Raw genomic sequence first — 93,193 nt, 5'->3', positions numbered from 1 at the left:
TAAAAAGTTTTTCGTGTCTTTCGTGTTTTTCGTGGACGATATGGTGTGTTGGTTGCTCAACAATAGCCTTCATGCCATTCGTCTTGGCAAGGTTAAAGCCAAGCTCCGGGCTGGCGCTAACGTTCGTTATAATGTTGGGTTTTTACCGGCGGGGATTTGCCCCCCTGGCGTTGTCGTGTTGACTGCCAGGAAGCACCCCGATTTTGCGTGCATTTGCCGTCAGCGCAACCCATTCATGCGGTATTTCCCGGAACCTCGATGCAACAGTTTTCCTTGTCGCCGCAGGCGATGCTACGCAGTTTCACCACGCACCGGCGCTTGATCCTGGCGCTGACCAGGCGCGAGGTGGTGGGCCGTTATCGCGGCTCGATGCTGGGCATTTTGTGGTCCTTTTTCAACCCGATCGTGATGCTGTCGATTTACACATTTGTGTTTAGCGTGGTGTTCAAGGCGCGCTGGAGCGGCGGCAGCGAGAGCAGAACTGAATTTGCAGTCGTATTGTTTGCCGGCATGATCGTGTTTAACCTGTTTGCAGAGTGCATCAACCGGGCGCCGTCCCTGATCGTCGGCAATGTCAATTATGTGAAGAAAGTGGTGTTTCCGCTCGAGATTCTGCCATGGGTGGCGCTGGGCTCGACGCTGTTTCATGGCGCTGTCAGCCTGCTGGTCTGGCTGGCGTTCTACGTTGCGACTCATGGCTTCCTGCAGTGGACGATAGTATGGCTGCCGCTGATGTTGCTGCCGCTGGTATTGCTGACGATGGGCTTGTCCTGGTTTCTGGCGGCGTTCGGCGTATATGTGCGCGATGTGGCGCAGACGGTGGGGATGCTGACGACGATTCTGATGTTTCTATCGCCGGTGTTCTTTCCGGTATCGGCGCTGCCGCTGGCATACCGCCCTTTGATTTACGCCAATCCGCTGACTTTTATCATTGAACAGGTGAGGAATGTGCTGATTTGGGGCAAAGCACCGGATTGGCCGCTGTTCGGTCTGTTCATGCTGCTGAGCGGGCTGGTTTGCTGGGCCGGGTTTGCCTGGTTCCAGAAAACGCGGAAAGGGTTTTCAGATGTTCTCTGAAACCGTGATCGAAGTGGGCGCGCTGTCCAAAAGCTACCAGATTTATCACAAGCCGCATCATCGCCTGTTGCAGGGATTGTTTGGTTCGCGCAAAAAGCTGTACAGCGAGTTTGCGGCGTTGCAGGATATTTCGTTTTCGGTGCGGCGCGGCGAAATGGTGGGGATTATCGGCCGCAACGGTTCCGGCAAGTCGACACTGCTGCAGATTCTGTGCGGAACGCTGGCGCCGAGCAGCGGATCGGTCAGGGTCAGCGGCCGGGTGGCGGCGCTGCTGGAGCTGGGCGCGGGCTTTAACCCGGAATTCACCGGGCGCGAAAACATCTTCATGAACGCAGCGATCCTGGGGCTGACGACCGCGCAGACCGAGGCCTGCTTCGAGCAGATTGTGGCGTTCGCCGATATTGGCGATCATCTGGAGCAGCCGGTCAAGACCTATAGCAGCGGCATGTATATGCGGCTGGCCTTTTCGATTGCAGTAGCGGTCGAGCCGGACATCCTGATTGTGGACGAGGCGCTCTCCGTGGGCGATATTGCATTCCAAAACAAGTGCATGGCACGCATTCGCAGCATGTCGGACAATGGCACCACTATCCTGTTCGTGTCGCACGATCTGAGCACCACGCAGTTGCTCTGCAACCGCGTGATCTGGCTCGATCAGGGCCGCCTGATGCAGGCTGGCGATCCGGTGCAGGTAGGCCGCGATTATTACGTCGCTTCGCTGGGGAATGCGGCGGATGCGTTGCCGAAAGATGCAATCATCACCCAGCAGGATACCGGGCTGGCGCACTTTACCGAGTTGCGGGTGTCCAACAGAGACGGCCAGACAACGCCGCAGTTCGCGGTTGGAGAGCAGGTGACGATTTGTTTCACTCTGGCTGCGCTGGCGGCTTTGGAGCCGAGTATTTTCGGCCTGAGCATTTACCGCGCCGATGGCGACTGGCTGATTGGCCAGACCAGCCGCGAGGCGTCGGTGGTGTGGCCGGCATGCCGGAAGGGCGAAACCGTCATGGGGCAAATCACGCTGGATGCGCTGTGCCTGGCACCCGGCGATTATCGCATTGCACTGGCCGCATATTCGCAGGACCTGGCGATCTGCTATGGCATGACGGGGATATTGCCGGGTTTTACGGTGGATGCGAACTATCCGACCTGGGGCAAATTCATTCATCCGATCAGCTGGCAGCCGCTACCGGCAGCAACCTGATGACACTACATGACACTGAGAACTGAATTGTTAAAACATCCTGATTCTGAAGCGGCATCGTTCGCGCAAGACCTTTCCGGCGCTGCCTGCCCGGTATGCGCTGCATCTGACACGCAATATTTATGCGCAGTGGACGGCCACCGGATTTTACGTTGCCCGCAATGCGCGACCGATTTCGTGTTTCCGGTGCCGGATAAGGCAGCGCTGCGGGCCTACTATGACCGTGCGGCCTGGTTTGAGGGCGGCGAGCGCGGCGGTTACCAGAATTACGATGCGCAGACAGCGCCGGTGCTACCGTTTTTTGATGCTGTTCTGGACTCTTTTGGCGCGGATGCCGCCGGTTTGTCGATTCTTGACGTTGGTTGCGGCTACGGCACCCATCTGGCCAAGGCGCACCAGCGCGGCTGGAAATGCTTTGGAGTGGAAATTTCGGCGCACGCCAGACAAGTGGCTATGGAGCGCCACGGCAATGCGATTTTCGTGGTCGATGATATCGATCAGCTGATTCCGCATGCGTTCGATTTGATCATCTTGTTCGATGTGATCGAACATCTGGCCGACCCCTACCATCTTTTCTATACGCTGTTTGCCAAAGGGGCGATCACGCCCAGGACCAAGGTGATTATTTCGACGCCGAATGCGCGCTCGCTGACGGCGGTCGCCCGGCCGGCTGACTGGGCGTATCGTCATCCGCCGTCTCATCTGGTGTATTTTTCGGCCCAGGCGTTGACGGTCCTGCTGCAGCGGCTGCATTTTGCTTCGATCGAGGTGCAAGGCTTGCATGACGAGACCGGGCCGAACCGGCAACGCTATCCGGACGAGTCCTTTGCGCTCAACGATGGACTGGCGCAGTACGCCGGTATCGTCTGCACCGCGTCCGGCAGCGATTTTGCGGGTTTCATGCAGGAGCGCTATGTGCCGGGCACCTGGTCGAAAATCGCTGAATACGAACATTTGCCACGCTATCTGTTTGCGAAGGCCTTTGCGGCCAATGCACGGGTGCTCGATTTTGGCTGCGGCACCGGCTATGGCTCGGCGCTGCTGGCCACAGTCGCGCAGTCCGTGACGGGGCTCGATATCGATGCCGCAGCGTTACGCTGGGCCAGGCAAACACATCGCAATCCGATCTTGAATTTCGACCGGAGGGATGATCTGGGGGCAGGATTGCAGGATCAATCGTTTGATCTGATTACGTGTTTCGAGATGATCGAGCACGTGACGCATCCGACGCAAATCGAAACCATACGCAATGTTGCGCGCTTATTGACACCGACCGGCCAGTTTGTGATTTCCACCCCGAATCCGGAAGTAACGGCGATGTACGGCGACAATCCGTACCATCTGCGGGAAATGAGCGAAACGGAATTCCTGGAACTGTTGAGTCCGCACTTTGCCCATGTGCGCATACTGCGGCAGTGGGTGGCGCCGAGTGTGCTGATTGCGGAACAGTCAAACCCTCAGCGCGACACGACCGGATTCGATGAATTTGCTTCCAAAACGGCGGCAGACAAGCCGTTGGCCTATATTGCCATTTGCTCCCATGCACCGCTTGCACAGAGTGCCGGCTTGTGCGAATTTGACCGCTCGGTGGATTTTATTCAGGTCACGCTGGAGGCAGAAAAAAATCTGAATCAGCAGCGCTTTGCAACCTACCAGGCGTGGGAACATAGCCAGGATTTATTGCGGCGCGGCCAGAAAACAAGGGAAATACTTGCCAATGTCGAGGCGGAACTCGCGCGTTCGGAGACTGCGCGGCACCATATCAAAATGGAACTCGTGCGTTCAGAAGCTGCGCTGCTGGCAATGCGGAACAGTAAATTGTTCCGGCTGCGGGACGCCGTTCTGTTGCAACCCTGGAGCCCGCGCAAACTGGCCCGCATTGCGTATCTGATCGGGGCGATGGCGACGCCGGCGCGACTGCGCGCAAAACTGGCGCCGCTGACGAACCGGCTCAAAATGGGCGTCGCGGCAAGCAATCCGGTGCCGCCTTCCGACTCGAACCAGAGCGCTGCCTATGCGGTGCAACAGCCTGTTCCCGCCATCGAGGACCGTCCGCATGTGCTGCATGTCATCGCGAACTTCATGACCGGCGGCTCATCGCGCCTGGTAATTGACTTGCATGAGCATCTTGGCACGCATTATGCACACAGCGTCGTGACCAGTTTCATTCCCTCGCCGCCTGCTTATACCGGAGTGGACATTACGGAGTTTCGCCATCCCAAAAATGCGCAACTATTCGTTGACCATTTTTCGCAGCGCAAGCCGGACCTGATTCATGTTCATTACTGGGGCGATTGCGATGAACCCTGGTACGCGAAGGCGATAGCGGCAGCAAACCGGCTGGGCATCCCGGTAATCGAGAACATCAATACGCCGATAGCGCCCTTCATGTCCGAGGCGGTTCGACGCTATGTTTATGTCAGCGACTATGTGCGAAATGTATTCGGTCACAATCATCCGTCCCATGTCACGGTCTATCCAGGCTCGGATTTCTCGCACTTTGACCGCCCATCCGACGAACCGCAGGCTGATGACTGCGTCGGGATGGTGTATCGACTGGAACCGGACAAACTCAACGAGAACGCCATTGTTCCATTTATCAAAGCAGTCCAAAAACGCCCTGCTACTCGTGTTTTGATCATCGGCGGCGGCAGCTTGCTGGAACCCTTCCAACAAGTGGTTGCCGATGCAGGACTGACTGACAATTTTGAATTCACGGGATACGTCAGTTACGATGAGCTGCCAAACCTGTATCGCCGCATGTCGGTCTTTGTGGCGCCGGTCTGGAAAGAAAGTTTCGGCCAGGTCAGCCTGTTTGCGATGAATATGCGGGTGCCGGTGGTGGGCTACGATATTGGCGCAATAGGGGAAATAGTGGCAGACCGGACCCTGCTGGCAGAACCAGAAAATGCCGAAATGTTGTCCGATATTATCGTGCGGCTGCTTGAATTCCCCACTGACCGCGCGCAGATCGGTGCCTTCCAGCGCACTCGCGCGCAAGGGAATTTTTCTGTGGAAGCCATGATTTCAGCATACGGCACGATTTATCAGGACGTTATCGCCGGGCCTGCTGCCAAATGAAAATAGTTTTTTTTGTGCATTGTTTTTTCCCGGAGCACTTCTACGGCACAGAGACTTATACGCTTGAGCTGGCGCGTCATTACCAGTCCTGGGGGCACGACGTCACCGTGGTGTCGGCGATCTTTCAGGGCGAGGCTGCGGCGACAAGCTTGCTGACCCGATATGAATACCAGGGTATTCCGGTGGTTTGCATCGACAAAAACCAGATTCCGCACAGCCGCGTCAAGGAAACCTACTACCAGCCGCAGATGCGCCCTGCACTGGAACAGGTGTTGCAGGATTTGCGGCCGGATCTGGTACATGTAACCCATCTGATCAACCATACCGCAGCATTGCTGGAAGTGACGCAGGCCATGGGTGTGCCCACCTTTGCCACTTTTACGGATTTTTTCGGCTTCTGCCTTAACAATAAGCTGGAGGCCGCGAATGGCGATCTTTGCAAAGGCCCTTCGCCGTCCAGAACCAATTGCATTGCCTGCCATATCAAGGATGCGTCGCGCAGCCCGCATGCGAATCGCTGGATGCGCCATGGTGCGACACCGCAATCGGCACAGTGGCTGGCAGGCGGCGCCAACCTGCTGCGCCGCCTGCCGGGCCTGCGTGGCGGTCCGATTGACGGCCTGATCGAGGATATCGCACGCCGGCCCGATACATTGGGCAGCTTGTACAATGCCGGCTACAAAGCGGCCGTCGCGCCGACCGCATTCCTGAAGCAGGCATATATCGCCAATGGCATCCGGGTGCCGATGCAGGGAATCTGGTTTGGAGTAGATATCGACCGTCGCCCGAAACCAGTCCGGGCCCCCGGCCAACCGCAGGTAATCGGCTTTATCGGGCAGATTGCTCCGCACAAAGGCACCGATCTGTTGATTGAAGCCTTTGCGCGCCTGGAGCGAGGAGCGGCAGAGCTCAGGATATACGGCCCTGCAGACCAGGACCCGGCCTACATGGCAATGCTCAAAACGCTGGCACATGATCTCGACGTGCGCTTCATGGGCACCTTTGCCAAAGAACAGATGGCCGACATCCTGCGCGACATGGATCTGCTGGTGATCCCGTCGCGCTGGTACGAGAACAGCCCGCTGGTGTTATTGAACTCGCTGGCCACGCACACGCCGGTCCTGGTCTCCGATGTAGCCGGAATGACGGAATTTCTTGAGCCGGGCCTGAATGGCGAGGCCTTTGCACGCGGCGATATCGATGACTTGACGCTGAAGTTGCGCACGCTGGTCGAAACCCCCGGCCACCTTCAGGAATTATCAAAAACAACCCGATACGAGCGGTCTTCCGAGATCATGGCGAGGGAAACATTTGCGGTTTACGGACTTTAAAGCGGGCTTTGAAGCGTCCGGTATCGGGTTAAAAGCCGACCTGCCTGCGATAGAGTGTTTGCTTGGAAAGCTGTACGCTGCATATGCCCAACTCGGGGATATGATGCAACGCACTCGACGATCACCGACCATCTTTCACTATTAGAGGCACTTCCTGGCATGAACAGGCCCCAAAAACTCGACGCGCTAACCTCGCTACGCTTCTTTGCGGCGGCGATGATTGTAATCGGCCATGCTGACCATATCTTTGGCTCTTTGGGCATTGCCAGCGCCGCGCCGCTGAATCAAGGCGTCGCATTTTTCTTTGTCTTGAGCGGCTTTATTCTTGCCTATAACTACCCGTCATTTGCAAACAAACAGGAAATTCAGCGGTTCTTCATTGCCCGCTTTGCCCGTATCTGGCCGTTGCATGTCACCACCTGTTTTCTTTGGATATTTCTGATCTTTCACTTTGACCGGAAAAGCTACTTTCCCGGTGCCGGCGGGCTATTGCGGCTAGTCAGCAATTTACTCCTAGTTCAGGCGTGGATACCTCTGCACGATTGGGCGCTGTCATTTAACGGGGTTGCGTGGAGCATTTCGGCGGAATTCTTTTTTTACCTGGCGTTTCCCCTGCTGATCACGCTGTGGGGACGCTATTGGCACTGGACTATTGCCGCGCTGGCGACCGTCATTATCGCCATTCTGGTCGTTGCGCAGCAACTACGCTTGCCGGGCGAGGATGCCTACCTTGGCGTGGGGCTGCTGGGTATGGTGTATTTCAACCCGCTGGTGCGCATCTTTGAGTTTGCCATCGGCATTGCGGTGGCCCGTTTCGTTCGTCAGCGTCACGGCATTGCATCGACCTGGACTCCGGCGCAGTGGCTTGTGATTGAAATTGGTGCAATTTTAGCAATCGTGGTAGCCCTGGTCGCGGCAGCCAATTTCTCAGGGATCCAGCAAAGCCTCGGCAATGCTGCTGCCTACTACTTTGCACATGAAGGTTTGTGGTTGTTCTGGGCCTTGCTGATTGCCGTGTTCGCGTTGAGTCGCGGCCCGATCTGCAAACTATTGTCCCTCAGGATTTTTGTTTTTCTCGGTGAAATCAGTTTCGCGCTCTATCTGATACACGCTTTGGTAATTAATTATCTTGACCCCTATGCTGACAAGCTAAGCGCTTTCGGAATGCTCGGTTACGCGCTGTTCTGGCTGCTTTGCCTGACTCTTGCCGCGCTGCTATTTCTGGGGGTGGAGCAGCCGTTCAGGAAGAAAATTTTATTCTGGTGGGAATCCAGGCAATCTGCTGAACGAAACATTTCTGCTCCATCCTATGGACGTTCAAGCACTGCCTCTTTTGTATTGCTGACATTGATCTCGATCAGCTTGTCCATTTTCCGCCCTTCACTCATTTCTGCAATGGATGCATCTGCAGTAAATGCATTTCTGTCTTCATCCGGGGTGATTAAGGTTGGTGATGAGGCAACCTTCAATAACGGGATTGCTGTTCTTGCCGTTCGCGTTGCGGAGCAATCAGTCGACACATTGAATGTGGCAGTCTTGTTGCGCAATCAGAAGGATGCCAAGATCGATAGTGTCTTGGCATTGCATTTGAATGACGCGCAAGGACGCATTATTGATAAGCCTGGCGATGTTCTGCTTGACAAATCTTCATCCCGACTGCCTGCCGGCACAAGTTGGCTCCAGTCATTTTCGATAAACAGGAATGCTTATGAAAAAACTTCTTCATTCGGGATTGCCATGTATAGGAATCCAGCAACTCTGTTCGATATATCAGGCGGAAATCGCGACTGGGGCGGACGGCGTCTGATTATCCTCAAATAACAATTACCCGACGGATAACCCGATCTGGAATTCGATGCCGGCCAAATTCAGGATCGGCGTTACGTGTCATCTCCTCTTCCGCATGAGGTGACTATAATGAAAGCCTTTTTCTGGCACCTCATATTGTGGAACTATTTAAATAATGAAAATTATTATCTTCGGTGGCGGCGGCTTTATCGGTTCGACGATTGCGGACCGTCTATTGAAGGATGGTCACGAGCTCAAGATTTTTGAACGCCCCCGGATTGCACCTTATCGGACGTTCACAAGCTCGGAACGGGTCGAATGGATCACAGGCGACCTGCTCAGCACACACGATGTGAGCGATGCCATCGACGGTGTCGATGTGGTTTTACACCTGGTTTCCACCACTCTGCCCAAAAGCTCCAACGATGATCCGATCTACGATGTGCAAAGCAATTTGGTAGCAACGCTTCAAATGCTCAACGCCATGGTAGCCCGCAACATCCGAAAAATCGTTTTCATCTCTTCGGGCGGCACCGTATACGGCAACCCAATCTATCTGCCGATCGATGAGAAACACCCGACTGATCCGCTCGTTTCATACGGCATCACCAAGCTTGCCATCGAAAAATATCTGAAGATGTACGAGAGTTTGCATGGCATCAAGTCAGTCACATTACGGGTTGCCAATCCGTATGGCGAGCGTCAGCGCATAGAGACTGCCCAGGGCGCGGTCGGCGTATTTCTCCATCATGCGATTGCGGGCATTCCGATTGACATCTGGGGTGATGGCAGCGTTACCAGGGATTACATTTACATTGGCGACGTGGCGGAAGCATTTGCGCGGGCGGTGGCGTATGACGGATCGAAAAGCGTATTCAACATTAGCTCGGGTGTCGGCACCAGCCTGTCGGCGCTGATCGGACTGATTGAAAACGCACTTGGAAAACCGATCCAGCGCCGCTATCTTGCGAGCCGTCCATTCGATGTTCCGGTCAGCGTACTCAGCAATGATCTGGCACGCGCAGAGTTGAATTGGGCGCCGCTGACATCGATGCAGGAGGGCATCTCCCGTACTGCGGAATGGATGCGCATGGAGCTGGCCAAGGTGGCATCGTGACCCGTTCTCGTATCGGTGGCGCATGAGAATTCTGCTCACAGTACATCAGTTTTTCCCGCAATTCACATTTGGCACCGAAGTACTCACTTATTCAGTAGCGCGTGAGTTGATTGCGCGTGGACATGAAGTCCGTGTGCTGACCGGATATCCGACCGATCGGAATTTAGCTGACGAAGAGCGGTTTGATGAATATCTGTTTGAAGGAATTCAGGTCTACCGCTTTTATCATGTATACAGTACGGCCGCTGGACAGCCTTCAAAGCGCCGGCTTGGTTACGATAATCCCCTTGCCGCAGCGTATTTCAAACAGGTCCTGGACAGGTTCGAGCCGGATGTGGTGCACTTTTTTCACCTGAGCCTGCTCGGCACCGGCTTGATCGACCATGCGGTAGACGCATGCATTCCGGCTTTCATGACCGCAACCGATTTCTGGCCTATCTGTCCGACCGCTCAACTGGTATTGCACAATGGCCGCCCGTGTCACGGCCCAAGCCCATTTGCGGGAAACTGCGTCAAGCATCTGGCGCAACTCACGCAGGAAGGCCTTGTGGGAAAAATAGCCACATTGCTACCCTCCAGTGCGGTTGACCTGCTGGTGCGCGCGACGCAATCAGGGCTTTTGCCGCCATATCCTCATCACGCGGAAATCGAAGCGGTCGGCGCCCGGCGGGGCATCAATGTTGCCCGGTTAAACCGGCTGAACAGGATTCTTGCGCCGAATCGCCTGATGCAACAGATGCTGACTGACAACGGCGTGACGCCGCATCTGATCATGCAATCCGCATATGGAATCAATCTCAACGAAAGCGAAATGGATGCGCCGCGAGCACCGCCCGGACAACCGTTCAGGCTTGGCTTTATCGGCTCCCTGGCCCACCACAAGGGTTGCCATATCCTGATCCAGGCTTTTAAGAATCTGCCTATTCATCAAGCGGTGCTGAAGATATACGGAAACCTGGAAGATTTCTCCGAATATTCGGATGAACTGAAGCGGCTCGCTGCCGATCAACCCGGCATAGAGTTTTGCGGAACCTTCTCCAACGCCAAAATCGCGGAAGTGATGGCAGACCTTGATGCGCTGGTTGTGCCATCGCTCTGGTATGAAAACAATCCATTGGTGATTTATTCCGCGCAGGCGTCCCGCTGCCCGGTGGTCGCTTCGGATTATCCCGGCATTTCGGAGGCAATCCGGCACGAAGACAATGGCCTGTTGTTCGAGGCAGGAAATATTTCGGCGCTTGCCACCCAGCTTTTACGCCTCGTCAATGAGCCCGGCCTGGCTGCTCGTCTTAGCGCGAATTACCGGCAGCCAAAATCCATTACCCGCTACGTGGATGAATTACTGACTCTGTGGAAGACCGCCTGAATGAAGATATTTTTCAAGCAAACAATCTCGAAACAGAAAGACCTAGAGAATGGGCGGCTATGAAGATCATCGCCGTTATCGTGACCTATCAGCCCGACATTCAGAAGCTGGCTGAACTTCTGGACTCTCTTTTGCCGCAGGTAAGCATCTGCGTGCTGGTCGACAATGGCTCGAGCGCCGCCACCCGCGATCATCTTCAGCGTACTTGCAGCGGCCAGATTGAATTTATTTTCCTGGCATCGAATACCGGCATTGCCGCCGCTCAAAACATAGGCATCGCCCGGGCCAGGGAAATGGCAGGCGATTATGTCTTGCTCTCCGATCAGGATAGTGTTCCAGGCCGTTCGATGGTTGCGACCCTGGCGGCAGCGATAGAAAACCAGCAAAATGAGGGCATCAAAGTTGCCTGTGCCGGCCCGCGCTATATCGATATGCGTCAAGAGAATCCGCCGCCGTTTATTCGCGTGCGCGGCTTGAGACTGGAGCGTTGCAGTTGCCAAACAGAGGAAACGGTGGTTCCCGTAGACTACTTAATTGCTTCCGGGTGCCTGATTCCGATGCCGGTACTTGATCGAATAGGCGGCATGCGCGAAGATTTGTTCATTGATTATGTTGATATCGAATGGGGCTTGCGTGCACGAAAATCCGGTTATCAAAGTATTGGCGTGTGCGCAGCGGGGATGGCGCACAGCTTAGGGGATAGCCCCATTGCACTCTTCGGCCGAAAATTCCCGATGCACAGCCCGTTACGGCACTATTATCATTTCCGGAATGCGATTCTCTTATATAAGGAATCATGGGTGCCGCTGAACTGGAAGTGTGTCGACGGCTGGCGCTTATGCCTGAAATATGTGTTTTATTCGTTATTTGCGCAACCCCGGCCGGCGCATTGGAAAATGATGACGCTCGGCATATGGCATGGACTCGGAGGCAAAGCTGGAAAATATGACAAGGAATAAACTTTGATTTCCGTAGTTATCGTGAATTACAACTTGGGGGCGTTTATTGCGGAATGCATCCACTCGGTGCCGCCCCAGGTGCAAGAAGTGATCATTATTGATAATGCATCGACCGACAATAGTATGGCCCTGGTTCGAACGGCCTTCAGCGAAGTGAGCAACTAACCATCAGTCGAAACAGGGCTAATTTCGTTTTTACATAACATGCAAAATCAGTGCAGAAATTACTCAAGAAAAATATTTTTTGCTCCTGAATCCTGACTGCAGCCTGGCGCTTGACGCCAGAATCCCTTGCTGCAATCGATTTCAGCATGAATCCGGTTCTGAAAATCGCAAAAAATTGATTCGCACTAAAATCCCGGTTTCAGCTAGAATTGTCATTTTGTAAAATTTGCCTCGCATCAAGAATATTTTCGTACTCGATATTTACACCAACCAAAGACATCACCGGTTACAACCAGGCCCAGCCGTGAGCAATCTGCGCAAGATTGCAGCGAGATGCTCGCGCACGCGCATCGGATGGACCCGCTTTGTACCTATACGCACCAGGAGTCGAGGATGAAAGCGTTCCTGCAACACATGACATCCCTCACCGGGCAGCGCGACCATGCGCTGCTGGACGCGGCGCTGATCGCGGCGCTGGAGGAGGTGACAGCGGCCCGCGGCGTGCGCAAGCTGGAAGTGTTGCGGGTGCGCGACGAGGTGCGTCTCAAGCCCAGCTCCTGCCAACTGCATGTCTGCGTGGAATGCGCCGCCTCCGAATGCAGCCAGGAATCGGAGCCGCTGGATGCGGAGCTGGCGGCTGCGGTGCGCCACCAGCATCAAAGCAGCGCGCAAAAAACCACGCCTGACGGCGACCGGATATTGTGGCTGCTGGTCTGGCTGGACGGCTGTTTCAGCGCCTGCCTGGAACTGCGCAATCCGGTCGTCGGCGACAGCAAGGTGCTCGAAATGGCGCATGCCTTCATCGCCATTTATACCAACCATCGCAACCTGCTCGATTACAGCCAGCGCGATTCGCTGACCAATCTGCTCAATCGCAAGACCTTCGACCAGAATTTTTCAAAAGCATTGCGTTCTCTGGCGCGGCAGGACGCGACATCCGCTTTGCCGCTGGAAGAGCGCCGGCATCCCGATGCGGGCAGGAATCAATGGCTGGCGGTGATCGACATCGACCATTTCAAGAACGTCAACGACATGTTCGGCCATCTGTATGGCGACGAAGTGCTGCTGTTGATGGCGAACCTGATCCGCAGCTCGTTCCGGCCGCAGGACGGCTTGTTCCGCTTCGGTGGCGAGGAATTCGTGGTGTTGCTGCAGGCCGCCGAACTGAACGATGCGCAGCGCATTTTCGAACGCTTTCGCAGCAATGTCGAACAGCATCATTTTCCCCAGGTCGGCCAGGTCACGGTCAGCATCGGCTTTACCCACATCGGCCTGAACGCAACGCCGGTGGTCATCCTCGGCCATGCCGACCTGGCGCTGTACCATGCAAAAACCCATGGGCGCAACCAGGTTTGCTATTACGAAGCCCTGGTGGCAGCAGGTGAACTGAAGTCCGAGGTGTCGAACGACATGATGGAATTCTTTTAAGCTAGGCCGGTGCGCATGGCGCACCCTGCACATTTATTGATTTTTCGTAAGTCCTGCCATATATCCTAAACTATTGGGTATGGCAAAAAACAGTGCTATTACAGCACGTAATATATGCGGCATTAAAAAATACACTATCCTGTATATTTTAACGGCAATCCTTATTCCGTTTTCAAATCAACCGTGCACGGCCCGCTTCAAGGTTGCCATCATCACTCCCACCACGACCAGCAGGCTGCCCGAGACCCGATTGCTGTTGCGCACGAAGGACGCATTGGCGCTGAAGCGCTGCGCCTTGCTGCCGAGCCACGCATACAGGCCGTACGAAAATCCGTCCAGCGCCAGGCAGGTGACGCCGAAGATCAGCAACTGCGGGCCGAGCGGCTTGGCCGGATGGATGAATTGCGGCAGCAGGGCGACGAAATACAGCAGCGCCTTCGGATTCGACAGTTCCACCACCAGCGCCTGCCAGAAGGCGCGCAGCCCGTGCACTGCATCGGCGCGCTCGGCAGTCACGGTCAGGGCGCTGGATTGATTGCGAATGGCGGCAATGCCCAGATAAAACAGGTAAGCCACGCCGATCCACTTGATGACCGAAAACAGCGTGCTGCTGGCCAGGATCAGCGCCGCGATGCCGGTTGCCGACAGCGCGAAATAGGCGGCGTTGCCCAGTGCGATGCCGGCGATGGCCCAGTAGGAACGACGAAACCCGTTCGAAATCCCCTGCGCCACGATCAGCAGCGCGGCCGGCCCCGGCGTCAGGCACACCACCAGCGTGGTGACGGCAAAAATTGCGTAGGTATCCCAACTCATGCGAGTTTCCCCAAAGTAAGATTGCGGCGGCCGTTTCGGCAACGCCCGACAGAAATACATTGTAAGCCCGTCAAAAGCGGATTTGAATAGACAATTCAAGGTAGATTGTCTAGATTACATTTGTTTTCATTGAAATATCACGGATTTATGATGGGAATCGAATTCGACGCGATGGATGGCAAAATCCTCGATCTATTGCAGGCTGACGCCCGCACCACGCTGACCGAAATCGGCCGCCGGGTCCACCTGAGCCAGCCGGCGGTGGCCGAACGGGTCAAGCGCATGGAAGCGGCAAACGTCATCAGCGGCTACCATGCGAAGGTCAATCCGGCCGCGCTCGGCTACGGCATCATCGCCTTCGTCCGGGTCGCCAACCGCAACCACGACCACCCGGTGGCGGATGTCGCCGCCCGGGTGCCGGAGATCGTCGAATGCCACTCGATTACCGGCGACGACTGCAACATCGTCAAGGTAGTCGCCAAATCGGTGGCCGAACTGGAAGCGGTGATCCAGAAGCTGGCCTGCTGCGGCGTGACTTCGACCTCGCTGATCCTGTCGTCCAGCATCGAGCGCAAGGCGCTCAAACCGGCCGCCTAAGAGGCACTGCTCCCATGGAATTGCGCCAGCTGCGTTACTTCGTCGCCATCGTCGATCACGGCTCGCTGTCGCGCGCGGCGCGCGTGCTGCACATCGCCCAGCCGGCGCTGACCCAGCAATTGCGCCAGCTGGAGGACGAACTGGGGGCGCAACTGCTGCACCGCTCCTCGCAAGGGGTGCTGTCGACCGACGCCGGCAAGACCTTCTACGAACACGCGCAAGCAATCCTGAAGCAGGTCGAGGATGCCAGATCGGCGGTGAACCAGTCGCTGCACACGCCGGCTGGCACGGTTGCGCTCGGTCTGCCGCAAAGCGTGTCCGGCGCGCTGGCGCTGCCGATACTAACCGCCGTGCGCGCGGCCTATCCCGAAATCGAGCTGCAGCTGACCGAGGAATTGTCCGGCAACCTGATCGAGCAGCTGAAGTCGGGCCGCATCAATCTGGCGGTGCTGTTCGACGACGGCCAGCTGGGCGCCTTCGCCAGCACGCCGCTGGTGGAGGAAGACATGATGTACATCACCCGCAGCGATTCCGCCTTCGCCGTTGCCGGAGGCTCCGTCACGCTGGCGCAGGTCGCCCGAACGCCGCTGATCCTGCCCGGGCATCAGCATGGCGTACGCCCGCGCATCGAGCAGATCGCCCGCAGCGCCGGCCTGTCGATCGAGCAGGTGATCGAGATAAATTCGGTGGCGATCCTGAAGTCGGCGATCCTGGCCGATCTGGGCGCGACCATCCTGCCGACCGCACCGGTCCTGTCCGAAATCGAGCGCGGCACGATGCGCGCCTATCCGATATCCAGCCCCGCCGTCTCGCGCACGCTGACCCTGTGCGGGTCGAAAAAAATTCCGCTCACCAACGCCGCAGCAGCGATTCGGCAACTGGTGCTCGACGTCACCGACCGGCTATGCCGCAGCGGGCAATGGCTGGGCGCGCACATCCTGAAACGGTAGCGACAATGCAGGGCCGCCATCATTTTCATAGCGACATTCATATTTTTCCCAGACCAGGCCGCTGCGGGTTACCGGCGCCCGGGGATGCACAAGCGATGGCCTGAAAAGACTGGCATCGGAATGACATTTAAACTGTTTTTTTCGCGCTATACTCAATTTTTCGTGACGTTTACGTAAACGTCATGGAAGAATGCGCACCATCCCGCCACTCCGGAGACCTTCATGACCGACCTGTCCATCGCCGACAAGCTGACCGACTACAAACCCGCCAATAAAGTGCGCTTCGTCACCGCGGCTTCGCTGTTCGACGGCCACGACGCGTCGATCAACATCATGCGCCGCATCCTGATGGCCAACGGCGCGGAAGTGATCCACCTCGGGCACAACCGCTCGGTCGACGAAATCGTCACCGCCGCGCTGCAGGAAGACGCGCAGGGCATCGCCATTTCCAGCTACCAGGGCGGCCACGTCGAATACTTCAAATACATGATCGACCTGCTGCGCGAACGCGGCGGCGCGCACATCAAGGTGTTCGGCGGCGGCGGCGGCGTGATCGTGCCGGAAGAAATTAATGATCTGCACGCGTACGGCGTGACCCGCATCTTCAGCCCGGAAGACGGCCAGCACATGGGGCTGGTCGGCATGATCCTGGCGATGATCCAGGCTTGCGACGTCGACCTGTCGGGCTTTGCACCGACCGAACTGGCTGCGCTGCAAGGCGGCGACATTGCCGCCAGGCACCGACCGCTGGCGCAACTGATCACCGCGCTGGAAAATGGCAAGGCCGGCGCCAAGCTGAAGACGCAGCTGCACCAGGCTGCGGCCGCGCTCAAAACCCCGACGCTGGGCATCACCGGCACCGGCGGCGCCGGCAAGTCGTCGCTGACCGACGAGCTGATCCGGCGCATCCGGCTCGACCAGGGCGACGCACTGAATATCGCGCTGATCTCGATCGACCCGTCGCGCCGCAAGTCCGGCGGCGCGCTGCTGGGCGACCGCATCCGCATGAACGCGATCAATCCGTGGGGCCCGCCGGAGCGGGCGCAGTTGCGTGTTTATATGCGCTCGCTGGCCACGCGCGAAGCCGGCTCCGAAATCTCGCAGGCATTGCCGGACGTGATCGCCGCCTGCAAGGTGGCCGGCTTCGACCTGGTGATCGTCGAAACCTCCGGCATCGGCCAGGGCGACGCCGCCATCGTGCCGCTGGTCGATGTCAGCATGTACGTGATGACGCCGGAGTTCGGCGCCGCCTCGCAGCTCGAAAAAATCGACATGCTCGATTTCGCCGATTTCATCGCGATCAACAAGTTCGACCGCAAGGGTTCGCAAGACGCGCTGCGCGATGTCGCCAAGCAATACCAGCGCAACCGCGAACTGTTCGCGCAAAAACCGGACGAGATGCCGGTGTACGGCACCCAGGCGTCGCGCTTCAACGACGACGGCGTGACCGCGCTGTACCAGGGCTTGCTGCCGAAACTGATCGCCGCCGGCCTGAAAGCCAGCGCCAGCCAGCTGGCCCCAGTCGCCGCAAAGTTCTCCAGCGGCAAGAACGTGATCGTGCCGCCGGCGCGCAGCCGCTATCTGGCGGAAATCGCCGACACCCTGCGCGGCTATCACAAATTCACCCGCAAGCAGGTGACGCTGGCGCGCGAGCGGCAGCAGCTGCAGGAAAGCAAACGCATGCTGGCTGCGGCCGGCAAGGGCGCCGACTTCGACGAGCTGATCGCCGAACGTGAGAACAAGCTCGACGGCGGCAGCAAGAAGCTGCTGACGATGTGGCCCGACATGCAGAAATCGTATGCGGGCGATGAATATGTGGTGAAGATCCGCGACAAGGAAATCCGCACCCAGCTGGTTTCCCGCACGCTGTCCGGCACCAAGATCCGCAAGGTCGCGCTGCCGCGGTTCGAGGACCACGGCGAAATCCTGCGCTGGCTGATGCTGGAAAACGTGCCCGGCTCGTTTCCGTTTACCGCCGGCGTGTTCGCCTTCAAGCGCGAAAACGAAGACCCGACCCGCATGTTCGCCGGCGAAGGCGACCCGTTTCGCACCAACCGCCGCTTCAAGCTGGTGTCCGAAGGCATGGACGCGAAACGCCTGTCGACCGCCTTCGACTCGGTCACGCTGTACGGCGCCGACCCGGCCATCCGGCCCGACATCTACGGCAAGGTCGGCAACTCCGGCGTCTCGATCGCGACGCTCGACGACATGAAGGTGCTGTACGACGGTTTCGACCTGTGCAGCCCGACCACCTCGGTCTCGATGACCATCAACGGCCCGGCTCCGACGATACTGGCGATGTTCATGAACGCGGCGATCGACCAGCAGCTGGAAAAATTCCGCGCCGACAACAAGCGCGACGCGACCGCCGACGAAGCCGCCAAGATCAGGGCATGGGTGCTGATGAACGTGCGCGGCACCGTGCAGGCCGACATCCTGAAGGAAGACCAGGGCCAGAACACCTGCATCTTCTCGACCGAATTCAGCCTGAAGGTGATGGGCGACATCCAGGAATACTTCGTCCACCACCAGGTGCGCAATTTCTACTCGGTGTCGATCTCCGGCTACCACATCGCCGAAGCCGGCGCGAATCCGATCTCGCAGCTGGCATTCACGCTGTCGAACGGCTTCACCTTCGTCGAAGCCTATCTGGCGCGCGGCATGCACATCGACGATTTCGCGCCGAACCTGTCGTTCTTCTTTTCCAACGGGATGGACCCGGAATACACGGTGCTGGGCCGGGTCGCGCGCCGCCTGTGGGCTGTCGCGATGCGCGACAAGTACGGCGCCAACGACCGCAGCCAGAAGCTGAAATACCATATCCAGACTTCAGGCCGCTCGCTGCACGCGCAGGAAATCGACTTCAACGACATCCGCACCACGCTGCAGGCGCTGATCGCGATCTACGACAACTGCAACAGCCTGCACACCAACGCCTACGATGAGGCGATCACCACCCCGACCGACGATTCGGTGCGCCGGGCGCTGGCGATCCAGCTGATCATCAACCGCGAATGGGGCCTGGCCAAGAACGAAAACCCGATCCAGGGCAGCTTCATCATCGAGGAACTGACCGACCTGGTGGAAGAAGCGGTGCTGCAGGAGTTCGAACGGATCGCCGAACGCGGCGGCGTGCTCGGCGCGATGGAAACCGGCTACCAGCGCGGCAAGATCCAGGAAGAATCGATGCACTACGAGCACATGAAGCACGACGGCACGCTGCCGATCGTCGGCGTCAACACCTTCCGCAACCCGCACCAGCACCAGGCGCCGCAGAAGATAGAGCTGGCGCGCTCGACCGACGCCGAAAAGCAGTCGCAGCTGAACCGCCTGGCCGATTTCCAGGCCCGCCACGCGGCGGAAGCCCCGCAAGCCTTGGCTGTGCTGCAGCAGGCGGCGATCAACAATGAAAACGTGTTCGAGAAATTGATGGAAGCGGTGCGGGTCTGCTCGCTGGGGCAGATCACCACCGCGCTGTTCGAGGTGGGGGGGCAGTACCGGCGGAATATGTAGGCAGCCAAATCGCCACACGAAAGCCCGGACTGGTTCCGGGTTTTTTGTTGGATGTGCCGCACACTATCGCTAAAAGGATTTCAAAGGATTCGAAACGCATTGCCCATTGAAATTTGGTCGGATATATTTGCAAAATAGAAATTAAATCTCGTTAACTCTCTTCAGGTAGCCATGGAAAAAGAAATTGTCGCGTTCTTTGAAAAATATGTTGAAGAACTTGAAGGTGACGGTGGGATGGGTGGCGAAATCAACCTCCCTTATTTCGAGCTATTGCCGAGAGATTTCGTTGAATTCGCAGAGCGCGATTTGAGGACCATTAGCTCGTCGCATAGCCTTGTCAATGCAACGTCCAATCTCAAACGTGCAGTTGACTGTCAGCTTGACTTCCTCTTGTGCGCTTTGAATTTAGATAATCTTTATCGAGAGAAGCGACTTGGTGTTGATAGGAAGCTCGGTCTTCTAAAGAAAGCTGGCATATTTCGATCGAGATCCATTGAAAAGCTTAATACATTCAGAAATCGACTAGAACATCATTATGAGGTCCCAAAGATTGAAGACGTCGAGGTGTACTTTGATCTTGTCGCTGCTTTTGTAAACGTCATAGAAGCCACTATTCCTGCACTTGGGTTCGGAGCTCAACTCAGCATGAAGATTAGTAATGGTGGCAGCGTTTCAACCGAATTCACTCAAGAAGGACCAAAGCTCACGTTACATCTAGAGGAAGATGCATCAGGTTACAAGAAGACATTCGAAGTTGATCTATCAGCATCACTCAATGTAATCGAAAACCTTGAAGCTTTTGCATTCCTACTCCGAACGCATTTACTTCTAAAAAAACTCGATGAAAGTGCAATAGGAGCTCGACATTTCATTAACTCGTTGAAAGGCGAAGTGCAGATATGATGGATTCTAACTTCTCATTCCACCGGCCCTACACGAAAAGCCACCCAGCGCCGTAAGGCGAAAAAGCATGTAGAGCGGAAAAGCTCAGCCAAATTGAGTTTTCCCCTCCTGCCTAACTTTGAATTCTCACTGCAAAACCCGCGAAAAGGCAAGTCCCCGCCGGTTCGCTCCGAATAAAAATAGCACGATCGGTCAAAAATATTTTCCGGCGACGTCCGCAACGCCCTTTGTGCGGCTAAAATGCCGGTGTGCTTGCTTCCGGCTCAGTCCGAGAACAAGTCGCCCGACCGGCCTGACGCAACAGGACACATCGCCCAGGCAACCCCCTAGCGCAAGGAATACACATGAACAACAGCCCGTGGCTGCAGTACTATCCGGCCGGCGTTCCCGCCACCATCGACATCAACCAGTACAGCTCCATCGTGGCGCTGCTGGAAGAAAGCTTCCGTCTGTATAAGGAGCGCCCTGCTTACGTCTGCATGGACAAGGCGATCACGTACGGCGACATCGACATCCTCTCGACCGCGCTGGGCGCCTGGCTGCAGTCACGCGGCCTGCAGCGCAACGACCGGGTCGCGGTGATGCTGCCCAACGTGCTGCAATACCCGGTCGCGGTGGCGGCGATCCTGCGCGCCGGCTTCATCGTCGTCAACGTCAATCCGCTGTACACCCCGCGCGAGCTGGAGCACCAGTTGCGCGACGCCGATGTGCAGGCGATCATCATCCTGGAGAATTTTGCCAGCACATTAGAGGAAACGCTCCAGCATGTGCCGGTCAGGCATATCCTGCTGGCCAGCATGGGCGACATGCTCGGCACCATCAAGGGCCGCATCGTCAATTACGTGGTGCGCAAGCGCAAGAAAATGGTGCCGGCCTATGCGCTGCCGGGCGCGGTGCGCTTCAACGATGCGATCAGGCTGGGCCGCACCTTGGCGCTGCAGCGGCCTGATATCAAGGTCAGCGACGTCGCCGTGCTGCAATACACCGGCGGCACCACCGGCGTATCGAAAGGCGCGACGCTGCTGCACGGCTGCATCCTGGCCAACCTGCTGTCGACCCAGGCCTGGATGCAGCACGGCCTGGACCGCAAGCCGATCGACGGCCAGCTGACGCTGATTTGCGCGCTGCCGCTGTACCACGTGTTCGCCTTCGTCACCTGCGGCCTGCTCGGCATGCGCACCGGCGGCCTGGTGGTGCTGATCCCGAACCCACGCGACATTCCTGCCACGGTCAAGACTTTGTCAAAATATCCGCTGCAGTTTTTCCCGGCGGTCAACACCCTGTTCAATGCGCTGGCCGACAACGCCGAGTTCGCCAGGCTCGATTTCTCGCAACTGTCGATGTCGGTCGGCGGCGGCACTTCGGTGCACGAATCGGTGGCGCAAAAATGGCTGAAAATCACCGGCTGCCCGATCGCCGAAGGCTACGGCCTGTCGGAAACCGCGTCCGCGGTGATCTGCAACCCGGCCACGCTGGCCAAGCACAGCGGCACCATCGGCATGCCGATGCCGGGCGTCGAAGTGCGGCTGCTGGACGACGACGGCGCTGACGCGGCGGCCGGCGAGCCCGGCGAAATCGCGTTGCGCGGGCCGCAAGTGATGCAGGGTTACTGGCAGCGGCCGCAAGAGACGGCGGACGCGATGACGCCGGACGGCTACTTCAAGACCGGCGATGTCGGCGTCATGGACCAGCGCGGCTTTTTCAGGATCGTCGACCGCAAGAAGGACATGATCCTGGTGTCGGGCTTCAACGTGTATCCGAACGAAATCGAGGAAGTGGTCGGCGCCCATCCGGACGTGCTCGAATGCGCGGTGATCGGCCTGCCGGACCAGCACTCGGGCGAGGCGGTCAAGCTGTTCGTGGTGAAGCGCAATCCGGCCCTGAGCGCCGAGGCGCTGAAGGAATACTGCAGCCATCAGCTGACCGGCTACAAGCGCCCGAAGCAGATCGAATTCATCGCGGAACTGCCGAAAACCAATGTCGGCAAGATTCTGCGGCGCCAGTTGCGCGACCAGAAAAGCGCCTGAAGCCGGCGCCCGGCACGAATTTGCACCGAAAATATACTGGATGCCGTATTTTAAAGTGCCGCAATTAAATTGCGTCGCAATGGCAGGATTTTTACATATACTCCATGTAAAACATTGCATCCAGCGGGTGCGTCACGGTTTCGGCGCCAGCGCCCGGATACAGCCGAGGTTGCGCCAGTAGCCGTAGGCATCCATGCCGTAGCCGATCACGAACTTGTTCGGCAGCACCAGGCCGACATAGTCGGCCGCGACCGGCTTGGCGCGGCCGAGGTCCTTGTCCGCGAATACCGCCAGCACCACTTCCTGCGCGCCCATGTCCAGCAGCCGCTGCTTGACGTGGGCCAGGGTTTCGCCTTCGTCGAGGATGTCGTCCAGCACGATCACGGTGCGGCCGCGCACATCGGCGCGCGGCTCGACTTTCCATTCGATGTGGCCGCCCTGGTCCTGGTTGCCGTAGCGGGTGACGTGGATGTAGTCGAATTCGAGTGGGAAGGTCAGGCGCGTCAGCAGCTGGCCGGTGAATACCACCGCGCCGCCCATGATGCCCAGCACCAGCGGGAACGGCGCGCTGTCGTCGCGGTCGAAGCGCGCATTGAGGTCGAGGGCGATCCGGTCGACTGCCGCCTGGACTGCGGCTTCGTCGAAAATCAGCTCGGAACTGGCGAGCAACTCGCGCGCCTGTTGGGTGTGGGAATGCGGCATACGGTAATCTCGCTGGCGGTAACAATGACGGGACTGGCATTGTGCCACCAAATCCGCCAGCCGCCGCGCCGCTTCAACCCATTCATTCGTACTTGCGCGCATCCTCGATCACGATGCCGTCGTTGGGCAGCATGCCGATCGCCGCCGGCTGCACCTGGCCGCGCAATTTGGTGACATCGCGGATGGTGTCGACGATCGCTTGCAGCGTCGCCCCGGATAGCTCGGCGGCAGTTTCGCAGTGCAGCGTCATGATGTCGTTGGCCATCACGCCGGAGATCACCAGCCGCGCCTTGGCGATTTCCGGATGGCGCTTGACTATCTGTGCCACTTGCGACGGGTGCACGAACATCGCGCGCACCTTGGTGGTCTGGTCGGCGCGCCCCATCCAGCCCTTGATGCGGGTATTGGTGCGGCCGCACGGCGAAGTGCCCGGCAGCAGCGCCGACAGGTCGCCGGTGCCGAAGCGGATCAGCGGGTAATCGGGGTTGAACGAAGTGACGACGACTTCGCCCACTTCCCCTTCAGGCACCGGATCGCCGGTGCCGGGGCGCACGATTTCCAGCAGGATGTCTTCATCGAGCACCATGCCGGGGTTGACCCGGCCGTCGGTTTCGGTCTCGTAGGCGATATTGCCGATGTCGGCCGAGGCGTACAGCTGCAGCACATGCGGCACGCCATGCTGTTGCAGCCAGGCGCGCAGCGATGGCGGCAGCGCTTCGGCGCTGACCAGCGCGCGTTGCATGCTGCTGATGTCGGCGCCCATTTCCAGCGCCTTCTCGATGATGATCTTGAGAAAGCTCGGGGTGCCGACATAGGCGGCGGGCTGCAGCGCCGCCATTGCCTCGACCTGCATTTCGGTCTGCCCGCTGCCGGCCGGGATCACCGGGCAGCCAAGCTGGGCGGCCGCGCCTTCGACCATGAAGGCGGCCGGCGTGAAATGGTAGGAAAAGCAGTTTTGCACCGCCTGGCCCGAACGCAGACCGAGCGCATGCAGCGGCCGCGCAAAGCGCCACCAATCCCGACCCTGGCCTTCCGGGTCGAATATCGGCCCCGGCGACATGAACAGGTGGCGCATCCGGGCCGGCGTTATGGTGGTCATCGCGCCGAATGGCAGCGCCTGCTGCTGCAAGTCCTTCAGGTCCGATTTGCGCGTCACCGGCAGTTGCGCCAGCGCGGCGCGAGAACTGATATCGGCGGCCACCGTGTCGCCCAGGATGCGCCGCCAGCCGGGTGCCTGTTGCGCCAGCGCTATCAATTGCGGCAGGCGCAGCATCAGCTCGCGTTCGCGCGCATCGGGTGCGCGGGTTTCAAGGGCGTCGAGATATGGGGACATGGAAAACCTGTTCAAGTGCGAAAGCGCTAATGGGGTGAGGTGCAAAGACGACATCGATTGCATCATGCCGGCAGACCGGCATGATGACGGTCAGGCCAGCCAGCGCTTGCGCCGGCGGTAAAACTTCATGTCGCGAAAACTGGTGCGGCCGGCGCCGGAGACGCCGAGATAGAACTCCTTGACGTCTTCATTGGCGGCCAGATCGGCGGCCTGGCCTTCCATCACGACCCGGCCGTTTTCCAGGATGTAGCCGAAGTCGGCGTAGCGCAGCGCCACCATGGTGTTCTGTTCGGCCAGCAGGAACGACACCTTCTCCTTGCTGTTGAGGTCCTTGACGATCTCGAAAATCTCCTCGACGATCTGCGGCGCCAGCCCCATCGACGGCTCGTCGAGCAGGATCATCGACGGCTTTGCCATCATCGCGCGGCCGATCGCGCACATTTGCTGCTCGCCGCCCGAGGTGTAGCCGGCCTGCGATTTGCGGCGGGTCTTCAGGCGCGGGAAATAATCGTAAATCTTGTCCAGCTCGAGCTTCACTTCGGCATGGCTGATGTCGCGCGTATACGCGCCGGTCAGCAGATTGTCTTCGATCGACAGATGGGCGAAGCAATGGCGGCCTTCCATCACCTGGATCACGCCGCGCTTGACCAGGTCGTTCGGCGTCAGCTGATCGACCCGCTCGCCGCGGTATTCGATGCTGCCCTTGGTGACGTCGCCGCGCTCGGCCGAGAGCAGGTTGGAAATGGCTTTCAGAGTGGTGCTCTTGCCGGCGCCGTTGGCGCCCAGCAGGGCCACGATCTTGCCTTCCGGCACTTCCAGCGACACACCCTTGAGGACCAGGATCACGTGGTTGTAGATGACTTCGATATTGTTGATGCTTAGTCCTGCGCTCATGTCGACTCCGCTTGTTGCTGTGCTTTTTGCTGCGCTGGTTAGAAGTAGGGTGCGCCATGCGCACCATTACCGTCTGTGGCTGCATTGGTGCGCATGGCGCACCCTACTTCTGATTGCCTATGCGCGGCCAGCCGGACCGGCTGGCCGCTTAGAGCCCGGGATTACTTCATGCAGCCCGGAGTGATGCCTTTTTCTTTCGCATACTTGGCGGCGCTCGCCTGGAACAGCGGGTGGATCAGGCTCTTGTTGCCTTCGATCCAATCTGAAACCAAGACCCATTTGCTGCCGTCCCACTGCTGGATCTTGATCTTGCCGGAGCCTTCGTGGTTTTGGCAGGAAGTTTTGATTTCAGGCAACAAGCCAGTGGCGCCGAGCTGCTGCAGGCGCGCATTGTTGAGGTTGAGGTTTTCCAGCGACCAGCGCATTTGCTCGCCGGTGATGGTCTTGCCCTTGCCGAACTTGGCCTGCGCGTTGCGGATCGCTTCCACGGTGACGATTGCAATCGATACGCCGCGGTTGTACAGCACCGAACCGACCTTGCTCTTGTCCTGCATGTTGCCCTTGTTGGCGCCGTACACCACCGACTTGATGCCGGCAATGGCGGGCGGCGTGTCACCGGCCACGTTCCAGGTTGCGCTCATGTAGCCCTTGGCAGCTTCGCCGGCGGGCACCGTGTCCTCTTCCGAACCGGCCCACCAGGAACCGATCATCCGGTCGCGCGGGTAGCCGACTTTCTGCGCCGCTTTCATTGCAGTCTGGTTCATCACGCCCCAGCCCCAGAAAATCACGTAATCCGGGTTTTCCTGGCGAATCCGCAGCCACTGCGCGCCCTGCTCGTTGCCGGGATGGGCAACCGGAATCTGCACTACCTTGAACTTGCCCAGCGCGGCTTCGGCTTCCAGCGCCACGATCGGCTCCTTGCCGTAGGCCGAATCGTGATACATGTAGGCGATTTTCTTGCCGGCCAGCAAGCCATTGTTTTTCGAGGCCAGATACTTGACGATGGCTGAAATCTGCATCTGGTACGTGGTCACCAGCGGAAATGCATACGGGAACACCGAGCCGTCCACCGCATCGGTACGGCCATAGCCGGGGAACAGCAGCGGCACTTTATCCTGGACCGATTTTTCAATCAGCGCATAGGTAATTCCGGTCGCCATTACGTTGAATACGGTGCCGTGCGCGACCGGGTCCTTGGCCTTCAGGCGCTCGTAGCATTCGACGCCCTTGGCATTGTTGTACTCGGTTTCGCACTCTTCCCATGTCAACTTGACGCCATTGACGCCGCCTTCCTTGATGTTGACGTAATTCATGTAATCGATCATGCCGCCGTAATAGGCCTGGCCGTTGGCGCCGTACGGGCCGACCCGATAGCTCGGCATGGCGATGAACTGTTCATTCGCCTGTGCCAGCGCCTGGCCGAGCGGCAACATCAAAGCAGCTGCCGCAGCAGCGGCCAGCAGGGCTTGCTTAATCGGCTGCATGGATTTCATGGATTTCATACGTGTCTCCTTCATGTTTTTAAACGGGTAAAACGTGATACAGGGGTGAAACGGGATCAATGCGGGAACGGCCACAGGCGCAATTTTTCCTTGGCAATCTGCCACAGCCGCGCCAGGCCGTTCGGCTCGACAATCAGGAAGAAAATGATCAGACCGCCGAACACCATCATCTGGATGTGCGACACGCTGGCGTTGGTAAACGGCAGATGCAGCAGCGTCGCCAGCGGCGGCAGCAGGTTGTCGAGAAAGATCGGCAGCAGCAAAATAAAGGCGGCGCCCAGAAACGAGCCGAGGATGCTGCCGACGCCGCCGACAATGATCATGAACAAAATCTTGAACGATAAATCAAGAGAAAAGCCGTCCGGCTCGACCGAGCCCAGATAGCAGAATGCGTACAGTGCACCGGCCATGCCGCAATAGAACGAGCTGACCGCAAATGCCAGCAGCTTGGTGCGCATCAGCGGAATGCCGATCACTTCAGCGGCCACATCCATGTCGCGCACCGCCATCCAGGCGCGCCCGGTGGAAGACCTGACCAGATTTTTGGCCAGCAATGCCATCACCGAGACGATCACCAGCACGAACAGATATTTCTGCAGCGGCGTGTCGATCGCATAGCCGAACATTTCCAGCTTCTGCGCATCGATGACGCCGGACGAGCTGTTGTTCGAAAACCAGGAAAACTTGGTCAGCACCCATACCACGAAAAATTGTGCGGCTAGCGTTGCCACCGCCAGATAGAAGCCCTTGATGCGCAGCGACGGCAGGCCGAACAGCACGCCCACCGCAGCCGCGGAAAGCCCGCCCAGCACGAACGACAGCAGGATCGGCATGCCTTCGATGCGCAACTGGAAGTTGTAGGCGGCATACGCGCCCACCGCCATGAAGGCGGCCGAGCCGAGCGACAGCTGGCCGCAATAGCCGGTCAGGATATTCAATCCCAGGGCCGCCAGCGCGAACACCAGGAACGGGATCAGCAAGGCCGAAAACCAGTATTCGCTGGCCACCAGCGGCACCAGCAGAAATGCCACCGCCAGCAACAGGCCGACGCCGATCCGGTCCTGGCGAATCGGAAAGATCTGGCTGTCGGCGACATACGAAGTCTTGAACTGGCCGGTTTCACGGTAAAACATGGGCTTTTCTCCTGATCAATGCGCTGCACCTAGCGTGCAGCGCATATGTACTGCATGGTTTTTATGCGTTTTCAAGCGTACTGCTGGCCGTTCTCAGACCCGGTCGATGTGCTTTTCTCCAAACAGCCCTTCCGGCCGGAACAGCAGAAAAATCAGTGCGAACACATACGGGAACCAGCCTTCGATACCGCCGAAGTTGCCGCCGAACATATCCTGCATCACCGGCGGGATATAGATTTCCGCCAGCTTCTCGGAGGCGCCGATGATCAGGCCGCCGACAATCGCCCCTGGCACCGAGGTAAAGCCGCCCAGGATCAGCACCGGCAGCGCTTTCAGCGCGGTCATGGTAAGCGCGAACTGGACCCCGTTGCGCGAGCCCCAAAGCAGGCCGGCCACCAGCGCCACGAAGCCCGCCACGCCCCATACGATGGCCCAGATGTGCTGCAGCGGAATGCCCAGCGACAGCGCAGCCTGATGGTCGTCGGCGACCGCCCGCAATGCGCGGCCAATTTTTGTTTTCTGGAAAAACAGCGCTAGCACGGTGACCAGCAGCAGCACGGTGCCGGAGGCAAACAGGTCGAATTTGGAAATGATCAGGCCGGTGCTGTCCATGATGGCGACGATCGGCTCATCGACGATGCCCAGATTGATCGCGCGCACATCGCTGCCGAACAGCAGCGGACCCAGCCCTTCGAGGAAGAAAGTCAGGCCGATGGTGGCCATGAACAGGGTGATCGGCGGCTGGTTGACCAGCTTGCGCAGCACGAAGCGCTCGGTCGCCAGCCCCATCACCAGCATCACGCAGAAGGAGCCGACGATGGCGGCCCAGATCGGCAGGCCCAGGTCGATCAGGCCCACCACCGCCAGCGCCGCGAGATACACCATCGCGCCCTGGGCGAAATTGAATACGCCGGAAGCCTTGTAAATCAGCACAAAGCCCAGCGCGACCAGCGAATACATCAGGCCCGAGAGCAGTCCGTTGATGGTGACTTCAAAAAAGAATTGCATCGTTTTATCCCTTTAACTTAAAACGCGCATAGCGACTCACTTCGCTCCCATCTCCCGCAGGCGGGAGATGGGTCGGGGTGGTGAGGGCGGCCATGGCGCTTTCATTCAGTGGTGTGGCGTGTTCGCGATGGCCTTTAATGCGAGGTGCCGAGGTAAGCCTTGATCACTTCAGGATTGCTCATGACCTGATCCGGCGTGCCGTCGCCGATTTTCTTGCCGTAGTCGAGCACCACCACGCGGTCCGAAATATCCATCACCACCCCCATGTCGTGCTCGATCAGCACGATGGTGGTGCCGAACTGGTCGTTGACATCCAGGATGAAGCGGCACATGTCCTGCTTTTCTTCCACGTTCATGCCGGCCATCGGCTCGTCCAGCAGCAGCATGCTGGGCTCGGCGGCCAGCGCGCGCGCCAGCTCGACCCGTTTTTGCAGGCCGTAGGGCAGGCGCCCGACCGGGGTCTTGCGGATGTGCTGGATTTCCAGGAAGTCGATCACTTCCTCGACCTTCTGGCGATGCGCGTTTTCTTCATTGCGGGCCGGGCCTATCCACAGCGCATTGGCCAGCAAGCCGGAGCGCATCTTGGTATTGCGCCCGGTCATGATGTTGTCCAGCACCGACATGCCCTTGAACAGCGCGATGTTCTGGAAGGTGCGAGCGATGCCTTGGCGCGCGGCCTTGGTCGGATCCATCTCGCGGCGGCGCTCGCCGTGAAACACGATATCGCCCTGCTGCGGGTGATACACGCCGTTGATCACGTTCAGCATCGAACTCTTGCCGGCGCCGTTGGGGCCGATGATGGCGCGAATTTCGTGCTGCTTGACATCGAAGGAAATATTCGTCAGCGCCTTGACGCCGCCGAACGAAAGTGAAATGCCCTGCAGGTCGAGAATCACTTCGCCGATCCTGCGCCCGCTGGCGATGCTGTTTTGTGTCGTCATAACGCTTGTGGTCCCGGTTCTGGCTTACGCCGCTTGATGCAGCGGCGGAAAGGTCTTGGCGTCACGGATCTGCAAATCCGCACTGACTTTGCCCTGGCGGCCGTCTTCGAATTTCACCAAGGTTTCGATGAACTGGCTGGACTTGCCGCTGTACAGGGCATCGATCAGCACCGCGTATTTTTCGGCGATGAACTTGCGTCGCACCTTGCGGGTACGGGTCAGTTCGTCGTCGTCCGGATCGAGCTCCTTGTGCAGCACCAGGAAACGGTGGATCTGGGTGCCCGACATCATCGCTTCGGTGGCCAGGTCGGCATTCACCTTTTCGATGCATTCGTTGATCAGGTCGTAGGTTTCCTTCTTGCCGGCCAGGTCGGCATAACCGGAATAGGCAATGCCGCGCCGCTCCAGCCAGTTGCCGACCGCGGTGCTGTCGACGTTGATGAACGCGCACACGGTATCGCGCTCGCTGCCGAAGGCGACCGCCTCCTTGATGAAGGGGAAGAACTTGAGCTTGTTTTCGATGTAGTTGGGGGCAAAGATGTCGCCCTTGTGCATCCTGCCGACATCGGCCGCGCGGTCGATGATCTTCAGATGGCCTTCGGCGTCGAAGATGCCGGCGTCGCCGGTATGAAAGTAACCTTCCGCATCGATCACCTCGGCCGTGGCATCCGGGCGCTTGTAGTATTCCTTGAGCATCGCGGCCGATTTGACCAGCACTTCGCCGTTCCCGGCGATCTTGACCTCGACCCCCGGCGCCGGCATGCCGACGCTGTCGAACTTGATGTTGCCGTCCGGCTGCAGGCAGACGTAGGCGCAGGTTTCGGTGGCGCCGTACAACTGCTTCAGGTTGACCCCGATCGAGCGATAAAAGCGGAACAGGTCGGGACCGATGGCGGCGCCGGCGGTGTACGCGACCCGCACCCGGCTCAGCCCCAGCACGTTTTTCAGCGGGCCGTAAATGCACAGATTGCCGAGCGCGTACTGCAGCCGTTCCAGCATGCCGACCGGCTTGCGGTCGAGGATATCGACTCCGACCCGGCGCGCCACCTCCATGAAATGATGGAACATCCGGCGCTTGATGGCGCCGGCGTCTTCCATCCGGATCATCACCGAAGTCAGCATGTTTTCAAACACCCGCGGCGGCGCGAAATAATAGGTCGGGCCGATTTCGCGCAGGTCGGTCAGAACGGTTTCGCCGGATTCCGGGCAATTCACGGTGAAGCCGGTGACCAGCGCCTGCGCATACGAAAACAGGTTGTCGCCGACCCAGGCCATCGGCAGGTAGGACAGGATGTCTTCGTTCTCGGTCAGGCGGTCGAACGAAGCGCCGCCGGCCGCCGCCGCGATCAGCGCCGCATGGGTCTGGCACACGCCCTTCGGCTTGCCGGTGGTGCCGGAGGTGTACAGCATGACCGCCACATCGTCGGGCCGGCCGGCGTTGACGGCATCCGGAAAAAATGACGGATGGGCGCGATCGAACTCGCGCCCGAGATCCTGCAGCTTGCGGTAGGAGATCAGCTCCGGCTGCGCGTAATGGCGCATGCCGCGCTCGTCCTCGAAAGCGATGTGGGCCACGCCAGGATATTGCGCCTTGAGCTCCAGCAGCTTGTCGACCTGCTCCTGGTCTTCCACCACCACGAACGAGATTTCCGCATTGTCGAGCACATACGCCATGTCGGCGGCGGGTGCATCCTGGTACAGCGGCACCGCAATGCCGCCCAGGCACTGCGCCGCAATCATCGCCCAGTACAGGCGCGGCCGGTTGTCGCCGACGATCGCCAGGTGCATGCCGCGCTGGAAACCCTGCGCCGCCAGGCCGCAGGCCAGCGCACGCACCTCTTCATTGACCTGCAACCAGCTCCAGCTTTGCCAGATGCCCAGATCCTTTTCGCGGTAAGCGGGTTTGCCCGGCCGGGTTTGCGCATGCTGCAGCAATAGTCGGGGAAACGTCATGCCCCCCGGACCGTGTGTTGTCTCCACCATCGTCCAACCTCTTTTATGTATGTGCGCACTGCCAGTCTCGATCAGCACGCTTACGTCGGTCTTACAGCATCCGCTACAAGGAACGTACCGTTTATTTATGGGATGATAGTAAGCGGCATGATGTAATGCCGCTGTCATTTCAAGGACAATTTAGCGACTTTCGATATTGCGACGCACCATGACAACCTCACGCCCGAACTTTTTGAATGCGCTACACCAGACGATCTGGGCGCAGTGCCTGACTCCGCTGCAGATGCAGCATGTGGAAACCGAAATCATCGAGCAGCAGGTGCCGGCCGGCGGCTTCGTCTGCCGCAAGGGCGAAAAAACCGATGCCTGGGTCGGCGTCATCGACGGCCTGGTAAAGATTAACACCCTGTCGGCGAGCGGCAAGTCGGTGACGTTTACCGGTGTCCCGACCGGCGGCTGGTTCGGCGAAGGCTCGCTGCTCAAGGACGAGCCGCGCAAATACGACGTGATGGCCCTGCGCGACAGCACGATCGCGCGCATGCCCGGCAGCACGTTTCGCTGGCTGCTCGATCACAGCCTGCCGTTTACCCAGTTCCTGCTGATGCAGCTCAACGAGCGGCTCGGGCAATTCATCGCCACCGTCGAATACGACCGCCTGCTCGATGTCGATGCGCGGGTCGCGCGCTGCCTGGCCGGCATGTTCAATCCGCACCTGTACCCGGGCAGCGCCAGCCAGCTGCAGATTTCGCAGGAAGAAATCGGCTACCTGTCCGGCACTTCGCGCCAGCGCGCCAACCAGGCCTTGCAAGTGCTGGAAAAAGCCGGCTTGCTGCGCGTCGATTACGGCGCCATCCAGATCGTCGACCTCGATGGCTTGCGCACCTTCCACGCCTCCTGATTATTATTGGCGGGAGTATGGCATTATTTACTGCGATTTCAGCCGGATTACAAGCGATACTTAAAGATACCAATATCAGTATATAAATGATGCGAAAATGAATGGCAATCTGAAGCCCACTTTGAATATCGTCGGCTGCGGCCGCGTCGGGCGCGTTCTGGGGCGCCTGCTTGGGCGCAACAACCTGTTCCGGGTGCAGGATGTGCTGACCCGTTCCCAAGCCGGCGCCGCCGACGCCGCGGCCTTCGTCGGCGCCGGCGCTGCATGCAGCGAAATGGCGGCACTGCGGATTGCCGACGTCACGCTGCTGGGCGTGCCGGACGACCGGATCGCTGCCGCCTGCGCGGCGCTGGCAGCCCGCGGCTTACTGAGCCAGAACAGTATTGTGTTCCATTGCAGCGGCGCGCTGTCCTCACAAGCATTGTCAGCGGCAATCGCTTGCGGGGCGGCGGTGGCCAGCGTGCATCCGGTGCGCAGCTTTGCCGATCCCGAAATGGTCGCGCAGCAGTTTGCCGGCACTTTTTGCGGGATCGAGGGCGATGCGCGCGCGCTGCAGATGCTGCAGCCGGCCTTGCTGGCGATCGGTGCGCAGCCGGTGGCGCTCGATGCCGATGCCAAGACGCTGTATCACGCGGCGTCGGTGTTTGCCTGCAATTACCTGACGACGGTCGTCGATACCGCGCTGCGGGCATACAGCGCCGCCGGCATCGAACCCGAGCTGGCGCGCCGGATGGCGCAACCCTTGATTGCCGAGACCCTGGCGAACATTTTCCGGCTCGGCCCGGAACAGGCGCTAACCGGGCCGATTGCGCGCGGCGACCTGGCCACCGTGGCCAGACAGCAAGCGGCAGTCGCGGCCTGGGATGGCGCGGCCGGCACGCTGTACGAAGCACTGGCCGACGCCACCAGACAGCTGGCGCAGCGGCGCCTGCTCTGACAGGATTTCAGTTAATCCTGGCGGCCATGTCCATGGCCGTTGCCGCGGCCGCCATCGCGCCTGTCATCATTCCGGCCATGATCGCCATCGTAGCCGCGCTGATCGTTATGACCGTTATGGCGCCATTCTTCGCGCCCGCGCCTTTCATGCCGGTGCTCGGCGCGCCAGGGGCGGCCGTAATGCTCTTCCACATAGACGTGCTGGATATACGGACGGCTGGCATTGAGCGAGATCGACACTCCGCCGCTGCTGACATACGCCTGGTATTGGCTCGGCAGCGTCACGCCGGCCTGCCAGTTGCCGCCGCTGAACCAGAACCATGAGCGCGTCTCCGGTGCGTAATATACCTGGCGCGCCGGGTAATACACATAGCGATGCGCGTGCTGGGAACGGTAGCCGTGGGCCGGAGCCCAAGGCGGCGGTTCGGCTCCGGCAGGCAGGCCGAAACCGAGGCCGGCCAGGAACGCGCAGACCAATAAAACATGCTGTTTTTTCATAATGAACCCTCTTCTTTCCGGTGCTGCGGCAGGATGCCTGCACTTTCCGCCTATGGTAGGTCCGGCGAACGGGTTTCAGGTGTTACATGCGCGCTGCATTTGTAAGCGGAAGCTACCAAGGATCAGGCGCTGCGCGTTTTCGGCACCACCGGATCGACGTGGGTCATCACATTGAGCACGTCATGGTGCGCCATCACCCGCCGGCGCGCATCGACTGCAATATCGTGGCCTTGCACCACGGTCATGCCGGCATCCAGCTCCAGATGCACATCGACGATGGCCAGATCGCCGACCCGGCGCGTACGCAGATCGTGCAAGCCGAGCACGCCGGGAGTCTGGCGCAACGTCTGCTCGATGGCGGCGATCTCTTCTGCCGACACCGCGCGATCCATCAGATCGTGCAAGGCATTCCAGGCAAAGATGGCGCCCATCCGGGTCACCATCAGACCGACCACCAGCGCGGCGATCGGATCGAGCAGCGCAAAACCCAGCAGGTTGCCGCCGATCCCGATCGCCACCACCAGCGAAGACGCCGCATCCGAACGGGCATGCCATGCATTGGCTACCAGCAGCGAGGAGCGCAGCCGTTTGGCAATCGCCAGCATGTAACGAAACAGTAATTCCTTGGCCAACAAGGCGCCCAACGCCACGTACAGGGCAACCATATGAACCTGGGCAATCGTGTGTGGAGATTCGATCTTGATGAAGGCCGACCACAACATGCCCAGGCCGACCGCCAGCAACAGCCCGCCCAGCACCAGCGAGGCCGCATTTTCATAGCGGTGATGGCCATAATGATGGTCGGCGTCGGCCGCCTTGCTGCTGTGGTGGCTAGCTAGCAGGACCACGAAATCGGACAGCAAATCCGACAGCGAATGGATGCCGTCGGCAATCAGTGCCTGCGAACCGGCCAACAGGCCGGTCGCGACCTGCAGCGCGGTCAGGATCAGGTTAACAAAGACGCTGACCAAAACGCTGCGCCGCGCCGCCTGCTGCGCGTGCGGGGCATCGTGCTCGTGGTCTTCAGGGAGTTCTGTCATGGATGGCGGCATCACGTTCCGATGCGCTGGGTGTGGTCGGCGGATCGCAACGACTGCCGTTGCACGTTATTGGATGACGGCGCAGGACGGTGCTGGCCGCGACCGAAACTCCGGTTAATTGACAATTGCCTCCTTTGGCGCAAGCCCGGCTGCCTGGGCCGCAGGCAAGGTCGCTTCCGGCTTGACTTCCGGCTTGATGACCTCAATCTTGTTTTCGCGCATATAGCCGTCCATCTCCTTCCAGCCGCTGAAAACCGCAGCCCGTTTGGCCTCGGGATTGCGCGCATAACAATCTTCAATCGCCCGCCCGGCGTGACGGCAGGCGCCTCCGGTAGCGCTGGATTCCGCATCGCGGCCGGCCGACTCCTTGACCGGATCGGCAATCCCCAGCCGCTCACAGGAAGACAACGTCAGACTCGTTGCCAGCGCAACGCCAAGAACGTACCAGAATCGAATGTGCATGTTGACGTCAGAAAAGAATTGGATCAGCCGATTTTATCCTGTAGCGCCGGAAAAGCGAAATATTGCATCCGGATCGCGCCGGCCGGTCCCGATTGGCGCGCTAGCGACTCGCGCCGGAACGCCGCTCGACTTCGGCCACCACCGCCGCCAGCATCTTCTGCACATCGGCCTGCACTATCGCGCGCCCCAGCAGCAAGGGCACGAAAAAATCCGGCTCCAGGCTACCGCGGTAGGCAATCCGGGTGCCGCCGTCCAATGGCGACGCTGCCAGTTCCCAGCGCGAGGCATAGTGCCTCATGTCGCCCGCCAGCAGCGCCACGTCGAGCCTTGAAAAGGGCTGCTCGGTCACGCGTACCACCAGATGAATCGCTTGCCGCACGAACACGAAGCCGATACTGCCCTGTTGTTCGATGACGACTTCATTGCCACGGCGCGACAGCAATTTCGACGATAGCAGGCCGGGCACAAACTCCGACAAGCGGCCGTAATCGGTCAACACCGCCCAAGTCTGTTGCGGCGTGGCGCGGATCAAGCCCTGCGCCTGAATCTCGAACAAGATGCGGCCTCTTTTGCGGTTGCGTCTGACGCTGACCTCGACACTGCCGTTCGACACGCCTTCCTTGGTCAATACCAGTGCGCTACAAGTGATCGCCAAAAGAAGGAAAAAGTATGTCATGCGTACAGCCCGGCCAAAGAATGTCGCTAAACAAGCAGGCAGCCGGGCGCCGGATCTTAAACCGTTGACCAGTGATCGGGGCCGCCCTCGCCGTGATGCTCATTAAACTCCAGCAAGATGTCTTCGCGCACATTTTCCGGCAGGTTCGGGTATCGCGCTCCCGCTTCTATCGCGCGATATTCGCTGATTGCCGCTGCCAGCGCCATCGGCACCGGGTATTTATCCAGAAAGGCGGCGATCCATTCTTCGCTCAGGCTGGCCTTTAACTGACTGCGCTGTTCGTCGCTCAGAGGGGCGAAGCTGCCTTCGCCAGCATCGATTCTCTGCATCAGCGCATCCAGTTCCTGTGCGGTGGGTGGTGGCTCCGGGACCTGATCCATGACGATGCTCCGTTGGCTTGCACAGAATTATTTGGGAGCCAACTGGGCCCGAATTTCACCCCCCGGATGGGCTGCACTGTGAACGTTGACGTACAGGTTGCCGGACATATAACTGGCGTATTGGGCATCGGTCAGCAACGCGCCTGCCGGGACTGCCCATGCGTTGTCGGCATTTTTTGCCAGCGGAATGATAACCGGGCCGTTGACGCCGGCAGCGCCCTCATGGATATGGGCAGCCGTCGCGTCGATGCCCTGGGTCATGATGCTGCCGCGTACCGCTTTATCCGCCGACACCGTAATCGTGCTCCTGCCAATGGCGGCGCTGTTGACCGGAGGTACTTCATGGCTGCCATCCAGTCTGACGCTGGACCTGCCCATCATCATGCCGCCTGGCATGCCATGCACATTGTCGCCGTACGTGCCTTGCATGTGGTCGCCGTACATGCCTTGCATGCGTTCATCGTGCATGCCCGTGCTGGAAGTGGAAGCACAGCCGGCCGCCGCCATAACGGTTAGCGCGCTTAACAAGGCAGGCGCCAGTTTGCTTGAAAGGGTATTCATGCGCATCCTCCATCGGTTAAAAAATGGCCCCGGCTTCAGAGCCGCCCCAGCAGCAGCAGGATGAGCAGAACCACGACCACAATGCCAATAATTCCGCTCGGGAAATAGCCCCAGCCTTGGCTGTGCGGCCAGCTCGGCAGCGCGCCGATCAGGATCAGGATCAAGACGATCAGCAGGATGGTTCCGATACTCATGATGGCCTCCTCTATTTATTGGATAGCCGACAGCAGCCCATCGGCATGTTTTTCAAAGCAGGTACATAATGCACTCATGAAACCGCACGACCGTGATCGATATTCGATGTGCTTGATCCAATTCCGCATGCAAAATCAGATGCCAGGATCATCCGAATAAGGCTGGGTGCCGTAATAGGTATGAATCTTGTCGATCCATGCCGGGCTAGCCATATCCGGCCAGTGATCCGGATCGAATCCCGGCGCGTTTTTGAAGCGCTCCTTATCGATTTTCAGGATGAAATGCTGGTTGAAAGTATTGAGCTTCAATGCATTCCACGGCACCGCGAACAGTTTTTCGCCCATTCCCAAAAAGCTGCCGAACGCCAGCACCGCATAACTTACCCTGCCGGTGCGCATGTCCAGCATGATTTCCTTGATGTCGCCCAGCTCTTCGTCCTTGTCGTTATAGACATCGGTCCCGATGAGCGTGTGTGCGCCCATCAGCTCAGGTCCGGGGCCCTTGCCGGTATCGCTCTTGTACATCCCGTACGTATCGCGATCGTCGTCTTCATAGCTCATGGCCATCTCCTCTGGCAATGCAATCCAGTCGATATTGGAACCCTGCTCAGAACAGTCTGTGCGCGTTCCGGCAAATGTTTTTGATGCGCGTCAATTCAAACCAATTTGGCAAACAGCGCGTGCCGCGCACTGCCGCAGCAATCGATAATCGGGCCTGAATGCCCTATGATGAAAGATAGATGGATTGCGCCATTCTGGGGCGGAAATGACGGACACGACAACAGGAAAGACCGCTTTCGTATTCGCCGGCGGCGGCAGCTTCGGCGCGATTCAGGTCGGCATGCTGCGGGCGCTGGTGGAACACGGCATCATCCCCGATCTGGTGGTGGGGGCTTCGGTCGGGGCGCTCAATTGCGCGTATTTCGCCGGCAATCCGACCCTCGACGGCGTCGCCCGACTCGAACAGATCTGGTGCCAGCTCAAGCGGCGCGATGTGTTTCCGGTCAGCCTGGGCCGGATCGCCGGCCTGTTTTCCCATGCGTCCTCGCTGGTCGAAGCATCCGGCCTGCGCCGGCTGATCGAGTTCCACCTGCCGTACCGGCGGCTGGAAGAAGCCGCAATCCCGGTGCATGTCATGGCCACCGAACAATTGCACGGCAGCTCGGTCCGGCTTTCCAGCGGGCCGGCGGTCGACGCGATACTGGCCAGTTGCGCGATTCCCGCGGTGTACCCGGCAGTGCTGCTCGGCGACAATTACCTGATCGACGGCGCCATCGCCAGCAACACTCCGGTCATGGCTGCGGTGAACTTGGGCGCCAGCCGGCTGATCGTGCTGCCGACCGGCTATGCCTGCGCAATGACGGCGCCGCCGGCCAGCGCGATAGGCTGCGCGCTGCACGCGCTGAACATGCTGATTGCGCACCAGCTGGTGCAGGATCTGGAGCTGCTGGCAGACCGGGTCGCGGTATTCACGGTGCCGCCCTTGTGCCCGCTGGCGGTATCGCCGTATGACTTTTCGCAGGCCGGCGATCTGATCGAGCGCGCGGCCCGCAGCACCCGGCGCTGGCTCGACCACGACGGCCTGACGCAATACCGGATTCCCGGCGCGTTGCGCCCGCACACGGATTGAACCGCCGTTTTGTTACGGCCGGTATTTGAGCATGTGCCGCATCGACAGCGACCGGGTGGCGATGAAGATTTCGCGCAGCAGGAACGAATAGCTGCCGATCAGCGCCAGCATCGCCACCACGAACAGCACCGCAATCAGGCGATCCAGCGCCAGCCCCAGCGCATCGCCGATGAACAGCGCCATGATGATCAGACTCACCAGCAACGCACAGGCGGTGCTGAAGGTGATCGCATAATTGATCTGATGCGCGCGCCGGTACAGTATTCCGATTTCGGCCAGATATTCGGCTTTGGCTGCCGGCTCGGCATGCAGCAGCCAGTCTTCCAGCTTGCGCGAACGGTCGATGATGCGCGCCAGCCGGTTGGTCAGCACGATCAACTGCGGCGCGATGCCGCTCAGCAGGAAAACCGGCGCAATCGAGAGCTGGATGATGTGGCTGACATCGCTGAGCTGGATGTTCATGGCGCTTGCCTTCCTGCATTACCGTTAATGTTATTTATTATATACATAGGTATGTATTATTTCTTATCGCATATAAAATATGCGATAAACATGTTACTTTTTCATATACCCATGTTTTTTTAAATAATGCGTATGTAGGGCGGAAAAGCGCAGCGCCTTCCGCCGGTTACTGCTGTAAAACATACGGCGGATAACGCTGCGCTCATCCGCCCTACGCCATAACACCCTGCGCCACTACGCCCTACGCAACTACACGGTCAGCGGCTTGTAGCGGATCCGCTTCGGTTTCGCGCCTTCCTCGCCTAGGCGCTTCTTCTTGTCGGCTTCGTATTCCTGATAGTTGCCGTCGAAGAAGCTCCATTTCGAATCGCCTTCGGCAGCCAGGATGTGGGTCGCGATCCGGTCCAGGAACCAGCGGTCATGCGAAATCACCATCACGCTGCCTGCGAATTCGAGCAATGCGTCTTCCAGCGCGCGCAGCGTTTCGACGTCCAGATCGTTGGACGGTTCATCCAGCAGCAGCACGTTGCCGCCCTGCATCAGGGTTTTCGCCAGGTGCAGCCGCCCGCGTTCGCCGCCGGACAGGTTGCCGACCACTTTCTGCTGGTCGCCGCCCTTGAAGTTGAAGCGGCCCAGATAGGCGCGCGACGGCATCTCGAAGCGGCCGACGGTGATGATGTCGTTGCCGCCGCAAACGTCCTCGAACACGGTTTTGCTGCTGTCGAGCGATTCGCGGGTCTGGTCGACGATCGAAACCCGGGCGGTCTGGCCGATCGCGACTGCGCCGCTGTCCGGCTGCTCCTTGCCGGTGATCATCTTGAACAGCGTCGATTTGCCGGCGCCGTTGGGGCCGATGATGCCGACGATCGCGCCGGCCGGAATCGTGAAGCTGAGGTCGTCGATCAGCAGCCGGTCGCCGAACGCCTTGCTGACGTTCTTGAATTCGATCACTTCGTTACCCAGGCGCTCGGCCACCGGGATGAAGATCTCCTGGGTTTCGTTGCGCTTCTGGTATTCGTGCTCGGACAGCTCGTTGAAGCGGGCCAGGCGCGCCTTGCTCTTGGCCTGGCGGCCTTTCGGATTCTGCCGCACCCATTCCAGTTCCTTGGCGATGGTCTTCTGGCGCGAGGATTCGGTCGCCTCTTCCTGCTTCAGGCGGTTGCCCTTCTGTTCCAGCCACGAACTGTAATTGCCTTTCCACGGAATGCCGGAGCCGCGATCGAGCTCCAGGATCCATTCGGCCGCGTTGTCGAGGAAGTAGCGGTCATGCGTGATGCCGACCACGGTGCCGGGGAAGCGCAGCAGGAATTGCTCCAGCCAGTCGACCGATTCGGCGTCCAGATGGTTGGTCGGCTCGTCCAGCAGCAGCATGTCGGGCTTCGACAGCAACAGCCGGCACAACGCGACGCGGCGCTTCTCGCCGCCCGACAGCACGCCGATCTTCGCATCCCACGGCGGCAGGCGCAGCGCGTCGGCGGCCATTTCCAGCTGCAGGTTCAGGTTGCCGCCGTCGGAAGTCGAGATGATCGCTTCGAGGCGCGCCTGCTCGTTGGCCAACGCATCGAAGTCGGCGTCTTCTTCCGCATAGGCGGCGTACACCGCTTCCAGCTTGGCTTGCGCCTCGAACACTTCGCCCAGGCCGGATTCGACCACCTGGCGCACCGTTTGCTCGGGGTCGAGCGCCGGTTCCTGCGGCAGGTAGCCGATGTTCAGGCCCGGCATCGGCACCGCTTCGCCCTGGATGTCGGTGTCGATGCCGGCCATGATTTTGAGCAGCGTCGATTTGCCGGAGCCGTTCAGGCCCAGCACGCCGATCTTGGCGCCGGGGAAAAAGGACAGCGAGATGTCTTTCAATATCTGGCGTTTGGGCGGCACGATCTTGCCGACCTTGTTCATTGTATAGACGTAATTTGCCATGGTTTCGGGGTCTTTTGCAGGTTGCGGGCGCGCGGGAAAATGCAAATAGTGCGCGGCCCTGATGTTATTGGAACGACCGCAAGGATAACCGATGGCTGCCCGGCCGGTATAGTCGGCGTGGCGATCTGCTGCAACGCCAGATCCAAAACGAATGCATAAAGTTGAAACCGGAGCCCCTCGCTTGCAGTGCGCACGCAGGCGCCGCCGCATCCGGGCCCGGCGAGAGAAACCGAGCAAAAGCGCGGTTACGCATGCAATCGAATTAGCGGCGTGAGCGGCGCACGCGGGCAATCAGCATCGAGGCTTGCACGCCGGCGACCGCCTGCTGTGCTTGCTGCCAGAGCGTATGCAACTGGCTCACCGACTCCTGCATCAGGCGAAAGGCGATGATTGTCGCGTCCATCGGCGTGGCAGCGCCAGCGCGGGCGATCTCGATGCGGCTTAACAGCAGTTCAAGGGCGGGACGCTGCAGCGGCGGCGCGGCATGCACCGCCTCGTCCAGCAAGTGGTGGCGGAACGCTTCAAAGGCTTCCGGATCGTCCCGATACAGCGACGCCAGCATATCGAAGTCGGGAAGGTGGACGTCAAGACTCATGATCAGCTCCTTATCATGCTTTTTTGATAAGTGTGCTGCATTTGACGCGCCGCCTCTTGTGGCAAGTCAATGCAATGGTACGCACCGTCTGTGCCAGCACAAACCCGGGCCGGCCTGGCGCCGCCAGGGCAATTTCTGCCATCCCTATAAATATGACAGTATTTTCAATTACGCAATAAATACTTGCTATAAATCACGTTTTTCTGGCATACCCCATTGTTTTTACAAAGCATCCACGGCCCGCATGAAAATTGAGACGCCACTGGCTGCGCGCATCCGTTCGAACAGAAATGCTGCGCAATAGTCTCCGCCATTTGCCAGGGAATTAGTCGCAGCAGGATCCGTTTCATGTTGTATCATGCCGAATTCAAAAAGACCCTTCTGCCGAACGACAGCAGCAATCAGAAATCATTGTTCGACAGCGCCCCGGTTTCCCTCCGACCAACCCGGCATCCAGATTTGCGCACAGTGGCGGCATGCCTGCCGGCATCCGCGGCAGCACATGCTATCGATCCGGCCCGCTGGCAATCAGCGGCATGCAGTATCTGGCAGAGGATGAATTCATTGCTTTTTTACAGGCAAACGTTGCGCACTAACAGAACATAGTAAAACCATGAAATTTTGTCTGAGAAACCTGCTGACGGCTTACGAATACCTGGTCTGCTGCCTTGGTTCGCTCTGGGTCGGCCTGTTTTTTCTGCTCTGGTCGCTGCTTGCCCTGGTTTTGCATCCGCTGTTGCCGGCCCGACTGGGGCGCGCGCTGGGGCGTCTGGCGATCATGGCGGTGTTCCGGCTGACTCTGGCTGCGTTGACGCTATCGGGCCGCTTCCATTTCGACTTGCGCGAACTGGATGCACTGCGCAAGGATAAATCCCTGATCATCGCCTCTAATCACCCTTCGTTATGGGATGTGGTCCTGATTGCCTCGCGCCTGCCGGACGTTGCCTGCATCATGAAAGCCGACATCCTCAGCAATATATTTCTCGGCGGCGGCGCCCGCCTGGCACGCTACATCAGCAACGCTCCGCCACGGCAGATGGTCATGCAGGCGGTGCAGAACTTGCAGCGCGGCAGCCACCTGCTGCTGTTTCCGGAAGGAACCCGTACCGTGCAGCGCCCGATCGGCCCGCTGAAAGGCAGCATAGGCGTGATCGCCTGCCGCGCAAAAACGCCGATCCAGACGGTGTTGATTGAAACCGACTCGCCGTTTCTGAGCAAGCAATGGCCGCTCTTCAAAAAGCCGCGTCTGCCGATGCATTACCGGGTGCGCCTGGGCAAGCGTTTCCCGCCGCCTGAAAACGGCGCCGCATTCATGGCGGAATTAGCCCAGTATTTTGCCAGCCAGCTTGCCGTACCGGTATCACCACCGGGGCCGGCAGCCGCCGCTGACGCATCCTAACCAAACACTCCTTACCGTTCGCTGCGATGACTTCTCCCTCCCCGACCCATCTGGTGTTGATTCCAAGCTACAACCCTGGCCCGAAAGTAGTTGCAACCGTGCGGGCAGCACGGCAATACTGGAATCCGGTATGGGTCGTAATCGACGGCAGCACCGATGGCACCACTGCGCCATTGCAGGCGATGGCGGCCAGCGATGCCGGCCTGCGGGTGATTGTCTTGCCGGAAAACAGCGGCAAGGGCGCCGCGGTATTGCATGGCCTGGAGCAGGCTGCCGCCCTTGGCTACACCCATGCGCTGACGATGGATTCGGATGGCCAGCATCCGGCTGAGCTGATCCCCGCCTTCATGGCTGCATCGCACACCCAACCCGGCTGCATGGTGCTCGGCATGCCGCAGTTCGACGCCAGCGCGCCGCGCCTGCGGGTCCAGGGGCGGCGGATCTCGAACTGGTGGGCCAACCTGGAAACCCTGTGGGCCGGCATCGGCGATTCGCTGTTCGGGTTCCGGGTCTATCCGATTGCGCCGTTGCGCGCAGTGATGCGGCGCCAGCCCTGGATGCGCCGCTTTGACTTCGATCCGGAAGCGGTGGTGCGGCTGTGCTGGCACGGCGTCAAACCGCTCAATCTGGCGGCACCGGTGCGCTATTTCAGCGCCGCAGAAGGCGGCGTGTCGCATTTCAACTATCTGCGCGACAACCTGCTTCTGACCTGGATGCACAGCCGCCTGCTGCTGGGGTTCCTGCTGCGCCTGCCGTACCTGCTGCTGCGCAAGCTGCGCTAGCTGCCTATCGTCGCCGTCACAGCAGGCCGCCGTTGATCGAGATGATTTGACCGGTGATGTACGCGGCGCGCGGCGAGGCCAGAAAACATACCAGGTCGGCGACTTCCTCCGGCTGGCCGGCGCGTTTCATCGGCACCATGCGGGCTATGGCCTGCGCATCAAAGGCGCTCTGGCTCATCGCGCTGTCGATAATCCCCGGCGCCACCGCGTTGACGGTAATACCGCGACTGGCGATTTCCAGCGCCAGCGACTTGGTGGCGGCGTTGAGTGCGCCCTTGGCGGCCGAATAATTCACCTGGCCGCGATTGCCGCAGAGCGCGGCCACCGATGACATGTTGATGATGCGGCCCCAGCGGCTGCGGATCATCGGCATCATCAAGGTGTGGGTGACGTGGAAAAAACCGTGCAGCGAAACGTCGATCACGCGCTGCCATTGATCGAACTGCATGCCAGGGAATATTGCATCGTCGTGAATCCCGGCATTGTTGACCAGGATCTGGATCGGCGCGACCTCAATCAGGGGCTGCAGACTGGCAGCCACTGCCGCCGCATCGGTGACGTCGAATACCAGCACTTCGGCACTGCCGCCGAGCGCGCTGATCGCGTCCACCACCTGTTGCGCCTCCGCGCGCCGGGTATTCGCATGCACCAGCACATGGTGGCCATCCGCCGCCAGACCGCGGCAGATGGCGGCGCCGATGGCGCCACTGCCGCCGGTAACAAGAGCCTGTTTCATGGTTGTGGTTCCGATCGCAACGGTTGATGCTTTCTTGTCATGGTTCTGCATGATGGGCGACTGCAGCCGCATTGATGATCACCGCAGCCCTGCCCTCCAGCAGGATACGGCCCTCGGCGCGCACCCAGAAATCGTATAAAACATTATTGCCATCGCCGCTGAATTGTCTGGCTTCCACCGTCAGATCGGCGGCAATATCGTCGAGCCGGCCGACATGCAATCTGGCCGCACGCACGCTGGCCAGGAAGCCGACCTTCGCCGGTGCCTGCGCCGGTGCCTGTTGCAACGCCAGCAGCGCGCCATGCACCGCCATGGTCTGAGCCGCGTATTCGATGCCGCAGGCAGCCCCCAGCCGTCCATGCGCGCGCAAGGGATTGTTGGGCGCGCGATGGCTGATTGCGCTGCAGCGCACGCCTTGCGCATCCCAGTCGTCCACCCGCTGCAGCAGGCACATGTCGCCCTGATGCGGGATGTGCGCAGCAATCCAGGCGCGATCTAGGCCCACGAGTCGATTTCCACCGCAAGCCGGGTGCTGTCGAGGTAATCGATCACCAGCCTCGTCGAGGCCCGGTTCGCTATCGCATGCAGCAGCGGCAGGCCGCGCGCCGCCGGGATTGCTGCCCTGAGATTTTCCAGCACCCTGTCGGCCATCTGCTCGGCACTGGCGGAGGTGAGCGCAACCCGGATCCTGGCCAGCGAGTTGGCGCAGCGCTGTGGCGCCAGCACCAATCCGATGCCAAATTCAGCGGGAACCGGCCTTGCCCGGTGCAGCGGTTCCGGATAAGTGCTGTCGCAGGCAATCAGCAAGGTACTGGCATGGTCGACCATCACCTGGCTCAAGGCTTCCAGCAGGCCGGCGCCGAAACTGGCGTCATGCGCACCCAACACCGATGACGGCGCCATCGCCTTGGCCGCGATAGCCCAGTAACCGGCTGCCGCGTTATGCACCGAATTGTGGAACCGGGTCGGTGAAATTTGCCGGTCATCGGAAGCCAGCATCTGGCAAATCTGGTGGCAATTATCGCCATCGCCGCTGGAAGCGGAAAACACGGTCGGCAATCCGGCGCTGTCCAGGCCGGCCGCAGCAGCGGCCTCGAAGCCGACCGCCAGCGACAGTTTGACGATCGGGCCGCAGCGGCGCCGCTCTGCCGGCGGTAGCGCGGCTGCTGGCGGCAGCACGGTAGGCTGATGCAGGTAGGCGGCCTGCCCGGCCAGTATGGCGCGGCCGCTGGGCCAGTCCTTGAATCCGGGTCCGAGCAGCCCGATGCCGTCGATGTAAGCGGTCAGAGTATTCATGCTGGGAAATTCATTCAGTTGGCGCGGCCGAAGATCAGGCTGCAATTGGTGCCGCCGAAACCGAAAGAGTTGCTGAGCACGCGATCAACGCGTTGCGCACCATTGTCTAGCAAGTAATGCAATGGCAAATCAGGATCGCACTGGCTGGTGTTGATGCCTCCCGGCATCAAGCCGTGTTGCAGTGCCAATGCACAAATCACCGCCTCGACGCCGCCGGCGGCTCCCAGCGTGTGACCGGTGGCGCCCTTGGTGGAGCTGCACGGGGTCGATGCACCGAACAAGGCGGCTACCGCGCGGCCTTCCGCGGCGTCATTGCTGACAGTGGCAGTGCCGTGCAGGTTGATGTAATCGATCTGCTCGGGCAGCAGGTGCGCGATGCGCAAGGCATTTTGCATGGCAATTTTCGCCCCCAGGCCGTCCGGATGCGGCGACGACATGTGGTAAGCGTCGCTCGACTCGCCCACTCCCAGCAACAGGACGGCGTCGGCATCGGCGCTGTCCGGCAGCCGCTCCAGCAGCACCAGCGCAGCAGCTTCGCCGATCGAGATGCCATTGCGCTCCGTATCAAAGGGACGGCAAGGCTGCGCCGAGAGCAAGCCCAGCGAATTGAAGCCATACAGCGTGGTCAGGCACAGCGAATCGACGCCGCCGACCAGCGCGGCATCGATGATGCCGGCCTCGATCATGCGCCGCGCCGAACCAAATACCTTTGCGCTGGAGGAGCAGGCCGAGGAAACCACCGCTGCCGGCCCGCTCAGGCCGAAATACCGCTGCATGAAATTGGCGGCAGAAAAAGTATTGTGCGTTTCCGCATAATGAAAATCCGCCGGCAGTGCGCTTGTCACGCTATCGCGCCGCCGGTAAGCCAGTTCGGTTTGCAGGATGCCGGCGGTGCTAGTGCCCAGGAACACGCCGACCCGCTGGCGGCCGTAGCGTCCGATAGCCGTTGTTACCGCGTCGGCAAAACCGTCCTGCTCCAGCGCGAGTTGCAGCAGACGGTTGTTGCGGCAGTCGAACGCCTGCAGGTCGGCCCGCAGCTTGACCTCGTCGACACCGGCGACCGCGCCTATGTAGGTATCGAGATCGACGATATCGAAATCGCAGGGCATCAGGCCGCTTTGGCGCTGGCGCAACGCCTCCAGGGTCTGGGACAGACCGCGACCGAGGCAGCTGGTGGTCGTGAAGTGCGAGAGAAAGAGCGGTTTCAAGGAAAAGCGACTCGTTGGTGGGTTGTGCCGCGATTCTAGCAAACTAAATCGTTGCGCTGAACAGATCGGTTGGTACCGGATGTAACGACAGGCCGGTTGTCTAGTCGCGGCATCCGGATTGCAGCGCATCCGGCAGCGTGACGAAACGCAATCCGGCCTTGGCAGCAGCTTCGCACAGCAGCGGCAACACCGCGATGATCACCGGCACGCCGGCGCTGGTCTGCGCGCAATTGCCATCGTGCAGCAGCAAGATGTCGCCCGCTTTCAGATTCTGCGTCAGCCGGCGGCAGACCAGCGCAGTATCTGCGGTATTGGTGTCGAAACCGCGCCGGCTCCAGGTCGCCAGATGCAATCCAAGCCCGGCCAACACCGGGGCCAGAAAGATGTTGCGCAAGCCGGCCGGGGCCCGAAAAAACAAGGGTGCGCAGCCGGTGATCGCGCTCAATGTATTCTGCCCGGCCTGTATCTCGCGCCGCAGGCCGCGCAGGCCGAGCAGCGAAAAATTGTGGCGGTGCCGCTGGCTATGGTTTTCAAGCGTATGCCCGCGCTCGACGATGTTTCTGCACATGTCGGGATAACGGGCAGCGTTGTCGCCGATGCAAAAAAAACTTGCCTTGACGCCATAGCGATCCAGCATCTCGAGCACCTGCGGCGTCACGTCCGGATCCGGCCCATCGTCAATGGTCAAGGCAATTTCACCCTGGGCAGCAGAAGCGGGCGGCAATCGGATCCAGTTCGGACCGAGCCAGGTGCTGCGCGGCCACAAGCCGACCAGCGTGATCAGGAAGTGGTTGGCCAAGATGATCGCCAGTACCCAGCGCCAGGCATGGGCCACGGCCAGAGGCGCCGCAACCAGCGTCGCCAGCAGCGCCACATGCAGCAAAATGGTGAGGCTGACCAGCGCTGTCGGCCGCCAGCGCAATGAATTATTGTGCATCATGCGACGGTATCCGGTTGCCATGCCCGAAACGTGTTGCTGTCCGGTCAATAAAATTGATCCATAACTGCTGCCAGGCCTGCCAGTCGTGGCCGCCGGCAACGGTATCGGCATGCGCCGCCAGCGCGTCGGCCATCAGGTCCAGCCCTGACCCGAAGCGGTCTTCGCGGCCATAGCCCAGATGGATCTGCGGACTCTGCGCAGTTGCGGTTTGTGTGCGCTGCGTGTGCAGCCAGCGCCAGACCCGACACTCGGCATCATCGCCTGCCGCAGAATTTGCATGCCACCGCTGCAGTCCGCCGGCAGCCCTGATCTGGCCGGTCAGAATGCGGTTGCCGGGGTAAGGCGCCAGCAGGCACAATCCGCTGATCTGGCCGGGATAACGCTCGGCATAAGAGATCGCCATGAAACCGCCGATGGAGATCCCGACCAGCCAGATTTCACAATAATTATTAAGCCGTGCCGGCTGCACCACGCGATCGTGGATGCGCTGCAAAACTGTGCCGTCGGTGCTGTCACCGATATATTCAAGGCCAAGATCGAGCAGCGCCAAGTCGAGCGGCACAGCGCGCTGGCGTACCGTCTCGATGAAGCCGGCGCGCACCAGGTCTTCCGGTTGCTGCAGCGCGCCCGGCAGCAGGATCGCCAGCGCTGGCGCGCGCTGGCCCGGAATCGCGAAGTCGGACAGGATGCGCATCGGTCAGCGCGCAGATCCGGGCTGCTTTTCAGGCTGCCTGCCGGCGATCTTCTGGCTGGCAAAAACCGCCGAAAAAATCAGTGCCAGCACAGCGCCGGGCCCAACCGTGCTGCCGATCGCCTGCAGTACCGGCACCGTCGAGAAGCCAAGCAAGCCAAAGCCGGCCACCGTGGTCAGATTGGCAAACACCAGAGAAGTCAGGGTTTGCGGCGTGATGCCCGCAGCGCCGCGGCCTGGCTGATTGAAAAACAATGCATAGTTGGAGCCGACCGCAACGATCAGCAACAGTCCGACCAGATGCAGGATCGTCAGGCGCTGACCGCACAATGCCAGCCCGGCAACGACCACGACTATGGCGCCCAGCAGCGGCGCCATGACGCGGATTACCGCCAGCGGCGAACGCAAGGAAAACAATAACAGCAGCACGATGCCGGCCAGGCCGGCCAGCGACAGCATGACGGCCTCGCGCAGATAGCCCTGATACAAATGATCGGATTCCGCTTTCAGGTCGACCAGCAGCGCATTCGGCTGGCCGGCCAAGGCAAGCGCGGCGCGCACCGGCGCAGTCGCAATCCCGGCCGACTGGCCGGACGCCGAGGCTGTCAATGGCAGCACCGCATTCCAGCTGCTGCCGCGCTGGTACAGCAAGGAATCGAGCGCCAGCGCCAGCGAGGTATGGTCTAAATCGCTGCGTTGCAGCGGCGCGCGGTTTTTGGCTTTTGCCACATCGGCGACGAAGGGCGCGAACAGTTCGGGCCGTACCGGCAGGCCGATGGTTGCCTGCTGCAGTCGCTGCGCCAGCTGCGCTGCCGGCAGACTGGCTTGCCGCGCACGTTGCGCCGCCACGCTAGGCAGAAACTGGCTGGGACTCTGAAAACCGGCCAGGATGCCCTGATCCACCAGCGGCTGCAATTGTTCGGCAATTTTCTCGGTTGACTGCAATACCGCTTCCCGCTCCGCGCCGGACAATACCACCATGTAACGCACGTCCGGCGCCCCCATGTCCGCGCGCAGACCGGCATCGGTGGCCTGATCTGCCTGCGACACCGGGCTCAGGGAAGACAGTTCAGGATTCCACAGCGTAGTGCGGTGCAGCACGACGACCCCCGCCGCCGCCAGGATCAGCAGGATCAAGGGCCAGCGCAACGCGCTCGCCCGCCGTGCCGCGCCGGACAATCCGCATCCGATTGCGGACACGTCGCGAATCCGGAAGTTGTCGTGCAAGAGCTGGGGCAGGACGAATCGGGTCACCGCCGCGGCCGCGATCAGGCCGGCAATCGAATACAGGCCGAGCTGGGCCAGCCCCGGAAAGCTCGACAGCAGCAGGGAAGCAAAGCCGGTGACCGATGTCAGCACGCCGAGCCGGATCGTCGGCCAGAAATCGGCGACCCAGTCCAGCCGGGCACTACTGCCTTCGGCACTCGATTGCCGCGACTGGACGAAGAGATAGATCGAATAATCGACCGCTTCACCGATCAGCGTGGTGCCGAACCCGAGCGTGATGCCATGCACCGCGCCGAATCCAAGACTGACCGCTACCACCGCCACCAGGGCACCGGAAATCACCGGCAACAGTCCGAGCGCCAGCGCGGTCAAGGAACGGTACACCAGCCACAGCAAAGCGACGATGATGGCGGTGCTGATGACGGACAGGCGGGTGACTTCGCTTTTGATGGTCTGGCGCGACAGCACCGAGAACACGCCCGGTCCGGTCATCGCCAGTTTGACTGCCGCCCCGCTTGCACCATGTTGCCGGCGTGCCGCTTCGAAGGCTTGCCGGATCTGCTGCATGGCGTGCTCCTGAGCATCGGTATCGGCGCCGGCAGCGCGTGTTTGCACCAGCAGCAGCGCCCGCGCAGCATCGTGTGAGGCCCAGGTGCCGTACTGCATGCGTGGCTGATTGGCGCCGTTCATCTGTCCCAGCAGCTGCACGATCTCGCCAGTCGGGTCGCGCGGCAGCAGCGGCTTGATCAACAGGCCGGCCGGAGAAACCAGTAAATCGATGGTGTCGCCGATTGCGGCATGCAAGCCGGCAACAGAAAATCGATCGGGCGTGACCGCCGGACTGAGTAAATAGCGGTTGTCAAACAGGAACGCCTGATCCCGCTCGGCATTCAGCGGCTCGCCGTTATTGACCGTCACGAATGCCGGGGCGGCGCGCAAGCGTTTGGCAGTTTCTTTCGACAGCGCCGCACGCAACGCCGCGTCGCCGCCTTCGATCCCGATCAGGATCAGCCGCGATACGACCCCTTCCCGCAACTGATCCAGCAATACCCGCTGCTCCTTGGTCGGCGACTGCGGCAGGAACCCCGACAGATCGGTGATGAATGTGGTGCGGGCAATCACCACGCAACACATTGCCAGCCCCAGCAGCCAGGCCGCGAGCGCCATCCGGCGCGACTGCAAGCGCTTCATTGTGCGGCGATCCGGTCGATCGTCATCAGCGAACGATCGCCGTCGGTCTGGATGACATTGATGCTGCGCACATTATCTGCACTGCCGGCGATCTGGATCAAATGAATCTGGGTCGCCATTTTGGCGTCGATTGGCGCCAGCGACAGCAGCCAGTGTTCTGCGTTGCCTTCCAGCTTCAGTTTATACGAGCGCTCCAGCGCCTTGCGGTCGCCTGCCAGCGTGCCGCGGATGCTGTCGATGAAGCCGGCAACTTCCGGGTAATTTTGCAATGACAAGGTAAATTTCTGGCGCCCCCGCTCTATCGTCAAAACATCGCCTTCCACCCGCATGGTTTCCGGTTTCGGTTTGACGGTGCGTTTTTCCAGGATGTTGGGCGCGATATATTGCAATTCGCCTGAAGACTCCAGCGGCCGGTCGAGCATCGCGATGGTTTTTTTCTCGACGAAAGTGGCGCGGCCCGACTTCGCCAGCGCCAGCGATTGCATCAGCTGCTCAAGGTTCCAGCCTGCGGCGAGCGCGTGCGTCGGCTGCAGCAGGGCGACAGCCAGCAGAAAAAATGCGATCGCAGTGCGGAAAATCGCTGGTAGCGCGGCAACATTCATCGGTCAGTCCTGTTTGCTTTTGGCTGCTGCAGATTGCCAGAAATTGAAAAAATTGAACCAGTTATACGGCGCGCGCTGACAGCATTTTTCCAGTAATTGCGCATACCGTGCCAGCGCCCGCTGCATCTCAAGCTGCCGCTGTCCTCGCGGAGTGCCGGAAAAATCGGCGAGTTGCTCAAAGTGTATCTGATAGCGGTTCCCTCCCAGGTAAAGACCGGCCATGAAGAATACCGGACGGCGCAGGATGGCCGCCATCCGCAATGGCCCAAGCGGCAGGTTCGCGCTGCTGCCCAGCAACGTCACCGGTTGCACGGCGTCGTCATCCAGCGTGCGGTCGGCCAGCATTCCGATGACCTTGCCCTGTTCCAGGCATGCATTGACTTTCAGCATCGAATCCACTTTTCCCAGTGCAATCACATCCTGCTGTGCTGCCGGGTTGATGGCGGCCAGCATCCGGTTGATCTTGCGCGCATTTTCTTCGTACATGACCATCGCAACCTGCAACCCGGCATGCCGGCATCCCAGCGCACGAATCACTTCGAAGCTGCCCATGTGGGCGCCCACCAGGAACAGGCCCTGTCCATCCGCCAGTGCTTGCCGGAGCAGCTGTTCGCCCTCGACCTCGATCTGGAACAGGTCGAAGCGCTGATTGAGCAGGTAGATCCGGTCGTGGATGGTAGAGGCAAAGCAAAAGAAATGACGGTAGATATCGGTCCAGCGCACCGGACGCGGCAGGATGCGGCCCAGATAATCGCGTGAAGCGGCTCTGCTGGCGGGAGCAAACAGCAGGAAATAGCCGGCAATCAGGTGCAGCACCACGCGGCCGGCAGGACGGCCCAGGCGCAGCGAGATCCATGCCATCGCACGCAGCATCAGCATGTTGCTGCGCTCCGGCGCATGTTGCCAGTCAGCCTGATTTTGCTGGGGCGACTTCATGCGCACGCTACTCCGGCGCCGCGACACGAATCGTGCCGGTCGCCACGGTACGCGCAGCGCTCAGGATATCGAACCGAAGCGCGCCATTGTTCAGCGCTGCATAGCGCACGGATGCCGGCTCGCCAGGGCGCACCGGGCTGAGGAACTTGACCGCGTTTATTTGACAGGCAGACAGGTCGGTTCCGAGCTGCTTGCCTATCGCCTGCAGCGCCAAGTCGAGCAGCATGGCGCCAGGGACGATCGGCGCGCCGGGAAAGTGGCCGGCGAATACCGGATGGTCGGCCGCAATCACCAATGGTAACTGGCATGGCAACTGGCCGCCGGTCATGCTGCATCCTGCTTGGCGGCTGGCCCGGATTGGGCAAGCGCCAACGATTGCAACGCTGCGCGCGGCAATTTTCCGCTCGCATTGCGCGGCAGCGCGTCGACCAGGATCAGGGGACGCGGCAGGAACACCGCATCAACCCGTGCCCGCAGCGCGGTCATCAGCATCGCCGGCGTGCAGCCGGGAGCGACGACAAAAGCGGTCAGTCGCGTCACGCCATCGGGTCCCACCTCGTCCGGCATGAAAAAAGCGCCATCGACAACACCGGGAATCGCATTCAACTGCACATTCAAATACGTCAGCGAGCTGCGCTTGCCGGCAATGTTGATCAGGTCGGCAGTACGGCCGTGCAGCAGGAAGCGATCCTCGCCGATCGGCTCGATCACATCCTGCAGCGGCGTCGCGCATTCGATATGCGCGCCAAAAGCCCAAGTGACGCCGTCTTGCCGGTTCAGGCGGATGCCGTCTGACAATTGCCACTGCGGGGTTTGGGCCGGATTGCGGGTGGCGATTCTGCCGGTTTCGGTGCTGCCGTAAATTTCCAGCACCGGTGCCCGGCAGGCAGCTTCCAGCTGTTCTGCCAATGCCGATGACAATGGCGCGGTGGCCGAGAGGATCAGGTCGAGCGCCGGGACCGGCAATCCTGCCTGCATCAGTGCGCGCAAATGCACCGGCGTGGATACCAGCATCCGCGGCCGTGGCGCCGCAGCGATGGCATGGCAAATATCGGCCGGATAGAACGCATCTCCGGCCGCCAGCGCATTTGCGCTTTGCATCGCCATCAGTACCGCCGATTCAAAGCCGAACATGTGCTGCGACGGCACGGTGCCGATCACAGTGTGGCGACGGCCATCGCGCAAGCCGCACAGGCGTGCTGCCGACTGCACGTTACGCACCAGCGCACCCCAGGTTTTCGGATGCGCACAAGGGACCCCGGTCGAACCCGAGGTAAACACGGTGGCGACCACTTGCCCGCTATCGACCTGAGGCACCGCGAAGGCTGGCTCCTTTGCCTGCGGCAGCGCTGCCAGCGCGGGGAATTGCAGCTGCGGCAGCGCGATCGCACAATCCGCGCGATCGGTCAGGCAAAATGCATCCGGCGCAAAGAGTTGCAATTGACGCATCATTTCCGGCGTTTGCGCCGGCGGCAGCAAGCTTATCTTCTTGCTCAGCAGTGCCGCAGCCAGCCCAACGGTGAAGCGGTAGCGATCGTTGCAGCCGTTCAGCATGTGGCTACCGCCAGGCAATTTTTCGCGCAGTTGCGCGACGTCGAACAAAAATTGCGCGGCGCTCACGGAACAGCCGTCGCGCCAGGCAATCACGCTGTCGGCATGTTCATGGGTGATCAGGGGCAGGGTTGGCATGATATTTTGTTTCGGCGCGCGCTCATGATGGACGTGATTTTCGTGACATGCGTGACATTCGTGACTAACGGGAAGGCACTTTCCAGACCACTTTCATGGCGTCAAGTATGTGCCCGTGCTGCATGTTCGGCAGCAGGCATTTCCTTGCGCCATACTCGAGCACGAACATCAGGACTATCAGCGGCGCGGTAAAGAAATTGGCGAATACCGACCATGTCGACTGCGCTACCGTCAGGAAAAGCAGTGTCGAAGCAAGCGCCATCAAGGCAAAGAAAACCGCCCAGGCCCCGGTAACCTGTCTGGTGTAACGCGCAAGCTGCGGCGTTAGCGGACCTTCGATCATTCTTGCAAAATAGGAACACATCGGTTCCCGGCCGGAACCCAGCGTGCGCGCAAAACCCAGGCAGAGCATCAGTTGGGAGCCAGCATGTTCAAGCCAGTAAATCCGGGCGAAGTGCTGGGATAACATGCTCCATCCAGCATACAGCGCGGCACAGCCGATGCAAAACACCAGCAGCGCGGCAATCCGGTGGCGCGCTTGCCAGGCCATCGACAGCAGCACCAGCACAATCGGCGCCAGCGCCAAAACGGTACCCAGCGTTTCAGTTCCATTGCGGCTATTCGTGTAGTGCGCCAGACACGCATACGCTACGCCCAGCGCAACAAGTGCTATCCAGCGCCCTGACCCGGCCGCCGCGGACATCAGGCCGATCTCTGCGCGCTGATGTATGCAGTCAAGCTGCGCAGGGAACTGAAAATGCGGTGATTGTCATCGTTGTTGGCGCGCAACTGGATCCCATAACGCTTGGAAATCAACAGCGAAACCTCGAGTATATCGATCGAATCCAGCCCCAAACCATCGCCATACAGCGGCTCGTCGGGATCGATCGCAGCGGCGCTCTGGTCCAGACTCAAACCCTGGACGATCAGTTCAGCGACCTCGTTCTGCAGGTCGGTATCGTATGTCGCTATGCTTTCAGACTTCATGTTTATCTTTACGGGTAAATCAAACGGCGCACTATCGGTTTCAGCGCGGCCGCATATTATAGCCCGCTATTAATCCATGCTTTTTCCCCTGCCCCGGAGCGCCGGATCCCCGTTTGGGCGATCGCCGCTTCGGTTGCGGCACGGCAGTATGAGGAAAAGGCTGTGGCAGACGATAATGTCGCCATCGCACGGCCCAGCACCCCTGACCAGCAAGGACACACCATGAGCAACGCCGCCGCAGAGCTACCTGCACTGCAAGTCTACCGCGCCAGCATCCTGCATTTCACAGGTGATCCGGCTTTGCACCAGGATGCTGCCCAATGGCATCAGGACGGGCTGCTGATCGTCGCAGATGGGCAGGTCCAGATTGCCGGCGCTTATGCGCAACTGCACGCCAGCCTGCCGCCGGATGCGGTCGTCATCGACTACCGCGGCAAGCTGATCGTGCCCGGCTTCATCGACACCCATCTGCATTACCCGCAGACCGACATCATTGCTTCGCCGGCGCCCGGCCTGCTGCCGTGGCTGCAGCAGTACACCTTCCCGGCCGAGCGCCGCTTTGCCGAGCCGGAACATGCGGCCGAAGTGGCCGAATTCTTCATCGGCCAGCTGCTGCGCTGCGGCACCACCAGCGCGATGGTGTATTGCACCGTGCATCCGGAATCGGTCGAGGCGTTTTTCAGCGCCAGCGAACGGCGCAACCTACGGATGGTGGCCGGCAAGGTGCTGATGGACCGCAACTGCCCGGAGTTCCTGCGCGACACGGCCGAGGGCGGCGCGCGCGACACCGAAGCACTGATCAAGAAATGGCACAAGCGCGGCCGCCAGCTGGTTGCGATCACGCCACGCTTCGCGCCGACCTCAACCGATGCGCAGCTGCAGCTGGCCGGCGAACTGGCGCGCGCCTATCCGGATACCTATATCCAGAGCCACGTCGCCGAAAACACCGACGAAGTGGCGTGGGTCAGGCAGCTGTTCCCGACCGCGCGCAGCTATCTGGACGTGTACGACCGGGCCGGCCTGCTGCGCCCGCGCGCGATGTACGGCCACGGCATCTGGCTCGACGACGCCGACTTCAGGCGCATGAACGAGACCCAATCCGCTATCGCGGTCTGCCCGACTTCCAACCTGTTCCTCGGCAGCGGCCTGTTCGATTTCGCCCGCGCAGCTGCGGCGCAGGTGCCGCTGTCGCTGGCCTCCGACATCGGTGCCGGCACCGCATTCTCAATGCTGCAGACCATGAACGAGACCTTCAAGGTCGCGCGCATGGGTGGCACCACGCTATCGGCACTACGCATGTTCTACCTCGCCACCCTTGGCGCGGCGCGCAGCATGCAGCTGGAGGACACGATCGGCAGCTTCGCGCCCGGCGCTGAAGCCGATTTCATCGTGCTTGACCCGCAGGCGACCCCGTTGCTGGCGCGCCGCACTGCACGCACCGATAGCCTGGAAGAGTTGCTGTTCGCGCTTGCCTTGCTAGGCGACGACCGCAGCGTTGCCGCGACCTACGCGGCCGGCCGGATGGTGCATGCGCGCGCCGCCGCCAGCGACCGGCCGCAACCCTAGCGGCGGCCGGCTTTTGCCTGCGGTCGTTTGACGCAACGCAACGGCGCAGCGCTTGCGGATGGTATTCGAAACGGGAAATACTAGAATTTAAAATGGGTAAAGGTTCTTGATGCGGCTACGGTGTTGCCGCACGCGGCATCGTCGGCGGCAGCATGGCTGTACCCCGATTTTCCGGAGTGTTTGCCAACAGGAGGCATCAACATGGGCGCCGCTACCGCTGTCGTGCAACAGGCGTATACCGCTTTCGGCCAGGGAAATATACCGGCGATCCTGGATCTGGTGGCCGAGAAGGTCGATTGGGAATTCGTCGGTTCTGAAAATTTGCCGTATGCCGGACTGCGGCGCGACCACATCGAGGTGGCCGCTTTTTTTGCGGCGCTCCCGCTGGCCGACGCGATTCACGTGTTCGAGCCGCGCGAATTCATCGAGGCCGGCGAGCATGTCATCGTGCTCGGCTGGGAACAATCAACGGCGCTCGACACCAATGAAGACTTTGCGTCCGAATGGGTTCATGTGTTCACGGTAAGGAACGGCAAAATCACGCGCTGGCGGGGTTTTTTCAACACTGCCGCGCGCTATGGGCTGTAGTGCAATTTCCATCTGGCGCCAGCGTGGCGCTGAGTGCCATGCGCACTCTGCCGCGCTAAAACCAGCGAGAGGAGTCAAGCGTCATGCGTATGATACTCAACGTCGAATTCCCCCCCGAGCCGTTCAATACCGCGGTGCGCAACGGCACGGTCGGGGCCATCATCGGCCGCATCCTGGAGGCGATCAAGCCGGAAGCGACCTATTTCACCGAGCAGAACGGGCGCCGGGGCGCTTTCCTGGTCGTGCAGGTCGAGCGCGATTCGCAGATCCCGATGCTGGCCGAGCCGTGGTTCCTGCACTTTAATGCCGAATGCAAGTTCCGCATCGCGATGACGCCGCAGGACCTGCAGCAGGCCGGGCTGGAGGAACTCGGCAAGCAGTGGGCTTAGCCGGCCGGCTGCCGCGCGCAACCGCAAACTAAAGCCGCCGGCCTGCTTTTGGCAGGCGGCGGTGCGATTTGCCTTAAATTCATACTACTTATAGTATTTTTCAATACCGCATGTTTATTTGCGTAAATGCAGGTATTTCTGCACATACCCAGCTGTTTTCTCAGATCATAGCAGCAGGACGCTCACGCCAGCAGGCGCTGCAGCACATACGGCAGGATGCCGCCGTGGCCGATATAGTCGACCTCGATCGGGGTGTCGATGCGCAGCAGCAGCTGGCACTGCTGGCTGGCTCCATCCACACGGTGAATCACCAGCGTCACGTCCTGCTGCGGTTGCAGCACCCCTTCCAGACCCAGAATATCGAAACGCTCGTCGCCGGTGATGGCGAGCGACTGCACGCTGTCGGCGCCCTTGAATTGCAGCGGTAGGACGTTCATGCCGACCAGATTCGAGCGGTGGATGCGCTCGAAGCTGCGGGCGATCACTGCCTTCACTCCCAGCAACTGAGTGCCCTTGGCGGCCCAGTCGCGCGACGAGCCGCTGCCGTATTCCTCGCCGGCAAACACCAGCGTCGGCACCCGGTCCGCAATGTATTGCATCGCAGCATCAAAAATCGGCATCTGCGCGCGGTCCGGCTGGTGCAGCGTGACGCCGCCCTCCACCCGGCTGCCGTCGGCGGCGGGCGGAATCAGCAAGTTCCTGATCCGCACATTGGCGAAGGTGCCGCGCACCATCACCTCGTGGTTGCCGCGGCGCGCGCCGTAGCTGTTAAAGTCGGCTTGCGCTACGCCGTGCGCCTGCAGGTACTGACCGGCCGGCGAACTGGCCTTGATCGAGCCGGCCGGACTGATGTGATCGGTGGTCACCGAATCGCCAAAAATGCCGAGGGCGCGCGCGCCGACGATGTTGCCGGCCGGCGCCGCGGCGCTGCCGAAATCCTGGAAAAACGGCGGCTCGGCGATATACGTCGAATGCGCCCAGTGGTACAGGTCGCCGCGCGGCGCGGCGATGCCGTTCCAGAGCGGATTGTCCTGGGTGAAATCGGCATACAGGCGCCGGTACATGGCCGGGTCGGTCGCGTATTTCTGTACCGCCGCAATCTCTTCCGGGCTCGGCCAGATGTCTTTCAGATACACCGGCAAGCCATCCTTGCCCTGGCCCAGCGGCTCGTGCTCCAGGTCCAGGTTGACGCGCCCGGCGATCGCGAAGGCCACCACCAAAGGCGGGCTCATCAGGAAGTTGGCCTTGATGCTGGCGTGGATGCGCGCCTCGAAATTGCGGTTGCCGGACAGCACCGCCGCGCAGATCAGATCGCGATTGACGACGATCTCCTCCAGGCAGGGGTCGAGCGGGCCGCTGTTGCCGATGCAGGTGGTGCAGCCGTAGGCGACCAGCCCGAAGCCGAGCTGTTCCAAGTAGGGCAACAGCCCGGCGTTGCGCAAATATTCGGTCACCACCCGCGAGCCGGGCGCCAGCGAAGTCTTGATGTGCGGCTGCACCGTCAGGCCGCGCTCGACCGCCTTCTTGGCCAGCAAGCCGGCCGCCAGCAGCACGCCGGGATTGGAGGTATTGGTGCAGGAAGTGATGGCGGCGATCAGCACGTCGCCCTGGCCCAGGTTGACATAATTGCAGGCCGCCGCATCGCCTGCCGAAGCGGTGGGTGTCGGGTGATCATCGACCATCTCGACTTCGCTGCGCGCCATCCCCTGCTTTGCGTGCTGGTCGCCGCCGCCGGCCGCCAGCGCGGTGACCGCATCGAGCTCGAAGCGGGTCGGATAACGCGCTTTCAGCTGCGCGGCGTCCTTGCCGAAGCCGCCCTGCGCCACCGGCGCCACGCACAAGGCATCGAACTTCGCGCCCAATTCCGGCAAGGGGATCCGATCCTGCGGGCGCCTGGGGCCGGCCACCGACGGCCTGATGCTGGCCAGATCCAGCGCCAGCGTGGTGCTGTAATCGATCTCGCCGGGCTGCGGCGCGCCGTACAGGCCCTGCGCCTTGAAGTAGCTCTGGAACGCAGCCACTTCTGCCTGACTGCGCCCGGTCATCGTCAGATACGCCACCGCGGCATCGTCGATCGGAAAGAAGCCGATGGTGGCGCCGTACTCGGGCGCCATGTTGCCGATGGTGGCGCGGTCCGGCACCGACAGCGCGGCCACGCCGTCACCGAAGAATTCGACGAACTTGCCGACCACCTTGGCGCTGCGCAGCATTTCGGTCACCGTCAGCACCAGATCGGTGGCGGTGACGCCCTGGCCCAGCCTGCCGCTCAGGTGCACGCCCACCACGTCGGGCGTGAGCAGGTACAGCGGCTGGCCGAGCATCGCGGCCTCGGCCTCGATGCCGCCGACGCCCCAGCCGACCACGCCGATGCCGTTGATCATCGTGGTGTGCGAGTCGGTGCCGACCAAGGTGTCCGGATAATACACGCCGTCCCTGCTCCAGACGCCGCGTGCCAGATACTCCAGATTGACCTGATGCACGATGCCGATGCCGGGCGGCACCACCTTGAAGGTGTCGAACGCCTGCATGCCCCATTTCAGGAACTGGTAGCGTTCGCCGTTGCGCTCGAATTCGATCTCCATGTTGCGCCGGAACGCATCCGGCGCATTGTAATAATCGACCTGCACCGAATGGTCGACCACCAGATGCACCGGCACCAGCGGCTCGATCAACCCGGGGTCGCGCCCAAGCCGCGCCGCCGCGCCGCGCATTGCCGCCAGATCGCACAGCAGCGGCACGCCGGTAAAATCCTGCAGCACGATGCGCGCCAGCACGAACGGGATTTCATCCTGGCGCGGCGCGTTCGGCTGCCAGCCGGCAAGCTGGCGCACATGCGCCTGCGTCACGCTCTTGCCGTCGCAATTGCGCAGCACCGATTCGAGCACGATGCGCAGCGATACCGGCAAGCGGCTGATCCGCCCCAGGCCGGCCGCTTCCAGCGCCGGCAGGCTGTAGAAACCGGCTTGGCCAGCGGCCGGAATGTCGAATGACTGGAAACTGTCGAACAGGTTGTGGCGCATCGGATGCTCCTTCGGGATGAGCGATTGCGGCCGGGCAGCGGCTGCGTGATTATCGATCTGATATTTGATGCCGAATCGCTCAGGAACGGTTGACGGGCCGCAAGGATGTTGCAAAAAAATCCGACATCGTCACGATCAGGCCGGGATGCCAGGGAGCAAAGCCGAACGCGGCACGGGCGCTGGCCGGGTCTTGCCGCACGCGTTGCATTGGTTGGGGGGTATCAAAAAACCGTGATATATCCGCCATGTTTCAATGGCATTCTGAAAATACGGCAGGCTATATTTTCAGGCGGAAATATCCTGCCGCTGCCGCAATGCGGCCTCGAACCGCTCCGCCGGCATCGGCTTGCCGAAGTAGTAACCCTGCGCTTCGTCGCAGCCTTTTTCACGCAGGAACGCCAGCTGCCGCTCGGTTTCGACCCCTTCGGCGATGGTGCGCAGGCCGAGGCTGCGGGCCATGCTGATGATGGCGCCGACGATCGCCTCGTCTTCCGGATCGGCCGAGATGTCGCGCACGAAGGATTGGTCGATCTTCAGTTTGTAGACCTGAAAACGCTTCAGGTAGCTGAGCGAAGAATAGCCGGTGCCGAAATCGTCAATCGACATCCGGATTCCGCACGCGTGCAAACGGTCCATGACCACCACCGCAGCCAGCGGATTATCCATGGCCGCGCTTTCGGTCAGCTCCAGCTCCAGGCAGGACGGCGGCAACCCTTCCTGTTCGAGAATCTGCATCACCAGTTCCGGCAGGTGCGGGTGGCGGAACTGCACTGCCGACAGGTTCACCGCCATCATCAGCGGTCCCGGCATGGATTCGATCCAGGCGCGGCACTGGCGCGCTGCAGTGCGCAGCACCCATTCCCCGAGCTGCAGGATCTGGCCGCTGTCTTCGGCGATCGGAATGAATTCGGCCGGCAGGATCCAACCCAGTTCCGGGTGCTGCCAGCGCAGCAGCGCTTCGGCGCCGATGATGCTGCCGTCCTGCAACGACACCTGGGGCTGGTAGTGCAACGCCAGCTGATCGCGTTCCAGCGCCCGGCGCAGCGCGTTTTCAAGTTGCAGCGTGCGCACCGAGCGGGCCTGCATTTCCGAGGTGAAAAAACAGAAATTGTTGCGCCCGTCCTGTTTTGCGCGGTACATCGCAATATCGGCGCACTTCGAGAGCGACTCGAAATCCTCGCCGTCGCCCGGGTACATGGCGATCCCGATCGACGACGTGATGGTCAGTTCATGCTGTTCGATCTGGTACGGCTGGACCGCGGTTTCCAGCAATATCTTCGCGATATGGGCCGCACCATCGGCATCGGTATCGGGCAGCACCAGGATGAATTCGTCCCCGCCCAGACGCGATACGGTGTCCTGTTCGCGCACTGCCGCGCAAAGGCGCTGGGCCAGCGCAACCAGCAAGGCGTCGCCGATGCGATGGCCGAGCGAATCGTTGACATTCTTGAAACGATCCAGATCGATAAACATCAGCGCCAGCGGCGCATGGCTGCGATGCGCCATCGAGAGTGCCTGGCTGGTGCGGTCGTTGAGCAAGACACGGTTCGGCAATCCGGTCAGCGCATCGAAGTGCGCCAGCCGCTGGATCTGCTCCTGCGCCGCCTTGTACTGGCTGATGTCGCTGAAGATGCCGATATAGTTGGTCAGGTTGCCCTGGCTGTCGAGCACCTTGCTGATCGATAGCCATTCCGGATACACGCTGCCATCCTTGCGGCGGTTCCAGACTTCCCCTTGCCAGTGGCCCTGTGCTTTGATGACAGCCCACATGCCCCGATAGAAATCCTGATCCTGCCGGCCCGAACTTAGCATGCGCGGATTCTGGTCCAGCGCTTCGGCTTCGCTGTAACCGGTAATGGCAGTGAATGCGTGGTTGATCCTCACGATGCGATGATGCGCATCGGTAATCATGATGCCTTCGCCGCTCTGCTCGAATACCTGAGCGGCCAGCCCGAGCTTGGCCTCGTTCTGCTTGCGCTGGCTGATATCGCGAATGGTGCCGGTCATGAACCAGCCGCTGGCCACTTCGCACTTGGCCAGCAAAAGCTCCAGCGGAAATTCGCTGCCATCCTTGCGCACACCTGTCAATTCGACCATTCTGCCGACGATCTCCGGCGCGCCGCCGGACTGGATCCGGCGCATGCCGGCCTGATGGCGCTGCCGGTAGCGCTCCGGCATTAGCAGCGTCAGCGGCTGACCGAGAACCTCGGCCTGGACATAACCGAAGATTGCTGCGGCGCCTTGGTTCCAGCTGACGATATTGCCGGCTTTATCGGATGTGATAATCGCATCGTTGGCAGATTGCGTCACCGCGCGATAACGCTCCTCGCTATCGCGCAGCGCTTGTTCGGCCTGCTGGCGCGCGGTCTCACGGGCGAAATTGTCGAGCGCGTAACTGATGTCGATCGCCATTTCGACCAGCAGGCTGCGCACCGCTTCGTCGAATACATGGGTTTCATCCGCATACAGGGAAAAGACCCCGATCACGACGCCGTTGCGGCATAGCGGCAGCGCGGCCGAGGCGCGCCAGCCGAAGCGCTCGCTGCGCGCATGCCACGACGCAGTGCGCGGATCGCTCTGGAAATCCTGGCACCAGTACGGCTGATTGCCGCGGATGGCGGCACCGGTCGGGCCGCAACCGGCCGCCTGATTATCATCGGCCGAAATTTCAAGGCCGTCCAGATAGGCGGTGCCATCGCCATACGAAGCAACCGGCTGGATCCGGCGGCTGACCGGATCCAGCAGCCCGATCCATGCCATCTTCATGCCGCCCAGTTGTACTGCGTCGCAGCAGATCTGCGCGAACAGCTCGGCTTCGCTGGTACAGCGCACGATCGCTTGATTGCACTGGCTGAGTGCGGCGTAGAACTGGGTCAGGCGCTGGATTTTAGCCTCGCCGGCACGGCGCTCGGTAATGTCTGCCACGGTAGCCACGAAAAAATCCACCGCGCCGTCGGATTGGCGCACGCATTTGACATCAACGGTAGCGAACCTGACCGCCCCATCCTTGCAAATGAAGCGCTTGTCCAGCGCATACCCTTCGGATTCGCCGCTTTCGATGCGTTCGATCTGGCAAGTTTCGGCAGCAAGATCGTCCGGGTGGGTCAGTTGCATCCAATTCCTGGCAGCCAGTTCTTCCCGCGAGTAGCCCAGAATGGTGCACAAATGGTCGTTGAACTGGACCACGTTTTTTGCCGAAGGCGAGATCATCGCGATGCCGATGAACGGCAAATCGAAGAACTGCCGCAGCAGGCGATCCGCCTTGGCCTGGTGCGCCAGCAATGCCAGTCCGTGCAAATGGCGCTGCTGACGCCATAGCAGCACTATCGCCGTACTCACGGCAATAACCGCAGCAAGGGCAATCAGGCTGATCCAGAACACCAATGTGTACAGCGGCTCCAGCACTTCGGCACGGTCGATCTTGGCCACCAGATGCCAATCGGTGCCGGCCACCGGGCGATGCGCCGCCAGCACCGCCGTGCCGCGATAATCCCGGCCTTGCATCGTGCCCGGCCCGGCCTGACCGACGAAGACGGCGGCCGGCAATTCTGATTCCGTCAGCGGCCGCTGCAGGATCGGCGTCGCGCTCCAGGCATGGCGCAAGGTGTTCAGATAGGTTGCAGCATCGCCATCGCGCCGCACCAGCATGGTTTCGCCGCTGGCGCTATTTTCAGTCCAACGCCGGATCAGCGGGAACAAAAAGCGCTCCGGCGCCACCCGCAACACCACTGCCGCCACCACCGGTCCAGCTTGCGAACCCGGTTCCGCTATCGGCACCACCCAGTCCAGTTGCATGCGCCCGGCCTGGTCCAGATACAGGTTGCTGCGCTGCACCTGCCGGCTGGCCAGTGGCTGGCGCAGCAATGCCTGCAACTCGGGCGACAGCGTGCTGCGGTCGCCCAGCGCAGCCAGCAGGGTTCCTCCGGAATCCAGCAGCAGGATGCTGTCATAGCCATACGCAGCACGCAGATTCTCAACCTGCGCCAGCACCGGTTTGAACAGCGCTGCGGGTGCATTCTGCCGCACCAGGCGTCCGATCTGAGCCGCAAACGCTGCGTTGCCCGCCAGCGCTGCGCCATCGTCATGCCGTTCGGCCAGCCAGTTCTCGATCTGTTCCGACTGCAGCAAGGCCAGCGATGCCAGATTGCCGTATGCCTTGCGTTCCAACTGCGGGCCATACAGCTTGACGACCGCCAGGCCAAGCAGCGGCACCACCAGCAGCAGCGCAATGAAAAGCGGCAACAACCTGTTTGCAGCGGGCAGCCAGGGACTATTGCGCAGCAAGGAGGCGGGAGCCGGCGCCCGCCGCAGCTTCAGCAACAGATACAGCAAGCCGCTGGTAACCAGCACAAACGCCAGCCCCTTGGCCAGTTCAATACGTCCCTGCAACACCGGGTCCGCGACGGTAAAGGTCAGCAACCGGCCGGAGGCCACGATCCATAACGCTGCAATGCCCGCATACAGCAATGCAATGCCGGCAGGGCTCAATTGGTCCGCCAGGGCACGCACCTTAAGTGGCAAAAAATTCTTTGAAAACATATTTTCCATGCCAGTCAAGTGGTCGGCCGGGTGGCGCCGGCAATGGCGATACCGGCGCTGGGGCGATTCCGATCTGTGCAACGCTCTGACCCGGCTGGCGGCCGAACATTGCGAATCGACACCATTATCGAGAATTTACCAAAAATCCCGCCGCACAATGCGAAAACTTCCGGATGAAAATCTCCGGGCAATGACATTGCAACATGAGTATTTTAAAAAAACCATAAATTCATTGCGAAAAATTGGCATTTATCGCGATACTCCAAACAATCAGGCGTTTCTCACAGCTTGCGCACGCTTTCGAAATGCCGCCTGTCGCCCGTAATCGGATCAACGAAAGCAACCGCGCGCGCCAGCAACTGCAGCGGCTGCGTGATGTCGTCGGCCTTGCACGGCAGCACTTGCGGATAAAACGGATCATTGACAATCGGAACCCCGAGCGCGGCCAGATGCACGCGCAACTGGTGCTTGCGGCCGGTAAGGGGTTGCAGTTGATACAGGCTGAGCGCGCCGCGCTGCTCGATCAGATCGATGCGGGTTTCCGAATTCGGCTCGCCCGCCGCTTCCTGCATACGGAAGAACGGCGTGCCGTCGACCATCCGGCTGCGATAGGTAAACGGGAAACTGCGGCCGTTCAGGGTCGGCGCCAGCGCTTCGTACACCTTGTGCACCGCGCGCTGCTGGAACAGCGACTGATAAGCGCCGCGGCTGCCGGCATTGTGCGAAAAGAGAATGACACCGGCGGTTTCGCGGTCGAGCCGGTGGATCGGCGTCAGATCGGGCAACTGCAGCTTTTTCTTCAGGCGCACCAGCAGGGTTTCATGCAGAAAGCGCCCGCCCGGAATCACCGGCAGGAAATGCGGCTTGTCGACCGCCAGGATGTGCGCATCCCGGTGCAGGATCTGCTCCCGGAACGGAATCGGCGTCTCGCCGCTCAGCTCGCGGTAATAGAAGAGGCAAATGCCCGGGCGGTAACTGCTGTCCGGCAGCAGGTGCACGCCATCGCCATCGACTACTTCGCCGCGCGCCATGCGCTCTTGCCAGGTGGTCGCCGCCACATCCGGAAACCGCGCGCACAGGAAATCCAGCATGGACGGCCACGGACCTTTTTGCAGCCACACACGACTGGGCGCGACGCCATCGCGGATCGGCAGAGGGATTTTCACGGCGGGAGATGATCGATCGGCTAAAACTGGAAGTCTCCATTGTAGCGGAGTGCATTTGTCCGGTCCGTAAACGGCAACAGCGCACACCCGCCACGGTGTGCGCTGTTGCCTGCAGTCGACCGGACTGCAGGGATTTACTGCACGGTCAAGGTGTCAGCGTGAAGTTGACCCCAGCCTGGTTGGCTGTCGTAATGTCGACCGACGGCGTGAACTGAGTTGCATAGCCGTTGGCCGACGCCTCCACACGGTACTTTCCGGTGCCCGGCGTGGTATTGGTTTGCGCTGCGAACACGATCGGCAGCGCCGCACTGTAGGGCGCAAACCACGGCGCCGCCACCGGCAGTTGCGACAAACTGTACGCACCGGTTGTCAGGTCCGCGCCCTGGTACCTGATCGTCACCGTCGGGCCGGCTGCGAAGCTCTGCTTGGCTGCGACATAAGCGACCTCGGTCGCGCTGGCCGGATTCAGCAGCGCAGTGCCGCTGATGCTTCCGGCAACGGAACCCTGCAGGCCGATTGGCACCGCGGTGCTGCTGACCTTGACCACGCTGGTGGTATCGGCAACCGGTACTGTGCCGATCACGGCTGCGGCATGGCCGTCGGCGGTGATGACCACGTCATAGTTGCCCGGAGCCAATCGCGCCAGGAAGAACTCACCGTTGGCATTCGGCACTGTGGAGCGCACCACCGTGCCGTTCTGCTGCGCCGAGACCTGCACATGGCTGCCCAGCAAGGCCGGATCGATGAAACCGTCGATGCCGTTCAGGACTGTCGGGATCACGCTGACCACCGGCTTCAAGCCGTAAGCGCCGCTATTGCCCCGCTTCACAATCGATTTGCAGGCATCGAAATCGAGCACCAGATCGACCCGCTGGCCGGGCGCGACGTCGAATGGATGGTTGAGCTTGATGCCGCTCTGGACCGCACTTGGGGTGTCGAGCGCAATTTCATTGGCATTTGCCGGGCTGGTGGTCAAAATGATCGAGTTGGCTTTGCTGGCACCGGTGTTGGCATCCAGCACCAGCCGCAGCTGCGTGTAATGCCCGGCCGCCAGCGGCGTCTGCCCCAGTTCTTCCAGCGCGCCGTTGGTCAGGTCGAGCAGATTGATCTTGCGCGCCGGATTGAGCGTGATGTCGGTCCAACCGGCATCGTTTTCGCCCGCCGTTGCGCTTTGATGCACGCGTATTTTCTGCACCGTGACATTGACCGCGTCATAGCCGCAGGACGGCGCATCGGTCATCGCCACGCTCAGAGTACCGGGCGCAGCGCCGCTGCCGCCCCCTCCGCAGGCCGCGAGTGCCGCAGCTGCCGACACGCTGGCGATCAGGCTGAGTGTTCGTGGTGTTTTTTTCATGACATTTCCTTTGTTTGGCAAACAGTGCGCATGCAGCGCATGGAGAACAGATCGGATGAAGGTACTGCCGCTTTTTGTGACTGATGCGTAACCACGGCTTGAATATAGCGAGAAAGAATCCAGGAGTCCGTGCGCGAACGCACATAACGATCCACTGCCAATATAGATAAAAGGAGAGCTTTTGCGCGGCTTTGTTTCAACTGGAAACATGTTGCTGATTCGCATCAGACGACCGGGCATCGGACATGGGCCGTTCTTCTCTGGCGTTGCGACGCAAGCTGCACCGCCCGCTTTTCATGCCCGGGCAACGGGCGCAACGCCCGCAATCCGGTTTCGGTGGCCGTAATCAGATGCGGTCAGCGCAAAAGCCGGTGCAGCTGCTGCCTTGCCGCGCAATCCGCGAATAATCAGGCTGCGGCAGGCGCCGATGAACGGATCAGGTGATCGAACGCGCCGAGCGCGGCCTTCGAGCCTTCGCCGGCCGCAATCACGATCTGCTTGAATGGCACCGTGGTGGCGTCGCCGGCAGCGAACACGCCGGGCACCGAGGTCTGGCCACGCGCATCGACCTCGATCTCGCCATGCGGTGTCAACGCCACCGTGCCCTTGAGCCACTCGGTATTCGGCACCAGACCGATCTGCACGAAGATGCCTTCCAGTTCGACCTGCTTTTGCTCACCGGAAATCAAATCCTTGTAGGACAGGCCGATGACCTTCTTGCCGTCGCCATGCACTTCGGTGGTCTGGACACTGGTGATCACCGTCACGTTCGGCAGGCTGCCCAGCTTGCGCTGCAGCACCGCATCGGCGCGCAGTTCGGCGCCGAATTCCAGCAATGTGACATGGCTGGCCAGCCCGACCAGGTCGATCGCGGCCTCGACGCCGGAGTTGCCGCCGCCGATCACCGCCACCCGCTTGCCCTTGAACAGCGGGCCGTCGCAGTGCGGGCAGTAGGCCACGCCGCGGTTCAGGTATTCCTGCTCGCCGGGCACGTTGATCTTGCGCCAGCGCGCGCCGGTGGCCAGCACCACCGATCTGGCTTTCAGCACTGCGCCGCTGGCTAGCCGGATTTCGATCAGCTCGCCCGGCACTAATTTTTCGGCGCGCTGCAAATTGATGATATCGACATCGTAGCTGCGCACGTGGCGCTCCAGGTCGGCGGCAAAGCGCGGCCCTTCGGTTTCCGGCACCGAGATGTAATTCTCGATCGCCATCGTGTCCAGCACCTGGCCGCCGAAGCGCTCGGCCACCACGCCGGTGCGGATGCCCTTGCGCGCTGCATACACGGCGGCGGCGGCGCCGGCCGGGCCGCCGCCGACGATCAGCATGTCGTAGGGCGCTCTGGCATTGATTTTTTCCGCTTCGCGGCTGGCCGAACCGGTATCGAGTTTGGCCAGGATTTCTTCCACGCCGAGGCGGCCCTGGCCGAACATCTGCCCGTTAAGGTAAATCGTCGGCACCGCCATCACTTGGCGCTGCTCGACTTCGTGCTGGAACAGTGCGCCGTCGATGACCACCGACCGCACACGCGGGTTCAGCACCGCCATCAGGTTCAGCGATTGCACCACTTCCGGGCAGTTCTGGCAGGTCAGCGAAATAAAGGCCTCGAACTGATAGTCGCCGTCGAGCGCCTTGATCTGCTCGATGACATCGACATCGACCTTGGGCGGATGGCCGCCGGTCTGCAGCAGCGCCAGCACCAGCGAGGTAAATTCATGTCCCATCGGAATGCCGGCGAAGCGGATGCCGACATCGCCGCCGCGGCGATTGATCGAAAACGACGGCTTGCGCTCGGCATCATCGAAACGCTCGATCAAAGTAATCTTGTCCGACAAGGAAACGATTTCCTGCAGCAGCGACTGCATTTCACGCGATGTGTCACCCGTATCGATGGACGCGACCAGCTCGACCGGCTGCGTCACTTTTTCCAGATAGGCTTGCAACTGGGTCTTGAGATTGGTGTCTAGCATGACTGCCTCACATTTCACTACAGGGTTTCGGGAACGGCACCCGAGCGCTGAAAAGCTATCGCAGGCGCTCGGGTTTACAACGATGCCTTGCTTAAATCTTGCCGACCAAGTCCAGCGATGGAGTCAAGGTTGCTGCGCCTGGAGTCCATTTCGCGGGGCACACTTCACCCGGATGGGAAGCGACGTATTGTGCAGCCTGGACTTTACGCAGCAATTCCTTGGCGTCGCGGCCGATGCCGTTGTCATGCACTTCCATTACCTTGATCTGGCCTTCCGGATTGACGACGAAAGTGCCGCGCAGCGCCAGGCCTTCTTCTTCGATCAGCACTTCGAAATTGCGCGACAGCGCCAGTGTCGGGTCGGCCAGCATCGGGTAATTGATCTTGGCGATGGTGTCGGAAGTATCGTGCCATGCCTTGTGCGTGAAGTGGGTGTCGGTCGACACGCTGTAGATTTCTACGCCCAGCTTCTGGAATTCGGCATAGTTGTCAGCCAGATCGCCCAGTTCTGTTGGGCAGACAAAGGTGAAATCGGCTGGATAGAACACGAATACGGACCATTTGCCCTTCAGGTCTTCATTGCTTACAGGTACGAATTTGCCATTGTGGAAAGCGGTTGCCTTGAACGGTTTGATTTCAGTATTGACGAGAGACATGGTGATTTCCTTCACGGGTTAAATGATGAGATTTCATCATAGGTTGATCTGAATTATTTGTAAAATCGATTAATTATATTGTTACGATTTATTAAAGCTATCGAAATGCCACGCGTCCGGCATTCAATCTGAGCCACGGGCAAGCCCGATGGTTTCAATGGTGGCTCAAAACCAAACGGGATTGCAGCGCCGTCACGCGCTGCAATCCCGCACCAGGAAAAATCAAGCCGGCCGGCGACCGTATTACATTGCCCTGTATTGCACCGTCACGGCTTGCGTTGTCTCAATACCATAAGGCGTGGTCAGCACCAGCGTCATGCTGCCGGTCACGGTGCGTGTGCCTGCCGCATTGCAGGCGATGGCACCGCCAGGAGTCACCTGGAGCGCATGCGTGGTTCCACCGGTCAGCGAGCCCTGATACTTGACTGTGTCATTGACCAGCACTCCGCTCGCATTCAGCGGCGCCCGGATGCTCAGCTTGGAACCTTCGGGCATGATGTTGCCGTTCACATCGGCCAGATTGAAAGTGATGGTTTGCGGATCGCAACTGGCCGGCGGGCCGGTGAAATTCAGCGAAAAACCGCCTGAAAACACGGCAAACGAACCGCTCATCGCCACAAATACGTGCCTTGTGACGATGCTGCCATTGAGCTGAACGGAAGCGATGACATCGGCAATGCCCAGCGGCGGTTGCGGATTTTGTCCGGAGAGAGAAACGGAGCAAGAACCATTCTTTGTCGTGCATTTCGCACTATTGTTATCCCCTACAATCGCGCCGCCGTTGGTAGTGAAGGTGACAGCGGTGCCATCGGTAATGGCGGCTCCCTGCAAGTCGCTCAGCCAGACGGTAATTTTTGCGGATTTCCCAGCGACGTTTAAACCTTCAATTGAAAATAGGTCTTGGGATATCGTAATGCCGTTAGGATTCAACGTGGTGTTGGTGACTGTAATCTGGTCGGATACCGCGCTGATGGGCAGTCCGTTCTGGTCCAGAACCGGATTATTGCTTTGATCGACAACGCTTACCCTCACGGCTGCCACAGTAACGGTATTACCGGAATTCACGATGGCAGTAACTTCCCCGTTTAATCCGGAAACACCGTTATCGCTGGCAAATGTCAAATCGGCTGATGCAGGAACGAATGCGAATTTGACTTTCTGGTTGGCGATGGCCTGCCCATTTTTACCAGTCACTTTGAATACCACTTGTGCCGTTTGTACCCGTCCCGTGCCAATCGTCCCCTGCAGAAGAATCGATTTGTCAGCAGGGCTGATCGATACCAGAACGATGCTCGCCGGCGTATCCTGAATGGCGGCACCCACCTTGAAGTTGGCACTGCCGGAAACGGAAATCTTTGTGCCGGGATTCGCCGCATCATCAAAACTGGCGGACGCATTGATGGTCGTTGCCCCCACAGCGGAGGGCGACGCCAATGTAATGGTAACAAGTGCAATACCATCCTTATCCGTCAGGCCGGATGCGGGGTTGATGGTCGCTAATGTGGCGTCGCCGATGGTGAACTGCACTACAGCGCCCGATACCGGCTGCCCGGCGGCATTCGTAACCCGTGCCTTGGCACTCAAAGACCCAGCGCCGGTCAGCAAATTCGCAGGATTACCGCTTTGATCCAGCAAGGAAAGCGTCATAGTGCTTTGGGTCGTGGTCGTACCACCGCCGCTCAAACCTCCGCCGCCACCGCATGCACTCAGATTCTGGGCCGAACATAGCGTCCGCGCTTGTGGTTCATCGCTGCCGCCACCGCATGCAGTCAGTGCCAGCGCCGCAAACAAGGCGCAAACCCTGAAGATATGTATTGCTGTAATTTTCACGATCACCCCTTTGTTCAATTGCGGCGGAAATGACGCCACCGCATCGCCTTTTTTAATCGGGCCACATGAAAACACTGCATTCATGCACGCCCGCTCCCTCTTTTCGCGGCATCAACCTGCTGCTTCAACCTGCATCGCCCTGCTTCACCACTTCTTTCGCCAGCTTTACCGTGCCGATATCGGCGCGAAACAGTGCCATCGTGCTTGTGGCATCTTTTCCCAGTACCAATTGCACGTCGGCGCCGGGGCGCAAATGGTCGTTACCGACCAAGGTCGCAGGTTTGCTCAGGGTGCGACCCAGGCGCAGCGCTGCATCATGAAAGCCGCTGCGGTACTGGATCGTGGTTTCCAGCGTCCGGTAGGGTTTCAGATTGGTCAGATGCGATGTCGGCAAGCCTTGTTGCACCAAGGTGGCGCGCACTTTTCTGGCCAGGCCGGTGATGCCGTTACCGTTGGCGATTTCAAACCGGAACGGAGTGTCGACAGCAAAGACGGCAACAACGCTATCGTTCTCCTGCGGTACAGCAATAACGGGAGCGGCAGCGCTGATGGCGCCATTGGTTTCAGTCAGCAAACCCTTGGTGCTCAAGGTGATCGAACCTAGAACTTTCTGCGCCAGCGAGGCCGGTGCCAACAGGGGGCTGGCAGGTTTAGCCGGGCTGGCTGCCGTCAACGCAGAAGGCGCATAGCGGCTCGCTTCGCTCCACTCTCCGGTGGGCGGGAGAGCGGCTGCCGGCGAGGACGGCGGTTGCAGATCGATACGGGGGGCATTGTTGTGTAGCGCAATCGACGGAGCAATGCTGGCAATACTGCCAGCGGCAGCGGGTGCGGCAACTGCTTCAGGCGGTGCGCCTGCGATGGCGCTGCCGCTGTTCAAATCGGCAGCACGGGCGAAGGCCAGGCGCGATTTTTCAGCATCGCCGCGCTTGCGGTACACCAAACCCAGATTGTTGTAGGCCCTCGGGTTGCGCGGCTCCAGCGCGATTGCGGTCTCGAATGCGGCAATCGCCTTGTCGAAGTTGTTTTGCAGGTAATAGGCGTAACCCAGATTGTTATGCAGGTGCGCCAGTTGCGGCGTGACTTTCAGGATCGTCTCGAATTCGGCAATCGCCTCATTCAGCCGGCCTTGCGCGGAATAGGTGGTGGCCAGCGCATTGCGCGCCTCGATGTCGTCCTTGTGATACTCCAGCGCCCGCCGGTAGGCCTCCGCTGCCTGCGCAAAACGATTCTGGCCCTGATAAAACCGTCCCAGCTGATAAAAATCGCGCGCGCTGCCAGCGGAATCCCTGATCCGCAGCAAGGGCTGCACCTTGAGCTCCGTGGCCGCCGTTGTGGGCGCAACCGCAGGTGCGGAGCAACCCAGCAATACCGGGACGCTGCACACCAGCGGCAGCATGATGCGTACAAGTTTCATGATCGCTCCCCTTTCAAATCATTGACCGCCACCGGTCATGGTCGGCAACAAAACGCGATACATCTGGATCATCGCCGGACCGAGCAATACCAGCATCAAGGCCGGGAAGATGCAGAAAATCAGCGGGAACAGCAGTTTCACAGATATCTTTGCGGCAGTTTCTTCCGCTTTCTGGCGACGCTTGATACGCAAGCCTTCCGCATGCACGCGCAGTGAATCGGCGATGCTGGTACCGAAACGCTCGGCCTGGATCAGCATCGATACCAGCGTCTCGACATCCTCGACACCAGTACGCATGGCCAGATTGCGCAGTGCTTTTTCCTTGCTGTTGCCGGCGCGCAGTTCCAGCGTCACCAGATGCAACTCTTCACTCACAGCCGGCGCACTGCTTGCCATCTCCTGCGCAACACGTGCGATGGCGGCATCGATCGCCAGCCCGGCTTCGATGCAGACCGTCATCAGATCCAGCGCATTCGGGAAATTCTCGAAGATTGCCAGTTGCCGCGCCTGCACCATTTTGCCAAGAACAATGTTTGGCAGGTATAGCCCGATAGCCGACGCCAGCAACAGGTACATCAACATGGTGTTGGTGGTGGGCGTCACATTGAAGATCAGCAGGGCCAGCCAGACCAGCAGCGGCGCCGCAATGGCCAGCAGTGTCTTGGCACCGAAATAAATCATCTGCGCATGTTCGCTGCGAAAACCTGCATTCATGAAGCGCACGCGCAACGCCGAGTTTTCCCAACCTTCATCGGGCACCGACAGCTTGGCAAGCGGGCTGGACAGTTTCGCGATCCTGGCTACCCAATCATTCGCCGGTTTGTTTGATCCGCTGCCGGCATCGGCAGTGAACTGCTGCAGCCGCTGCTGCACCGAAGTCGGCATCAGATACCGCATCATCAAGAATGCGAAACCAAACACCGCTAAAAAAACAACCACCAGAAAAATCATGCTGAGGCTGGACATGATATTTACCCTTTCTGTGCAATCACACCCGGATGCGAATGATTTTCCGCATCCAGAAAATCCCAATCACCATGAACACCGCCATCACGCCGAGCATCCGGGGCCCGACTGGATCGGTCCACAGCACTGTCATGAAACCCGGATTAACGATATTGATTACCGCCGCCAGGCAAAACGGCAACAGGCAAAGAATCCAGGCGGAAAGCCGCCCCTCGGCAGAAAAGGTGCGTATCTGTCTGAACAGCTTGAGCCGCTCGCGCACGATAGCCGCGATATTGCCGAGAATCTCGGTCAGATTGCCGCCGGTTTCGCGCTGAATCTGGACCGCGACCACGAAATAACCGACATCGGTACTGGGGACGCGCGCCGACAGGTTCCTGAGCGCATCCCCGATCGGTATGCCGTAGTTGACCTCGTCGAACATGATGTTGAACTCGGATGCAATCGGATCGGCCATTTCATCGCCGACCATCTTGATCGCCGACGGCAATGCATGGCCGGCGCGCAGCGCGCGGCTCATCAGGTCAAGCGCATCCGGCAACTGTTCTTCTATCTTCCTAAGTCGCTGATGCTTCTTGTGCAGCAAATACAGCATCGGCAAGCCTGCTGCCGCCACCCCCGGCAAGATTGCAATCAGCAGCGACAAATGGAACACCAGCGCCAGCACCGCAGCAACAAAGCCGCAAGCAAACGACATCAGAAGAAATTGCGAAACAGTGATCTTCATGCCGGCTTGCTCAATCAGCTTGTCGAGAATGTGCATTCTCGGCATGCCCGTCAGCAGGCGCTGTATGGCCGGTGTATCGCTCAACAGTCGCTGCTTCAGAATCGACGCCCGCTGCTGGCCGGCATGCGCTCCAGCCGACATCAGTTGCAGGCGGCGTGAAATCCGCTTGGCTTCCGGTCCGCGCGACGAGTTCCATGCGGTATACACGCCTTCCAGCAGCAGCACCACCGCGATGAAGATGGCTAGTCCGAACAATACATAGAGAGTGTCCATGATGGCTCCCGGCTCAGCTCTTGACTTCGTACAGTTTGACCGGATCGAACAGCGTTTCCGGCAACTCGACCCCGTGCACATGCAAGCGTTCGACGAAGCGCGGGCGCACCCCGGTAGCGCAGAAGTGCCCCTGCACCACGCCGGTCGCAGAAACGCCGGTCTGGCGGAATACGAAAATCTCCTGCATCGTGATGACATCGCCTTCCATGCCGGTGATCTCCTGCAAGCTGATCATCTTGCGCTTGCCGTCCGACAGCCGGGCAATCTGCAGCACCACGGTAATGGCCGAACTGATCTGCTGCCGCGCCACCTTGGGCGGCAGATTCATGCCGGACATGCCGATCATGTTCTCCAGCCGGGTGATCGCGTCGCGCGGCGTGTTGGCATGGATGGTCGCCAGCGAGCCTTCGTGGCCGGTATTCATCGCCTGCAGCATGTCGACTGCCTCGGCGCCGCGCACCTCGCCCAGGATGATGCGGTCCGGGCGCATCCGCAACGCATTGCGCACCAGCGCGCGCTGCGTGATCTCGCCCTTGCCTTCGATATTCGGCGGACGGGTTTCCAGCCGCACCACATGCGGCTGCTGGAGTTGCAGCTCGGCCGCATCTTCGATGGTGACGATGCGCTCGGTGGCGCCGATGAAGCCGGACAGGATATTGAGCATGGTGGTCTTGCCGCTGCCGGTACCGCCCGAAATGATCATGTTAATCTTGGCCTTGGCCAGCCCTTCGACCACTTGCGCCATGGCCGGGGTCAGGCTCTGGTATTGCAAAAAATCCGCCATCGTCAGCGGCGTGACGGCAAAGCGACGGATCGACATGATCGGGCCGTCGATCGCCAGCGGCGGAATGATGACGTTCACGCGCGAGCCGTCTGGTAGGCGCGCATCCACCATCGGGCTGGATTCGTCAACCCGCCGCCCCACCCGCGAGACGATCTTATCGATGATCTTCATCAGGTGCGCGTTGTCGTTGAAACAGACATCGGTCATTTCCAGCTTGCCGAAGCGCTCGACATACACCCGTTTGTAGGTATTGACCAGGATGTCCGAAATGGTAGGGTCGGCCATCAACAACTCCAGCGGCCCCAGCCCCAGCATCTCGAACTGGATGTCGCGCACCAGGTTCTTGCGTTCCTGTTCGTTGATAACCACGTTCTCGGCGCGCAACAGCTCTTCGACCAGGTTTTTCAGCTCATCGCGCAACTGTGTCTGCGTCATGCTCTCCATCACCTGCAGATCGATCTGATCGAGCAGCGTCGCATGAATGCGCGCCTTCAGTTCGCGGTAGGTGCGATTGTCGACGCCCTTGGCCGTCTGAGCCGAAAAGCCGAAAGTGCCCGTTGCGCCATTGCTGGTTTCCAGCCGGTCCCGTAAAGACATGATGCTTCTCCCCTGATTCTTACACCGTGATGCGGCCCGATGAAGCCCGTATTGCATTTCCTGAATAACCGTTTAACCTGCTATTGCCAAGCCTGCCGCTGCAACCTCCCCTCTCCCGCAGGCGGGAGAGGGGAGTAATCAAGCGCGCTTGAAAACGCGCGAAATCCAGCTGCTGCCGGCCTGCTCCGGCTCGCGCGCCAGTTGCTCGCTCCATTCGTTCAGTGCCTTGGTGATCGGGCTGCTGCGGGCCAGCCGGGCAACCGGTATGCCCTGGTTCACGGAGGCGGCGGCGGCTTCAAAATGATTCGGAATGGTCCGTTCCACCTTGCATCCAAGCGATTGCTCAAGGTCGCTCAACCCGATATCGCCGCCCTTCTCAAAGCGGTTGACCACCAGGTGCACCTTATCCTTCGGATAATCGAGGGTGCGAAACACATCCAGCAAGCGCTTGCCATCGCGGATAAAGGGCAAGGTGATCTGCAACACCGGAAAAATCATGTCCGCGTTATCAAGCGCCTTGATGGTTTGCGCATCGAGATTGCGGCCCACGTCCAGAATCACGAAGTCGTATTGATTGCGCGCCAGCTTGAGCAAGGTATCGATATGCTCCGGCTTGACCTCCATCCCGTGCGCCGGGTCTTCCGGCGCGGCCAGCACCGACAGATTCAACCCCACGTTCACCATGCTGGACGCCAGCATCGCCGCATCGAGCCGGTGGATGTCGCGTGCCACGTCGGCCAGGGTGGTGGCCGGCTTCTGGTCGGACAAGAACAGCAGCGCATCGCCGAACTGCAAATTGAAATCGAACAGCGCCACCTTCTTGCCGGACTGCGCCGCCAGCGCATAGGCCAGATTGGACGCCAGAAAAGTCGCGCCGCTGCCGCCCTTGCACGAGATGAAGGCCAGCACCTTACCCTTCCTGGTCGGCGCAAACCCCTGCTTGTGGCGGATCCGTTCGACCGCGGCTTTCAGCGCATCCGCACTGGCCGGAAACGGCAGCACCTCGCGCACGCCGGCCCGCATCGCCTGGATCAGGAAATCCGGCGATTGCTGCTCGCACAACACGATGAACGCCATGTTCGGATAGATCTGCCCGAGCCGCTCCAGCGGCTCGAGGTCGGTGCGGCCATCGCACGCGCTATCGACGATCAGCACATCCGGCACCACCTGGCTGACCCGCGACGCCAGTTGCTGCAACGGCCCCTCGATGGTGTCGATATTGGCCGCAAGAATGACGCCCTGAAGATTGCCGACGATTTCATCCAGATGGCGTTTGCTGGGAGAAATCACCGTGATGTGAAAGTCATGCATGGCTGCCACCTTGTCCATTCCTTCTTTATCTACGACGGATAACACGGGCTTGTTCATTTTTTGGCCTGTAGTTGTTGTCATCAACGCAGCATTAGCTGCATATCGAGTTATCGGCGCTGGTCAGGCTCTCGCGCGGCAGCGTCGTGGCAAATGGCGGCAGGCTGAACGTCAACGGCACAAAGGGTATGAAGGTATTGACGCTTTTGGTAACGCTGACGGTAACCGACTGGCAGGTGCTGCTGCTGCAACCCGTGGGCTTGTAATCAACGCTGATATCGCCTGCACTCAATATGCCCAGCATATTGATCATCTTCGTCTTGACTGCGGGTGTATTCACGTCGCATACCACAGCCACCCGTGCGCCCAACCTTGTGGCTTCGGCAGCCGTGTTCATGTAAAACAAAACCCGGCTCATCTCCATGATTCCGAACAGGAGCGTAAAAAAAATGGAGGCAACCAGCGCAAATTCCACGGCAACAGCGCCATGCTCACCACGTCGAAGAGGCAATAAATTCGTATTCATAGTATTTGCCTCATCGTGCTGCTTATGTCGCCAAAAACAAAGCTGGTGGCAGCGCTGCTGGAAAACAGGGCAGCAGGATTGAACGCAAAATTGAATCTGTAACCGGTGATCCTGACCTCGACCAGATTGATAGTGCCGCTGCCGGTCGGCACATTGGCGTAAGCACCACTAGGGCATCCGGCCGAACTGACGGGGTTGCATACCGCCACCATGGCCGTCGTCAGACCAGGAGCAAGCGGTACATCAGATCCGCTGCAAGCGGTCTTGCCATACACGGCCAGGCATTTTGCGTCCGCTAGCGGGTAGTCGGCGTCAGCCGGGTTGTATTGCGACAGCATCCGGGTCGAATCGCGCACCGCCTTGGCGAGCGTGTTGTATTGGTAAAGTGCGCGGCCAAATTCAACCACACCGAATACCAACAGCACCAGCGGTATCAATAACAAGGCCAGTTCCACCGCCGCCGCACCCCGCATTGCATCCGGTTTAGCGGCAAGCAGTTTTCTCGTTCCGCATTTAGATTTGGGCAGGGCGTCCATCATTGCACCAGCACCGGCACTTTGGGACCTGCGCCATCGGGTGGGCCGGGCAGACCAACCGTCGCGCACGGGCTAGACGGATCGTTTGAAGGCCCAAGATATTCCAGATACATCTTGACGCCGGTAACCGGGTCTTCGCCTGGGATCGACCATACCGGATCAGATTTTTTCTGCGGCCCGATCGGGTGCAGCATCAGCATGCAGGCCCAGGAAGCCAGCGGCGCTTGTTTACTGGCATCAAAGGTTGCACAATTAATCACCGGAAACAGATCGATCCGTCGGTTTGCGCCGTTCTTGTGGGTCGCCACTGAGCTGGCAGTGCCTTTGATGTCCAGACCTGTCAGGTCGTCACCCTGATAAGGCGCATAGTTTTTGCGTTGATCCCTGAAGTTGCCATACGCATTATGTGGCGGGCTGGGTAACCAGGATGAAGGCGTATACGAGTAACCGGTGAAATCCGGTACGCCATCCGCAGGCCCCTTGTACCCACCGTGATACAAACCAAAGCGGGTATTCCATGCATCATCGACGCCGTTGTTGTTTCCCGGTTTCAGAAGAATGGGGTCACCCACCGCAGGTAAATTGCAAACCCCGGTTCCGGACAGGATGTCCTTGATCTGGCGGGCGCCCCCCCCCTTGTCGCCGAAATCGATCCAGCGAAACGAGCCCTTGTTAGCGCCATTCGGATCGAGTGCGCCGGCAATCCAGTCGCCCGGATTCAGCGTATCCAGCTTTTCCTTGCACACGGCCACCGGCAACGCGCAATTGGTCTGCGCCGCCACCACCGATGCGACTGCGGTCGCCGCCACGGCCTGCGAACCAATACTAACGCCGGGTAACACATTGAGTACCTGAACGAACCAGTTAGCTATGCTGGTGCGATTCACGGTGCAACGCGCATACTTCATCAATTTTGCCGCCTCCCCTTCGAATTTCGGCTGATACGATCCATTCAGCGTCTGGCTGAACGTCACGCTGCTGTCGGCATTAACAGCCACCGGTTCGCTTTGAAAGATGACCCGATTGAGATTGCCGGTAGTGATCCCCGCTGCTTCGGCAATCGTCAGCTGGGTCGCGCTGGTGCCGGTCAATTCGCGCGCGGCGGCCAGCGCGCAAGCGTCGCTGCTATTTTGCAATTCCGTTTTTGCAACATAAAGCTTGCCCAAATCCAGTGCCAGGCCAACAAACCCGATCAAGACCGCAATTGAGATTGCAACAATGATGGCGATGGCGCCGCGCTGATGCTGTCTGCCGATGAATAAGCGCCTCATGATGACCGTCCTCCCCGATTCGCATTGCTGTCCGAGTTACTGTCCACCGCCGACGCCGATGGTAAATATGTTCGGCTGCGGTGCCGGCTCCTTGAACGATTTCTGGTAGCGGTCGATCGTTTCGCGTGCGGCCCGGCCGTCCATGCCGCTGACCGGATCGGGATTTTGCGACGCATCCGGGTTCAGTACCTGCAGCGCGAACGCGGTTCTGACCGTGTTGCCGAAATTGGCATCCCACTGCGGCGTGGTGGATGCGCAGGCCGATAGCAGGCAGGCGGCGCTGACAGCGAGTAGTTTCAGGCAGAGACGTTGGGCTCCGGCTGCATCATTGTGGAAGGTGCGCATGGCGATCTCCTTATTTCAGTTCGAAGCCAACCGGGCCGGTTTGCGGTGCCTGGCCCTGATCCATTGCCGAGGCCGGCGGTGCTGCAGGCGCTGTCGGTGCGCTGGCGGGCGGTGCTACCCATTGCCCGCCCTCCAGGCGCCCGCCCAGAAGAACGTCGGCGCGGCTGGGGTCGGTGAAGTTATCGGTCGGCAGCGCATAGTTCGGCGTCAGCGGCTTGACCAGATGCGGTGTGATGACGAACAGCAGTTCTGTCTTGTCCTGCTGGAAGTCGGTGCTGCGGAACAGCGCACCCAGCACCGGGACTTCGCCCAGCACCGGCAAGCCCTTGATGTTGGCGGTGACGTTGTTCTTGATCAGGCCGCCGATCGCGAAGCTCTGCCCGTCATTGAGCTGGACCGTGGTAGCGGCGCGGCGGGTGGTGATCAAGGGCAGAATATTGGTACCGGCGATCCCTGTGGCGCTGATGCCGACGCCCTCGCGCGACAGTTCGGACACTTCCGGCGCGACCCGGATATTGATGCGCCCGCCGGCCAGCACGGTCGGCGTAAATTTCAGACCGACCCCGAATTCCTTCTCTTCCAGCGCGATCGTGATGGCACCACTGGCTCCACTTTGCGAAACGGGAATGAAAATTTTGCCGCCCGCCAGAAAACTGCCTTCCTGGCCGCTGATCGCCATCACCGTAGGCTCGGCCAGTATCCGCACCAGGCCGTCGCGTTTTTCGGCTTCCAGCGTGATTTGCGAGCCGTTCGATTTGGTTGCGTCGAGCAAGCCGCCGACGGTGCCGGACAGGAAGTTCGACAGCAGCGTATACGCCCAGCTGCCGCTGGTGGTGCGCAGCGTGGTGCCGACGCCCAGCTTGTCGAGCAGCGACTTCGATACTTCGGCAATCTTGACTTCCAGCATCACCTGCTGCGGCGCCGCCACCGACAGCATGTTGACGATGCGCTCGCCGCCGGCACTACCGCCACCGGCACCGCTTGCTGCCCCCGCGCCGCCCTTGCGCACATAGGCGCTGGCGATCGCCATCACCTGATCGATTGCCATCGCATCGGCCACCATGCCGCTCAGCACCAGCGAATCGGCGGCAGCGCCAATCCTGATATTCTTTTCAGCCGGCATCAGTTGCGACAATTTTGCCTGCACCGCAGCGGTATCGACCCCGACCGCCACCTCCACCATCACGCAGCGCCCTTCCTTGTTCTGGAACATCAGATTGGTCGAACCGACCTTTTGTCCGAACAGGAAATACATATTGCGCGGCGTCGCCGATGTCAGCGGCTCGATCTTCAGCAGTTCGGGGTCGCCGATACTGCGCAGCCAGGCCGGCGACGGCGCATGCAATTGCTGCAGGTCGAGCAAGCCCGATTTGCCCTCCGGCAGATTGACGTTAACGGTAGGGGCAAATTCACCTACGCATACCGGCGTGTAGGCGCTGCGCGGTGCGACGGCGGTTTTGGCTGCTTTGACCTTGCTGCCGGCAGCCGCCGGCTTGCTGGCGCTGCTGAGCACCGCAGTTTCAGCCGCCACCTGCGCCTGCGCCGCAAACGGCAGCATGATAAACACTGCAGTCGCACCCATCATCACCGAAAACCCGGCACGCCGCACCGCCACCGCGACACCTGATGACCTGTTGTTGTTCATGGTATTCCCCCTGTTCCAGCGATTGGCTTATTGTTCTGTTGCCGTAGTGCAGGCCTCCATGCCCGCACTACTTACTTAATAGCACTGGCTGATGCGCCCTGATCCGGTGATGATTTGCTGGCACACCTCGTCTTTCGGCGCGCTTTTAGGAATCGGTTTTCTGACGCTGACTTTTTTCACCACGGCCTTGGCCGGCGCCGTTGCCAACACCACCGCAGGCGCCTCTGCCTGTGTATACAGCAGGGTTTGCTTGGTGGCGCCGTCGGTATCGGCCGGTTTCAGGTCGATCTGGTTGCGCAAGACCAGCGACAACTGGCCGACGCTGCGCGCCAGGTCGAGCTTTTCGGCTTGCTGCGGCGTGACTTCGAGCGTGACCGCGCTGACGACTTTGGGTTTGGTGTCGTTCTGGCTCGATTCCTGCGCCACTGCCAGCACAAGAATCCGCTCCAGCACCAGCTTGGAAATGTTCAAATCCTTGTTGCCACCCGCTTTTTGCGTGTTTTCTTCCTGGGTGCTGACCAGGATATCGACGAAATTTCCCGGCAGGGCGAAGCCGGCAACGCCGATCACGTCATTGACCCGCACCGTCATCGCCCGCTTGCCTTCGGCCACCACCGCCGACAGGCCGCCGGTGGCCCCTATCGGCGCCAGCTTGGCCTCGGTCAGCGGTTCGCCGCGCTGCAGGCTGACCTTGACCACCCGGGTATCGAGCGCCTTGAGGTCGGTAAAGCTGTCTTTCTGCACGCTGCCGGCAGGCCAGTCGGTCAGCTTGACCATGTCCGGCGTCAGGCGGGTGCCGAGGTTGATGTCGACCACGGCCACCGCCACCTTGTTGGTGGTCAGATTGCTCTGCTGCGCGATCCAGCGCGAGGCCAGCACGACCGCCGCAAGCGCCGCCAGGATCGAGATCCCGATCATGAGAATGGCTCTGGTGTTTTTCATGGTTTCCCCCTGCTGATTTGCTTCAAGTAGGACTTCGTAAAATTCCGCCTTCGGTAAGCACCCTCACCCGGCCGCCTCAAACACCCGCTACACCCGCTCCCGCCTGCGGCGAGGGCTTGATCGCCAGCTGCCTGTTGGTCGTGAAATAGTTGTTCCATGCCCAATCCAGCATTTGCGCACTGAGCGCCGGCGGACGGCTTTCATACAGGGCCAAATCCCTGACCTGCCCCAGCAGATCGCGCGGATAGCACGCCAGCAGCGGCCGGCCTTGCTTGTAGTGATATTCGTGCAGCAGGTGCTGCAGCGCATCCTCGATGAACGGGATATCGAATTGGTCGCAGACCTGGCGGAACACCTGGCGGTATTGATCCTCGGACAGCGCGCCGATATGGATCTTGTAGCCGAGCCGGCGCAGGAAGGCTTCGTCCGCCAGTTCGGACGGGTCGATGTTGGACGAAAACACCACGATCACGTCGAACGGGATCTGGAATTTGTAGCCGGTGTGCAGGGTCAGGTAATCGCGGCGGCGGTCCAGCGGCACGATCCAGCGATTCATCAGATCCTGCGGCGACACCAGCTGGCGGCCCAGGTCGTCGATCACGAACAAGCCGTTGTTGGCCTTGACGTGCGGCGGCGCCTGGTAAAAACGGGTGCCGTCATCGAAATCGAGGTCGAGGGTGTCGAGCGTCAGCTCGCCGCCGGAAATCGCAATCGGCCGCTTGCAGGCCAGCCAGCGCGCATCGACCAGATGCTTGCGACCGAGGTTGGCAGCCGCAGCCTTGTGCGGCATCAGTTCATGCACATGCGGGTCATACATCTGGATGACTTCGTTATCGACCGTGATCGCATACGGGATCGCGACGAAATCATGCATCAGCCGGGTCAGGTTCTCGGCGATGAAGGTCTTGCCGGTGCCGGGCTGGCCGTAAATGATCATCGCGCGGCCGGAATTCATTGCGGCGCCCAGCTGATCCAGCACGGTGCTGCGGATGATGAAGCCGTCGAAGCCGGCCGCCATGATTTCCCGGGTGTAGCGCACGTTGCGAATCGACTGGCGCTGGACCTGCGCCGAGTAGGCATCCAGGCTGACCGGCGCCGGGCCCGCGTACTGGCAGCGGCGCATGTAGTCGCCGGCGCGCAGCCGGCCGGTATCGGACAGCTGGAAGAAGGTGCTGGCGCTGTTGTCGCCGCGGCTGGCCAGCTCGCACAGATGCTCGGCGCGCATGAAGTCGAGCACGCTCTCCAGTACGCTGACCGGCAATTTAACGTGGTTGGAAATATCGGCCAGGCTGATGCGGCCGCGCAGGAACATTATCTTGCACAGCAACTCGGTCAGGAACAGGAAATCCAGCCCGGTTTCTTCCACCGTGCGTGGCGATGCCGGCAGCACCCGGCTGGCATCGTCGCCGGCTGCATCCTCGAACAAATTGATGGTCGTCATGCCGCTCCCCTGGTATATGGTTTTTCAGCCGCGGGTACTCCGTCCGGCCGAACCACTTGATTTATTGAATCGTTACCTTGCATCAACCTTGTTGCTACTGTGTATCGCTACCCCTGTTGCGACTTTGTGCCGCATCAAAAGAATTTCAAAAATTGCATCTGTCCGGCGCGCTCCAGCGCGATGTAAGTGAACGTTCCGAGCGCGATCGCCACCGCATACGGCAGCTTGCCTGCCGTGACCGGCGCCGCATCGACGGTCGGCAACTGGCGCAGCACCGTGCCCTTGATGAAACTGACCATCAACATCGTGCGCAGGTTGCCCAGCAACAGACGCACGCTGCCGTTGCGCACTACCACCAGCAAGGTCAGCAGGCCGCCGACGATGAAGGTCATCAAAATGGTGCCGACGATCGCGTTCGGCCCCAGGAATGCACCAATCATCGCCATCAGCTTCACGTCGCCGGCCGCCATCGCGCGCAGCGCATACATCGGCAACAGGATGCAAAAGCCCAGACCCAGGCCGGCCAGCGCCTTCCAGGGGCCGAGCGCGCCCGGCAGCGAACTGATGAAGCCGTACCCTTGCGGCAGCACACTGTTCAACAGTAATCCCAGCCCGGCACCCCAGAACACCAGCCGGTTCGGGATCCGATGGCTTTTGACATCGCTCCACAATGCAGCCAGCACCAAAACAAACAGAGGGCTAACGGCAACAGCTGCAATCAGGGCGGGTGACAAATTATTCATGATGATGTTGTTTATATATGTGCTATCGAAATGGGCTAACCCGTTTTCCTGCACTCATTTTTGGCGCAGGAAGGCAATATGACGACTAGCAAGTCGGAGGAGCCCACGTGCCCCCGGCGAGCACCGCAGCAACGTTCGTGAAGAGACCATTGATGCAGGTCCCTACTTGTGTTGCGCCGGCAATGATTGCGATTGCGATCAATGCCGCCAGCAGTCCATATTCAATGGCGACAGCGCCTTCCTCATCCCGCATAAAATTTTTGATGGCATTCATGGCAAACTCCCTCTGTGAAGCCGGGCGCGCCCGGCAGCGAACTGATAAAGTCATATCCCTGCAGCAACATCCTATTCAGGAGCAATCCCGGCCCCGCTCCGCACAACACCAACCGGTCAGGGATGCGATGGCTTCTCACGCCGCGCCAAGCAATAACGACATCTAGGGTCTAATGGCAATTGGCTGGCACGTTCACCTGCGCCCATCACGGGCGCAGGAAGGTCAATACGATTAGGTGCAAGTCGGAGCAGCCCATGGCTGACCCTTGAGAACGTTGGCGATACTCACGAACGTATTATTGAGACAATGTCCCACTGTTGTTGCGCCGGCGATGATTGCAATCGCTATCAGCGCCGCCAGCAGCGCATATTCAATCGCTACAGCACCTTCTTCATCCTGCATAAAATTTTTGATGGCATTCATGGCAAACTCCTTTTTTGATTAAAAAGATGAATCACGCGAGATTTGTGTTTCTAGTCATGACCACTGTGTTTGCAGGATCCAGCTTGATCACAGGAACCGGGTCAAGATTCCGGTCGCACTGTTTTCACCTCCCCGCGAAACCAGTATTTCATCTCAAAAACGTTGCCTATTGATTAACATCAAAGGAATGCAAAACATGACGTATTTACAACAAAACACCCGGCCCGCAGCGCCGGAGCCAAGTCATTTTTCCCAACTAAACTGAATTATCTAGGGTATATGCAAAAACAATCGTTTTAAGCACGATTTAGCTGCGAACAAAAAAATATACAGGTGCATGTATATTTTTAAGCGCAACAGTTGCCGCGAACGAACTTGCTGCATAAGTTTTGACGAAAATCAACTGCCGCGACAGGTCGAATACGCCCACGGCGACGGCAGCAGCGGTATGCGGTAGTTCCGGCCGAGGCCGGCGATGCCGAAAACGATGCCGGCGCGGTCGATGCATTTCGACTCCGGCCAGGTCACGCCGTGCAAATCGAAATCATCGCCGGCGAAAAACGCCCGTCCGTAGCGGCCGGCGCACCGATGCCGGGTGCCGCTGCGTCCGCTGCCGCCTGTTGCGTCTCCCAGGCCCGCAGCGCCGCATAATAGGTATCCCAGACGCACGGATCGCAGCCGCTTTCGCAGCAGGTGCCGTCGGCCGGCGGAGTTGGTTTGTCCATGATGGTGAATCGGATGAGGAGCAGCCGCCATGTTAACGCAAATCGCAACGGCCTGAAGCGGCTCCCGCCGCGGTTCCGGGCTGCAACATATACAGAGCCCCCGTATATTTTATGATGGCAATAAAATCATGCGATGAATGCACGGGTTTCAGTCATACTCCAATCTTCTGCTGCAATGCTGCGGCATCAACCTAGCAAGGAAAAACCGCCGATGAGCCCCGAAGCACGGATGATCGAAATCGAGATCAAGGTCGCCCGCCAGGAAGACTTGCTCGAAGAATTGAATACGCTGGTGTATCGCCAGCAGCAAAAAATAGACCGGCTGGAAACCCTGTGCGCAGCGCTGGCGCGGCTGGTCAAGGAACCGGCCGGCGACCAGGACGGCAACGGCGCCAACGAACGGCCGCCGCATTATTAGGCGCGGCCGTCGCGGAAACCGGCGCTGCGGTACAATCCGACCGATATGAACGCACTTGCCATCACCCCCAACCTCGCCCCGACCAACCTGTTTTCCACCGTGCCGAAACGGTCGGAACGGGCCGCCGCCGCGCCCTTTCTGCCGATGTCGCGCGCCGAGATGGAGCAGCTCGGCTGGGATGCCTGCGATGTGATCCTGATTACCGGCGACGCCTATATCGACCATCCGAGCTTCGGCATGGCGCTGATCGGCCGCCTGCTGGAGGCCCAGGGCTTCCGGGTCGGCATCATCAGCCAGCCGGACTGGCACTCGGCCGACGCGTTCCGCGCGCTCGGCAAACCGAAGCTGTATTTCGGCATCACCGCCGGCAACATGGATTCGATGATCAACCGCTACACCGCCGACCGCAAGATCCGCTCCGAGGACGCCTACACCGCGAACGCCGAACCGAACAAGCGGCCAGACCGCGCAGTAGTGGTGTATGCGCAGCGCGCCCGCGAAGCATATGCGGATACAACGATCGTTATCGGGAGTATCGAGGCCAGCCTGCGCCGCATCGCGCATTACGATTACTGGACCGACAAGGTCAAGCGCTCGGTGCTGCCGGATTCGAAGGCCGATATCCTGCTGTTCGGCAATGCCGAACGGGCGCTGGTCGACCTGACGCACCGGCTGGCGGCCGGCGAGCCGATCAAGGCGATCCGCAACCTGCGCGGCACCGCCTTCATGGTGCCGCGCGGCTGGCTGCCTGCCGACGACTGGAGCGCAACCGATTCGACCCGGATCGACACCCCGGGCCGGGCCGAAGCGCCGCTCAATCCGTACGGCAGCACCGAGGACAAGACCGGCTGCGCCAGCGCGGCATCCGGCGCACCGGCGGCAGCGGTCGAAAAGCCGATCCTGATCCTGAGCCGCGAACAGCGCCAGGCCGCGCAGAAGGAGCAGCGCAGCAAGAGCGTGATCCGGCTGCCGTCGTTCGAGCAGGTCAGCGCCGATCCGGTGCTGTACGCGCACGCATCGCGCATCCTGCACCTGGAATCGAACCCCGGCAACGCGCGGGCGCTGGTGCAGGGCCACGGCGAGCGCGATGTCTGGCTCAATCCGCAACCGCTGCCGCTGGCGATGGACGAGATGGACGGCGTCTACGGCCTGCCGTATGCGCGCGGCCCGCACCCGAGCTACGGCAATGCGCGCATCCCGGCCTGGGAAATGATCCGGTTCTCGATCAACATCATGCGCGGCTGCTTCGGCGGCTGCACTTTCTGCTCGATCACCGAGCACGAGGGCCGCATCGTCCAGAGCCGCTCCGAGCCGTCGATTCTGCGCGAGATCGAGGAGATCCGCGACAAGACCAAGGGCTTCACCGGCACCATTTCCGACCTCGGCGGCCCGACCGCCAACATGTACCGGCTGGCCTGCAAGGACAAGAGCATCGAGGAAACCTGCCGCCGCCTATCCTGCGTGTACCCGGTCATCTGCAGCAACCTCGGCACCGACCACAGCAAGCTGATCTCGGTCTACCGCAAAGCGCGCGAGATCCGCGGCGTCAAGAAGGTGCTGATCAGCTCCGGCCTGCGCTACGACCTGGCGGTGCGTTCGCCCGAATACGTGAAAGAACTGGTTTCTTTCCATGTCGGCGGCCTTCTCAAAATTGCGCCCGAGCATACCGAACAGAACACGCTGTCGAAGATGATGAAGCCGGGCATCGGCAACTACGACACCTTCAAGGAAATGTTCGACCGTTTCTCGAAGGAAGCCGGCAAGAAGCAATACCTGATCCCGTACTTCATCGCCGCCCACCCCGGCTCGACCGATGAAGACATGATGCATCTGGCGCTGTGGCTGAAAAAAAACGATTTCAAGCTGGATCAGGTGCAAACCTTCATGCCGACCCCGATGGCGATGGCGACCACCATGTACCACACCCGCAAGAACCCGCTGCACAAGGTGGATGCGGATTCGGAACTGGTGGAAACCGCGCGCAGCGGCCAGGTGCGCAAGCTGCACAAGGCTTTTCTGCGCTACCACGACCCGGCCAACTGGCCGATCCTGCACGAAGGCCTGAAGCGCATGGGACGCGCCGACCTGATCGGCAATAGTTCGCGTCATCTGATCCCGGCCTGGAGCGCCGCCGAAGACGGCGGCCCGGGCGCGGCCAAGCGCAGCGCCGGCAAGGTGGTCAGCCAGGCCACCAGCCGCGCGGTCGACAAGGCCGCGCTGAAGGGCAAGCCGGCACCGGCCAGATCGGCCGCCGGCCACGCCCCACGCAAGAATCCCAGCAGCATCGGCAACGTGCAGCGCAACACCCAGCGCAGCGGGCGCAAGTAAAATCGTCAGGCAAAAACATGAGCACGCCGCAATCGAACAATCCGCTGCAAGGCGTTACGCTGGAAGCGCTGCTGACCGCGCTGGTATCTGAGTACGGCTGGGACGGCCTGGCGCGGATGGTCGATGTGCGCTGCTTCAAGAGCGAGCCCAGCATCAAATCCAGCCTGACCTTCCTGCGCAAGACGCCGTGGGCCAGGAGCCGGGTCGAACAGATTTACGTGAGCCTCAGGCAGCAACCATAAAACGAAGGAATGCACGATGGCAGGTCAACCGGAAGTCACCAACATGGCATTGTTCTGCGATTTCGAGAACGTGGCGCTGGGCGTGCGCGATGCCAAATTCCCGCAGTTCGATATCCGCATGGTGCTGGAACGCCTGCTGCTGAAAGGCAGCATCGTGGTCAAGAAGGCCTACTGCGACTGGGACCGCTACAAGGAATTCAAGGGCGCAATGCACGAAGCGGCGTTCGAGCTGATCGAAATCCCGCACGTGCGCCAGTCCGGCAAGAATTCGGCCGACATCCGTATGGTGGTCGATGCGCTCGACCTGTGCTACACCAAGGCGCACGTGGACGCGTTCGTGATCATCAGCGGCGATTCGGATTTTTCGCCGCTGGTGTCGAAGCTGCGCGAAAACAACAAGTACGTGATCGGCATCGGCGTCAAGAGTTCGACTTCCGACCTGCTGTCGGCCAATTGCGACGAATTCATCTTTTACGACGACCTGGTGCGCGACGCCAGGCCGAAGCGCAAACCGGCCGAGAAGAAGGCGCCGGCCAAGGCCGCCGGCAACGACAAGGCCAAGCCGGCGCCGATCAAGCAGGAAGACGACAAACGGCAGGAAGCGCTCGATTTCATCGTCGAAACCATCGAAGCGCTGATCGCCGAGCGCGGCGAGGAAGAAAAACTGTGGGGCTCGATGGTCAAGCAGACCATGAAGCGGCGCAAGCCCGGCTTCACCGAATCGGCCTACGGCTACCGCTCGTTCCGCGAACTGGTCGAAGACGCGCAAAAGCAGCACCTGCTGAGCATGGTACGCGACGAGAAATCCGGCCAGTACACGATCCGCCTGCCGGCGCTGGAAGACTGATGCCCAATAAGCGCAATTGAATCCAGCCGCCCCCCCTTTTCATTTTTTCCGATACCACGCATGCCAAGCAAAGATTACCAACGCCCCGCCACGCTCTACCTGTACGGGCCCAAAGCCGTGCTGCAAAACTGCCTGACCCTGGGCGAATTCCGCCTGCAGCCGGCCACCGACCAGAATCCCGGCGCGCTGGCGCACGCACCGGGCATCCGGCTCAATTCAGCCATGGCGCCCAACTTCCTGACCCTCGGCTTCGCCCCGGTCTGGGATGAAAGCCTGTTCAATGCCGGCAGCGATGCCTGCCTGGTGATACACAACACCGAAGCATTCGGCGAGCGCCTGCACCGCGCAGTCGGACGCGCGCTGCCGAACTGGGCCGGCATCGACGGCGCGGTCAGCTACGGCAAGCGCAGCCCGCTGGGCGCCATCTTCACCCGCCCGGCCGCGCAAGCGGCGCAGCAATCATGGCAGTTCGCCTGGCGCCCGATGCAGCCGACCATCACGCTCAACCCGATCACCGTCAAGCTGGGCAGCATCGAAGAGTTCGCCGAGATCCGCACCCGCGGCGCACGCTAACCGGCCATTGTTTGCGCGCCCGCAAGCCCCGGCGCGATGGCAGCGGCTATCTTGAGAACATGTTTGCCCGGCTTCTGATGACGCTCTGAAACATCAAAAATAAGGCAGGGTATCGGCAAAAAATCAGTGCTATCGATTGTTTTCATTGCCGCCGCAAGAATACCAATAGCAGTATTAAATTTCGGCAGAGCGTCTCAGGCGGTCGTCTGGGGCAGGACCGGACATTGCGGAAGAATGTTAAAAAATGAAACATTCCGTCCGGCATCTGATCCTGCATGCAAGAATGAACATTCTCATTAAAAAAGGGGTCGTCATGCGCACACAATTCACTCTCTCGGCATTAATAGCCGCCCTGGCATTGACTGGCTGCGCCAACATGCCCGAAATGTCGAACACCCAGCGCGGCACCGCGACCGGCGCCGGCGTCGGCGCATTGGCCGGGGCGGTGATCGGCGCTGCCACCGGCGGCGGCGGCGGGCGGCGCACCGCTACCGGCGCAGTCCTTGGCGGCCTGGCCGGCGCTGCCGCCGGCAACATCTGGTCGAACCGGATGGAAAACCAGAAGAAGGCAATGGAACAAGCCACCGCCGGCACCGGCGTGCAGGTCAGCCAGACCGCCGACAACCAGTTGAAACTCGACATCCCGAGCGACATCTCCTTCAATACCGGCAAATCCGATATTGCGCCGAACTTCCGCCCGATACTCGATCGCTTCGCCGCCAGCCTGAATGAAAATCGCGCCACCACGGTGACCATCATCGGCCACACCGATAGCACCGGCTCCGACGCCGTCAACATGCCGCTGTCGCGCGACCGTGCAGCGCACACGCGCGACTACCTGGTAGCCCGCGGCGTTGCCGCCAACCGCTTTACCGTCGATGGCCGCGGCTCGCATGAACCGCTGACAGCCAACGACAGCGCCGCCAACCGGGCAAGAAACCGCCGGGTCGAAATCTTCGTTGCGGAGCCGGCAACAAACTAACGGCAAGCCAAAAGCAGGTAGTAACGCAAGCGAGAAGCAATAAAAAAAGGCCGCGTTTAACGCGGCCT

The 93,193-nt window shown here is 60.2% G+C and carries 86 protein-coding genes and 1 pseudogene; 29 read left to right on the top strand and 58 right to left on the bottom strand.

The window, feature by feature from the left end; genetic code table 11:
- Nucleotides 1-258 precede the first annotated feature (258 nt).
- From HMCN_RS0101695 to HMCN_RS0101650, 10 genes are all read left to right on the top strand, one after another.
- Nucleotides 259-1,077, top strand: coding sequence for an ABC transporter permease (locus tag HMCN_RS0101695; RefSeq protein ID WP_025915744.1), 819 nt, complete (start codon nt 259-261; stop codon nt 1,075-1,077).
- Nucleotides 1,067-2,281, top strand: a complete 1,215-nt coding sequence (locus HMCN_RS0101690; RefSeq protein WP_025915743.1) for an ABC transporter ATP-binding protein — start codon at nt 1,067-1,069, stop codon at nt 2,279-2,281. The genes HMCN_RS0101695 and HMCN_RS0101690 overlap by 11 nt, the downstream gene beginning before the upstream one ends.
- Nucleotides 2,282-2,290: 9 nt before the next feature.
- Nucleotides 2,291-5,362: a methyltransferase domain-containing protein gene (locus HMCN_RS0101685; RefSeq protein ID WP_081801368.1), complete on the top strand. Its 3,072-nt coding sequence runs from the start codon at nt 2,291-2,293 to the stop codon at nt 5,360-5,362.
- On the top strand, nt 5,359-6,693 hold the full coding sequence (locus HMCN_RS0101680; protein ID WP_025915741.1) for a glycosyltransferase family 4 protein: 1,335 nt from the start codon (nt 5,359-5,361) through the stop codon (nt 6,691-6,693). The genes HMCN_RS0101685 and HMCN_RS0101680 overlap by 4 nt, the downstream gene beginning before the upstream one ends.
- A gap of 159 nt (nt 6,694-6,852) precedes the next feature.
- Nucleotides 6,853-8,514 (top strand): acyltransferase, encoded by a 1,662-nt coding sequence (locus HMCN_RS0101675; RefSeq protein WP_025915740.1) that lies wholly within the window; start codon nt 6,853-6,855, stop codon nt 8,512-8,514.
- A gap of 142 nt (nt 8,515-8,656) precedes the next feature.
- A complete protein-coding gene (locus HMCN_RS0101670) occupies nt 8,657-9,598 on the top strand; it encodes an NAD-dependent epimerase/dehydratase family protein (RefSeq protein WP_025915739.1) in 942 nt (313 codons plus the stop codon).
- Nucleotides 9,599-9,620: 22 nt separating this feature from the next.
- Complete coding sequence (locus HMCN_RS0101665) at nt 9,621-10,964, top strand: glycosyltransferase family 4 protein (RefSeq protein WP_025915738.1); 1,344 nt, start codon at nt 9,621-9,623, stop codon at nt 10,962-10,964.
- Nucleotides 10,949-11,923 (top strand): glycosyltransferase family 2 protein, encoded by a 975-nt coding sequence (locus HMCN_RS0101660; protein WP_202962633.1) that lies wholly within the window; start codon nt 10,949-10,951, stop codon nt 11,921-11,923. The genes HMCN_RS0101665 and HMCN_RS0101660 overlap by 16 nt, the downstream gene beginning before the upstream one ends.
- Before the next feature lie 3 nt (nt 11,924-11,926).
- The gene (locus tag HMCN_RS18455) at nt 11,927-12,088 is read left to right on the top strand and encodes a glycosyltransferase family 2 protein (RefSeq protein ID WP_081801367.1); all 162 of its coding nucleotides are present in this window, start codon (nt 11,927-11,929) and stop codon (nt 12,086-12,088) included.
- Between the two features lie 393 nt (nt 12,089-12,481).
- On the top strand, nt 12,482-13,516 hold the full coding sequence (locus HMCN_RS0101650; protein WP_025915736.1) for a GGDEF domain-containing protein: 1,035 nt from the start codon (nt 12,482-12,484) through the stop codon (nt 13,514-13,516).
- A gap of 177 nt (nt 13,517-13,693) precedes the next feature.
- On the opposite strand, the gene HMCN_RS0101645 is transcribed toward HMCN_RS0101650, so the two are convergent.
- Nucleotides 13,694-14,329, bottom strand: coding sequence for a LysE family translocator (locus tag HMCN_RS0101645; RefSeq protein ID WP_025915735.1), 636 nt, complete (start codon nt 14,327-14,329; stop codon nt 13,694-13,696).
- 147 nt (nt 14,330-14,476) lie between these two features.
- Here HMCN_RS0101645 and HMCN_RS0101640 point away from each other — a divergent pair, with 147 nt between their 5' ends.
- The 5 genes from HMCN_RS0101640 to HMCN_RS0101620 all read left to right on the top strand — a co-directional run bounded on the left by HMCN_RS0101640 (nt 14,477) and on the right by HMCN_RS0101620 (nt 22,319).
- The gene (locus HMCN_RS0101640; protein WP_155837312.1) at nt 14,477-14,926 is read left to right on the top strand and encodes an Lrp/AsnC family transcriptional regulator; all 450 of its coding nucleotides are present in this window, start codon (nt 14,477-14,479) and stop codon (nt 14,924-14,926) included.
- 14 nt (nt 14,927-14,940) lie between these two features.
- Complete coding sequence (locus HMCN_RS0101635) at nt 14,941-15,876, top strand: LysR substrate-binding domain-containing protein (protein WP_025915733.1); 936 nt, start codon at nt 14,941-14,943, stop codon at nt 15,874-15,876.
- A gap of 222 nt (nt 15,877-16,098) precedes the next feature.
- Nucleotides 16,099-19,389, top strand: coding sequence for a fused isobutyryl-CoA mutase/GTPase IcmF (gene icmF / locus HMCN_RS0101630; protein WP_025915732.1), 3,291 nt, complete (start codon nt 16,099-16,101; stop codon nt 19,387-19,389).
- A gap of 171 nt (nt 19,390-19,560) precedes the next feature.
- Nucleotides 19,561-20,292: a hypothetical protein gene (locus HMCN_RS18115; protein WP_025915731.1), complete on the top strand. Its 732-nt coding sequence runs from the start codon at nt 19,561-19,563 to the stop codon at nt 20,290-20,292.
- Between the two features lie 344 nt (nt 20,293-20,636).
- Nucleotides 20,637-22,319 (top strand): long-chain-fatty-acid--CoA ligase, encoded by a 1,683-nt coding sequence (locus tag HMCN_RS0101620; RefSeq protein ID WP_025915730.1) that lies wholly within the window; start codon nt 20,637-20,639, stop codon nt 22,317-22,319.
- A 132-nt stretch (nt 22,320-22,451) separates the two neighbouring features.
- On the opposite strand, the gene HMCN_RS0101615 is transcribed toward HMCN_RS0101620, so the two are convergent.
- The 8 genes from HMCN_RS0101615 to HMCN_RS0101580 form a co-directional block, all read right to left on the bottom strand.
- Nucleotides 22,452-23,021: a hypoxanthine-guanine phosphoribosyltransferase gene (locus HMCN_RS0101615; protein ID WP_025915729.1), complete on the bottom strand. Its 570-nt coding sequence runs from the start codon at nt 23,019-23,021 to the stop codon at nt 22,452-22,454.
- An 82-nt stretch (nt 23,022-23,103) separates the two neighbouring features.
- On the bottom strand, nt 23,104-24,354 hold the full coding sequence (locus HMCN_RS0101610; protein WP_025915728.1) for a phenylacetate--CoA ligase family protein: 1,251 nt from the start codon (nt 24,352-24,354) through the stop codon (nt 23,104-23,106).
- A gap of 90 nt (nt 24,355-24,444) precedes the next feature.
- Nucleotides 24,445-25,248: an ABC transporter ATP-binding protein gene (locus HMCN_RS0101605; RefSeq protein ID WP_025915727.1), complete on the bottom strand. Its 804-nt coding sequence runs from the start codon at nt 25,246-25,248 to the stop codon at nt 24,445-24,447.
- Nucleotides 25,249-25,409: 161 nt separating this feature from the next.
- Nucleotides 25,410-26,732, bottom strand: coding sequence for an ABC transporter substrate-binding protein (locus tag HMCN_RS0101600; protein WP_035625341.1), 1,323 nt, complete (start codon nt 26,730-26,732; stop codon nt 25,410-25,412).
- Nucleotides 26,733-26,806: 74 nt separating this feature from the next.
- Nucleotides 26,807-27,883: a branched-chain amino acid ABC transporter permease gene (locus HMCN_RS0101595; RefSeq protein ID WP_025915725.1), complete on the bottom strand. Its 1,077-nt coding sequence runs from the start codon at nt 27,881-27,883 to the stop codon at nt 26,807-26,809.
- Nucleotides 27,884-27,976: 93 nt separating this feature from the next.
- Nucleotides 27,977-28,891, bottom strand: a complete 915-nt coding sequence (locus tag HMCN_RS0101590; RefSeq protein WP_025915724.1) for a branched-chain amino acid ABC transporter permease — start codon at nt 28,889-28,891, stop codon at nt 27,977-27,979.
- Between the two features lie 134 nt (nt 28,892-29,025).
- The gene (locus HMCN_RS0101585) at nt 29,026-29,832 is read right to left on the bottom strand and encodes an ABC transporter ATP-binding protein (protein WP_025915723.1); all 807 of its coding nucleotides are present in this window, start codon (nt 29,830-29,832) and stop codon (nt 29,026-29,028) included.
- A gap of 24 nt (nt 29,833-29,856) precedes the next feature.
- Complete coding sequence (locus HMCN_RS0101580) at nt 29,857-31,815, bottom strand: AMP-binding protein (protein ID WP_081801365.1); 1,959 nt, start codon at nt 31,813-31,815, stop codon at nt 29,857-29,859.
- A 178-nt stretch (nt 31,816-31,993) separates the two neighbouring features.
- Between HMCN_RS0101580 and HMCN_RS0101575 the strand changes: the two genes are divergently transcribed.
- Together HMCN_RS0101575 and HMCN_RS0101570 are read left to right on the top strand one after the other, a co-directional pair.
- On the top strand, nt 31,994-32,683 hold the full coding sequence (locus HMCN_RS0101575; protein ID WP_025915721.1) for a Crp/Fnr family transcriptional regulator: 690 nt from the start codon (nt 31,994-31,996) through the stop codon (nt 32,681-32,683).
- A 97-nt stretch (nt 32,684-32,780) separates the two neighbouring features.
- Nucleotides 32,781-33,620, top strand: a complete 840-nt coding sequence (locus tag HMCN_RS0101570) for a Rossmann-like and DUF2520 domain-containing protein (protein ID WP_035625292.1) — start codon at nt 32,781-32,783, stop codon at nt 33,618-33,620.
- Between the two features lie 11 nt (nt 33,621-33,631).
- Here HMCN_RS0101570 and HMCN_RS0101565 read toward each other — a convergent pair whose 3' ends face one another.
- The 8 genes from HMCN_RS0101565 to HMCN_RS0101530 form a co-directional block, all read right to left on the bottom strand.
- Nucleotides 33,632-34,117, bottom strand: coding sequence for a hypothetical protein (locus HMCN_RS0101565; protein ID WP_025915719.1), 486 nt, complete (start codon nt 34,115-34,117; stop codon nt 33,632-33,634).
- A 122-nt stretch (nt 34,118-34,239) separates the two neighbouring features.
- The gene (locus HMCN_RS0101560) at nt 34,240-35,157 is read right to left on the bottom strand and encodes a cation diffusion facilitator family transporter (protein WP_025915718.1); all 918 of its coding nucleotides are present in this window, start codon (nt 35,155-35,157) and stop codon (nt 34,240-34,242) included.
- Between the two features lie 114 nt (nt 35,158-35,271).
- Nucleotides 35,272-35,619, bottom strand: a complete 348-nt coding sequence (locus HMCN_RS17075) for a hypothetical protein (protein ID WP_051566672.1) — start codon at nt 35,617-35,619, stop codon at nt 35,272-35,274.
- Between the two features lie 100 nt (nt 35,620-35,719).
- A complete protein-coding gene (locus tag HMCN_RS0101550; RefSeq protein ID WP_035625288.1) occupies nt 35,720-36,295 on the bottom strand; it encodes an SRPBCC family protein in 576 nt (191 codons plus the stop codon).
- A 56-nt stretch (nt 36,296-36,351) separates the two neighbouring features.
- Entirely contained in the window at nt 36,352-36,675 is a 324-nt protein-coding gene (locus HMCN_RS0101545; protein WP_025915715.1) for a hypothetical protein, read from the bottom strand.
- Between the two features lie 27 nt (nt 36,676-36,702).
- Nucleotides 36,703-37,236 (bottom strand): CHRD domain-containing protein, encoded by a 534-nt coding sequence (locus HMCN_RS17070; protein ID WP_369792128.1) that lies wholly within the window; start codon nt 37,234-37,236, stop codon nt 36,703-36,705.
- 35 nt (nt 37,237-37,271) lie between these two features.
- Nucleotides 37,272-37,430 carry a DUF3309 family protein gene (locus HMCN_RS18450; RefSeq protein ID WP_035625285.1) on the bottom strand — a complete coding sequence of 53 codons (159 nt, stop codon included), beginning with the start codon at nt 37,428-37,430 and terminating at the stop codon, nt 37,272-37,274.
- A 135-nt stretch (nt 37,431-37,565) separates the two neighbouring features.
- Nucleotides 37,566-37,991, bottom strand: coding sequence for a PRC-barrel domain-containing protein (locus tag HMCN_RS0101530; RefSeq protein ID WP_025915713.1), 426 nt, complete (start codon nt 37,989-37,991; stop codon nt 37,566-37,568).
- A gap of 205 nt (nt 37,992-38,196) precedes the next feature.
- Here HMCN_RS0101530 and HMCN_RS0101520 point away from each other — a divergent pair, with 205 nt between their 5' ends.
- Nucleotides 38,197-39,060, top strand: a complete 864-nt coding sequence (locus tag HMCN_RS0101520) for a patatin-like phospholipase family protein (protein ID WP_025915712.1) — start codon at nt 38,197-38,199, stop codon at nt 39,058-39,060.
- Nucleotides 39,061-39,072: 12 nt separating this feature from the next.
- Here the strand turns inward: HMCN_RS0101520 and HMCN_RS0101515 are convergent, their stop codons facing one another.
- From HMCN_RS0101515 to HMCN_RS0101505, 3 genes are all read right to left on the bottom strand, one after another.
- Nucleotides 39,073-39,522, bottom strand: a complete 450-nt coding sequence (locus HMCN_RS0101515) for a DUF2721 domain-containing protein (RefSeq protein ID WP_025915711.1) — start codon at nt 39,520-39,522, stop codon at nt 39,073-39,075.
- A gap of 249 nt (nt 39,523-39,771) precedes the next feature.
- The gene (gene ettA, locus HMCN_RS0101510; RefSeq protein ID WP_025915710.1) at nt 39,772-41,439 is read right to left on the bottom strand and encodes an energy-dependent translational throttle protein EttA; all 1,668 of its coding nucleotides are present in this window, start codon (nt 41,437-41,439) and stop codon (nt 39,772-39,774) included.
- Nucleotides 41,440-41,701: 262 nt separating this feature from the next.
- Nucleotides 41,702-42,034, bottom strand: coding sequence for a DUF3135 domain-containing protein (locus tag HMCN_RS0101505; RefSeq protein ID WP_081801364.1), 333 nt, complete (start codon nt 42,032-42,034; stop codon nt 41,702-41,704).
- A 613-nt stretch (nt 42,035-42,647) separates the two neighbouring features.
- Between HMCN_RS0101505 and HMCN_RS17060 the strand changes: the two genes are divergently transcribed.
- Both HMCN_RS17060 and HMCN_RS0101490 read left to right on the top strand, forming a co-directional pair.
- On the top strand, nt 42,648-43,433 hold the full coding sequence (locus HMCN_RS17060; protein ID WP_025915708.1) for a 1-acyl-sn-glycerol-3-phosphate acyltransferase: 786 nt from the start codon (nt 42,648-42,650) through the stop codon (nt 43,431-43,433).
- 26 nt (nt 43,434-43,459) lie between these two features.
- Complete coding sequence (locus tag HMCN_RS0101490; RefSeq protein ID WP_025915707.1) at nt 43,460-44,215, top strand: glycosyltransferase family 2 protein; 756 nt, start codon at nt 43,460-43,462, stop codon at nt 44,213-44,215.
- A 16-nt stretch (nt 44,216-44,231) separates the two neighbouring features.
- Here the strand turns inward: HMCN_RS0101490 and fabG are convergent, their stop codons facing one another.
- From fabG to HMCN_RS0101425, 12 genes and pseudogenes are all read right to left on the bottom strand, one after another.
- Nucleotides 44,232-44,951, bottom strand: a complete 720-nt coding sequence (gene fabG, locus HMCN_RS0101485) for a 3-oxoacyl-ACP reductase FabG (protein ID WP_025915706.1) — start codon at nt 44,949-44,951, stop codon at nt 44,232-44,234.
- 37 nt (nt 44,952-44,988) lie between these two features.
- Complete coding sequence (locus HMCN_RS0101480; protein ID WP_238551904.1) at nt 44,989-45,405, bottom strand: 3-hydroxylacyl-ACP dehydratase; 417 nt, start codon at nt 45,403-45,405, stop codon at nt 44,989-44,991.
- Between the two features lie 41 nt (nt 45,406-45,446).
- Entirely contained in the window at nt 45,447-46,247 is an 801-nt protein-coding gene (locus HMCN_RS0101475; RefSeq protein ID WP_025915704.1) for a beta-ketoacyl synthase chain length factor, read from the bottom strand.
- A gap of 14 nt (nt 46,248-46,261) precedes the next feature.
- Nucleotides 46,262-47,455: a beta-ketoacyl-[acyl-carrier-protein] synthase family protein gene (locus tag HMCN_RS0101470; RefSeq protein WP_025915703.1), complete on the bottom strand. Its 1,194-nt coding sequence runs from the start codon at nt 47,453-47,455 to the stop codon at nt 46,262-46,264.
- Between the two features lie 100 nt (nt 47,456-47,555).
- Nucleotides 47,556-48,395 carry a polysaccharide deacetylase family protein gene (locus HMCN_RS0101465; RefSeq protein ID WP_155837314.1) on the bottom strand — a complete coding sequence of 280 codons (840 nt, stop codon included), beginning with the start codon at nt 48,393-48,395 and terminating at the stop codon, nt 47,556-47,558.
- Nucleotides 48,382-49,089 (bottom strand): alpha/beta hydrolase, encoded by a 708-nt coding sequence (locus HMCN_RS0101460; protein ID WP_025915701.1) that lies wholly within the window; start codon nt 49,087-49,089, stop codon nt 48,382-48,384. Before HMCN_RS0101460 ends, HMCN_RS0101465 begins: the two co-directional genes overlap by 14 nt.
- A gap of 3 nt (nt 49,090-49,092) precedes the next feature.
- Nucleotides 49,093-51,504, bottom strand: coding sequence for an MMPL family transporter (locus tag HMCN_RS0101455; RefSeq protein WP_025915700.1), 2,412 nt, complete (start codon nt 51,502-51,504; stop codon nt 49,093-49,095).
- Nucleotides 51,501-52,106, bottom strand: coding sequence for a LolA-related protein (locus HMCN_RS0101450; RefSeq protein WP_025915699.1), 606 nt, complete (start codon nt 52,104-52,106; stop codon nt 51,501-51,503). Before HMCN_RS0101450 ends, HMCN_RS0101455 begins: the two co-directional genes overlap by 4 nt.
- A 3-nt stretch (nt 52,107-52,109) precedes the next feature.
- The gene (locus HMCN_RS0101445) at nt 52,110-53,042 is read right to left on the bottom strand and encodes an acyl-CoA synthetase (RefSeq protein WP_025915698.1); all 933 of its coding nucleotides are present in this window, start codon (nt 53,040-53,042) and stop codon (nt 52,110-52,112) included.
- A gap of 7 nt (nt 53,043-53,049) precedes the next feature.
- Nucleotides 53,050-54,731, bottom strand: a pseudogene (locus HMCN_RS0101435) (AMP-binding protein).
- Nucleotides 54,732-54,795: 64 nt separating this feature from the next.
- Nucleotides 54,796-55,434, bottom strand: coding sequence for a hypothetical protein (locus HMCN_RS0101430; RefSeq protein ID WP_025915695.1), 639 nt, complete (start codon nt 55,432-55,434; stop codon nt 54,796-54,798).
- Entirely contained in the window at nt 55,434-55,718 is a 285-nt protein-coding gene (locus HMCN_RS0101425; protein WP_035625281.1) for a phosphopantetheine-binding protein, read from the bottom strand. Before HMCN_RS0101425 ends, HMCN_RS0101430 begins: the two co-directional genes overlap by 1 nt.
- 222 nt (nt 55,719-55,940) lie before the next feature.
- Here HMCN_RS0101425 and guaD point away from each other — a divergent pair, with 222 nt between their 5' ends.
- The 3 genes from guaD (at nt 55,941) to HMCN_RS0101410 (ending at nt 58,261) form a co-directional block, all read left to right on the top strand.
- Entirely contained in the window at nt 55,941-57,284 is a 1,344-nt protein-coding gene (gene guaD / locus HMCN_RS0101420; RefSeq protein WP_025915693.1) for a guanine deaminase, read from the top strand.
- Between the two features lie 201 nt (nt 57,285-57,485).
- On the top strand, nt 57,486-57,872 hold the full coding sequence (locus HMCN_RS0101415; protein WP_025915692.1) for a nuclear transport factor 2 family protein: 387 nt from the start codon (nt 57,486-57,488) through the stop codon (nt 57,870-57,872).
- Between the two features lie 83 nt (nt 57,873-57,955).
- Nucleotides 57,956-58,261: a hypothetical protein gene (locus HMCN_RS0101410; protein ID WP_025915691.1), complete on the top strand. Its 306-nt coding sequence runs from the start codon at nt 57,956-57,958 to the stop codon at nt 58,259-58,261.
- A gap of 182 nt (nt 58,262-58,443) precedes the next feature.
- Here the strand turns inward: HMCN_RS0101410 and HMCN_RS0101405 are convergent, their stop codons facing one another.
- From HMCN_RS0101405 to HMCN_RS0101285, 25 genes are all read right to left on the bottom strand, one after another.
- Nucleotides 58,444-61,281 (bottom strand): aconitate hydratase, encoded by a 2,838-nt coding sequence (locus HMCN_RS0101405; RefSeq protein ID WP_025915690.1) that lies wholly within the window; start codon nt 61,279-61,281, stop codon nt 58,444-58,446.
- A gap of 79 nt (nt 61,282-61,360) precedes the next feature.
- The gene (locus tag HMCN_RS19960) at nt 61,361-61,489 is read right to left on the bottom strand and encodes a hypothetical protein (RefSeq protein ID WP_255342414.1); all 129 of its coding nucleotides are present in this window, start codon (nt 61,487-61,489) and stop codon (nt 61,361-61,363) included.
- A 77-nt stretch (nt 61,490-61,566) separates the two neighbouring features.
- Nucleotides 61,567-65,769, bottom strand: coding sequence for an EAL domain-containing protein (locus HMCN_RS18110; RefSeq protein WP_238551903.1), 4,203 nt, complete (start codon nt 65,767-65,769; stop codon nt 61,567-61,569).
- Nucleotides 65,770-66,101: 332 nt separating this feature from the next.
- On the bottom strand, nt 66,102-66,986 hold the full coding sequence (locus HMCN_RS0101395; RefSeq protein WP_025915688.1) for a pseudouridine synthase: 885 nt from the start codon (nt 66,984-66,986) through the stop codon (nt 66,102-66,104).
- 145 nt (nt 66,987-67,131) lie between these two features.
- Nucleotides 67,132-68,340 (bottom strand): DUF4382 domain-containing protein, encoded by a 1,209-nt coding sequence (locus tag HMCN_RS0101390; protein WP_025915687.1) that lies wholly within the window; start codon nt 68,338-68,340, stop codon nt 67,132-67,134.
- Between the two features lie 407 nt (nt 68,341-68,747).
- Complete coding sequence (gene ahpF, locus HMCN_RS0101380; RefSeq protein WP_025915686.1) at nt 68,748-70,310, bottom strand: alkyl hydroperoxide reductase subunit F; 1,563 nt, start codon at nt 70,308-70,310, stop codon at nt 68,748-68,750.
- A 91-nt stretch (nt 70,311-70,401) separates the two neighbouring features.
- The gene (gene ahpC / locus HMCN_RS0101375) at nt 70,402-70,965 is read right to left on the bottom strand and encodes an alkyl hydroperoxide reductase subunit C (protein WP_025915685.1); all 564 of its coding nucleotides are present in this window, start codon (nt 70,963-70,965) and stop codon (nt 70,402-70,404) included.
- Between the two features lie 243 nt (nt 70,966-71,208).
- Nucleotides 71,209-72,879, bottom strand: a complete 1,671-nt coding sequence (locus tag HMCN_RS0101370) for an Ig-like domain-containing protein (protein WP_025915684.1) — start codon at nt 72,877-72,879, stop codon at nt 71,209-71,211.
- A 40-nt stretch (nt 72,880-72,919) separates the two neighbouring features.
- Nucleotides 72,920-74,209, bottom strand: a complete 1,290-nt coding sequence (locus HMCN_RS0101365) for a LytR C-terminal domain-containing protein (RefSeq protein WP_035625277.1) — start codon at nt 74,207-74,209, stop codon at nt 72,920-72,922.
- Nucleotides 74,210-74,227: 18 nt separating this feature from the next.
- Entirely contained in the window at nt 74,228-75,175 is a 948-nt protein-coding gene (locus tag HMCN_RS0101360; protein WP_025915682.1) for a type II secretion system F family protein, read from the bottom strand.
- A gap of 22 nt (nt 75,176-75,197) precedes the next feature.
- On the bottom strand, nt 75,198-76,175 hold the full coding sequence (locus HMCN_RS0101355; protein WP_025915681.1) for a type II secretion system F family protein: 978 nt from the start codon (nt 76,173-76,175) through the stop codon (nt 75,198-75,200).
- Between the two features lie 13 nt (nt 76,176-76,188).
- The gene (locus HMCN_RS0101350) at nt 76,189-77,556 is read right to left on the bottom strand and encodes a CpaF family protein (protein ID WP_025915680.1); all 1,368 of its coding nucleotides are present in this window, start codon (nt 77,554-77,556) and stop codon (nt 76,189-76,191) included.
- 138 nt (nt 77,557-77,694) lie between these two features.
- Nucleotides 77,695-78,867 carry an AAA family ATPase gene (locus HMCN_RS0101345; RefSeq protein ID WP_035625318.1) on the bottom strand — a complete coding sequence of 391 codons (1,173 nt, stop codon included), beginning with the start codon at nt 78,865-78,867 and terminating at the stop codon, nt 77,695-77,697.
- Nucleotides 78,868-78,958: 91 nt separating this feature from the next.
- The gene (locus tag HMCN_RS0101340) at nt 78,959-79,390 is read right to left on the bottom strand and encodes a TadE/TadG family type IV pilus assembly protein (RefSeq protein WP_025915678.1); all 432 of its coding nucleotides are present in this window, start codon (nt 79,388-79,390) and stop codon (nt 78,959-78,961) included.
- The gene (locus tag HMCN_RS0101335) at nt 79,387-79,929 is read right to left on the bottom strand and encodes a TadE/TadG family type IV pilus assembly protein (protein ID WP_238551901.1); all 543 of its coding nucleotides are present in this window, start codon (nt 79,927-79,929) and stop codon (nt 79,387-79,389) included. The genes HMCN_RS0101340 and HMCN_RS0101335 overlap by 4 nt, the downstream gene beginning before the upstream one ends.
- Nucleotides 79,926-81,197 carry a Tad domain-containing protein gene (locus HMCN_RS0101330; RefSeq protein WP_025915676.1) on the bottom strand — a complete coding sequence of 424 codons (1,272 nt, stop codon included), beginning with the start codon at nt 81,195-81,197 and terminating at the stop codon, nt 79,926-79,928. Before HMCN_RS0101330 ends, HMCN_RS0101335 begins: the two co-directional genes overlap by 4 nt.
- A 36-nt stretch (nt 81,198-81,233) precedes the next feature.
- Nucleotides 81,234-81,542: a hypothetical protein gene (locus HMCN_RS0101325; RefSeq protein ID WP_025915675.1), complete on the bottom strand. Its 309-nt coding sequence runs from the start codon at nt 81,540-81,542 to the stop codon at nt 81,234-81,236.
- 10 nt (nt 81,543-81,552) lie between these two features.
- Entirely contained in the window at nt 81,553-83,187 is a 1,635-nt protein-coding gene (locus HMCN_RS0101320; protein WP_238551900.1) for a type II and III secretion system protein family protein, read from the bottom strand.
- Between the two features lie 75 nt (nt 83,188-83,262).
- Nucleotides 83,263-84,129, bottom strand: coding sequence for a Flp pilus assembly protein CpaB (cpaB, locus tag HMCN_RS0101315; protein WP_025915673.1), 867 nt, complete (start codon nt 84,127-84,129; stop codon nt 83,263-83,265).
- 76 nt (nt 84,130-84,205) lie between these two features.
- Nucleotides 84,206-85,570: an ATP-binding protein gene (locus tag HMCN_RS0101310; RefSeq protein ID WP_025915672.1), complete on the bottom strand. Its 1,365-nt coding sequence runs from the start codon at nt 85,568-85,570 to the stop codon at nt 84,206-84,208.
- A 134-nt stretch (nt 85,571-85,704) separates the two neighbouring features.
- Complete coding sequence (locus HMCN_RS0101305) at nt 85,705-86,313, bottom strand: prepilin peptidase (RefSeq protein ID WP_081801369.1); 609 nt, start codon at nt 86,311-86,313, stop codon at nt 85,705-85,707.
- Nucleotides 86,314-86,398: 85 nt separating this feature from the next.
- Nucleotides 86,399-86,587 carry a Flp family type IVb pilin gene (locus HMCN_RS0101300; RefSeq protein WP_025915670.1) on the bottom strand — a complete coding sequence of 63 codons (189 nt, stop codon included), beginning with the start codon at nt 86,585-86,587 and terminating at the stop codon, nt 86,399-86,401.
- A 231-nt stretch (nt 86,588-86,818) separates the two neighbouring features.
- Nucleotides 86,819-87,010, bottom strand: a complete 192-nt coding sequence (locus HMCN_RS0101295) for a Flp family type IVb pilin (RefSeq protein ID WP_025915669.1) — start codon at nt 87,008-87,010, stop codon at nt 86,819-86,821.
- A 399-nt stretch (nt 87,011-87,409) separates the two neighbouring features.
- Nucleotides 87,410-87,547, bottom strand: coding sequence for a hydroxyisourate hydrolase (locus HMCN_RS19005; RefSeq protein WP_155837307.1), 138 nt, complete (start codon nt 87,545-87,547; stop codon nt 87,410-87,412).
- Complete coding sequence (locus HMCN_RS0101285; protein WP_025915667.1) at nt 87,535-87,735, bottom strand: oxidoreductase-like domain-containing protein; 201 nt, start codon at nt 87,733-87,735, stop codon at nt 87,535-87,537. The genes HMCN_RS19005 and HMCN_RS0101285 overlap by 13 nt, the downstream gene beginning before the upstream one ends.
- 211 nt (nt 87,736-87,946) lie before the next feature.
- Between HMCN_RS0101285 and HMCN_RS0101280 the strand changes: the two genes are divergently transcribed.
- From HMCN_RS0101280 to HMCN_RS0101260, 5 genes are all read left to right on the top strand, one after another.
- Nucleotides 87,947-88,153, top strand: a complete 207-nt coding sequence (locus tag HMCN_RS0101280; RefSeq protein ID WP_025915666.1) for a SlyX family protein — start codon at nt 87,947-87,949, stop codon at nt 88,151-88,153.
- A 144-nt stretch (nt 88,154-88,297) separates the two neighbouring features.
- The gene (locus HMCN_RS0101275; protein WP_051566676.1) at nt 88,298-90,481 is read left to right on the top strand and encodes a YgiQ family radical SAM protein; all 2,184 of its coding nucleotides are present in this window, start codon (nt 88,298-88,300) and stop codon (nt 90,479-90,481) included.
- A gap of 17 nt (nt 90,482-90,498) precedes the next feature.
- Nucleotides 90,499-90,723: a VF530 family DNA-binding protein gene (locus HMCN_RS0101270; RefSeq protein WP_025915664.1), complete on the top strand. Its 225-nt coding sequence runs from the start codon at nt 90,499-90,501 to the stop codon at nt 90,721-90,723.
- A 16-nt stretch (nt 90,724-90,739) separates the two neighbouring features.
- Nucleotides 90,740-91,570 carry an NYN domain-containing protein gene (locus tag HMCN_RS0101265; RefSeq protein WP_025915663.1) on the top strand — a complete coding sequence of 277 codons (831 nt, stop codon included), beginning with the start codon at nt 90,740-90,742 and terminating at the stop codon, nt 91,568-91,570.
- 60 nt (nt 91,571-91,630) lie between these two features.
- Nucleotides 91,631-92,143, top strand: coding sequence for a hypothetical protein (locus HMCN_RS0101260; protein ID WP_025915662.1), 513 nt, complete (start codon nt 91,631-91,633; stop codon nt 92,141-92,143).
- On the opposite strand, the gene HMCN_RS19000 is transcribed toward HMCN_RS0101260, so the two are convergent.
- Nucleotides 92,140-92,289, bottom strand: coding sequence for a hypothetical protein (locus tag HMCN_RS19000; RefSeq protein ID WP_155837305.1), 150 nt, complete (start codon nt 92,287-92,289; stop codon nt 92,140-92,142). The two genes, HMCN_RS0101260 and HMCN_RS19000, sit on opposite strands and share 4 nt — an antisense overlap.
- A gap of 167 nt (nt 92,290-92,456) precedes the next feature.
- Here HMCN_RS19000 and HMCN_RS0101250 point away from each other — a divergent pair, with 167 nt between their 5' ends.
- Nucleotides 92,457-93,125, top strand: a complete 669-nt coding sequence (locus HMCN_RS0101250; protein ID WP_025915661.1) for an OmpA family protein — start codon at nt 92,457-92,459, stop codon at nt 93,123-93,125.
- Nucleotides 93,126-93,193: the final 68 nt, after the last annotated feature.

Source organism: Herminiimonas sp. CN (assembly GCF_000622895.1).
Taxonomy (GTDB): Bacteria; Pseudomonadota; Gammaproteobacteria; order Burkholderiales; family Burkholderiaceae_D; genus AVCC01.
This window is presented reverse-complemented; position numbering and strand designations above follow the sequence as displayed.

What these genes read in the sequence shown, in the direction of transcription:
- HMCN_RS0101695 (WP_025915744.1), top strand. Translation starts at nt 259, where the DNA reads ATGCAACAGTTTTCCTTGTCGCCGCAGGCGATGCTACGCAGTTTCACC.
- HMCN_RS0101690 (WP_025915743.1), top strand. Translation starts at nt 1,067, where the DNA reads ATGTTCTCTGAAACCGTGATCGAAGTGGGCGCGCTGTCCAAAAGCTAC.
- HMCN_RS0101685 (WP_081801368.1), top strand. Translation starts at nt 2,291, where the DNA reads ATGACACTGAGAACTGAATTGTTAAAACATCCTGATTCTGAAGCGGCA.
- HMCN_RS0101680 (WP_025915741.1), top strand. Translation starts at nt 5,359, where the DNA reads ATGAAAATAGTTTTTTTTGTGCATTGTTTTTTCCCGGAGCACTTCTAC.
- HMCN_RS0101675 (WP_025915740.1), top strand. Translation starts at nt 6,853, where the DNA reads ATGAACAGGCCCCAAAAACTCGACGCGCTAACCTCGCTACGCTTCTTT.
- HMCN_RS0101670 (WP_025915739.1), top strand. Translation starts at nt 8,657, where the DNA reads ATGAAAATTATTATCTTCGGTGGCGGCGGCTTTATCGGTTCGACGATT.
- HMCN_RS0101665 (WP_025915738.1), top strand. Translation starts at nt 9,621, where the DNA reads ATGAGAATTCTGCTCACAGTACATCAGTTTTTCCCGCAATTCACATTT.
- HMCN_RS0101650 (WP_025915736.1), top strand. Translation starts at nt 12,482, where the DNA reads ATGAAAGCGTTCCTGCAACACATGACATCCCTCACCGGGCAGCGCGAC.
- HMCN_RS0101645 (WP_025915735.1), bottom strand. Translation starts at nt 14,329, where the DNA reads ATGAGTTGGGATACCTACGCAATTTTTGCCGTCACCACGCTGGTGGTG.
- HMCN_RS0101640 (WP_155837312.1), top strand. Translation starts at nt 14,477, where the DNA reads ATGATGGGAATCGAATTCGACGCGATGGATGGCAAAATCCTCGATCTA.
- HMCN_RS0101635 (WP_025915733.1), top strand. Translation starts at nt 14,941, where the DNA reads ATGGAATTGCGCCAGCTGCGTTACTTCGTCGCCATCGTCGATCACGGC.
- icmF (WP_025915732.1), top strand. Translation starts at nt 16,099, where the DNA reads ATGACCGACCTGTCCATCGCCGACAAGCTGACCGACTACAAACCCGCC.
- HMCN_RS18115 (WP_025915731.1), top strand. Translation starts at nt 19,561, where the DNA reads ATGGAAAAAGAAATTGTCGCGTTCTTTGAAAAATATGTTGAAGAACTT.
- HMCN_RS0101620 (WP_025915730.1), top strand. Translation starts at nt 20,637, where the DNA reads ATGAACAACAGCCCGTGGCTGCAGTACTATCCGGCCGGCGTTCCCGCC.
- HMCN_RS0101615 (WP_025915729.1), bottom strand. Translation starts at nt 23,021, where the DNA reads ATGCCGCATTCCCACACCCAACAGGCGCGCGAGTTGCTCGCCAGTTCC.
- HMCN_RS0101610 (WP_025915728.1), bottom strand. Translation starts at nt 24,354, where the DNA reads ATGTCCCCATATCTCGACGCCCTTGAAACCCGCGCACCCGATGCGCGC.
- HMCN_RS0101605 (WP_025915727.1), bottom strand. Translation starts at nt 25,248, where the DNA reads ATGAGCGCAGGACTAAGCATCAACAATATCGAAGTCATCTACAACCAC.
- HMCN_RS0101600 (WP_035625341.1), bottom strand. Translation starts at nt 26,732, where the DNA reads ATGCAGCCGATTAAGCAAGCCCTGCTGGCCGCTGCTGCGGCAGCTGCT.
- HMCN_RS0101595 (WP_025915725.1), bottom strand. Translation starts at nt 27,883, where the DNA reads ATGTTTTACCGTGAAACCGGCCAGTTCAAGACTTCGTATGTCGCCGAC.
- HMCN_RS0101590 (WP_025915724.1), bottom strand. Translation starts at nt 28,891, where the DNA reads ATGCAATTCTTTTTTGAAGTCACCATCAACGGACTGCTCTCGGGCCTG.
- HMCN_RS0101585 (WP_025915723.1), bottom strand. Translation starts at nt 29,832, where the DNA reads ATGACGACACAAAACAGCATCGCCAGCGGGCGCAGGATCGGCGAAGTG.
- HMCN_RS0101580 (WP_081801365.1), bottom strand. Translation starts at nt 31,815, where the DNA reads ATGGTGGAGACAACACACGGTCCGGGGGGCATGACGTTTCCCCGACTA.
- HMCN_RS0101575 (WP_025915721.1), top strand. Translation starts at nt 31,994, where the DNA reads ATGACAACCTCACGCCCGAACTTTTTGAATGCGCTACACCAGACGATC.
- HMCN_RS0101570 (WP_035625292.1), top strand. Translation starts at nt 32,781, where the DNA reads ATGAATGGCAATCTGAAGCCCACTTTGAATATCGTCGGCTGCGGCCGC.
- HMCN_RS0101565 (WP_025915719.1), bottom strand. Translation starts at nt 34,117, where the DNA reads ATGAAAAAACAGCATGTTTTATTGGTCTGCGCGTTCCTGGCCGGCCTC.
- HMCN_RS0101560 (WP_025915718.1), bottom strand. Translation starts at nt 35,157, where the DNA reads ATGACAGAACTCCCTGAAGACCACGAGCACGATGCCCCGCACGCGCAG.
- HMCN_RS17075 (WP_051566672.1), bottom strand. Translation starts at nt 35,619, where the DNA reads ATGCACATTCGATTCTGGTACGTTCTTGGCGTTGCGCTGGCAACGAGT.
- HMCN_RS0101550 (WP_035625288.1), bottom strand. Translation starts at nt 36,295, where the DNA reads ATGACATACTTTTTCCTTCTTTTGGCGATCACTTGTAGCGCACTGGTA.
- HMCN_RS0101545 (WP_025915715.1), bottom strand. Translation starts at nt 36,675, where the DNA reads ATGGATCAGGTCCCGGAGCCACCACCCACCGCACAGGAACTGGATGCG.
- HMCN_RS17070 (WP_369792128.1), bottom strand. Translation starts at nt 37,236, where the DNA reads ATGAATACCCTTTCAAGCAAACTGGCGCCTGCCTTGTTAAGCGCGCTA.
- HMCN_RS18450 (WP_035625285.1), bottom strand. Translation starts at nt 37,430, where the DNA reads ATGAGTATCGGAACCATCCTGCTGATCGTCTTGATCCTGATCCTGATC.
- HMCN_RS0101530 (WP_025915713.1), bottom strand. Translation starts at nt 37,991, where the DNA reads ATGAGCTATGAAGACGACGATCGCGATACGTACGGGATGTACAAGAGC.
- HMCN_RS0101520 (WP_025915712.1), top strand. Translation starts at nt 38,197, where the DNA reads ATGACGGACACGACAACAGGAAAGACCGCTTTCGTATTCGCCGGCGGC.
- HMCN_RS0101515 (WP_025915711.1), bottom strand. Translation starts at nt 39,522, where the DNA reads ATGAACATCCAGCTCAGCGATGTCAGCCACATCATCCAGCTCTCGATT.
- ettA (WP_025915710.1), bottom strand. Translation starts at nt 41,439, where the DNA reads ATGGCAAATTACGTCTATACAATGAACAAGGTCGGCAAGATCGTGCCG.
- HMCN_RS0101505 (WP_081801364.1), bottom strand. Translation starts at nt 42,034, where the DNA reads ATGAGTCTTGACGTCCACCTTCCCGACTTCGATATGCTGGCGTCGCTG.
- HMCN_RS17060 (WP_025915708.1), top strand. Translation starts at nt 42,648, where the DNA reads ATGAAATTTTGTCTGAGAAACCTGCTGACGGCTTACGAATACCTGGTC.
- HMCN_RS0101490 (WP_025915707.1), top strand. Translation starts at nt 43,460, where the DNA reads ATGACTTCTCCCTCCCCGACCCATCTGGTGTTGATTCCAAGCTACAAC.
- fabG (WP_025915706.1), bottom strand. Translation starts at nt 44,951, where the DNA reads ATGAAACAGGCTCTTGTTACCGGCGGCAGTGGCGCCATCGGCGCCGCC.
- HMCN_RS0101480 (WP_238551904.1), bottom strand. Translation starts at nt 45,405, where the DNA reads ATGTGCCTGCTGCAGCGGGTGGACGACTGGGATGCGCAAGGCGTGCGC.
- HMCN_RS0101475 (WP_025915704.1), bottom strand. Translation starts at nt 46,247, where the DNA reads ATGAATACTCTGACCGCTTACATCGACGGCATCGGGCTGCTCGGACCC.
- HMCN_RS0101465 (WP_155837314.1), bottom strand. Translation starts at nt 48,395, where the DNA reads ATGATGCACAATAATTCATTGCGCTGGCGGCCGACAGCGCTGGTCAGC.
- HMCN_RS0101460 (WP_025915701.1), bottom strand. Translation starts at nt 49,089, where the DNA reads ATGCGCATCCTGTCCGACTTCGCGATTCCGGGCCAGCGCGCGCCAGCG.
- HMCN_RS0101455 (WP_025915700.1), bottom strand. Translation starts at nt 51,504, where the DNA reads ATGAAGCGCTTGCAGTCGCGCCGGATGGCGCTCGCGGCCTGGCTGCTG.
- HMCN_RS0101450 (WP_025915699.1), bottom strand. Translation starts at nt 52,106, where the DNA reads ATGAATGTTGCCGCGCTACCAGCGATTTTCCGCACTGCGATCGCATTT.
- HMCN_RS0101445 (WP_025915698.1), bottom strand. Translation starts at nt 53,042, where the DNA reads ATGAAGTCGCCCCAGCAAAATCAGGCTGACTGGCAACATGCGCCGGAG.
- HMCN_RS0101430 (WP_025915695.1), bottom strand. Translation starts at nt 55,434, where the DNA reads ATGTCCGCGGCGGCCGGGTCAGGGCGCTGGATAGCACTTGTTGCGCTG.
- HMCN_RS0101425 (WP_035625281.1), bottom strand. Translation starts at nt 55,718, where the DNA reads ATGAAGTCTGAAAGCATAGCGACATACGATACCGACCTGCAGAACGAG.
- guaD (WP_025915693.1), top strand. Translation starts at nt 55,941, where the DNA reads ATGAGCAACGCCGCCGCAGAGCTACCTGCACTGCAAGTCTACCGCGCC.
- HMCN_RS0101415 (WP_025915692.1), top strand. Translation starts at nt 57,486, where the DNA reads ATGGGCGCCGCTACCGCTGTCGTGCAACAGGCGTATACCGCTTTCGGC.
- HMCN_RS0101410 (WP_025915691.1), top strand. Translation starts at nt 57,956, where the DNA reads ATGCGTATGATACTCAACGTCGAATTCCCCCCCGAGCCGTTCAATACC.
- HMCN_RS0101405 (WP_025915690.1), bottom strand. Translation starts at nt 61,281, where the DNA reads ATGCGCCACAACCTGTTCGACAGTTTCCAGTCATTCGACATTCCGGCC.
- HMCN_RS19960 (WP_255342414.1), bottom strand. Translation starts at nt 61,489, where the DNA reads ATGCAACGCGTGCGGCAAGACCCGGCCAGCGCCCGTGCCGCGTTCGGC.
- HMCN_RS0101390 (WP_025915687.1), bottom strand. Translation starts at nt 68,340, where the DNA reads ATGAAAAAAACACCACGAACACTCAGCCTGATCGCCAGCGTGTCGGCA.
- ahpF (WP_025915686.1), bottom strand. Translation starts at nt 70,310, where the DNA reads ATGCTAGACACCAATCTCAAGACCCAGTTGCAAGCCTATCTGGAAAAA.
- ahpC (WP_025915685.1), bottom strand. Translation starts at nt 70,965, where the DNA reads ATGTCTCTCGTCAATACTGAAATCAAACCGTTCAAGGCAACCGCTTTC.
- HMCN_RS0101370 (WP_025915684.1), bottom strand. Translation starts at nt 72,879, where the DNA reads ATGAATGCAGTGTTTTCATGTGGCCCGATTAAAAAAGGCGATGCGGTG.
- HMCN_RS0101365 (WP_035625277.1), bottom strand. Translation starts at nt 74,209, where the DNA reads ATGAAACTTGTACGCATCATGCTGCCGCTGGTGTGCAGCGTCCCGGTA.
- HMCN_RS0101360 (WP_025915682.1), bottom strand. Translation starts at nt 75,175, where the DNA reads ATGTCCAGCCTCAGCATGATTTTTCTGGTGGTTGTTTTTTTAGCGGTG.
- HMCN_RS0101355 (WP_025915681.1), bottom strand. Translation starts at nt 76,175, where the DNA reads ATGGACACTCTCTATGTATTGTTCGGACTAGCCATCTTCATCGCGGTG.
- HMCN_RS0101350 (WP_025915680.1), bottom strand. Translation starts at nt 77,556, where the DNA reads ATGTCTTTACGGGACCGGCTGGAAACCAGCAATGGCGCAACGGGCACT.
- HMCN_RS0101345 (WP_035625318.1), bottom strand. Translation starts at nt 78,867, where the DNA reads ATGCATGACTTTCACATCACGGTGATTTCTCCCAGCAAACGCCATCTG.
- HMCN_RS0101340 (WP_025915678.1), bottom strand. Translation starts at nt 79,390, where the DNA reads ATGAATACGAATTTATTGCCTCTTCGACGTGGTGAGCATGGCGCTGTT.
- HMCN_RS0101335 (WP_238551901.1), bottom strand. Translation starts at nt 79,929, where the DNA reads ATGATGGACGCCCTGCCCAAATCTAAATGCGGAACGAGAAAACTGCTT.
- HMCN_RS0101330 (WP_025915676.1), bottom strand. Translation starts at nt 81,197, where the DNA reads ATGAGGCGCTTATTCATCGGCAGACAGCATCAGCGCGGCGCCATCGCC.
- HMCN_RS0101325 (WP_025915675.1), bottom strand. Translation starts at nt 81,542, where the DNA reads ATGCGCACCTTCCACAATGATGCAGCCGGAGCCCAACGTCTCTGCCTG.
- HMCN_RS0101320 (WP_238551900.1), bottom strand. Translation starts at nt 83,187, where the DNA reads ATGAACAACAACAGGTCATCAGGTGTCGCGGTGGCGGTGCGGCGTGCC.
- cpaB (WP_025915673.1), bottom strand. Translation starts at nt 84,129, where the DNA reads ATGAAAAACACCAGAGCCATTCTCATGATCGGGATCTCGATCCTGGCG.
- HMCN_RS0101310 (WP_025915672.1), bottom strand. Translation starts at nt 85,570, where the DNA reads ATGACGACCATCAATTTGTTCGAGGATGCAGCCGGCGACGATGCCAGC.
- HMCN_RS0101305 (WP_081801369.1), bottom strand. Translation starts at nt 86,313, where the DNA reads ATGAATAATTTGTCACCCGCCCTGATTGCAGCTGTTGCCGTTAGCCCT.
- HMCN_RS0101300 (WP_025915670.1), bottom strand. Translation starts at nt 86,587, where the DNA reads ATGAATGCCATCAAAAATTTTATGCGGGATGAGGAAGGCGCTGTCGCC.
- HMCN_RS0101295 (WP_025915669.1), bottom strand. Translation starts at nt 87,010, where the DNA reads ATGAATGCCATCAAAAATTTTATGCAGGATGAAGAAGGTGCTGTAGCG.
- HMCN_RS0101285 (WP_025915667.1), bottom strand. Translation starts at nt 87,735, where the DNA reads ATGGACAAACCAACTCCGCCGGCCGACGGCACCTGCTGCGAAAGCGGC.
- HMCN_RS0101280 (WP_025915666.1), top strand. Translation starts at nt 87,947, where the DNA reads ATGAGCCCCGAAGCACGGATGATCGAAATCGAGATCAAGGTCGCCCGC.
- HMCN_RS0101275 (WP_051566676.1), top strand. Translation starts at nt 88,298, where the DNA reads ATGTCGCGCGCCGAGATGGAGCAGCTCGGCTGGGATGCCTGCGATGTG.
- HMCN_RS0101270 (WP_025915664.1), top strand. Translation starts at nt 90,499, where the DNA reads ATGAGCACGCCGCAATCGAACAATCCGCTGCAAGGCGTTACGCTGGAA.
- HMCN_RS0101265 (WP_025915663.1), top strand. Translation starts at nt 90,740, where the DNA reads ATGGCAGGTCAACCGGAAGTCACCAACATGGCATTGTTCTGCGATTTC.
- HMCN_RS0101260 (WP_025915662.1), top strand. Translation starts at nt 91,631, where the DNA reads ATGCCAAGCAAAGATTACCAACGCCCCGCCACGCTCTACCTGTACGGG.
- HMCN_RS19000 (WP_155837305.1), bottom strand. Translation starts at nt 92,289, where the DNA reads ATGAAAACAATCGATAGCACTGATTTTTTGCCGATACCCTGCCTTATT.
- HMCN_RS0101250 (WP_025915661.1), top strand. Translation starts at nt 92,457, where the DNA reads ATGCGCACACAATTCACTCTCTCGGCATTAATAGCCGCCCTGGCATTG.